The organism is Xenorhabdus miraniensis (assembly GCF_002632615.1).
This window is the reverse complement of the sequence record NZ_NITZ01000005.1, coordinates 1-115343: the sequence shown is the minus strand read 5'-3', so window position 1 is coordinate 115343 and position 115343 is coordinate 1. Positions and strand designations below refer to the sequence as shown.

The window sequence follows — 115343 nt, the reverse complement described above, 5'->3', positions numbered from 1 at the left end:
GGTGAAAAACCGGTTAACAGGAGAAAGGCCCTAAAGAGCGCTGCACCAGTAGTGCTCACTGGATAAGATAGCTGAGAGGAAAAAAACGTGGGTACAACGTTGAATTTTGTTACTGTGTTGAATGTTGACGCTTTTGGCGCTATTCATGATATTTTATTCTTTCATCACACGATGTTCACTGTGTGATATACTACGAACCCTCATATTAGTGATGTAATTGATTGACTTGTATTTCTAGCATATTCAAACAATAAACACAACTGACAAGCAAATTTTTCAGGTAAGCAGTTAACTTTACAAGCCAATTCGCTGAAACAGTTTGCGGGGCAATATATGATCTGTTGCACCAAATTCTAACACAGGAGAACTTTTGGGGCGATAATGCCCACTCCGATTATTCCATCGGATTAATTTACCACCAGTAAAAAAAAGTTCACCGGCTAATAGTACAGGGTATGCTGTATAATTGATCTCATCATCATTTGGGAGAGGTTCGTTGACATCATGGCGATACCATAAAATCCTGCCTTTGATTAGCGAAGTGTGACCGATAACCAAAGGCTTGGAGAAGTCACAAAAATTACATACAACAATCTGGGGCATATCAGAATATATAACATATATGTAATGTCCATTCGGAACGTGTACTGGCGCCTCCATTGAATCTATTCTTTTCATCACATAATAATAACTGTCGTCATCATCATGTCTCGGGTTAGGCCAACAACACTGTTTAAACACATTAAATCTAGACCGCTGCCGTATATGCCTACTGGATTCAGGCCAAGACCGCTCAAGAATATATATATTCTCTAAACTTTCGAGTAGTTGTTTAAAAGGAGGTTTGGGTCTTCTGTCTCCCGGTATATCGTTAACATTAAACATATCCAGACAGTTATGGTGAATTATTTTGGCTTTGTTTTTATAAACTGTATTCAACCTTGATAGCACGTTTTCTGGTGCACTGTTATCATGCCTTCTTATACGTTCAGAAACCCACTCATCACCAACATCTTCTCCCTGCCTGCTCCTCACTCTGTTTATCTGCTCACGTCTTAACACCCATTGAGCATGCCAAGTTTTTGTATCATCAACACGCATAATTTCTTCTCTTCCTACTCATTCTTATTGCATTAAAATCGATCAACTAATAACCTATAGTAACTTTTTTAAACGTGACGAATTTCAAGAAATCGAAAAAAATAATTTTGGATGAGATCTGACCGCAGCGCGGTCAGATAATAATAATAGAAAACAGAACTCGTTATTCAAACTCGTTCCATGAACGCCCATCGCGGGTAATCATAGCGATAGAAGCTACAGGCCCCCAAGTACCTGCCTGATAAGGCTTCGGTGGCTCGTTGTCTGCCGCCCATGCTTCCATAATGGAATCTACCCATTTCCATGCTTCTTCTACTTCATCACGACGGACAAACAATGCCTGAATACCGCGCATAGCTTCCAACAGTAATCTTTCATAAGCATCGGCAAGGTGTGTCTGATTGAATGTTTCAGAGAAACTCAAATCCAGTTTGGTCGTTTGTAAACGGTGCTTATGTTCTAACCCCGGTGCTTTATTCAGCACTTCGATATCAATACCTTCATCTGGCTGCAAGCGAATAGTCAATTTATTCTGCGGTAATTGCTGGTAGGATCCAGCAAACAGATTAAGAGAAGGCTCTTTGAAATAGACAACAACTTCTGAGCATTTAGCTGGCAAACGCTTCCCCGTTCTCAGGTAAAAAGGCACTCCAGACCAACGCCAATCGTCAATATCGACACGAACTGATACGAAAGTCTCCGTTTTACTGGCCTTATTTGCACTCTCTTCTTCCAGATAGCCGGGTACTTTTTTACCATGCACAAAACCTGCGGTATATTGCCCGCGAACCGTTTTTTCCCGCACGTTGGTCTGGTCAATCCGACGCAATGAACGCAAAACTTTCACTTTTTCATCACGAATGCGATCGGCTGACAGGTCTGCTGGCGGAGACATGGCAATCATCGTCAGAATTTGCAGGAGATGATTCTGGATCATGTCACGCATCTGTCCGGCCTGATCAAAATACCCCCAACGCCCTTCGATTCCGACTTCTTCAGCAACGGTGATTTGCACGTGATCAATCGTGCGGTGATCCCAGTTATTGACAAAGAGTGAGTTGGCAAAACGCAACGCCAGCAGGTTCAATACGGTTTCTTTACCCAAATAGTGGTCAATGCGGTAGATTTGACTTTCATTGAAGTATTTTGCAACTTCATCATTGATGGCTTTGGAAGAAGCAAGATCCGTTCCCAACGGCTTTTCCATTACAACGCGATTGGGTTCTTTATTCAATCCCGCAGCCCCTAACCCATGACACACTGAGCCAAACGTACTTGGCGGCATGGCAAAATAGTGAATAGCCGGTAAGTTATCCTTACTAAGTATTTTTGCCAATTCGGTGAAATGTTTCGTTTCATTAACGTCCAAATTACAGAATTCCAGACGTGAACTCAGCTTTTTCCACAATTCAGGTTCCAATTTCTCGGGCATAAATGTAGTCAACGCTTCTTCAACGACCTTGGTATAGGCTTTTTTATCCCAGTCAGCACGACCAACGCCGATAATTCGGGTATCTGGATGGATATAACCCGCCTTTTCTAACTGGTAAAGGGAAGGCATTAATTTCCGGCGTGCTAAGTCTCCTTTCGCCCCAAAAATTACCAAATCACAAGCCTGAGCTGTAGACGTCACCGCCATGTTGCATCTCCTCAATTACGGGATATTGTAATTTTTTTACATAACCTGCGAGTAATGTACTCTTTTGGTTATAAGCAGTAAACACCGATTATTCATGTATGCTCTCCCACTTTCATGTTGCTGCTTAGTTGAATGCAATATAGAATTTGTTGGAAAAAAACTGCTCAAATAACCTTCACACCCCGTTTTCTGTATACTGTTTTTTACATTCATGCTGGTTTTTATATTGATATTGAGAATTGGCTGGAATTCATACCAAATAGCAACAATTAACTGAAAACTTACAACGTTTAAGAAATAATCTTACTAAGTTGAAAGTTAGACACTTGTCATATTTTCATGAAAAATCTTAACTTATCCGGTTGTTGCCACTGCCAGCTTTCAATAACAAGTAGTATATTTTCATAAAAATGACATAGATTTCTCCTGTTAATGAAATCGTTAAAACCGAGGTTGAACCGCGTCTTATGAACACACTGGAACAGCTCCAAAATAGTCTTGATGTTTTGAGTAAGTCAGAGAAAAAGGTTGCGCAGGTCATCCTTGCTTCACCACAGACTGCCATCCATTCAAGTATCGCCACTCTGGCTAAAATGGCGAATGTGAGTGAACCTACAGTTAATCGTTTCTGTCGTCGCATGAATACCAAAGGTTTCCCCGATTTTAAATTGCATCTGGCACAAAGCCTCGCTAATGGTACACCTTATGTGAATCGCAATGTAGAAGAAAGTGACAGCGTCACCTCTTATACCAATAAAATTTTTGAATCGGTGATGGCAAACCTGGAAACAGTCAAAAATAATCTGGATATTGCGGCCATTAACCGGGCGGTTGATCTATTGACACAGGCCAGAAAACTCTCTTTTTTTGGTTTAGGGGCATCAGCCGCGGTAGCCCATGATGCCATGAATAAATTTTTTCGCTTCAATATCCCGGTTACCTATTTTGACGATATTGTGATGCAAAGAATGAGCTGCATTAACAGTACCGAAGGGGACGTTGTCGTCCTGATTTCCCATACAGGACGAACAAAAAGCCTCGTCGAAATTGCCAAACTGGCTCGTGAAAATGATGCAACGGTCATCGCCATTACCTCGACAAGTTCTCCCTTAGCACAAGAAGCAACACTTTCCATTCTGTTGGATGTTCCCGAAGATACGGATATTTATATGCCAATGGTTTCAAGAATTGCTCAACTTACCATCATTGATGTGCTGGCAACCGGTTTTACACTGCGCCGAGGCTCAAAATTCAGGGATAATTTGAAGAGGGTCAAGGAAGCATTGCGTAATTCGCGGTTTGATAAGCATGAATAAACCGGAAAATAGACTGTGTTTTTGTTCACTATTTATCAACTCTCCAGACTGATAGCATATGTAGACTTTTCCTCGTCTGCATATTTGCAGTACGAGGGTAATCGTCAGTAAATAAAAATGGTTATCCTACGGTAACCGAAGATTCATACTTCACAGGTCAACGGAGTAATACATGTCCAGACGGCTCAGAAGAACAAAGATCGTCACTACACTTGGCCCGGCTACAGATCGTGACAACAATCTAGAAAAAGTTATCAACGCGGGAGCCAATGTTGTCCGCCTTAATTTTTCTCATGGCACTGCGGAAGATCATATCCAACGTGCTAATAAAGTGCGCGAAATTGCTGCCCGTTTGGGCTGTCATGTCGCCATTCTCGGTGATCTTCAAGGGCCCAAAATTCGCGTATCCACTTTTAAGGAAGGGAAAATCTTCCTCAATATTGGGGATAAATTCCTGCTGGATGCCAATCTGGGTAAGGGAGAAGGAGATAAAGAAAAAGTCGGTATAGATTATAAAGGCCTACCGTCTGATGTTATGGCCGGTGATATCCTGCTATTGGATGATGGGCGGGTTCAATTGAGAGTCCTGAATGTTGAGGGCATGAAAGTATTCACGGAAGTGACAGTGGGAGGCCCGCTTTCTAACAATAAAGGTATCAATAAATTGGGTGGGGGCTTATCAGCTGAGGCACTGACAGCAAAAGATAAAGAAGATATCATTACTGCCGCCAAAATTGGTGTTGATTACCTTGCTGTTTCTTTCCCGCGTTCAGGTGAAGATCTGAATTATGCCCGCCGCCTTGCACGTGATGCGGGTTGTGATACCCAAATCGTCGCTAAAGTTGAGCGTGCGGAAGCGGTCAGCAGTGATGAAATTATTGATGAAATCATTCTGGCGGCTGATGTTGTCATGGTTGCCCGTGGTGATCTCGGTGTTGAAATCGGGGATCCTGAGCTGGTCGGTGTGCAGAAGAAGCTGATTCGCCGTGCTCGTCAACTGAATCGAGTTGTAATTACTGCTACGCAAATGATGGAATCCATGATCACCAACCCAATGCCGACTCGTGCTGAGGTCATGGATGTTGCCAATGCGGTATTGGATGGCACCGATGCGGTTATGCTCTCTGCTGAAACGGCAGCAGGTCAATATCCGGCGGAAACCGTTGCAGCGATGGCGCAAGTCTGTTTGGGCGCTGAAAAAATGCCAAGCGTCAACGTTTCCAAACATCGCTTAGATATTACATTCGACAGCATTGAAGAAGCTATTTCAATGTCTACAATGTATGCCGCCAACCATCTTAAAGGTGTCAAGGCAATCATTGCCATGACGGAATCAGGGCGCACGGCTCGCATGATGTCTCGTATTAGCTCTGGCTTGCCTATTTTCTCCATGTCACGCCATGAATCGACCTTAAACCGCACTGCCCTTTATCGTGGTGTAACTCCCGTTTATTGCAGTTCGCACACTGATGGGATCGCTGCGGTAAGCGAAGCTATTGCCCGCCTGTGTGATAAAGGCTATCTCTCCTCTGGAGACTTAGTGCTGGTGACTCAGGGCGATCAGATGAGAACCATTGGCAGCACCAATACTTGTCGTATACTTGAAGTAGAATAGTGGATTATTAATCAAATAATAAGGGGCATTACACTGCCCCTTATTATAAAAACCTACGGGCCTCTGAAAATATTATTCTCAAATAAAACGAAGGTTAATTATTCAGCAATTAAAGATCCTTCCTTTTATAAGGCTCTATATCCCCTTCTTTCCGTGTCTTAAGCAATTTTAAGATCCAGGTATATTGTTCAGGATTTGGCTTAACCAACTCCTCTAATTCCTCATTCATACGGCGGGCAATATAAGCATCATCCTTCCCCGCAATATCGTCCATTGGTGGACGGATATAAATATCCAATTGATGAGTTTGACAGTTATAAACCGGAAATAGCGGGACAACAGCCGCACGGCAAACTTTCATTAATCGCCCGACCGCAGGCAGTGTTGCTTTATAAGTGGCAAAGAAATCGACAAATTCACTGTGTTCTTCACCATGATCCTGATCGGGCAAATAATATCCCCAAAATCCTTCACGTATTGATGCAATAAAGGGTTTAATTCCTGCGTCGCGGGAATGTAACTGACCACCAAAGTGTTGACGAGCCTTATTCCACAAATAATCAGCGACAGGATTGGATTGATGGTGAAACATGCCTGATACTTTCTGGCCGCGTGCTGCCAATAACATGGCGGGAATATCAATGGCCCAACCATGTGGAACCATAACAATGACATTCTTACCCTGCTCTCTTAGGGTTTGAATAATCTCTTCACCATGCCATTGAGTGCGTTCAAGTGTCGATTTTTCCCCTCTCAGGCAAAGCTCCGCCAGCATAACAAAGGATTGAGGTGCGGTAGCAAACATGCGATCAATCAGGTCTTCGCGCTGCTGTTCTGTTAGCTCAGGAAAACAGTAAATTAAATTGATTTTCGCCCTGCGGCGGGCACTTTTCGCTTTTCTGCCTGCCCAAACACCTATTCTGGCCAACAATGGATCACGCCATTTCACAGGAACATAAGCCAACCCTGCCAATACTCCTACGCCAGCCCAAATCCCCCAATAACGGGGATGCAAATAAGATCGATGAAACTTCGGGATATATCCCAACTTACTATTTGTATTTTTCTCTTTATTCATGGGCTAACTCTGATGATTCCAACACTCGCTTTCAAAACGCAAGTTTCCAACAAAAAAATAATACAAAAGCGGATGATATCAATCATCCGCTTTTATGTCTGTTAATTATCGAAAAACCTATACATTCAGTCTAGTAACAATTGAGGTTTAACGTCCTTAACCATTGCTATATATTCGGCACGTTCTTTACCACTTAAGCCACCGGAACGCGGTAATTTTGCAGTAAGTGGATTAACCGGCTGTTGGTTATCCCAGAATTCAAAGTGCAAATGCGGGCCAGTCGAACGGCCTGTATTTCCTGATAATGCAATACGCTCGCCTCGTTTTATCTTCTGACCCGGTTTTACTAACAATTTTCTCAGGTGCATGTATCGGGTCGTATATTGGCGACCATGCCTGATGGCGATGAAATTACCAGCAGCTCCATCAAACTTAGATACGATCACTTCTCCATCACCGACTGCCAAAACAGGGGTTCCTACTGGCATGGCAAAATCAACCCCTTTGTGTGCAGTGATCCGCCCGGTTACCGGATTTAAACGATGCGGATTAAAAGGAGATGAAACCCTGAATTGTTTAGTCGTCGGAAAACGCAGGAAGCCACGTTCTAAACCAGACGCATTGCTATCATAAAAACGCCCGTCATTGGCACGGAAAGCATAATAATCATTCCCGCCACTTTGTAAACGAACCCCCAATAATTGGCCCTGTTCACTTTTTCCATCGAGCATTTCACGGGACATCAACACAGAAAAACGGTCACCTTTACGCAATTTACGGAAATCTATTTGCCATTGCAGCGCTTTTGTGACTTCTCTGGCTTCACTACTCGTCAGCCCGGCAGTCAGCGCACTACCATTAAAGCTGCCATCGACTGTTCCTGTGATGACACTGTTTTTCCATTCCCCTTTTTGAAATTCCTGCGTTTCTTTAAAGGTATCCCCTTCGCGGGTATACGTACGGGTTTCACGGCGTGATATATCCCACGTCAGTGTTTTTAAATTGCCATTTTCATCAATCGACCATGACAATGACTGACCAATACCTAAATTACGTAATGCCCCATATTGGTTCGCCAACAAAGCCACATCCGAGGAATCAATACCAAACTGAGTTAAAATAGAACTTAAGGTATCACCTTGGGAAACAACATATTGATGGGGAACATTTGCTGCTGTATCCGAACTCCCTTCTTCATCCCCAATTCCTTCATCGGGGAACTGCTCATTAACATCTCCTGCTACATCATCTGTCGCATCAGGGAGGGTACTGGGAGTACTGATAATAATGTTACCTGCACGTTCTTCCCGTTCATGGTAAATAACCGGCCTCCACACTGCGACAGCCAAAGTGACCAGCGTCAAAGAACCAAGCATGATCTTATGTGGTTTGGGCAGGTTGTTGTATACCAAAACAATAGTTTTAGCTATTTGCTGCACTAATAAAATTCCTTATTGTACTAATTCAGGCAGCTCGCGTATTGTTCCGACAACTGAGTTATAAATTTCATATAGCTGTCACTATCCAATACGATGCCACTTCCCAAAGGGTCAAGCACCCCGATACGTACACCAGTACCTTTTGCTACGGCATGAATGACGGCCGGCCTGAATTGAGGTTCAGCAAAAATACACTTCGCTTTCTGCTCAACCAATTGTGTTCGTATATAGTGTAATTTTTGTGCTCCCGGCTGTATTTCAGGATTAACCGTGAAAACGCCTACTGGAGCTAATTGGTAATGTTTTTCAAAATAGCCGTACGCATCATGAAAAACAAAATACCCTTGTTTTCTTACAGGATTTAAAATATTAGCAATATTCTTATCAGTTTGTATGAGCTGTCCATTGAATTTACGTAGGTTTACTTGTAACTGCTGCTTTTGTTGAGGGTACTGTTCAACAAGCCGATCATATATTGCCTGAGCTGCTTTCTCCGCAATCTTTGGAGAAAGCCAAATATGCATATTATATTCACCGTGATGATGGTGTTCGTGATCAGTTTCATGTTTATGCTGATTCGATTCAACTGAGTGATTATCATCTTCGCTATTTTTCAACAATAATGGCTTGATTGTAGATAGATCAGCCAATGCGAGTTGTTTGTTCTGATCAATTCTAGCTATCGGCTTCGCCAAAAATGTTTCCATATCCGGGCCAATCCAGACAACCAAATCAGCTTGGTTGATTTTTTGGACATCCAAAGGCCGTAAAGCATAATCATGTGGAGAAGCGCCATCAGGCAAAAGCACCTGAGTATTTGTTACACCATCAGCAATAGCCGCAGCGATAAAACCCAACGGACGAATGGAAGTGACAACATCTGCCTGCGCAAAGCAATTCACTCCAGCCACTAACGCAGTGGCTAACGCAATTTTACGAAAATATTTATGCGCGTATTTCTGTGACTTGTGTAACATAATATGAATATTCCATGCAGTAAACTGAGTAATGTTATATTATAACATCTCAATAATTCTGCAAGACTTTTAACATGCCAACTATGATCACTCTGAATATGATCACCCTAAAAAATATTACGGTTGAATTTGGTCACCGCAAGGTGCTGAATAATATTTCCTTCAATCTCAAACAAGGAAAAATTCTGACGCTCATTGGCCCAAACGGCGCAGGAAAATCAACTCTGGTTCGTGTTGTCCTCGGTTTAGTTCAACCCTCTTCAGGCACTATTGAACAGAGTCCGGCGTTAAAAATTGGTTATGTTCCACAGAAGCTTAACCTTGACCCTACATTGCCTCTGACTGTTAAGCGCTTCATGATGCTAAGGCCCAACGTGAAATCAGCAGATATCATGCCAGTATTAAATCGGGTCAACGCTGCCCATTTATTGGAGCAACCCATGCAAAAGTTGTCAGGTGGAGAAACTCAGCGAGTATTACTTGCCAGAGCCTTACTCAATCACCCCCAACTTTTAGTTCTTGATGAACCGACACAGGGCGTTGATGTCAACGGTCAATTGGCACTTTACGATTTAATCAACCAAATCAGAACAGAACTGAATTGCGCCGTACTTATGGTATCCCATGATCTGCACTTGGTAATGGCGAAAACAGACGAAGTTTTATGCCTTAATCAACATATTTGCTGCTCTGGCACACCGGAAGTTGTATCAATACATCCAGAATTTATCGCAATGTTTGGTCGCCACGGTGCGGAACAACTGGCGGTTTACCGTCATCACCATAATCATCATCATGATTTGAAAGGAAAAGCGATTTTTAAAAATGGTGGAGAACCACGTCGATGATTGAATTATTACTTCCTGGCTGGCTGGCCGGAATGTTATTGGCAATTGCCGCAGGCCCTCTCGGCTCTTTTGTTGTTTGGCGCAGAATGTCCTATTTTGGTGACACACTGGCCCACGCATCATTGCTCGGTGTTGCATTTGGTTTCTTACTGAATGTCAATCCATTTTATGCTGTTATTGCGGTGACACTCATATTAGCCATTATTTTAGTTTGGCTGGAAAAACGGCCTCAATTGGCAGTTGATACATTACTGGGTATTCTAGCTCACAGTTCGCTCTCACTAGGTTTAGTCGTCGTCAGCTTTATGACCAGTGTACGAGTCGATATGATGGCGTACTTATTTGGCGATCTTCTGTCTGTGACTTATGAAGATCTCTGGTTGATTGCGGCTGGTGTCGTGATTGTTGCCGGATTGCTGGCATGGCAATGGCGTGCCCTGCTATCAATGACAGTCAGCCAGGATCTGGCCTTTGTTGATGGCATTAAAATTCAACGTCTGCGTGTTCTGTTGATGTTAGTAACAGCATTAACCATCGGGTTGGCGATGAAATTTGTCGGTGCATTAATTATCACTTCTCTGCTGATTATTCCTGCTGCGACTGCCCGTCGCTTCTCCCGCACGCCAGAGCAAATGGCTGTTTTTGCGATAATTGTCGGTATGCTTTCTGTCACAGGAGGGTTAACTTTGTCGGCATTTTATAACACCCCCGCAGGGCCTTCTGTTGTACTTTGTGCCGCAATGTTATTTGCGCTGAGTTTAACGTCGAAGGCGAGAAGTTGATATACCAACTGAAAGCATTGTTTTAATCCATCCTTAAACTCTGCTTTCAGTTCAATCCACTACTCAATACTCCAATTCGTTTATTGGGGTTTTGTCTCATTAGCGGTGAGTTAATCAGAGAATCGGTATAATAGAATTCATCTTTTGATGCTTCCTGCTAAGTTGAAAAATTCAAAGGAACTTTATATGAAATAACAGAATTGGCTCACAATCGTGAGCCAGTTCTGTCCACTGATAAACAAGTTTGAAAATAATGCTATTTTCCAGCAGTTCTGATGCCTAAGTTTTGTCACTACTTACCTTGAAATCCTTGAATATACATATTAACAGGAATTAATGGTTATCGCTGGAGTCAGTGTCAACTCCCATATTTGCATCAGCAAAAAGCTCTGCAATATACCAATGTTCCTTACTCTGATCCTGCCTCAAAAAATATTGATTTTCACCAATGGAAAATGGAATTAAATATTGATAACTCGTATCCCATGGAGCTTCGTGTTCGTTAACATGCTCAGGAACACCCTTACTATATATGTAAGAAACAAACCAATAATTATCATAGAACCTCTGACCAAAGTAATAATACTCTCCTTTAGTAAAAAAGGGGTTCTGAGGATAGTAATAATATGCCCACGTATCAGAATATGCCATATTACCTATGGTTCCATTCTTGTTAAATTCAAATGTATAAATCTTTCTAGTAGCCTCTGTGTGACAGTATATATATTGCTTACCTTCCATTGAAAAAAAGAATATAGCTCCGTAAAAATTATCCCAGTTATGTTGATATATAGGTTTACGATTCATTTTTCCTTTCGTAAAAATTTCGTAAGATATAACAGGCCATCCATTTTCTTTGCCATGAAGTAAGATAAACTGCCTTCCTCCAATATTATATGCAAACCCAACATCATAACTAACATCAAAATATCCACTATCTATTATTTTTTTCTGTCCTTTTTCATCCAACTTTGCAATAATCCAAAATGATTTATCTGTACTTTGTGGTGCATTAATAAAGTCCTTGGCTAAACCAAAAACATATTGCTCATTCTCAATAACAAATGGGAACATCAAGTCATAATAATTTACCCACTTTTGCCCAGTCGAAGTTTTCTCTCCCTGTTTCCCGCCTGTAATCAACTTGTGTACCGTCACCAGATGATCACATTTGCGCTGGCGTAAAAGATACGGTTGTCCATCAATGGAATAACTAAAGATCATATACAGGATCTTAAGAATTAAGCCTTTCAAAACAGGCATCCAATGTTTTGTTTTTATATGCTTTTCTTTGCGATGTTTTGAACGCGTTCTGGCATAAATACGCTTAGGCTTTTTCCAGCCAAAAACAGGTTTCCGACCAAGCTCTTTGGAGAAGATTATCTATTATTGGCCAGAGCCAAATCTCCGTATTTTGAGCCGCTTTGCGCAGCGAAACAGCGGGGAATAATCGTCTTGCCAGCGAGCGCCGGAGCAATAGAGCCAGCAAACTCAGCCAGATAAGCCCCGTGGTTAACGTTTCTTTCCTCGTGGCAAAACCGTGCCAGTTTGTGTGTGATTTTAACGCCTTGAACAGCAATTCGATTTGCCAGCGACAACGATAAATATCCATGATGTCATTGGCCGTAAATTCTTCCACGGGTAAGTTCGTCAGCCAGAGACAAAAACGTTTTTCTTCGGCAATCCAGCGGCGAATAAGGCGAAATTCATAACCATTTCGCCGACAAATCAAATCCAGTACTTCGGAACGATTAGTCCTGCGGGTGATGGATTTCAAAGGTTTCTCTGGCAGTTTAGGTAATAATTTCCCCTGACCATTGCGTGCCATGACTATCTGAGGATTGAGAGACTTGCCACCCAGCACAATAAATGAACCGCCTGAGCGTGACATTTGCTCAAAATAATCAAAATCAACATAGCCGGCATCCGCCAGGAATAATTGGTCACGCAACGTTTCTGGTGCAGGCAGGTAAGCCCGCTCAGAGGCTGTATCGGCGGTTACGGTCATCTTTAGCGGAGACTGGGTCAGCAGTGACATCGTCATGTGACATTCCACCGCGGCAGCGGTTTTTTTGAATCGATAAGGAAAAATGTCAGCCAGGGCAGAATGGACTTTGAACGAACTCCCATCCTGTAAAATAACCTGTTTAAACTTCATGAGTTTTTGGGGGGATGAGACCTGATTTTCTCCCCATTGTGCCAGAGCAAATTTCACCAATATTTTGACAAATTCGACAAAGGCGGCTTTACGGAGTTGATTATAAAAGGGACGGTAACTGACTTGTTGCCTTTCATCGGGGCACATGCCATTAAATTTTTGGTGTAACTGAGCAATAGACGTCACTTGACCCGTACTGAGCGCCGCGATAAGGCTGAGGATCAACACATGGGGTTCGATATTTCTGATGCGTTGCATAAATCCGCACCGGAAGGCGGTCTTTTTCAAAGAAACTTCATTGAAGAATTGCATTAACTGGTGTTTTATAGCGATAATCGTCACAGGCTTCATCCGTGGTTTTGATGGTTTGTTTGGCGACGATTATCAGATCATAAATGAAGCATTTTTTCTATCTAAAATAGATGGTTACTGCTTAAGATCCTGTATATGAGAACCTTCTAAAATTGTGATGTTTGCTGTTTTTGAGTAAAGGTTATTGCGGACTGAACTTTTTACTGTATGTTGTGCTTCACATAAGCCGGAGATGTTTATTTTATCTATATCAAATAATACCACATGGAAATCATTGCCTATTTGATCGGGTGCAACATGATAAGGAATACTTTTCACTTTGTCTTTGGTGTTATTTTTTAAATAAATTTCTTCTTTTATTGTATCTAATATTGCCACGCCTTCATATTTATTGACTTTCATCATTACATAGTTAGTATGCATGGCAATAATATCAGGAATATTAATAATTTCACCTGAATTTGCTTGAGGAAATTCAGGTGGTGAAGAGAGATTTTTCTTACTCATAAACCACCTTATTATTAACCCACGGGGTATTTAGATCAGGTTTCATGTGGCTATAAGCTGCATGAAACCTGGATCCTTAAAACGGGATAATTTGCCGCCCTGTTAATAAAAATCATTTTAATTAACTGTATCGATTTTACCTGACCAAATCCCGCCATATGTCACATCGCTATCATCATCATGGCCCACTTGATAATCAAAGAAGATCTCACCATCATGCTCGAAAAATGCCCAGTCATTATCTAATAAATTAGATGGAATATTAAATTTCAATGTTGCTGTTTTTCCTCCTCCAGTATCTGGTTGATAAGGCATGCTACCGTTAAAAACTTTTGTTATTGTTTGTTGTCTCGCATTAATATATAGCGTTAAAATAATTTTTGATCCCAATTTTACTTTATGAATATCTTTCTGGTCATTAGTTCCTGTTATCCTGACAAATAAACCAGGATCGTTTGGGTTATTAGCATGAGATATACTCTTGTTATTGACATAATCACCTTGTTTTATAGGATTATCGAAGCTGTCATAAACCTGACACGGTTCATATATTCTATCAATATCTGTCCATGGTCTATTTACTCTTCCTGTATAAGTGACATTGGCAGGAAGAGATTTAGCTATTATATTGTCACTTGGCTTAATTAAATAATAAAACAGTTCCGATGGGGTATCTTTTTCAAAAATAAAATAAGGTAATTCCATTAAACAGGATTCAGGTTCCTTATTAATAAGTATTCTGATGTAGTGTTTATATTCATTATTAACAAAAAACAACAAAAAATCACCAAGTTCATAATCATCGCATGGTGACATATCGACCCAAAATTTACTTTCCCCTTTTGATGTTAAATTACTGTCAATGGCAGTTATTATCTGCAAGGGTTGCCGATAATCTTTAACATTATCAACAAATATAAATATAGGATTATTAGCAAACCTAAAGTTAGTTGAGTTTGGTATGGCAGACGATAATTGAATAATGGGTGATATTGATTTTTTCGGGGAAATATAAAACTCCAATTTCCCTTTTTCATCTGAGTTTACGAAAATACCCTGATAATCATAAAATTTTTGAACATATATTTTTGTGGTTTTATCATTCTGATAAATATTTATGTTTTTTAACTCATTAATGATATTAGCTTTTATGAATACAGGTACTCCTGATAGTGTTTTTCCATTTTTATCTCTTAAAGTTGTATGAATTTTAGTTGATAGGGATCCAATTTTAGAGTCATCAAATGATGTTGGAATAACTAAATATGGGCTGTCAACATGTAATTTCACTGAATCTGAATCAATTGTCCTTGCTGTAGATTTCAGAGTCTTATATGGAAAACCACTTGAAGATGTTTTTACACTAAAAGAAATTTCTTCATTTTCTGCTACAGATGTAAGTACGGTAAGAGTAACTGTTGCTGTTGCCTTTTTTTTACTATTTTCTATAACTAAGGGGATGTCATCAGATGGTACAGTAATATTCGTGTTATTATAAAATGAGATTGTAGAACCTTCATCTATATTGTTATCTGATGATAGTATCACTGTAAATAAAAAACTTTGACCAATTATTAAATCTTTATTATCAGGTAATGAAAAATCAATTTTACTAGTCATATTTTTATTTCCGTTTTTATATTATAAACATGAGATTTAAATAACTTCCAAAAATGGTAGGTCACTACTAAACTCCTCGCAGAGCGAGGAGTTTAGTTCTCCACTGAATTTTAGTGGTTCACTATTATGAATCGATATTTAAGGACACAGCTATAATCAGATCTAATATTTATTTTTTAATGATTATCTGTATCTTTGTTACCAGGATCTGGAGTTGTGTCAATGTCTGAATACCATTTTTCACCATATTCTAAATTTTCATCGATATAGAACTGATAGTCAAAATATATATAATCATTACCTTGTATACCAACTATTTCCTTATAAGGAATCTGGAAGAAAAGAGAATCTGGATTGCCACCAGAACCACCAATATAAGTTAAGTTGATTTGTTGAGTATAAGTTTTTTGGAAACCGTTGCTGTCTGAATTTATATACATATTCAGAGTAATATCTGTTATATTTAATGGTACTGGATTTGTTTCTGCGAGTGAATTATTAGTCTTAGAACGTGTAATCTCAATAAATAATCCATTGTGTTTATATCCAGGGTATTGCATTATAGCGTCATAATTAATATAATTACCACCTCCAGGTTGTAATATGTTATCTGGGCCAACACCAAGACTGGTATGAACTATACAGGGATTATATTTTCTTTTAAAATCTGGGTTAGGTTCATAAGAAACACCACCTATATAATTTAATGTTAATGGTTCAGAATATAATGCGTGTCCATTGGCTTTAATTACAGAATAAGAAAATTGAGAAGGTGTATTTTTCTCAAATATAGAATAAGGAAGACTTATACTCGGTTTATCTAGCTGTTCACTTAAATTATGAAGACGTACAGAATGGTTTATATACTTACCATTAACAAAAAATAATATCATATCATCAACGGTTGCATTATCATAACTACTTACTATTGTGTAAAACTCTCTCATTCCCTGATCTGCAGATAAATTACCTATAGTAAATCCATCGATCATTGCCTGACCTATAGAATCCATATAGCCTGGGTTCTTATAATTGACAGCATAAACTACTTGCTTAGCAGGAATATCCGCTACATCATCAAGAATAACAGTTCTGAGTGTAAGTATGACTATTTCTGATAGTTTAGGATAAAGATAAAACTTAACTAGTCCACTTTCATCTGAAGCTATCATTAGGCCTTCATTGTGTCCTTGCTTCTCAAGAGTAATATCAGTTATTTTATCAGATTTTTTGAAATTAAAATCTTTCATTTTATGCAAAGCAGTTGATGTGATAAATACAGGAGTATGAGCCAGTGATTTCCCTGATTTACTTTTCAAAGTTGTAGATATTGCTGTGGAGTTATTTTCTTCCGAGGGTTTTTTATCACCTGAAATTACTGTTTTTAAGAAAGAGTTTTCAACAAAAAGTGCTAATGATTTCATATCAATTTCATTAGCTGTGCCCTGAAAGCCGGGAAACTTAAAGTTACCACCGTCAGTAGTCGTAGCATCAGTTTCTAATTCAAATGTAATCTCAGAACCATCAAGTACAGGATTACCACCTACTTTCTGAAGCACTGTAAATCCTAACTGCGCAGTGGCTGTCAGTGCTCCATTTTCAGAAGTAAGAGTTACTAAGTCCGTATCGAATTGTATATTAGGGCTGTATCCTGTTACAGTTACCTTTTTTGCTGGTAAAATAGGTGTGTCTGATTTTAATGTTACAATAAAATCAACATGCTGGCCTATGACTAAATCAGCTTTAGAGCTAATCGAAATTCCCATTGTTTTTTTCGAGGGCGCTTTTTTGGCGTTACCAGTAAATGGTTGTGGATTGGCAAGAAATGGTTGTCCACCAGCTTGAGCAGTTGTATCTAATTCAAATGTAATTTTTGAATCATCTGTTGTATCCGGCTTTATTGTAAAGCTTAACGTCGCAGTAGCTTCATGGTCTCCAGATTTGTTAGTAAGATCAGCTGAATTCGATTTAAATATTATATTACTACTATAGCCTCTTTTTATAGTGACTTTACTGTTTGGAGTAATTTTTTGGTCGGAAGTTAGTGTTACAGTAAGATTAACAGTCTGGCCTATAATTAAATCATTTATATTGGTAATTGTCATTTTATTCTTTGGGTTTGCCATTTTATTACCTCATTTACAATTGATGTTATTTATGAATAATAATGAATTTAATTATTTCCTATAATTTTCATTTATTGTCTAACATTAATTATCATTACATATAATGATAATATGTTAATTTAAAGCCCAATGTTAACTTGTGAATGATTTGGCTTTTTTAGAGTGAATGAAAAGTAACTAAAAAACCAATGAAAAAAAGTTATCAACTGATAACTTTTTTTCATTGGTGAAGAGTTTTTTTACAGTGAATTATTTATTGGTTTTTAAAATTGCCGAGTAACATAAAAGAACCCCATCTGAGTAATCATCAAAGGTATTATTTTTAGAGTCATAAACCCTGAAATGCCCCTTGACAGATGAGGTGTTTTTCACTATAAAAGTGACTTTGTTTTTATCCATTGTAGGTTCATCATTAAACACACCCCAGTTATATAAATTACCAAATTCATTATGCAGGCTATAAATATCGCTAGGATCAGCAGCCTCTTTATCTGAAAAAATATCGACTATCATATTGGAAGAATTTCCTGGTGGAACTGGACAAGTATTATTATCAGATACATTTACATATCCTCCATGAACAGGGTTTAATATTTTTGTGGCAACCATTTTGTATTCATACAATTGAATTTCTCCACTTGGCTTATTTATTGTAGCGGTTATTGTTGCAGAGCCTGGTGCCTGAAATTGTATGGGGCCAGTGCCAGTGTTAGGGGGATCGCCAGGGCGATAAGAGCCAAATGATAGCATCGCCGCTCCATAAAACGAATCAGGATCGAAAGCATAACCATAAGTGATTTTATCTTTTTTATTGAAGCCCTGCTCAGGGTATTTGAGGTCTCTTAATTCCCCTCGTAAAGTAGCAAAAATAGTATTTGGATGAAGTTTACCGTTTTTATTATCAAAGACTTTGGATTCACCGCTATAGGTATTATAAAGATAAAATACCGCAGGTTGAATAATAGGTTTGAAACTTACTGTATCGGCATCTTTACTAATAAAACGCTTTGTCTCGGGACTATTTGATTCAGGTATTTTCAATGTGACTTTAACACCATCAACGCCGACCTGACTTGTTAGTGTTGCATATAAATACCCATCAGGTGTCGTTGTATATGACTTGATTGTAGGACCAGTAAGCTGATCGGTTGTAAGCTGGGAATGGTCACGTGTCCACTGGATGTCCTTTTCATCGAAGGGATAATTAGAAACTGCTTTTCCTGTTTTTTTATTTTTAATGGTTGCCCGATAAGCGTAGGCACTCGTTCCATCCCCAACTAATGCCTTAGAGGGAATGCCGGGATTGAAGTTGCCTCTGCTGTCGATAATACCAACCACCACATTTTCAATGTCAAAATCCACTGGTGGCGATTTAAACGCCATCTCAACAGGGGCAGACTTTGTGGCACCATTATCAATGGATGCTTTCACTTTAACTATTTGCGCGACACTACTGGTCAACGTTGCCTTGCTACTATCCAAAGAGTCCGGAGTGAGTATTGCTTGCTGGTCACCTTGCACAATTGTCCACTTGATAGCTGGTTTCCCTATACTCCCATCTTTAATTTCTGCCGTTAAGGTATACGTTTCATTTACAAATATAGGACTCTTAGGTGATGAAGTTACCTTGATATCAGGTGGTACGAAAGAAACTTTCTTGTCAGCCGATACTGCATCATGCCCTTCAATTGATAAAGAAATAACCACATTAGTGAAGGGTTCATTACTGCTCACCTTCGCTATTAGTCTTCCACCAGAAGTCGTCTTAGATGATCCATCAATTTGAATTTTTTCAGTAATATCACTGCCGCTCTTATCTTTTGCACTCCATTTCACCTTATCTATTTCTTCCTGCTCTTTGACCTCTGCTCCATTCTCATCAATAACAATTGCAGTATAAGTATAGTTATCAACCCCATTCGCAAAGATTGGCCCAGATAGGTCAACAACTAATTTCTTTTCTTTAATATGATATTTTGATTTATCTTCCTTAAACTTAACCGAGTACCTAATATTATTATTCACCAATTGCTTAGGTTGATCATCCATTATTAAGTAAACTTTCACGTCCCCAACATATTCACCACTGGTTAAAGTGACACGGGCTTTTTCTGGAAAATGCCCACTTTCATCAGTTGTTATCTGTTCAAATTTATCACCGGGCTCAAACTTTAACTTATTCTTATCGTCAGCAGGAGGTTCTGTTACCCATTGAATTTTATTAAAGGTAGTATTTTTAATTAACTCAGGGTTATTAAATTTCTTAAAGATAATCACCGGATCAAATTTATACCCCTCTGTACCTGATGCAGGCAATGATCCGTCGTGTGGTTTGAAATTAGGAACGTCGTCATTTTCTTGGATAAGAAAAGGCTTAACAGTAAGTATCAGAGGCTGAATCGCTGTTTTTTTACCATTGCTTAATTCTGCAAAAAAATAACCTGTATAGGTATTAATTTTATTTTCGTTTTTACCCGATAATAAGTTAGGAAGTGTAGCCTTAACTCTCCCCTCTTCATAAGAAATTTTACCGCCCTCTTTTTCAAAAATTTCTTTAATTTCTGTTTTATCTCTAATGATGCTCCAATGAAACTGTTTGACGGATGAACCAGAAAATGGATGGAAAATATCAATATTTTCACCGCTATAACCCTCAATCTCAATCGGAGGATTCTGCTCAGAAATCTCAGCCACCGGAATTTTCCTGTGATCCAGCACAATGTGATTATTTCTTTCCACCAAATCATGACGGCTACCCGCCAAGGTGCGAATAGAAGCCACATTATCACCTGATAATTGCGCACTTAACGGCACGCCAAATCGGTAATTTAAATTCGCCAGAAATTGAGTTTCAGTAAAGCCTCTTTCCCCTTGTTTATAATCCACCCCCATAGTTATCAAAGGGATCGGCGTATAAGTCACGCCCAGTTTGACCAGACTCGGATTTTTCTGTTTGGTATCACGATTAAATAAAGTGACACTATCACCAAAATATTTTTCATAACTTAATTTGGCACCCAGATTAGGGTAGAAAGGCAGGTAAAACTCGCTATTAATATCATAGCCATTAGCAGGGCGCTCGTAGTAATAATCGAAATTACGTGATTTTTGCCAGTTACTTAAGCGGTGATAAGCATTGGCTGAGAGTTTAATATAATCTCCCCATATTTCACTTCCCAAGCCTATGCGCCTGTTTTTACCGGTGATATCATAGTCATAAAATGTATTCAGCCCATACATCCAGTTCTGATAAAAATAACGTCCGCCAAAACCAAAGTTAATGGTATTCCGGCTGTCTTTGTTACGGTAACCTAATTGGGAAAAAAGTAGCCATTTGGTTTTATTATCGTAAAGCGGTAATAACAGATCTAATGAGTGATTTTCCAGTTTGCCTTTTTTATCAAGACCAAAGTTAATTTTTGCTGTGCCGAATTGGGATAACCATTTTTGGGCTTCAGAGGAAACCGTGCTGTTAAATTTACCCAGAGCGTAAGATTTGGCCTGTTCTACGAGTTCTGCAGGAGACGTAGATAAAAGACGATTCACACTGTGGATCTTACTGCCAATAATTTGGGGCATATCAGGTTCTGAGGTTTCATCATTTTTTGCTAATTGAGTATGCAACTTATCATTTTGAGGGTTATTTTCTGCTACAGCGTTAATGATTGCCGAAGGCATGAACAGAGCATAGAAGAAAATAAAAAAAAGAATTATTTTTCTTGCATATGATGGCATATATAAGTACCTCAGAATTTTTATAACAACTGAATTCTCAGTTAATGATTTGCCTATTGAACAACCCCTATTTATTTCCAACTTTAATAGTAGTAAAAAAAATAAAATAAGCATCATGTGACAGAGCCAAATTTTAGATTCTGTCACATTAGCGCAATATCAGGTAAACTCTCCCATTTTAGCGTGAGTCTTGGGTGATGTCCCTGATCCGAAAGGCGTTCAAACGCCTCCATTATCCAATCGATATCATGGCTCAATGTGTCCGTTAGTATCTCGCTTATGCGTTGAGCTTACGCAATCTGGAAGAAATGATGGCAGAACGGGGAGTCTTCGTCGACCAAGCCACAATACATCGCTGGGTGTTACGTTTGGGCGGACTCTCTGATTAACTCACCGCTAATGCGACAGAACCTATTTTATTAGGTTCTGAATTCTCGCAATTTACAGAATATCACCAGCTCTTGGGGAATAATTCGAGCTGGCATATAAAAATGATTATTATTCGTTTTCCTTGCTCAATCCAAAATGCCGATAAGCATGATTAGTCGCAATTCTTCCGCGTGGCGTTCGTTGAATAAATCCTTGTTGGATCAGAAAAGGTTCCAGGACGTCTTCTATCGTTTCTCGTTCTTCACCAATCGCCGCGGCCAGATTATCCAATCCAACGGGGCCACCCATAAATTTATCGATAATGGCAACCAGTAATTTGCGATCCAGATAATCAAACCCGGCTGAATCCACACTCAGCATATCAAGGGCTTTAGCGGCAATGTCTCCATTCACTGAACCATCACCTTTTACTTGAGCAAAATCACGCACGCGACGCAGCAAGCGGTTTGTAATTCGGGGAGTACCACGGGAACGCATCGCGATTTGCCTTGCCCCATCATCCGAGATCCCTAATCCCATATAGTGAGCGCTGCGGGAAACAATGCTCTGCAAATCATCGACGTTATAGAATTCAAGGCGTTGCACAATCCCGAATCGATCACGCAATGGCGAAGTCAGAGAACCCGCGCGAGTGGTAGCACCGACCAGTGTAAAGGGGGGAAGATCAATCTTGATTGAGCGGGCAGCAGGCCCTTCCCCGATCATGATATCCAGTTGGTAATCTTCCATTGCAGGATAAAGAATTTCTTCTACAACCGGTGATAAACGGTGAATTTCATCAATGAACAACACATCATGGGGTTCGAGGTTAGTCAGCATGGCGGCAAGATCGCCGGCCTTCTCCAGCACTGGCCCTGAGGTGGTGCGAAGATTAACCCCCATTTCATTCGCAACAATATTTGCCAACGTGGTTTTACCTAATCCGGGGGGGCCAAAAATCAGCAGGTGATCCAGTGCATCACCACGCTGCCGCGCAGCCTGAATAAAAATTTCCATCTGTTCACAAACATGGGGTTGCCCGACATATTCAGATAAAAACTTGGGGCGAATGGCGCGGTCAATGGCTTCATCATCTTGCAGAATTTCTGCTGAAACCAGGCGATCAGCTTCAATCATCACTTAACTCCTGAAATTACAGAGCCGCACGAAGCGCTTCCCGAATAAGAGTTTCACAATCTGCGCCCGGTTTTGCGACTTTGCTTACCATTCGGCTGGCTTCCTGTGGTTTATATCCCAAAGAAACCAGTGCGGCTACAGCTTCTGCTTCAATATCAGCATCGGAATTCGTCTGTTTGGCAGCGGCAGGCAAATTAATGTCACTACTTTGATTAAACAGATCGCCATTCAGCCCTTTAAAGCGATCTTTCATTTCGACTACCAGCCTTTCAGCCGTTTTTTTGCCGACTCCCGGCAACTTGACCAATGAAACAATAGATTCCTGTTCAATAGCAGTCACAAATTGCTGGGCGGACATGCCAGAAAGGATCGCCAGAGCCAGTTTAGGCCCGACACCATTCACTTTCACCAACTCACGGAACAACGCACGCTCTTGTTTATCATTAAACCCATATAATAGCTGGGCATCTTCACGCACAATAAATTGTGTAAATAAAATGGCTTCTTGGCCAATTTCAGGAAGTTCATAAAAACAGGTCATTGGCATATGAACTTCATAACCGACACCATTGTTAGTTTCCAATAAAACCAACGGTGGCTGTTTTTCCAACACGGTTCCTCTCAAACGCCCTATCACTGTTTACCCCCTGAAAATAAAAATAAATTGTTCCGCTAGCTTATAGCACAAAAAAGGCTGGACGTATATCCAGCATAAACTATTTCAGACGCCCTCGCGTTAAATTTAACCGCGCATCACCGACCCGCAGTAAATTTTGGCTGAAATGACAGTGCGTAATAGCAATTGCCAGAGCATCGGCGGCGTCGGCCTGCGGATCAGCAGACAATTTCAGCATCGAGCGTACCATGTGCTGAATCTGGCTTTTTTCGGCGGCTCCCGTACCAACCACAGTTTGTTTAACCTGACGGGCCGCATATTCAAATACGGGAATGGATTGGTTCGCAGCGGCCACAATTGCCACACCACGCGCCTGCCCCAGTTTCAAGGCTGAATCTGCATTTTTTGCCATGAAAACCTGCTCTATCGCAAAAGCATCGGGCTGGAATTGTGTGATGATTTCGGTAACTCCGGCATAAACTCTCTGCAAACGAGTGGGTAAGTCATCGACTTTTGTTCGAATACAACCGCTACCGAGATAGATAAGCTGTCGTCCATGCTGGCGAATCACGCCATACCCCGTAACTCTGGAGCCGGGGTCAATACCTAGAATAATCGCCATATCGAATTATCTATTTGCCTGAATACTTGCCCAAATATCCGCCTATGATATGGGATAAAAACGTTAGAGAAAGTGCCCTGATATCCTAAAGATAAGGAACACTTTCTCTACGCCGTGAACCCTAATAAAAATTACAGCAGTGCTGCAACTTCATCAGAGATTTCACCATTATGATAAACCTCTTGCACATCGTCAGAATCTTCAAGCATATCGATCAGACGAAGTAATTTAGGCGCAGTTTCTGCATCCAGTTCTGCTTTGGTAGATGGGATCATAGAGACTTCAGCAGAATCAGCCTTGAAGCCTGCTGCATCCAGTGCATCTTTAACATCACCGAAGCTTTCTGGAGTAGTATAGACGTCAATTGCGCCATCATCATAAGTTTCAACGTCATCCGCACCTGCTTCCAATGCCGCTTCCATCACTGCATCTTCATCCAAGCCCGGCGCGTAGGAAATAACCCCTTTCTTGGTGAACAGATAAGAAACAGAACCATCAGTACCCAAGTTCCCGCCGGTTTTGGTGAAGGCATGACGAACGTCAGAAACAGTACGGTTACGGTTATCACTTAAGCATTCAACCATCACCGCTGTACCACCCGGGCCGTAACCTTCATAAATGATGGTTTCCATGTTATCTGAATCATCATTGCCAACACCACGAGCAATCGCACGGTTCAGGGTATCGCGAGTCATGTTATTGGACAGCGCTTTATCGACTGCCGCACGCAAGCGCGGGTTAGATGCGGGATCTGCGCCACCTAAACGTGCAGCCGTTACCAATTCACGGATAATTTTGGTAAAAATCTTACCGCGTTTTGCATCCTGCGCAGCTTTGCGGTGTTTCGTATTGGCCCATTTACTATGACCTGCCATGAAAATATCTCCGATAAAACAGTAAACTAAATAACAAATTCTTCAATCGCCTGCCGATTGCTCCATGACTTCGTCAGGCTGGCCGCTTCTTCAACTGCCAGCCAGTGATAAGCCAAATGTTCGGTCAACAGGATTTCCCGCTCCTCAGGTAACGCCAGCGAGAACCAATGTTCTTTATTGCGCGTCACACCCGGAGCATAGCGATATCGCAAATGTGAGAAAATCTCATAATAAATACAGCGTTGGCAATCCGTCAGTTCAAGATCTTCATTGACAATATCAATGCCTATCTCTTCCTGTACTTCACGCAACGCTGCTTCCCACGGTCTTTCACCCTCTTCAAGGCTACCCGTTACGGATTGCCAAAATTCAGGATCATCCCGTCGCTGTAACATCAGCACCCTTTTGCTGTTAGCGGCATAAATCATAACCAATACAGATTCAGGGCGCTTATAAGCCATTATTCGCTCTCTTTTTTAACAACTGAAATTGCCAGTTCTTCCAGTGATGCCGGGTTTGCGTGACTCGGCGCATCAGTCATCAGGCATGCCGCTGCTGTTGTTTTCGGGAATGCAATAACATCGCGAATATTATCAGTATCGGTCAACAACATAACGAGGCGATCCAAACCAAAAGCCAAACCGGCATGTGGCGGTGTACCGTATTTCAAGGCGTTCAGCAAGAAGCCGAATTTTTCCTGTTGTTCCGCTTCATTGATACCCAAAATGCGGAATACAACCTGTTGCATTTCATTACGGTGAATACGAACAGAACCACCGCCCACTTCATAGCCGTTGATAACCATGTCATAAGCATTTGCAATGGCGGATTCAGGATTGCTTTCCAATTCAGCCGCTGACATATCGCGTGGAGCAGTAAATGGATGGTGCATTGCCGTTAAACCACCTTCCCCATTCTCTTCAAACATTGGGAAATCAACAACCCAAAGCGGTTTCCAGCTTGCCAAATCGGTGATGTTCAAGTCACGGCCCAGCTTCAGGCGCAGCGCGCCCATCGCATCGGTGACCACACTTTTCTTGTCAGCGCCAAAGAACAGAATATCACCATCCTGCGCATTGGTACGGGAAAGCAGGCCTTCAACAACCTCGGCAGACAGGAATTTGGCAATCGGGCTTTGCACCCCTTCCAAACCCGCAGCACGATTGTTGACCTTCATCCATGCCAGCCCTTTCGCACCATAGATACCAACAAATTTACCGTATTCATCAATTTGCTTACGGCTTAATTCTGCTCCGCCAGGGACACAGATAGTGGCAACACGGCCTTTCGGATTATTTGCGGGTTCTGCAAAAACGGAAAACTCCACGTCTTTGACCAGATCAGCAACATCTACCAGCTCCAGTGGGTTACGCAGGTCTGGTTTATCTGAACCAAAGCGACGCATGGCTTCTTCGAAAGTCATGATTGGGAAAGTGCCCAAATCAACACCCCGCACATCCAGCCACAGTTCGCGGATCATTTTTTCCATGATTTCGCGAACTTGCTCAGCGGTCATAAAGGAAGTTTCAACGTCGATCTGGGTAAATTCAGGCTGGCGATCTGCACGCAGATCTTCATCGCGAAAGCATTTTACAATCTGGTAATAACGGTCGAAACCGGACATCATCAGCAATTGTTTAAAAAGCTGTGGGGACTGTGGCAACGCATAAAATTCGCCTTTATGGACACGGCTCGGCACCAGATAGTCACGCGCACCTTCCGGTGTTGCTTTAGTCAGCATTGGCGTTTCCACATCAAGGAAACCGGCATCATCCATAAAGCGGCGAACAAAACTGGTGATTTTTGCGCGCGTTTTCAAACGCTGTGACATTTCAGGACGACGCAAATCAAGATAGCGATATTTCAAACGCTGTTCTTCACTATTGTTCTGGTTGCTGTCCAGTGGCAATGGCTCTGAGCGATTGAAAATCATCAGGCTGTCTGCGAACACTTCCACTTCACCGGTTGCCATATCTTTATTGATCTGGCTGTCAGGACGGGCACGTACCGTTCCTGTAATTTGAATACAAAATTCATTACGCAGTTCAGAAGCCTGAGCAAATGCCTCTTTCTGATCCGGATCAAAAAATACCTGAACGATACCTTCGCGATCTCGCATATCAATAAATATCAGACCACCCAAATCACGACGACGGTTTACCCATCCACTAAGAGTCACTTTTTGGCCTTCATGGGCTCGGCTCAACTGCCCACAATAATTAGTACGCATACAATATCCTTTTACTCAGCTCGTTATGCTTTCTGCTGCGGAAATTTTGGCATTGTTCTTTCGAAAAAAAATTGTTCTTTTGAGAAGAATTGTCAAAAAAGGTGGCCATTATACTGGAAATTCTAACCAGAGATAAGGCCATAACATCGTTCTTAGCAAGACAATTTTTTGCTATCCGATAGCATTCATAGGATTTATTATTAAATACTATGATTTATAGCGACAGGTTGTTTTTTGACGTTTATCATCATTCAGCCGTTTTTTGGTTAGGCAATGGAGTTAAAAATGGTTAGCTCGCTTTATATAATACTGGGCGCACTATTACTGATTAAGCTGTCTCTGGATGTAGTCAAATTAAGAACGCAATATCAAATAGCCTATGGCGATGGCGGTTTTTACGAATTACAAACAGCCATTCGGGTTCATGGTAACGCGGTTGAATACATTCCCATTTCAATGCTGTTATTGATCGTAATGGAGATGAATGGTGCAGCCGTCTGGATGCTGCATATTTGTGGATTAGTGTTACTTTCCGGCAGGCTACTACATTACTTTGGCCTGCGTCATCGCGAGATACGCTGGCGACGTATGGGCATGGCTGCAACTTATATCTCAATGCTGATAATGATTATTACCAATATTTACTATCTGCCTTGGGAGCAAATATTTTCTCTCTATTCGTAAATAGCTCGCCAGTATATATCCAAATATATTTCGAGTTACAGCGCGACGGTAGCTACATTCTGCCGTCGCAATCTATTCTACAAGAATCAGGTAAAGTATGGTTTTCATCAATACCCCATATAAATTTGTTTATTAAATAACAAGATAATCGGCCTGATTCAGGAGATATCGCCGCTTCCTGCGGGTTTCTCTCGATTATCCCTTTCTGCCTTTTCCCGCATTCTGTTAGAATGCCCACTTCTTATTATTGTTTCCAAAACCAATGCTGTTATGTCAAATCAAGATCCTCATAATCAACGGGACAGCCTGTTCTCTGCCCCTATCGCCAATTTAGGCGACTGGAGTTTCGACGAACGGGTTGCCGAAGTCTTTCCTGATATGGTGAAACGCTCCATTCCCGGTTACTCCAATATCATTTCCATGATAGGTATGCTGGCAGAACGTTTTGTAACGCCGGGCAGTCAAATTTATGATCTCGGTTGTTCCCTTGGCGCAGCCACGTTATCCATCCGCCGCGCCATCAGTGCCGATAGCTGCGATACAGAAGGTTGCCGTATTATTGCCGTCGATAATTCACCGGCAATGGTGGAACGCTGCCGTCGCCATATTGACTCTTTCAAGGCCAGCATCCCCGTTGAGGTGATCGAACAAGATATTCTTGATATTGATATTCAAAATGCGTCAATGGTTGTGCTGAATTTCACATTGCAATTCCTGCATCCCGCTGATCGTCAAAAAATGCTGGATAAAATTTATGCGGGATTAAAACCCGGCGGTGTTCTGGTTCTTTCTGAAAAATTCAATTTTGAAGATGACCAAATCGGTGAATTACTATTCAATATGCACTACGATTTCAAGCGAGCCAATGGATACAGTGAACTGGAGATCAGCCAGAAACGCAGTATGCTGGAAAACGTCATGCGGACAGATTCTGTTGAAACCCATAAATCACGTCTCAAACAAGCCGGGTTCCAGCATGTTGAAGTCTGGTTCCAGTGCTTTAATTTTGGTTCATTATTGGCAATAAAGGGAGCTGACCAATGATCGATTTCGGCAATTTTTATCAATTGATCGCCAAAAATCACTTGAGTCATTGGTTGGAATGTTTACCCGCGCAATTGAACCATTGGCAAAAAGCATCACTGCATGGTCAGTTCAGTTCATGGCTAAAGAATCTGGAGAATTTACCTGACATTCAACCTTCTCACCTTGACCTGAAAAATGGTGTCATTGCTACACACGAACCCGAATTACCTGACGGCGAAAAAGCGCGCATCCGCAATATTCTTAAGATATTGATGCCGTGGCGCAAAGGGCCTTTTTCACTGTATGGCGTTGAGATTGATACCGAATGGCGTTCTGACTGGAAATGGGATCGCGTTCTTCCCCATATTTCGCCTTTGGAAGGGAAAACCGTGCTGGATGTCGGCTGTGGCAGTGGTTATCACATGTGGCGCATGGTGGGTGAAGGAGCGCAATTTGTTGTCGGTATCGATCCAACCCAACTTTTCCTTTGCCAGTTTGAAGCCGTCAGGAAATTACTGGGCAACGATCAACGAGCCCACCTTCTGCCATTGGGTATTGAACAATTACCCGAATTAAAAGCCTTTGACACCGTATTTTCAATGGGTGTGCTTTATCACCGCCGTTCTCCCCTCGATCACTTGTGGCAATTGAAAAACCAACTGGTTTCCGGTGGTGAGCTTATTTTAGAAAGTCTGGTCATTGAAGGTGATGAACACCAATGCCTCATTCCGGGTGAACGTTACGCACAAATGCGGAATGTCTACTTTATTCCATCCGCCAAGATGCTGAAAGTCTGGCTGGAAAAATGCGGTTTTGAAGATGTCAGGATTGTCGATCATGCGGTTACAACACTGGATGAACAGCGCCAGACAGAATGGATGAAGACTGAATCCCTGGCTGATTTTCTTGATCCAGACGATCACAGTAAAACGATTGAAGGCTACCCAGCGCCATTGCGGGCTGTTCTTATCGCCCGTAAACCATAATCGTAAGCCATCGTTCTGGTGTGTGAACTGCCCGTCATGGCAGTTCACACCCTTAATAACGAATATATTATTTTTTACGTTGCATCAGACTAATGATACCTTTCATTGATTCAACTAACTGACCATCAACGCTAGGGTATAAGTATTCATCCACATCGCGCTCATCCGACCGCATCGTCACACCCACTTTTCGGTATTTCATGGAAGAAGGCGACATTTTACTGGCTGAACTATGAATTTCTGTCGCACCAATTTCCAGAAACTTACTGATATTACCCATTCTGACACCCGCTCCCGGCATAATAATCGGCCCCTGGCTGGCTTGGACTAATTCTTTTAGCAGAGGCAGCCCCATTTCAGCATTTTGCTGCTGGCCTGAGGTCAAAATGCGCTGTACACCCAACTCAGTTAGTTGCTGTAATGCAGCGTATGGATTCAGACACATATCAAAAGCACGATGAAAAGTTACCGCCATATTCCCTGACAGTGACATCAATTGCCGCATACGAAGCCAATCAATATGGCCTTCTTCGTTCAAAACCCCAAAAACAATGCCGGGGAATCCCATATCACGAATAAGGACTACATCATTTTTCATGACCTCAAAGTCCGTGTTGCTATAGCAAAAGTCGCCCCCCCTTGGCCGGACAATTGGATGCACAGGAATGGATATCTGCTGCATTGCCTGTCGCAACGCCCCAAAACTAGGAGTCACCCCACCTTCCGACGGGCTTGCGCATAATTCAATGCGATCAGCACCTGCTTGTTGTGCAACCAAAGCACAACTTATGCTATAACAGCAAATTTCCAGCCTTATCATTTAAAGCCCCTCGGATATAAATTCGCAAACAAACCAATTATATGCCTTCAAAATATTTCATTACTGAATTTATTAACTATGGCAATTAATTTTCGTTAGTGGTTTGTTGAAGGTCACAAGGTTAGAATCTTTTGCTAGATCTACATGAGAAAAAAGTCATTTTTGCCAACTAGCACTCACTTTTGATAATGTCTTTGATAGAAAAAGGGTGGAATTTAATCGTGATTTCACTATCAGTTACCGCTAATGTTGGGTTTGGTAACCTTTCCTTGTCCCCTTTAGGATGGCTCTCTTTTGTGCGAAAATCGTCAGGAAGCGGATGGGACAATAACTGATAGGCTTCATGTATAAGTTGCTCTGGCTTTACAGGCAGAACAAGTTCAACGTGCTCCCAGCCTTGGTGGGCATAATGTTTTTTACCCGGATAAGGTAGCTCCACGCAATCAATCTGCCATCCAAGCACGTTGATTGGCTGTTCCAATTCAAACAAACAAATTGGGCGGCCATTGATGATATTTTCAGACATCAACTGACCACATTGTAGAAAGCCTTGACGCCAGCGATCCGCTATCGCACTTTCATGACAACGCAGAGAAATATGATCCGCTGAATATTGCGCAAGAGATAAACCAAGACGCTCACCAAATTGTGTTAATTTTTGTTCAAACGCCCCTAAATCAGAAACTAAATCCTGTAATTCAGAAATTGCTGAAAAGTGTGTCATCTCGTACCCATCAAAAAGTCGTCAAAAATATTTCCTGCCATGTGAAAAACACGGCAATTACCATAGAAATGGCGAAGAATCGCCTGAAAGACAAGCTGAAAACAAAAAGTCCTACCACCAACGTTGGCAGATGGTAGCATGCAGGATGCTGAATATGATATAAAACCCGTTATTTTCTCATAACCCACGCGTTTGAAAGTATTTGCATAATTCCAATGCAGGAACTTTCGTGCGTAACTTTTCGTGCGTAACTTAAGGTAACACGGTGAATATTCAGGCCATTCTTTCAGAAAAAATCAGCCAGGCGCTGATTGCAGCTGGTGCTCCAGCCGACAGCGAAGCTCACGTTCGTCAATCTGCAAAAGCCCAATTTGGTGACTACCAAGCAAACGGCGTCATGGCGGCAGCTAAAAAAGTGGGCATGCCACCCCGACAATTGGCAGAAAAAGTCGTTGGTTTACTGGATCTGCAAGGAATTGCCAGCAAAACTGAAATCGCAGGGCCGGGTTTTATCAACATTTTTCTGGATAAAGCGTGGGTTGCTGCCAATATCGAAACTGCGCTGAAAGCCGAAAAATTGGGTATTACGCCAGTAGAGCCACAAACTATCGTTATCGACTATTCTGCCCCAAATGTTGCCAAGCAGATGCACATTGGTCATATCCGTTCCACCATCATTGGCGATGCCGCTGCGCGTACTCTGGAGTTTTTGGGTCACAAAGTTATCCGGGCCAACCATCTCGGTGACTGGGGAACCCAATTCGGGATGCTGATTGCCTATCTGGAAAAAGTCCAGAATGAGAATGCCGATGAAATGGCGCTGGCAGATTTGGAAGCTTTCTACCGTGAAGCGAAGAAAACTTACGATGAAGACGAGGAGTTTGCTGTCCGTGCCCGCAGCTATGTCGTGAAACTGCAAGGCGGTGATGAATATTGTCGTGCAATGTGGCGCAAGCTGGTTGATATCACCATGTCACAGAATCAGGAAACCTATAACCGTCTTAACGTCACCCTGACAGAAAAAGATGTTATGGGTGAAAGCCTGTATAACGATATGCTGCCGGGCATTGTTGCCGATCTAAAACAGCGTGGGCTTGCCGTTGAGAGTGATGGCGCGATTGTGGTTTACCTTGATGAATTCAAAAATAAAGAAGGTGAACCCATGGGTGTTATCATCCAGAAAAAAGATGGCGGCTATCTTTACACCACCACAGATATTGCCTGTGCCAAATACCGTCATGAAGTTCTGCATGCCGACCGTGTTCTTTACTACATTGATTCACGCCAACACCAACATCTGGTGCAGGCTTGGACGATTGTACACAAGGCAGGTTATATCCCGGATTCCATGTCGCTCGAACACCATATGTTTGGCATGATGTTGGGTAAAGATGGCAAGCCATTCAAAACCCGTGCAGGCGGTACAGTAAAACTGTCTGATTTGTTGGATGAAGCTATTGAACGCTCGGAAGCGCTGATCCGTGAGAAAAACCCGGATATGCCGGAAGACGAGCTGAAAAAAGTTATCGAAGCTGTGGGTATTGGCGCGGTAAAATATGCCGATCTCTCCAAAAACCGTACCACCGACTATGTATTCGACTGGGATAACATGCTTGCCTTTGAAGGTAATACCGCACCTTACATGCAGTATGCTTATACCCGCGTCAATTCTATTTTCAAACGTGCTGACATTGATGAAAGCAACCTGACAAAACCGGTTCTTCTGAACGAAGAACGCGAACAGGCGCTGGCGACCCGCTTACTGCAATTTGAAGAAACCATCATGACGGTTGCCCGCGAAGGTACACCTCACGTTATGTGTGCTTATCTGTACGATTTGGCAGGCCTGTTCTCTGGTTTCTATGAGCATTGCCCGATCCTGAGTGCCGATAGCGAAGAAGTGCGCCAAAGCCGCTTGAAATTGGCTCTGCTGACGGCGAAGACATTGAAGCAAGGCCTTGATACTTTGGGTATTCAAACAGTAGAGCGGATGTAAACACTTTATTTAAAACTGGCGTAAATAAATTATTTTACGCCAGTTTTAAAATTAATAATTTTATTTCCTGTAAAAAACGCTAAGAATAATTTAACTAACTTAGCTTTCTTAATCGATTAATAATAAAAATTAAGGCGGATTCGACTAATAAGAGTCGAACCTAAGTTGAGAATGGCAAATAAGATTTAAAAAGCCCATTAATAACAGGCTTTTTATTAGCTTATTTATGATAAATAAAAAAATTCATTGCAATCCACGATGGGCAAAATCTTTCAACCTGAATCCCATTAGTGCCAGTGCTGCAAAATAACTACCCGCCCCGGCAATCACAACCCCCATCAATCGCAGCAGGCGTAATGCCATATTGCCCTGCTCCCAAGCCGGCATAAACCACAATATTGTCAGCAATACCCCAACCATTACTGCAATTGCCACCGCCAGTTTCAGCAGAAATACGCCCCATCCTGCCAATGGCTTGAAGATCTCACGCTTGCGTAGTTGCCAATAGAGCATACTTGCGTTGAAACACGCAGCCAAACCAATAGAGAGTGCTAATCCTGCATGTTTCAACGGGCCAATAAAAGCCAGGTTCATCAACTGAGTTAAGATCAGAGTTGCAATGGCAATCTTGACCGGTGTTTTTATATCCTGACGAGAATAGAAACCCGGTGCCAGAACTTTAACCACAATCAATCCCATTAAACCAAAGCAATAGGCGATCAATGCCCGTTGCGTCATTTCTGCATCAAAGGCAGAAAAATTGCCGTATTGAAAAAGTGATACCGTCAATGGCTCCGCCAGAATGCCCAATGCCACCGCACAAGGTAAGGCCAGCAAGAAGCAGAGACGCAGCCCCCAATCCATTAATTTCCGATATTCTTCATGATTGCCACTGGAGAAACTTTTCGCCAATGAAGGCAATAAGATCGTCCCCAGCGCGACCCCCAATACCCCGGAAGGTAATTCCATTAAACGATCTGCGTAATACATCCACGAAACGGAGCCTGAAACCAGAAATGAAGCAAAAATAGTGTTGATGATTAATGAAATCTGGCTGACTGAAACACCTAAAATAGCCGGCCCCATCTGGCGGATAACACGCCATACGCCACTATCACGGAAAGAAACTCTGGGTAATACCAGCATGCCGATTTTTTTCAGATGAGGAAGCTGGTAGGCCAATTGCAAAATACCACCAGCAATAACCGCCCACCCCAATGCCATCACAGGCGGATTACAGTAAGGTGCCACAAACAGTGAAAAGACGATCATACTGATATTCAGCAACGTAGGCGCAAACGCCGGCACAGAAAAGCGATTCCATGTATTAAGGATCGCCCCTGCCAAAGAAACCAACGATATCAGGAAGATGTAGGGAAAGGTAATTCTCAGCAGATCACGGGTTAAAACAAACTTATCCGGCGTATCAGCAAAACCGGGGGCCGTCACATAAATAACCCAAGGAGCGGCAATCACACCTATCACCGTGACTATCGCCAAAATCAGTGTCAACATTCCCGACACATATGCAATAAATGTACGGGTTGCCTCATCACCCTGCTGATTTTTATATTCAGCAAGAATAGGAACAAATGCCTGTGAAAAAGCACCCTCGGCAAAAATACGCCGCAACAAGTTAGGAAGCTTGAAAGCAACGAAAAAAGCATCCGTTGCCACGCCGGCTCCAAATATACGGGCAATGATGGCATCACGAATAAAGCCCAGAACGCGAGAAAACATCGTCATTGAGCTAACCGCTGCCAGTGATTTTAGTAAGTTCATGATATTATTCTAAAATTGATTTTTATGAAATGAGCATAAAATGTATAAAGCTATTAGGATGATAAGATCAATATAGCTGAATATTAAATGATTTTCATTCATCTCAGAGCTGAAAAGAGTTTAAACAATCTACATATAACTAAATGATTTTACAAGATGTTATTTTGTTTTGATAATCAGGGACGACTCAGAGTTTTCGCTTATACACCACCCAGTTAGTCTCATTCTACCGAACACCAAGTTTCTTAGTGCCGACACTTACCATCATAAGAATAAATTTATAGTTACCTTCAGAAAACACGACAAACACATTAAAAAAAATAAACTTTAAATTTCGGTCAACTATTTATTTTTAAAAATATTTTTGCTGAACACCGTGTTAACCGACTCAGAAACATTCATTTTGTAGAAGATTATGACTTTTCCCATTCAGTTACCCTTCTTCAATAAAATAATTAAATATTAAATAGTTATATATTAATATTGCAAATCTCATAGTTTGGAAAACTCGCTTACGATGTCACTTTCCTTGAGGGGATCTTTTTATTTTAAAAAATCTTATTTAATAAATACATACATAACCATACCATGAAACTATAAAAATAAAATTATATGGTTTATAAACGAAGAGGCATCAATAATTGCAAATAGTAAACATTATGCTTAACTCATAGTCAGAGAAACTACCTCCATACATCAATCCAATCACTGTATATTCCTTGGTTCACAAGGGATATGCGGTAGCTATAAACGCGAGCAAGGAAATTTTATGGACAGACATTTTATTGCGTATACTTCACTACCTGAAAAATCTTTATATTTCAAATCCCTTGTAGGAGTAGAAAGATTATCAGAAGCTTACGAGTTTGAAGTTCAGCTATTGAGTAAAAAGAGATTATCGGATCCGATATCTCTACATAATACCATGCTAACCGTAGAAATAAAAAACAAGTCAGCGCCGACAAGATATTTAAATGGTTATATAGAAAAGATATCCTATGCTCCATTCTATAAAGATGATGAAGGTCTCTATTTATATACTGCCACAGTACGACCTAGATTATGGGAATTAAAACAAAGGCTTGGTTATAGTATTTGGCAAAATAAAAATGTACCCGATATTCTTACAGAAGTACTGAATAAAGCAGGAGTTATTTTTGAAAATCAACTGGTAGAAAAATACCGCACATGGGAATATTGCGTTAAACATAATGAAACTGATTTCGATTTTATTCATCGACTGATGGAGAATGAAGGAATTTATTACTATTTCGAACATAATATGGGAAGCCATACTATGATCCTGATTGATTCCCCCCAGTCACATCAGCCCATGCCGGGATATGAATCAATTAAATATGTCAATGCGGGAAACCTAACAAAAAAATACTCACCAGATTCAGAATATATCTATAACTGGAATGTCAGTAGCATCACTATACCCAATACCTATAGTATTGATGACTACAATTTCCGTAAACCACGAGCTAAATTATATACCGCCACTCAGACCCCGGCCAGTTCCCCTGATGACACAGAGATATTCATTTGGCCCGGACGTTATGTCGAATACGATCAAGGGGAATTTTATGCACGCGTGCTCCAGCAGGCCGCTGAAGCAAAAAGCGAGCTGATTAATGGAAAAGGAAATGTATTGGGAATAGCGCCGGGACATACTTTCACCCTATTGTTACCCAATGATATCAATGGTGATGACCACAGTGACTACCTAATCACAGGTGCACACTACTTTCTTTATGAAGCGCCTTACCTATCTAACCAGGCTCAATATTCCTCTGGTAAAGATAAAAATACCATTCAATTTGATGCTATCCCGGCTAGCACTCCTTGGAAACCTTCGGCGGTGACACCATGGCCAAAAGTAACGGGCCTTGAAACCGCCGTTGTCACAGGCCCAAAGGGTAAAAAAATATGGACTGACAATTACGGCCGGATAAAAGTGAAATTCCGTTGGGACAGAGATGACAAAAATGATGATACCCGCTCTTGCTGGATACGTGTTGCAAGCTATTGTGCTGGCTGGCGCTATGGTAACGTATACATTCCGCGCGTGGGTGAAGAAGTTGTTATCAGCTTCGTCAATGGTGACCCTGATAAGCCTTTAGTCATCGGCAGTACTTATAACAATGAAAATATGCCTCCATGGGAACTACCCAAACATCAAACCCGCATAGGTATTATGTCAAATACGAAAGGAGGTAAACATGACCAGGCCAATTACCTCTATTTAGATGACGAACCCTATAAAGAATTATTTGATCTACACGCAGAACGTAATATGAATATTTCGGTGGAAAAAGATAAAAAAGTCACTATTGATGGAAATCGCACTACTGAAATAAAAAAACAACAAAAAGATACCGTAAAAGGTGATGCCCATTTTACTTATAAAACAAACCATGAAACGACTATTGAAGGTAAAGATACACTGACTATCAAAAAAGGCCAGAAAGAGACCATCAAGAATGGGCGAAAAACAGCGATCGATGGAGGGGATACGTACAAACTTACAGGAAATTTAAGCGCAAAAATTAATGGAAATTGGGTACAGGATATTACAGGAACAACAACGATCACAAGCCCCAACCTCATTACGATAAAAAGTGATACCAAAGTAAAAATTGACACGCCTTATTCTTTTTTCTCAGCTAAAACCCTTTCTTTCGCTTTCACAGCATTCAATATAAGTAAGACCTTAATATCCGCTTCTCACACTAAAATTAATACTAGTCTAACTGATACAAATATTTCGTACACCACTACTTCTATCACTAACAAAAAAACCTCTTTGGATAAAACAGGTATAGCGCTTTCAAAGTCTGAAATGAAATTGGATGAATCAAAATTTGCACTTAATAAATCCTCTTGCCATATTATCAATTGCCGATTGCACATAATATCCTGAAGCGTTTCTGGTGTTTTTTCCGAACAACTAAATATCTGTCAGTATTCCAATGAAAATCATTAAACCCCTACGATTAAGTGTCCTTTATCGGCCTTACCGCTGGCTGCAAAAAAATCATCTGGGTATCTCTATTATGGCATTGGCTGATATGGGTTCTGCCCCACGCCTGCGCCCAGAACCAGAGCTTTGGCAACTGGCAGAAAATGAGCTGAAAACTTGCAATGGGATTGTTGATTTAGCTATGCCTAAATCCCGTGCTGAATTTTTAGCGACAGGATATGCCTACACACACCATCAGACAGATAAAACGGCTTGTACTGCACGTATTCAAATCGGGCAGTTGGAAAAAACATTAGCGGTTTTCGGTGATCGCTACTGGATAGATGATAAGCCTTCAAAACCCCGTGCTTTTGCACAGATGCGCCTGGATTGGAGCCGGGCTTTTGGCGGAAAAAGTTATGAAGAAAATCCACACGGTATCGGTTTGAATCCAGAAGAACGGGAAGACGGGATAAAGGTTCACCGTTTACCCAATATTGAAGCGCTGCATAACCGTTTGATGTCACAACAGCAATTAACATCACAGAAAGAACTTCCTGCTCCGGCAAGTTTTTGCCCGTTAGATTTTACATGGCCGCGTCGTTTTAGCCGCATCGGAAAACAATACGATAAGGAATGGTTAGAAAACGAATTTCCCGGATTTTCCCATGATATCGATTGGCGATTATTTAATGCCGCTCCCGAAGATCAATGGTGGACAGAAAATAGTGCCCTGCCGGAACAGGCGCAATGGCGCATTTGGAACATGAATCCAGAAAAACCGGTGCAGGAAGGAATTTTGCCATCATGGAACGCGCGCTGTTTTATAAAACGATTACGCCTTGATGAAGAAATTGTTGAAGAAGTCATCATGCGCAAAACGACAATATGGTTCTTTCCTCACTTGGAGCAAATGATCCTGATTTGGCATGGCAGTGCAGAAATCAATGAAGATGATGCCAAAGATGTTTTACAAATGATATCTGCACTGGAATTAAATGATCATCCCCGTCCAGAGAGTCATTATTTACACGTTCTTGAGCAACGCATGGATAAGGAAAAAGGGGCGCTATATACTTTCCGGGAAAAAGATCTTATTCCTGAAGAAATTATCGGCTCGTGGCTGGATACAGAACAACCTCAAAATGATCCTCCTTCTCCACTGCAACAGAATTTTCAGAATCGTGAAAAACGTCTGCGTGAGCAGCAAAAAGAGCGGATGGCTGAATATGGTCAGGATATTAATACCCTGTTCAACGTTGAAAGTACCCCCATCTCACTTCCCAGACTGGATGAACTACCCGAATTTGTAGAAAAAACTGAACAAGATGCCGCCAGAAAACAGGCTGAAATGGAGTTGAAACAGGCTGAGGCCATTGCTCAGGCTAAACAGCAAGGCATTGATGTCGATGAATCAACGACAAAACCTCAGCACAGAGGGCCGGAAAATCTGCATCGAATGCGGGATACATTACGCCAGCAGCAACAAGAAATGCAGCTCAGTGATAATGAGCTGGCTCAAATGGAAAAATCAATACATGCAATGTACTTATCTTCAGTACAAACACAAGCTCCGGCTCTGCGTTTAACGGGTAACCTGTCACAGATTATTCGGAAACGAGTGCAAAAAATCATGCTGGAAGGAGGAGATTTCAGTGGCATGGATTTCACTGGCGCTGATTTGTCAGATCTGGATCTGCGGGGAGCCAACTTCACTCAGGCTCTGCTGGAAAGTGCCTGTTTAAATCATTGTCAGCTGGATGAAGCTAATTTCAGCGAAACTGTGCTGGCCAGAACAGAAATTTGCAACGCTTCATTACGCGGAACCAAATTAGATAAGGCCAGCCTGGCTCTGGCTAAATGTGAACAGAGTGATTTTTCTTCTGCAAGCTTTAATGGGACACAACTGCAAGAAACCCGATTTGATCATTGCCGCTTTAACCATGTTGTATTTACAGGTCTGCTTCTGCAAAAAATCTTTATTACCCATTGCGACTTCCAATATTCACAATGGAAAGACTGCATATTGATGGAACTTGAACTACCGGCACTTAAATTCAATCACGCACACTTGAATAAAGTCTCATTTATTAATTGTGAGCTGACACAAGCCGTTTTCGATCATGCGGAACTGGAAAGTTGTTCATGGGTAGAAACTAAAGCAAACGGGAGCCAATTTCGTTCAGCGAACTTATTGACCTGCGCATTTGCCATGGACAGTGAACTGAATCAGGCTGATTTCAGCCATGCGACATTGACGGAATGCAACTTGCGCCAAATGCCTCTGGCTCATGCCAAGTTCTATGCCACAACCTTAAATAACAGTGACCTAAGTGAAGCTAACTGCCAATCAGCGGATATGCAGTATCTCAATGCCATGAAAAGCATATTTATCAGAACTGATTTTCGAGGCGCCCTATTAAATAATGCCAATCTGATGAGTACGTTAATGCAGAAATGCAGCTTCAACAACACCGATTTACGGGAGGCTAATCTATTCCGTGCTGATATGTCCCAGTCAATTATCAGCGAGTCAACTTCAATTGAGAATGCTTACATTAAACACATCAAAACATTGCCCAAGCGGAATAAGGATGTGATATGAATTTACTCACTGCGGATGAATTAGTGGATAAAATCAAACAGGGTGAAATTATTGAAAAAACCAATTTGCAGAACATATCCCTGACAGGGCGTGATTTATCCGGGGGAATTTTTAGAGAAGTCGATTTTTCCGGTACTGATTTTTCTCATGCTGTAATAAAAGAGTCCGTTTTTACCCAATGCCGGGCAGAAGGCTCTACTTTCGACTCAGCCGTAATTGAACAAAGTATTTTTGAACAGTGTGATTTCGGGCAAACAACTTTCAATAACTGCACATTAATAAACAACACTTTCAATCAATCTGTTTTGAAAAAAACGCAATTTACGGCAACAAAACTAAACGACACTCAGTTTTCATCCTGTTCACTGCAATATGCTGACTTCAGCCACAGCAATTTTGATCAAGTTATATTTCTTGATTCCCCCGTGAATCAAACAAAATTCGGCCACGGCCATTTATTCAGAGTGACTTTTTTTTGCCAGGATTTACAGACTGTCGATTTTACGGCCAGTGAATTTACCAAAGTTGTTTTTTTTGAATGTGATCTGCGTAATCAAAATTTCCATAAACAGACATTTAAAGAGTGCCAATTCACAAATAGCCAACTTGAAAAAGTCAATTTCAATCACGCAATATTGGCTAACTGCAATTTCAAAGGCTCTGTTTTACAAGACGCTCTTCTGTCCAACGTCAATGCAGCTCAGGCGTTATTTATAGAGGCGGATTTAACCCGGGCCTGTTGCAAAAACAGCTTGTTTGAACAAGCCATTTTTATCGGTGCATGCCTTGAGTCTGCCGATTTTCGGTACAGTAAGCTTCCATTGGCAATAATGCACAAAGTGCATGCAGTAAATTCACAATTTACGGGTTGTGATATGACTTATACAGATCTTTCCTATGCAAACGTCAACAACAGTGATTTCCGCACAGCTCACTTCATGAGAACACTTTTTCATCGTGCTCAACAAGTTGGCGCTTTATTTTCAGACCGTCAGGGCATATTGGAAAATGATCCTGAGCTATTCGCTGCTGAAGAGTGGAGTATGCAGCACAATAATATGCAACATAATAAGATTTAATCAGGAGAATCAAAATGACGAAACATTCTCATGCACTTTCCTCATATGCCTTTACTTCCTCCCTGACTACCGAGCCATTACAACAAATTACCGGACAGATCATCTGTATTCTCCGGGACGGCAGCTTTATGGCAGAGAGCAAAAATAACCGGGGCTGGCATTGTCGGCGGGCAGCCAGTTGTCTATTGGCACCCCATCTGGGAGATACCGTTTTAATTACAAAAATCGATGATCAGCTCTGGATATTAGCCATATTAGAACGTGAGGAGCAACAGCAACTTTCTGAAATCAGTGTTCCCGGCGACCTTACTATCACGTCCCACGGCAATTTAAATATGAATAGCAATGGGTTAAATATCACAGCCAACAGCGGAAACTGCCATATCGATGAAATGCAATACAGTGGGAAATCATTGTCTGCATGGATCTCAATCACGCGTTTGGTTGGCAACCAGTTTGAATCTCTCTGGCAAACGGTAACACAACTGAGTCATCGGCTATTTCGTCATACAACACAAACAGAAAAAGTTCATGCCGGTCAACTGGATATACAGGCTGAAAATTATGCCCGGTTACATGCTCAAAGCACAATCGTGTCCGCCAAAGCTATCACCAAAATTGACGCTGAACAAATTCATATCGGCTAAGGGGAAGAGATTATGTTTGCCAATACGCAAAGTGGTGGAATGGATATGGCGATTCCTGATGTCTGTTTAACACCCATGTTTTACACCGTGCCAGTGGCTTATCCCAATATGGCGCAAGGCGCAACCGCCATCAGTAACGCACTCAATATTCTATTGATGGGTGGTCCGGCGCATAATTTAGCCACAACCATTCCCATGACAACCGGAGATAACCCCGGTGTTAGTCTTGGCGTCGCTTCCGGTACTGTAATGGGACCATCCCGCCATGTCATGGGAGCTAACTCTGTCTTGATCAAAGGCACACCCGTAACACGGTTGTCGAGTTCCAGCATGCAGAATTCAACTAATGCAATGGGTTCCCGTATTGTACCCAGTCAGACAAAAGTTCTTATCAGCGCCGCTTAGTATTTACAAATTATATCGAGATATATCCTGGCGGGTATTATGACCCTATCCTTTTTACTAAGAAAAAAAATCACAATAATAAATAGGATTAGCCTAATCGGATGGTTATTTAAGGGTATATTCCCGTTAATATTTCTTATAACCATAGCAGGTTGTTCATCGCAAGAAAAAAAAACCAAATTACCCCCTTATAAAATAATTTTTACGACTACATCTAACGTCAATAATTCAGCCCCATTGAAAATACATCTTTTTTTATTGAAATCGAAAGAAGAATTTATGTCTGCTGATTTCTTTGCCTTACAAGATAAAGTTCAGGATACATTAGGCGATAAAATGGTTAATGAAGATCAATTTTTTATACGCCCTTTCCAACCTGAACATTGCTTATTGGAAAAAAATCTGCCGGAGGCCAATTACATTGGAATTATTGCTGAATATAAGCAACTGAACGGTAAGAAATGGCGTATTTCATTTCCCGTTCCCATACCTGAAAAACCCTCTTTTTATGAGTTCTGGCGTTCTTCTCCTGACGAACTATATGTATGCGTTAAGGTCACTAACAATGGCTTAAGTCTCATCAAAGAATGCAACTTAAGTTGTGCAGCAGGAACTGAAGAAAATAATGAATAGATCAGAAAAAGTTATTTGGACAGAAGGTATGTTTTTACGCCCCCATCACTTCCAGCAGGCTGAAAATCATTTGGAAGCCTATATCCGCGACTGGGGGATGGCGCAGTCACCTTACTATTGGGGGTTTTTGACCTTTGAATTAGATCAAGAGCTACTTAATCAGGGTAAAGTAAAACTTTCTTCAGCCAGCGGTATTTTTCCTGATGGAACACCATTTAATTTCGATGCGTCCCATGCCCCCACTCCTTTACAACTTACTGAAAATAACACAAATATCAATGTAGTACTGGCATTACCAACTTTTCGGCGAGGAAAAGAAGAGGTTATTTTCAGTGAACAAAAGGAATCTATGGCACGCTTTGTCAGCATTGAAGTTGAAGTGAATGACGCTAATGCCATGGCAGTCGGCAATGCCACAATACAGTTCGGGAAAATGCGTTTACGTTTAATGTTGGAATCTGATTTGACCCCAGAATGGACGGCATTGAGCATCGTACATGTTGTGAATAAAACAAGTGACAATAAACTTCATCTTGATTCACTATTCATTCCTTCCCTGCTCAACTGTCGTGCAAATCCACAAGTCATGGGATTTATCAACAACATACAGGGCTTATTGGAACAGCGCCGTCAACAAATCAGCCAGCGTTTATTACAGTTAGGACGCTACAATGATTCTGAAATTATGGATTTTCTCTTACTGTCACTTTTGAATCGCTATAGCGGCCAAGTGAACCATATTCTGAACCTGTCATTGCTGCATCCGGAACGTTTATTCAGTGAATGGCTGCAATTTGCTACTGAATTAGCGACATATTCCCAGAATCGTCTGCCTGAAGAGGTTTTACCGCTCTATGACCATGACAATTTGACGCAATGTTTCAATCAACTGATGTTCCAACTGCGCCAAGGATTATCAATCATTCTGGAAGAACATGCGATTCAGCTACCATTAACGGAATATTCTCATGGCTTGAACATAGCGACGTTACCGAATGCCAATATGATACATATGTTCAGCTTTATTCTGGCCATCCACGCTGACGTTGCCAATGATATATTGATGAGCAACTTCCCGGCCCAGATGAAGATTTCCCCCATTGATCGCATACGTGAATTGGTACAACTGCAATTACCCGGTATTCCGCTGCGCGCCATGCCATCTGTACCCAGACAAATTCCCTGGCATTCAGGTTATGTCTATTTCGAATTAGAAAAAGAGGGAGATCTGTGGAAGCAGATGGAGAAATCCAGTGGCTTTGCACTACATCTGGCAGGTGAGTTTCCCGGTCTGAACATAGAGTTTTGGGCTGTCCGTAATCAGGAAAAATCGAGGTAACGGGGCCGAGAATGCAAGAAAAGCAGAAAGCAGAACATAATATACTTTCTAGTGATGCCAATTATAACCCATTGGTTTCTGCCTCAAATCCACTGCTGAATACCATCCCACAGATCCGGCATTCTATTGTTCACCCTGATCCTACAGATTTACGACAGCAATTGATCAATGAAATACGGCGTTTTGAGGTCGAATGCCAACATGCCAAGCTGCCCTATGCAGTGATCATTGGCGCACGTTACTGTTTATGCACGGCATTGGACGAAGCGGCTGCGCTTACCCCCTGGGGACTTCGCAGTGTTTGGTCAGGAAGTGGTTTACTCGTTACTTTTCACAACGAAACATGGGGAGGAGAGAAATTTTTCCAACTATTGGCAAAATTATCACAAAATCCCAAAGAAAATATATTCCTATTGGAGCTCATTAACTTCTGCCTCCAACTGGGATTTGAAGGACGCTACCGTGTCATGGATAACGGCCGTACCCAGTTGGAAACCGTGAAACAACGCCTGTTTCAGTTGATACGTTCAATTCGAGGCAACCACCCTGTTGAACTGTCATCAAACGTACAAACCATCACAGTACCGAACAAATCCTGGCGATTTTCTGTACCAATATGGGTTTCTGCGGCACTATTCAGTTTTTTGGTGTGTCTCCTGTATATCAGCCTGAATTGGCGGTTAGGAGATATACTTAACCCGGTTCTGGCAAAAATATACCAAATTGATTTACCCAATGTAACGGTCAGTAATCCAGTCACTCCACCTGCACCTCCTGTTCTGAACCTGAAGGAAATGTTAAAAGGTGACATTACGGCAGGGTTATTAGATGTCATAGACACGCCTGACAGAAGCGTGATCACGTTAAAAGGAGACGGTCTGTTCACAACCAATTCAATTCAGATCAAAAATCGTTATTTGGATGTCATCAAAGATATTGCAGAAGCAATGAATAATTTCAAAGGCGAGATTTTAGTCGCAGGATATACCGATAATATTCCCATTAATACCCTTTATTCCCGTTTCTCATCTAACTATGCTTTATCGCTGGCCAGAGCCAAATCGGTACAAAGAGAACTACAACGTTATTTAATTCATCCTGAAAGAGTCAAAGTTGAAGGAAAAGGCGCCAGTGACCCTGTCGCTCCAAATGATACTCCCAGCAATCGAGCTAAAAACAGGCGCGTCCAAATTACACTGTTAGCACCTCCTGTCAGCCAAACGATGTAAGGAGAAGAAGACATGCTAAATGCGCTCCTTTCTGTCTTCACCAGCCGATTGACATGGAGTTTTATCGGAATAACGATTATTTCCTGTATTCTTTGGTTTATTGGTCCGATTATTTCTGTCGGGAATGCAGTCCCTTTTAAGTCAATTACGATACGAATAATTATTATTATTTTTTTTTACCTGACCTGGCTCTTAAATCAGTTATTACCCCGGCTGTACCAATCATGGATCAATAAAAAGTTAGCCAACCAATTGAATATCAGTCAGGATGAGGAAGAAGAAAAGAAACAAAATGTACAATATATTACTTTGGCAGAACGTTTTTCTGATGCTGCGCGATTATTGAAAAAAGCCTATTTTTCCGGCTTACTTAATAACAAGAAACCTCATTGGATAAATTTTTTCAGTCGTCAATATATCTACCAATTACCCTGGTATCTCGTTATCGGAGCACCCAATTCAGGTAAAACAACAGCGCTGGCGAATTCTGGCCTACATTTTCCATTGGCAGACTATCTTAGAAAATCGGCTTCGTCCATAAGAAGTACGGACAATTGTAACTGGTGGTTTACCAATAACGCCGTGCTGCTCGATACCAGCGGGCGCTACACCATGCAGAATGGTCTTATGCAGAATGGTCTTGTGCAGAATAGCCAGCATGAGCAAAGCGCTAAAGAATGGAAAAACTTTATCCGGCTGTTAAATAAATATCGTGCACGTCAACCACTCAATGGGATCATTATTGCTATCAGTGTGGAAGATTTACTTAATCCATCAACTGAAATACGGGATCAACAAGCCTATATGCTGCGCAGGCGTCTGTCAGAATTACATGAACGGCTTAAAATACAATTTCCCATTTATATCATTATTACCAAAACCGATTTGTTAAAAGGATTTAGCGCTTATTTCAACCATTTTGACAAAACATTGCGGGAGCAAATTTGGGGATTCAACTTTCCGTGGGATAAAAAAATTGACTGGAATCTGAATACAATATTTGAGCAACAGTATAGCCAATTACAACACCGTTTGGATGCTGAACTTCCCCATATTCTCTTAAATGGACAAAATGCACGGCAATCTGCTGAAAGTTACCTATTTCCACAAGAATTTGCTGCCTTACGTCCATTGATTGCACATTATCTTGAAATCGTATTCGCCAGATCAGGATTTGAAATTCCCAGCTATCCACGAGGGCTGTATTTCACCAGCGGAACACAAGAAGGGATACCACTAGATAATGTTATGGGAAAATTTAACCATAGGTTCCAATTGGCGACAAATAACGATAGTGACTCAATGTCATGGGGGAATGATAGAGAGATTGGGTATCCGAAACCTGCCCGCCAAACCTATTTTTTAAAGAATTTGCTGGAAAACATCTTTCAGGAAGCAGGAATAGCGGGCTATAACCGCTGGTGGATATACCGCAAACGCCTGCTGGATGGGTTGGGATATATTGTCCTGGCTGTGATACTGACACTGGTTGCCGATTCATTTTTAACCAGCTATAACAACAACAAAAATTATCTGATGGAAGTACAGGCAAAAATTCCGGCCATTATTCAGCAAGGCGCTAACTTACAGAAAAACGAGGATATTTATGCCCTGCTACCCATTTTAAACAGCCTGGCTCATTTAGATAAAAGCCGCGATTTTTCCTTAGAAAATCCCCCGCTCTCTTACCGTATGGGGCTGTATTCCGGCGAACAAGTCAGTAGTGCAAGTCAGTCTCTGTATAGAAAAGCATTACAAACATTGCTGCTACCCCAAATAGCAACACTTATCACAAACCAACTGTATAGCGATAATGGTGATGATATAGAGAAAACTTACAATACGCTGAAAGCGTATCAAATGTTATATCAGCCTAAACATTATGACGGAAAATTTCTGCATGATTGGGTAATGGAATATTTGAAAAATGACTTAAAAACAAATACCACTCAAGAACAGTACCAACAAATTGATCAGCATATCGGCCAATTGCTGGATAACCAAGTCGTCACATCACCGTTTATGCGTAATGATAATTTGGTCGAACAAAAACAACTACTCATCAGCAGCACTCCACCCGCGCAACGTGCTTACAACTATTTGAAACATAAGTTGTTAGATGATCCTGGTTTAACTCCAGTGAATTTGGTCACACTTGCAGGCCCCCAAGCTGAGTTAGTTTTCTCACGCACCAGCGGAACACCAATTACTGATGGTATACCAGGCATGTTCACTCCGGCCGGTTATCAGAAAGGTATTGAAAAAGATCTCAATACTTTTCTGACCACACTGTATTCACAAGATAACTGGGTGCTTGATACTTATGCGAGAAAGCAGACAACTAAAGAAATTAAATCATCCGTTGAGCAGTTCTATATCAATGACTACATATATCACTGGGATAAATTTCTTTCTGATATTCGTTTAAACAATATCAATGAATTAGATCAACGAATCAATACAGCCCGTTTGCTGTCTTCTTTTGATTCACCTATACGCCGTCTTCTGATTAATGCCAGTAAAGATATCACTCTGAATCAAAAAAAAAACATGGCTATCAATAGTACCAAGGAGCTTAGTGCCAAGAAACTTGACAACATCGCAAAAAGTAAATCGGGAAAATTAACAAATTTAGTTCCTGAACAAATATTGCCAGATAATGCTCAACCCACACCAGAACAACAACTGGAAGAGCATTTTGCAGATATTATTTCATTAGCAAAAACTACAAACACAAATAGCCAAAACATACCTTTTGATGCAACGTTGCGAGATGTTGGTAAGTTATATCAATATTTAACTGCCATGCAAAATGCAGTCAATACTGATATGCCTCTCCCTCCCAATACTATTATCATGCAGCTACAAACAGCATCTAAAGATTTACCAGTACCATTCGGCAACATGATTTCCTCATTGGCAGTTGGAGCCAGCAGCGACACCCAATCCAGTGATATAAAAAATGTCGGCAAGCATCTCAAGGTAGAAATCAGCGGTTTTTGCAATCAAGCCATTGCGAATCGTTATCCATTGATGCCTAAAGCAGGTAACGATATTAAACCTAATGATATGGCGCGGATGTTCGCTCCCGAAACAGGTTTAATGGACCGTTTTTTTCAGAAAAATTTAGTGGGTAAAGTCGATATGACTTTACCAAAATGGCGGTTTATGCCGGGAATGAATGGCAAGCCCCTAACCGGTGGAGAGGATTTGCTCGAGCCTTTCCAGCAAGCTCAGATTATCCGCAATGCTTTATTTAGCAACGGCCCATCACCATCATTCAGTGTCATGGTTCGTCCAGTCAGCATGAGTAACGATATATTAAGCATGATACTGGATGTAGATGGGCAGAAATTGCAATATAGCCACGGCCCGCAACTTTCACAACTCATCAATTGGCCCGGCCCTGCAAAAAATAATCTGGTTCACATCCAGTTGAACTTAAATAACGGCACAACTACGAATTTATCGACTTCCGGGTTCTGGGCTTTGAACCGGCTATTGGATCACGCAGATCGCATCTCGCGAAATTCAACAACTGATAATACGAGCTTTCAGGCAGGGTTTAATATTGATGGTCATACTGTTTTACTGGAGTTTACCCCAAGCAGCGTGTTAAGCCCGTTTAAACTCCCTACTTTTGTCTGCCCTAACCCTCAGGTGTTTAAAGCAGCATGATCAATCGCCCCACTTCAAACTGAATATAAGCCGAAGATACCATGAACATTGATACCTTACTTGCCCCAATCAGTGCGGAGTCTCCCTGTGGGGAATACCTCGAATATGATGGTGAATTTCTGGCATTAGAACAAATCCTAATCGAAAAACCAGAGCAGCAATTTGGGGATGTACTGATTCCCGCCGAACCGCCCAACTGGATAGAAGTCGAAAAACACGCTATTCAACTGCTTTTCCGCTCCAAAGATCTACGCATCATCATTGCCCTTACTCAGTCATGGCTGAACATCCGGGGGTTGTCTGGTTATGCCGATGGGTTGGGTTTACTCCATCAGACTCTGGAGCGTTATTGGGAAGAAGTATGGCCAAGACTGGAATTCGATGGGGAGTATGATCTTTTACTTCGATTAAACACACTGGCAGCCATTGAAGATGGTTCACCTTGTACAATAAAAGCTCAGCGTTCCATTATCCTGAAAAGTGTTTCGAAGGAATTATCTTTGCAGGAAGTTTGTTCACTCCTTAATGGCTCGGTAACAGAAATCAAAGGTTATACAGGCGGGCGTGCCAGGTTAATAGATGAATTGAGGCAACAGTCCAATGACCCTGAAATTATGGCAATAATAGCTATTCGTGAGCACCTTACCGCCCTGACGGATATTATTCGCCATCATCTATCCAATAATCACATACCCGAACTGCCACAATTCCTGAAACAGTTGGATACAATTATTGAATTTTGTCCCACGCATAATGCAGAAACAGATATTCCAGCGAATGCTGCCAATACAGAATTACCCGAATCGGTTCCGTCGGTAAAACAGAAAATATCGACAGAACAGATAACTTCACCATCAACAACCCTTACCAGCCCGGAAAAAATGCCATCATTCTATTGGCATGAAACTGAGGCCAGTAACCGCGATGAAGCACGCATTTTATTGGAAAAAGCTAAAGCTTATTTTCTAAAGTACGAGCCAAGCCACCCGGCTCCAATGATGATTGATCGCATTCAGCGGCTAATTGACCGCGATTTTATGAAGATTATTCACGATCTTTCACCAGAAAGCGTAAGTCAGCTCGAAATCGTTTTTGGGCGCCTAAACAACCCTGATGCGGATTAATTGCTGCTTATTTTATACCAATGGGTTTCGACTTACTCATTTATCTATCTAGCCAATAATGGAGAATTTGTCATGAAGTCCAGCGGACAAAAGTTTATAGCCCGAAATCGTGCTCCCCGAGTACAGATTGAATACGATGTTGAACTTTACGGCTCGGAAAAAGTGGTTCAATTACCCTTTGTCATGGGCGTTATGGCTGATTTGGCAGGAAAACCTTTAGAAGCCTTACCCGACGTCAATGATCGCAAATTTCTGGAAATTGACGTTGACAACTTTGATGAGCGTATGAATTCAATAAAACCCCGTGTCGCCTTTCAGGTTGATAATACCCTGACGGGTGACGGTAAATTGAACATTGAATTATCGTTTGAAAATATGACGGATTTTCAGCCAGATGCCATAGCTAAAAAAGTAGAGCCCTTGGCTAAATTGCTGGAAGCCCGTATTCAATTAGCAAATCTGCTGTCTTATATGGACGGTAAAAACGGCGCAGAGAAACTGATTTCCGAAATATTGCAAAATCCCGCGCTACTGAAATCGTTGGCGGAAACGCCAAATCCTGAAGATACCGCTTCGGGAGATGGCACTGAAGATGTTAAGGAGTAATTGATGAGCGTAACTGAACAAGACACTCTGGTGCAACAGGGGCAAGCATCGAAAGAATATACCCCTGATGAATTAAGCACCTTGCTGGATAAGGAATTTCGTCCGCAAAGTGATCATACCCGCAATGCGGTTGAAAATGCGGTGAAAACGCTGGCACAGCAAGCACTGGAAAATACGGTGACTGTCTCTGGTGATACTTATCGTACTATTCAGTCATTGATTGCTGAAATCGATTCCAAAATATCACAGCAGATGAATCATATCTTGCACCATGAGGAATTCCAGAAACTGGAAGGCGCCTGGCGTGGTTTGCATCATTTGATCAATAACACAGAAACCGATGAAATGTTGAAAATCCGTGTGATGTGCCTCTCCAAAAAGGAGCTGAGCAACACACTGAAACGTTTCAAAGGGGTTAGTTGGGATCAAAGCCCGATTTTCAAAAAAATCTATGAAGCGGAATACGGTCAGTTTGGCGGTGAACCATTCGGTTGTCTGGTGGGAGATTACTATTTCGACCACACTGCACCGGATGTTGAGCTTTTGCGCCAAATGGCACAAGTTAGCGCAGCAGCACACTGCCCGTTCATTTCAGGCGCATCGCCAAGTGTGATGCAGATGGAATCCTGGCAGGAATTAGCCAATCCCAGAGATCTGACAAAGATTTTCCAAAATACTGAATATGCGCCCTGGCGCAGTTTACGTGAATCGGAAGACGTGCGTTATATCGGATTAGCACTGCCACGTTTCCTTTCCCGTTTACCCTACGGCGCTCTTACAAATCCCGTTGATAATTTCAATTTTGAGGAAAACACTGAGGGCCCGACGCATAGCAACTACACTTGGTCAAATGCCGCTTATGCCATGGCCGTTAATATTAACCGCTCGTTTAAACTGTATGGCTGGTGTACCTCTATTCGCGGTGTAGAATCTGGCGGTATTGTGGAAAATCTCCCTTGCTACACGTTTCCCTCTGATGATGGCGGTGTAGATATGAAGTGCCCCACCGAAATTGCCATTAGCGATCGCCGTGAGGCCGAATTAGCAAAAAATGGTTTTATTCCATTATTGCATCGCAAAAACACCGACATGGCCGCTTTTATTGGTGCTCAATCACTGCAAAAACCATCCGAATACTACGATCCTGATGCCACTGCCAATGCTAACCTTTCAGCACGTTTGCCCTACTTATTCGCCTGCTGTCGTTTTGCCCACTACTTGAAATGTATCGTGCGCGACAAAATAGGCAGTTTCCAAGAACGCGCTGATATGGAACGCTGGCTGAATGATTGGATTACAAATTATGTGGATGGTGATCCTGTCAACTCATCACAAGGAACCAAAGCCAGAAAACCGCTGGCAGCCGCAGAGGTTCAGGTAGAAGAAATCGAGAGCAATCCGGGATATTACCAGGCTAAATTTTTCCTGCGTCCCCATTATCAACTAGAAGGTTTGACCGTTTCCCTACGTCTGGTTTCAAAACTTCCTTCATTAAAAGGAGCATAACGCAACATTAGACATCATGCTTTCTAACCAATATGTTCTAAATAATAGCCCATCCCTAATCTTCAGACAGCAATACACACATATCCCTATATAACCCCAATATTCACTTATTGGATTCAACTAAACTTTATTAATTAAGGTGAAAAATTATGTCTACTGCATCAGGCATTGATGCCTACATTCAATTTAAAGGTGTTTCAGGCGAAGCAGGCGATAAAAATTTCAAGGACTGGACAGCCGTTAAGTCATTCTCTCTTCAACTGGCTAACCGTGTTAACCACGAAAATCAAGGTACTGGACTGGGTGCCGGTATTGTAGATGTTTCTGGCTTAACTCTGGAACTTCTGTTTGATAAAGCAGCCGTTACCCTGCGCCAATATATCGTCAAAGGGACACACATTAAAGAGACTACACTTCAAGTACGTCGTCAGGGGGGAAAACAACAAGATTGGTATAAGTTAGTACTGTCAAATGCCTTAATCGCAGATTCCATCCTGACATACGGAGCGAACGGCTTCTCTTCTTCAATAGTTGTAGCCTTTCAAAAGCATAAAGAAAGTTACTTTTCTCAAGAATTTGCTTCGGGTGCTAAAGGTGCTGAAGTTAGTTACGATTGGGATTCTTACACTAATCAAGTCGGCTGATACACAACCTATAAACCACATCACTAACTCCCCTCAGGGTACTCTGAGGACTCTCTCAGGGGAGTTACTTCATCAACAATAGGTATCCGTGATTATGCGATTCACCATTGTTAAAAACACGAGTACAAGCCAGCCTCCACAACAGAGTCATGATTTTCTTCCTCCCGGTGGCACTATCGGCCGCAGCGCAGATAATAACTGGTGTTTACCCGATGAAGATCTGGCGATTGCCCGGTTGCAAGCTATTGTATCCATTTCGGCTGATGGAGAATGTCGGATTAACAATCAGGGTGCTGCATCTGATATTTTACTGAATATGATACCCTTGGCTCCTGATCGGCAGGTTGAAATCCGTGATGGTGATGTGCTGAATATTGGCAAATATCAAATCCAGATCATTGATGTAAAGAGGAGTTCACCCTCTCAGGCCGCTGACCTGACAAACAGTGATAAACAACAACCGAATGCGAATGAATCAAGAATTCCCAACGAAGTTTGGGACGATCTTGAACAAATTCTTACGACATCCAATCCCTCATCTCCTTCAGGTCTGCATCAGGCAGCACCAAAGACACAGAGATTGAACGATAATCATCCTCTGGTAAGAGAACAGCAGCATAAGGAGCGGAATCCGATTGATCCTTTAGCACAGATGGAAACAACAACCGTTCTTGAAACGCTACAGTTACGGGCGACAGATCCCATCGCTATGTTCAATTCAGATACGACTTTCCAGCAAGAAAATATCCTGAATGATCATACTCCTACAACGTTATTGCAACGCAACGAACCAGATGGCAATCAAGATGAAGATAAAAAGGAAGTGGACCCACTGACATTGTTTGATGACAAACAAATCAGCCCCCTGCAACATGCCAAAAATAATGACGATCCCCTGAACATGTTGTTGGATAATGCAGCCCCGCTAAATTCTTTGGATGGCACAACTATTTCTGATGTTTCTGATTCTGATGTTTCTGAGCCTCAATTGACTCCCGGACCAGGCCCAAAAACACAACTATTTACGCCTGAGACTCCCTCACCGCCACTTTTCGAACCAGAAAAACCTAAACAAGAAACAACTAAGGCACAGATAAAACACCCCATAGAGGAAATTCTCCATCATCATCAGGACACTTCCCACCATCAAAATGCTTCCCATCATCAAAACGCTTTCCATCATCAAAACAACGAACCCATATTGGAAGGAAAATTGCTGGCGGCCTTGCTGAATGGCATGGGATTGAAAGATTTCCACAGAGTGCAATTTGATGAACATCACATGTACCAATTAGGGCAACTGGTCAGTCAATTATCTCAGGGCATCGTGGTACTTAACGCCTCACGTAATTTACTTAAACGCAAAGCAGATGCAGACATACCCCAAATGCAATCAGATGCAAATAATCCATTTAAGCTTTTACCTTCTGGTCAATCTATTTTGGCACTGATATTTGGTGGTCATATGCCCGGGTTTATGCCACTTGAGCAGGCCACCCGCGATATTCTGATCGAATTACAGGCCCATCAGTTGGGAATGATTGCGGGGATACGTGCCAATGTGGCAGACATATTGCAATTATTCCACCCCGTTATTCTTGAACAAAAAGCACAGAGTGAAGGGTGCTTACCCCGTTTGTCTCTATCGTCAACCTACAAAGCATCAATGTGGGATTACCTCATCAAATATTATCAAGCAACCGCCAGTGAGCTTGAACAGGATTCTGTTCTGTTTGGCGAAGGCTTTCTGCAAGCTTATGAAGAAGAAGTTAATCGGTATAAAAATTTCCAAGACAGAACCCAAAAATAACGTTTATCGCTAACAATTTTCTCGCCACTCCCCCATTACCCTGACGATCAATAGGTAACCCATGAACGACAATATTACTTTGCTGCATGGTGGCTATCGTAGCCGAAATAAAGCTGCGCGTATTACTGCCAAAGATAGAGTGCAGCCTCTTTTGCTGGATAAACTCACAGATAACGAACCGGATAAAAAACAAGAAGCTATCAACAGTTATCTTCTGTCACACAGTGCCTTGCGACAAAGTGTCCTGAGAGATTTACAATGGTTACTCAATAGTATCAATAGTGAATCAGAACAAGATTTGAGCCCATTTCCAGAGATCCTTCGTTCTGTTTATAACTTTGGTCTGCCTCCTCTGGCTGGTAAATACATGTCAGGAATAGAATGGGAAGATATTCAGCACAGAATCATCAGGGCTATTCACATATTCGAACCCCGTATCATCCCCGATGAGCTTGAGATAAATTGCATTTCCGATACCCACTCATTGACTTTATACAACACCTTATCCATAGAAATAAAAGGGTTTTTGTGGTGTGCTCCTTGGCCACTCGAATTTCTATTCCGCAGTGATATCGATCTGGAAAATGGTTACTTCACCATACGAGAAGCCGGATAACGTTAAGATAAAGACAACTTAAGAGGGGAGGCCATGGACAGTAAACTGCTAGAGTACTATAACCGTGAATTGGTGTATTTGCGTGAAATGGGCAAAGAATTTGCCGAACGTTATCCGAAAGTCGCCAATCGTCTGGGAATGCATGGTATCGACGTTGTCGATCCCTATGTTGAACGTCTTATGGAAGGCTTTGCTTTTCTGACTTCCCGCATCCAATTAAAAATGGATGCTGAATTTCCGCACTTTTCCGAGCATTTACTGGAGATGCTATATCCTAATTATCTGTCTCCGACGCCTTCAATGGCGATTGTCGAACTCCAGCCTGATACCAGCAAGGGAGATATCAGCCATGGGTTTTTAGTGCCACGTGGAACCATCATGCACTGCCAAACGCTGAAAAAGGACGGCATTACTTTTCACTATGCCACAACCCAAGATGTCACCCTACAACCGTTACATCTGCAACATGTTGAACTTGGCAAAATTCCTGCCAATCTTCCACTGGTGGCACTAAACCTTCACCAATATGGTGCCGTCAGCGCCCTGCGCATTCATCTGAAATGCAAGGAAAAATTTTTCCTCAATGAACTGGCCCTTAACAAACTGGTTTTTTTTCTTTCAGGGCCAGATATTCAATCCCAACAGTTGTTGGAACTGATTATGGAACATTCTGTTGGCATGGTATGTAAGACGCTTGGCGATACCCCTCAATATCAGGTTTTACCCGATATTTTTCCACATCATGAGGGGTTTGATGATGACCAATCATTGCTCCCTAACGATCCCCGTAATTTCAGCGGATACCGGCAACTTCAAGAATATTTTGCTTTTCCGGCACGTTTTCAATTCTTTAGTATCAGCGGCATGGGATCTTTACTGAAACAAACAGAAGAAAAGAGTGAATTTGAACTGATTCTGCTGTTGAATAAAGTCGATGCTGATCTGGAACGCCTGATAGATGCCTCTTATCTGACCTTAAATAGTACGCCTGTCATTAATTTATTTCCCAAAATCACTGAACGTGTCACAGTGGAAGAAAATTCCAATGAATATCATTTGGTTGTTGATAATACCCGCCCTCTGGATTACGAAATTTTTTCGGTACAACGTCTGCGCGGCGTTGATACTACCCATAAAGAAACGCGAGTATTCAGGCCCTTCTGGTCTACTTTCAGCGATGATAAAAATAACTATGGCGCTTATTTTTCTTTGCGCCGTGATCCCCGTATTTTATCTGAACAAGCCCGCCAATACGGGACGCGATCCAGTTATGTTGGCACAGAAACATTTGTTTCCATTGTTGATGAACAACACTCTCCATGGCCCAATAAGCTAAAATTCCTGACTGCCGATATCATGTGTACCAACCGTGACTTATCTGCGATGCTGCGCCAACAAGATCTCGACAACTTTGCCATGCTGGATTCCATTCCCATCAATAAAATTATGTTCCTCAAAAGGCCTACAGCCCCACGCCCGGCCTTGGCGCAAGGTTCAGCCTCCTGGAACTTAATCAGTCAGCTTCAACTTAATTACTCGCACTTCATGGACAAAAATGACGAAAAAGGCACTCAGGCATTACGGCAATTGTTAAGTCTGTATGCCAACCTTGCAGAGCCAGCCATCATTCGCCAGATTAATGGCATTCGCCATTGTTCATTAAAAACCATTTATCGACGGGTTCCTGAGCCCGGCCCGATAGTTTTTGCCCGTGGCGTCAGTATTCGGTTGGAAGTGAATGAACAAGAATTTGCAGGCACCAGTCCTTGGCTGTTAGGCAGCGTACTGGAAAAGCTCTTCTCTAATCTGGTAACCATGAATTCCTTTACCGAAATGACATTGTATAGCCAGCAGCGTGGCAATATCGGTTTTTGGCCTGCCCAGATGGGTAATAAGAAATTGATATAAAAGACAAAATGAATATGAATCAAGAAAACGCCATCTCCATTCATCCTATATGTCGCTTACCAGATGACTTTTGGAAGCAGCTCACCCAAGCGCCGTGGCAATTCGATTTATTCCAAACCCTGCGCCGCATAGATGCACAATCCGGGGAATATTACATGCTCGGGTCCGCCCCATTGCCAAAATACGAACTCTTGCGGTTAGGGCAAAAAGCGTCCATGATTTTCGCGCCATCGACCCTATCTGAAGTCAAACAACGGGAGAATTCAAAACGCTATGATATGTTGATTTACAGTTTCGGTTTATTTGGCCCTAATGGGCCATTGCCATTACACATGACCGAATATACTTATGCACGGCAATATAATTATCAAGACACTACCCTGAACGCATTCACCAATCTATTTCATCACAGATTAATCCTGTTATTTTACCGCGCCTGGGCCAATGCCCAACCCACCGTATCACTAGACCGTCAGGATAACCAACGCTTTTGCCACTATCTTTCCTGCCTGATAGGCATGGGATTGCCCGCTCAGAAAAAAACAGCCTCAATTAGTGAACATGCCCGTTATTCGCTCTCTGGTCACCTGTCCCGACTGGGGCATAACGCGGAAGGTCTGGCGAAAATACTATTCGGTTATTTCAATATTCCGCTGAAAATTATACAAAATATCCCGCAATGGCTAGAAATCGGAGTACCCGATCAGGCTCAGTTAAGTGCCGGACGCAATATGCCCCGCTTAGGGATCTCTGCCTTTTTAGGGACGGCCCTATACGATATCCAATATAAATTTCGCATTGAACTGGGCCCGTTAAGGCTGGCTGAATATGGCATGTTCTTGCCGGGGGGGCCAAAATCACAACAATTGCGTGACTGGGTTTATCAATATCTGGGGATTGAATACGCATGGGATGTTCGCTTGATACTCCATCAATCTGATGTAAAAGGCATTCATCTATCAGAACCGACAAAACTGGGCCTGAACAGTTGGCTTGGCAAAATTGAACAACCAGCCCATCGCGGAGATCTGCTCTATAACTCAGAGTACTTAATTGCTTCTTAGCGCACTTTCTATTTCCATGCTATTTCCACGCTATCTCCACACGATTCCCACACATAACTTCTGTTAACAATAAGCTACGGATTATATCCTATGTCAGAAATCAGCCGTTCGGTCCTCTTTGGCAAACTTAACCGTATTCTGTTCACTTCCTTGGAAAATGCCACAACCTTTTGCAAACTACGCGGCAATCCTTATGTCGAATTAGTACATTGGTTGCATCAACTCATGCAGCAACAAAACAGTGATCTACAGCAATTTATCCGCTATTTTGCGCTGGATGAATCCGCATTGACCAAAGATATTGTTACAGCACTGGATCGCTTGCCACGTGGAGCCAGTGCCATCTCTGATCTTTCTGAGCATATTGATAATGCTGTAGAACGCGCCTGGGTATACGGCTCACTTAAATTTGGCGTGAATGAGATTCGCAGTGCACATTTACTGACAGGTATATTGAAAACCTTTAACTTACGCAATGCGTTGAAATCCATTTCTCCTCAGTTTGATCGTATTAATGCGGATATTCTGCTCGACAATTTCAATGAAATTTGCAGAGAAAGCGATGAATATCAGGTAAATACATCACCATCAGATGCACAGGGAAGCACTTTACCGGCAGGGGCAAACTCAGCATTACAACAATCAGCATTACAACAATCAGCATTACAACAATATGGGCAAGAATTGACTGCCCGTGCACGTAACGGTGAAATGGATCCCGTATCCGGGCGTGATGAAGAAATTCGTCAAATCGTTGATATTCTAATGCGCCGCCGCCAAAACAACCCCCTATTAACGGGTGAAGCCGGCGTTGGCAAAACCGCTGTCATTGAAGGATTGGCATTAAGGATTGTCGCAGGCGAAGTTCCACCACCTTTGCGCAATGTCCAGCTTTGGCTGTTGGACATCGGAATGCTACAAGCAGGAGCCAGCATCAAAGGCGAATTCGAATCCCGTTTACGCAAAGTGATTGATGAAGTGCAATCCAGCCCAACTCCGATCATTTTGTTCATTGATGAAATCCATACCTTAATTGGGGCTGGCGGACAACAAGGAACCGGGGATGCTGCCAATCTGTTGAAACCTGCGTTAGCACGTGGTCAATTACGTACTCTTGGTGCCACTACCTGGTCTGAATATAAAAAATATATCGAAAAAGATCCTGCCCTAACCCGCCGTTTTCAAGTTGTTCAGGTTCATGAGCCTGATGAAACCAAAGCACTGCTCATGCTACGCAGCCTGATCCATCCTCTGGAGCAACATCATCACGTGCTCTTGCTGGATGAAGCCGTTGAAGCTGCCGTTCGTCTTTCGCATCGCTATATCCCTGCCCGCCAGTTACCAGATAAGGCGGTGGCCCTGCTCGATACCGCTTGTGCCAGAGTTGCCGTCAGCCAACATGCAGAACCGCCGCAACTGGAAAATTGTCGTCACCGCATAGAGGCATTGCAAATTGAACTGGAAATTGCCGAACGAGAATCTAAAGTCGGCATCGGTGATAAACAACGTTCAGAACCCATTCTTAATGAACTATTGACTTTGGAAGAACAAAGAACGCAGTTGCAAGAACGCTGGGAGCAAGAACTTTTATTGACCAATAAAATTATTCATCTGCGAATGGAATTACACGGAGAACAGCATGATGAATTTGAGACAAAACACGCTGAACTGTCAGAATTACAACAACAATTGAAAACTTTGCAAGGAGAAGAACCCCTTATCTTTGCTGCCGTAGATGACAATGTTGTTTCTTCAGTTGTGTCAGACTGGACGGGCATTCCTCTCAACCGGATGGTAAAAGACGAAATTGATGCCGTATTACAGTTGGCTGACACACTCAGCCAGCGCGTCATTGGTCAGTATCATGGGTTAGAGTTAATCGCTAAACGTGTACGCACTTCACGCGCCAAACTGGATGATCCCAATAAACCGGTCGGCGTGTTCATGTTATGCGGCCCTTCTGGCGTGGGTAAAACTGAAACGGCACTCGCCCTTGCAGAGACGCTGTATGGTGGAGAACAAAACCTCATTACCATCAATATGAGTGAGTTTCAGGAAGCGCATACGGTATCGACCTTGAAAGGGGCCCCGCCCGGCTATGTAGGTTATGGTGAAGGCGGTGTGCTGACTGAAGCTGTCCGACGCCGTCCTTACAGTGTGGTATTGTTGGATGAAATAGAAAAAGCACATCCCGATGTCCATGAAATTTTCTTCCAGGTCTTTGATAAAGGCTGGATGGAAGATGGAGAAGGACGCCACATTGATTTCAAGAATACGATCATTATCCTGACATCCAATGTCGGTGCTGATTTAGTCAGCACATACTGCACTCAACAAGACACTATCCCTGCGCCAGATGAACTCAGCACTGCATTACGTAAGCCGTTACTGAATGTCTTTCCGGCGGCCCTGCTGGGGCGATTGCTGGTCATTCCTTACTATCCGTTAAGTGATGAAGTGATGACCAATATTGTGCATCTACAATTGGGAAGAATTAAAAAACGCCTATTGGAAAATCATGGCATTACAGCGACATTTGATGATGCAATGGTTGAGCATATCGTCAGCAGATGTACAGAAATTGAATCAGGTGGGCGCATGGTTGATGCGATCCTGACAAATACTTTGCTACCGCAAATCAGCCGGCAACTGCTTTTTGCCAGTGCCCACGATGAACACTATCGTCAATTGCAGGTATCCCTTGAGCAAGGTGAGTTTCAATTCCAGTTCACTGATTAGACAGCTAATCAAAACCACCTATCTTGCAGAATATTTCTGACTTATAACCCAACACCCCATAAATGATCGGTCAGCGCTGTCAGTATATGATCTTGCCAAATACCATCAATCATTAAGTAATTCTTGGCATAACCTTCTTGTTCGAAACCGAGCTTCTTGAGCAGATTTCCACTGCGATGGTTATGCGGCATATAATTAGCCATAATCCGGTGCATTTTCTGATAGCGCTGCATATAACGAATTGCCGGCAACAATGCTTCATACATTAACCCCTGTCCCTGCCATTTTTCGCCTAAGGAATAACCAAGGAAACAGGAATGAAATGCTCCACGCATAACATTGGTGAAATTAGCCACGCCCATGACTTCATTTTCATCAGGGTCTAATAACAAGAAATTAAATGTCGCCTCCTTCCGTTGCAATTCCGCAATATAACTCAATCTATTTGTCCATCCCGAAGGTTGATAAAAACTACCATCCCTTGTTGGCTCCCATGGCTTAAGAAAATCTTTATTTTCTGCATAATATTCAGCCAATCGATAAGCATCCCGCTCATACACCAAACGAACGACCATCCTATCTGTAATAAAGCGAATTTTTGGCGATGCAGAACGATAACCAAACATGCCTTCTCCTGATATTTATCTTGAAAATTTCTTCAATAATTTAGCTTTTATAGAAATTATAATCACCCTCTTACGATAAAAAAATATCATCTATATTCCCCCTACCTTAAAGCTCAAATTAAGTTCAAAATAATAAAAAATCACATTTATTTTTTCACATTTCAATGGTGCAAAATGTCATTAGTTTCACAAGCACGCAGCTTGGGTAAATATTTTCTTTTATTGGATAATTTATTAGTCGTTTTAGGATTTTTTGTTGTTTTTCCCCTGATTTCAATTCGTTTCGTCGAACAACTGGGTTGGGCCGCCGTTATCGTGGGCTTGGCTCTGGGTCTGCGCCAGCTTGTACAACAAGGATTGGGTATTTTTGGCGGTGCTATTGCAGACAGGTTCGGTGCCAAGCCAATGATTGTCACGGGCATGTTATTGCGTGCATTGGGTTTTGCCCTGATGGCAATCGCTTCTGAGCCTTGGATATTGATTTTCTCCTGTGTTTTATCGGGATTGGGTGGAACATTATTTGATCCTCCAAGAGCGGCACTGATTATTAAATTGACCCGCCCCCATGAACGAGGACGCTTTTATTCACTCTTATTGATGCAGGACAGCGCAGGAGCCGTCATTGGCGCACTGATAGGAAGCTGGTTGCTGCAATATAATTTCAATATCGTCTGTTGGATTGGTGCAGCGGTGTTTGTGCTCGCCGCCTTATTTAATGCCTGGCTCCTGCCTGCATACCGTATATCAACAACCCGGACACCCATCAAAGAAGGAATGGGTCGTGTCATCAAAGATCGTCGGTTCTTTTACTATGTGCTGACGTTGACCGGTTATTTTATTTTGTCAGTACAAGTCATGTTGATGTTCCCGATCATTATCCATGAAATTTCCGGTACGGCGACTGCCGTTAAGTGGATGTATGCTATTGAAGCGGTGATTTCCCTGACACTGCTCTATCCCATCGCGCGCTGGAGTGAAAAATATTTCCGTCAGGAACAACGATTGATGGCGGGTCTGCTTTTAATGAGTATCTGCATGTTCCCGATCGGTTGGGTCAGTCAATTGCATCTCATATTTGGTTTAATAAGCGTATTCTATCTGGGGATGGTAACAGCAGAACCTGCCCGTGAAACATTAAGTGCATCACTGGCTGATCCCCGCGCTCGTGGCAGTTATATGGGATTCAGTCGGCTGGGGTTGGCGCTGGGCGGCGCATTCGGTTATACCGGCGGTGGATGGCTTTATGATACAGGCAAGAACTTGAATATGCCGCAATTACCGTGGCTTTTGCTGGGATTAGCGGGCTTAATAACTATTTATGCCCTGAATCGCCAATTCAATCAGAAAAAGATTAAACCTGTCATGATTAACAGACATTAATTACACTATTAATCGTGTAAAATCTGCCTGTTGAAGATAAAAAGGAGACAATATGAGAAGATTTTTCTTAGGCGCAGTATTGGTACTGGTGGGTTTAATCAGCGGCTGTGATCAATTCAAGGAAGTCAGCATCAGCGAAGGTTTACTTAATGACTATTTATTAAAAAAAGTTCATTATCAAAAGCAAATCAGTATTCCCGGGGTAGCCCAAGCCAATATCACACTGGGTGATTTAACCAGTCAGGTGGGTCGTCAAGATCCAGAAAAAATTGAACTATCAACTCAAGCAAAAGTTCAATTGGTGAGTTTGTTGGGAGCGACTCAAGCTGACATGAAACTGACTATCAAAGCTAAGCCGGTATTCAATGCAGAAAAAAGGGCTATTTTCATTAAAAATTTAGAAGTTGCCGACTACCAGACAACGCCAGAAAAAGCCGCCACTCCGATTAAGGCTTTGATGCCTTACTTGAATACTTCGTTGAGCGAATTCTTTGATACTCATCCGGTTTATGTGCTAAATCCAGAAAAAAGCAAAGCGGAAGCTGCTGCTGTAACATTAGCCAAAGGATTAGAAGTTAAGCCTGGAAAATTGGTTATCAGTTTGACTGATAAATAATTTTCATTACCAATAAAATAATAAAGGCAATTAATTAATTGCCTTTATTTTACCTCTTAGTTAACAATGGATTTATCAATTAAGCTTGTCTTTTTAAGACAGACGCTAAATCGATAAAGTGACATTGTCACTCAGATTCAAGCTCTTCACGCAACGCCTGCAATGCTTCGCGAGTGACAATCGCTAAAGTCCGATAAAAACCACTGGTTGCATGGGCTTCAACTTTACCAAGAAATTGCCCACACCAAGGTAACAAATACTCATCAAACAAGGTAATCTGAGCCTGAACTTCGTCTTCTGCCGCCTGATCTTCCAACCATGACGCAGCCAACAATAAAGAACCGAATTGATCAGCAGGAGTTTCAGACAAAGGCATACCCCGTTCTGCTAAAAACTGACGGACTTCACTTTCTTTTTCATCAGTATAATCAGAACGGCAAACGGACACGCCAGCAGATTCTCCAATAAACAGAGATTGATAATCCGCTTCAATCACTGATAATTCACTGTGTTGCTGTAATCGCTCCAGTAATTCGTCCTGTTCCAAAGGCCATGCCTGTTTCAGTTTCCCCTCTGCAATCATGGCAATCAAAGGTTGCAGAACAGGATCTTGTGGTGCACGGTTAAATAATGTTCCCAAGATACGGCAAACAATAGAAAATTCGTTCATGATTTCATCCAATTTCAATAACTTATTTAAATAATAAACACGGTTATTGTCCCTAATCGTCTGCCTTGCTGTAAAGCAACTTATTTAGCAGCCACTAGTAGCCACGAGCTATATCGACGAGACCTGTGGGTAACTCCCCATTTTCGATTCGTCGAATATTTTCACAAATAACATCCATCGCCTCATCAGGAATGGTAATCGCCGCAATATGCGGAGTGATATTAATGCGTGGATGAGTCCAGAAAGGATGAAGATTTGATAATGGCTCCTTAACAAATACGTCAAGCGTTGCACCAGCGACATAGCCTTCATCAATAGCAGTCAATAAATCCTGTTCAACGAGCTGATCACCTCGTGCTATATTAATCACATATGCACCAGATTTTAACTGACTAAATAATGAAAAATTGAGGATACCATGAGTTTCCGGCGTATTTGGCAGGATATTAATCAACACCTTGCATTCAGAAAGAAAATCACTTAGTTGCTCTTCTCCGTAAAAGCTTTCAACATTGTCGATTTGTTTTGGAGTACGGCTCCAGCAACGAACGTTGAAATCAAATTCCCGCAATTTTTCAATAACACTCCGCCCTAAAACCCCTGCGCCTAAGACACCGATAACAAACTTTTTCCGGTTATGGGGAGCCACTGGCTTCCAGATGCGCTGCTCCTGAAATTGTTTATATTCGTCCATGCGGCGAAAATAGTATAAAACGGCATTAACGGCATATTCCTGCATCTGCCGTGCCATTCCTGTATCTTCAAGGCGTATTAGCGGAACCCCCGCAGGCAGCGTGCCCGGATTTTCCAATTCTTGTTTAAGGACAGCATCCACGCCTGCGCCAAGTGCAAATATACCTTTTATATTCTGACGACTTGCTAACATTTCATAGGGGGGTAACCAGACTAGCGCATAATCAGCGGGAGCATCATCACCATGAACCCACTGCCGGACTTTAGCCTCAGGTAATCTGGTTTGTATTCCCTGAATCCATTTATCAGCGTTAAAATTAAAGGAAGGGTGATAAAAAATGATGTTCATAAAATCTCATTCCTTTTTGTTTTTCTAATAGGGTTAACCTATTGCCGTAAGGTTGCAAGCTTCCGGTGAGAAGACGGGAATGAAAATATTAATAATGTTATCTACTTAACATATTTGCCATGGTTCGTTGCAGAAAAAGTGCATTCACTTTCATAATTGGTTGCCAGACATGCAAATTGTTTTTTATTTGTCTAATCAATCAAAAAGCCGGAAAAAAATCATCACAACCCTGTTGACGCCTGCTCTGCTTTTCCCTATAGTAGCGCCCCGTTGCAGCGATGAACTTAAACGAGTTAACTGCAATAACAAAATATGGTGAGGTGTCCGAGAGGCTGAAGGAGCACGCCTGGAAAGTGTGTATACGTGAAAACGTATCGAGGGTTCGAATCCCTCCCTCACCGCCATATTCTTTGAAAGAGCCTGAACAAAACGCTCAGGCTTTTTTAGTGCCTTCCCAATCAAAAATGATCGGGCATGTAGCGAAAGGTGTTCTTTATAGAATACTGCAAAAACAAAATTTGGTGAGGTGTCCGAGAGGCTGAAGGAGCACGCCTGGAAAGTGTGTATACGTGAAAACGTATCGAGGGTTCGAATCCCTCCCTCACCGCCATTTTATGTGTGAAAGCCCGAACATCAGTTCGGGCTTTTTACATTTATATGTCTCTCTCAATTTATATACCTCTCAACAATAAAAATCTGCATATATCCAATCTGATTAAAAGAGAACATAAGATTATCTCACAGCATATTTTTAGGCTTGTTTCTGTAATAATGGATAAATAAATTCAGTGCCCCGCCCCAAAAAACGCCATCGGACAAACCACTCACAAAACCAAACATCAGATTAAAATTGAAATAATGTAACAATACAGGATTAACACCTGACATGGCAGAAATAATGAATTTTACTATAAAAACCACAAGAATGAGGATTAAAGTCAAAGGCGTTCCTGATCGAATAATGAATCCACTGTCACTTCCTTTTCTTAATCTAGGTTGGTTTTTCCATAACATCCATCCTGCAACTCCCCCCGCTAATATCCCCAATATGAACATTAATAATGCAATATTTGTAAATACTGTTTCATTCAATACATTATAACCACCCCATATAAAAAACAATATTGGTAAAAAGAACAGACGTTCAATCCGCATTTTCCTGTCATATAACGCATTGATACCTCGTTTAATTAAAAAAGCAAATAAAATCCAAACCCAGAGTGGCGTATCTTTCAAAATGGTCAGAATCGACATATCACCTCCCTTTATCATATTGCTGATAAAATCATTAATGATTTAAATAAAATAGACCATTACTCACACTTATTCACCAATAATGGTTATAAAAATCAGGTTTAATACTTGGATTCACTTTATATTGGTTTGCAATAAGACCAACCAGTGGGTTTATCCGGAAAAGAATGCTATCGGCAATGGTTAGAAAATTTAATCGGGCAGAATAATAGTCTAAAAAACTACAGGCCTGAGATACAATTACGTTTTTAGCAAAAAATGCAATCGTGTATATCTCAGGCGTGATTCATTTAGCAGCCAGAATCTAATTTGATAAAAATTCTTTCAAAAACGGTATCAACAACTCTGGTTTTTCTTCATGGGGCGAATGTCTCGTAAAAGGAATATTTAAAAAACAAGAATGAGTGACTTTATCGGCTAATTCCGCCGAATTGCTGCGAGAAACCAAGCTATCATGATCTCCCCGAACCACCAGCAACTTACACGTTATTCTGCTGATAGTTTCATTAGGGTAACCGCTCTCACTATTATCAAGCCACATAGGGACAATGCTGCTGAACAATTTGTTGAAATCGGCTTTTGGGTTCAGCCTATGATAACTTTCATAGCTATCAGGTAACATTGCTCGCCAACTATCTGCCGTCACCAAGGTAAATATCTCTCTCGTCGGATCCTCTTCTTTTAATGTCCAATGAGCGCCTATAATTACTATTTTATCAATTGGGATACTTCCCGCCGCAGCCAGTCGTAACGCCACAATACCTCCGTCACTGTGACCAATAATGCTGCATTTTCCTAACGTTAAATATCTGACAACAGCTTCTACATCTTGTTGAAGCTGTTTATACGATAAATTTCCTTGCCCTAATGTCGATTTACCCTGCCCCCTGCTATCTATCCCAATAAGTTGGTAACTGTTTCCAAGATCGTCCACAATTCGGTTAAATGTCTCAATATCACTTAAACCACCATGCAAAAAAATTAGTGGATATCCATTTGGATTGCCTTGCCGCTCGTAATAAATATGAGCGCCATCAATTTCTAAGTAACTGCCATTTTGATGATTAAAACCTAACATAATATCTCCTTCATTTACCTTAGAGCCTAATGGGATAGGCTCTTAATCCAAAGGACACACTCGAATAATATGACCATCAGGATCTTTCACGAGGAAAGTGCGTCCAAACACATCATTATAAGGTTCTTGTTTAATCTCAATGTTTGAGTTCTTTTGCCATCTTTCAAAGAGTCGATTGACGTCCTCGTTGGAGGACAACATAATACCAATCTCAGAAAATCTCGGAATAGCGCTATCAGGCTTTGCACCTCCGCTCCAAATCGCAAAGACTGCTGCCTTACCCGCAGAAAATGCGACATAACGTGGGCTGGCAAAGATTGGTTCAGCATTGAAAATAGTTTTATAAAAAACCGTAGAACGCCCGATATCAGAAACATAAATCAGTTGAAGATTAGGGTTAACAAGGATGGAATCTACCATTTCATTTGTTTCAACTTCATTTTGTTCAACGATCGCCTTAAGCCTTGATATCGTATCAACCAGATTTTGTGTCACTTGTTTGAAGAAGCCCTCAGCCTGAGCATTTAGCATATTCATCTCAGGCTCAAAAGTCACAGTTACCTGAATGCGCTTTGCCATGCTATTTTCATCGGTCAAAATTTGGTGACAGAAAGTTAATATTCCCACCTGTGGCAGTTTAACCTGATCGGTGAACTCTTTATTCACTTCTACCTTTGCAAGATAGAAGCGTATCTCAGGCATACCACCTAATACCATTCTGCCATATTGCCCAGTTTTCACTTCACCTTCGAATTTAAGATATTCGAGATCAGTCTCCCATTTTTTCCGCAAATCAAAATCAACATAATGAGCCCAAATCTGAGATGGTTTTGCGTTTATCGATATAGAAAAAGTTAGGGTTAACATGAAAAACTCCAATAGTTAGATAGCTGACTCAAAACATGTTGTAGAGTTCACAGAGTAGCAATCTGGTGTGACAGTTTTTGTCAGTAGTGTTTTCTATATTTAAATATCAGAGAAAATATCTATTGGATAATCATCAATTATACAGTAATAAACGTGTTTTACACTTGCCAGAATTCTCAGAAAATCATATTAGCTCTTATAATTTTCATGGCTACTTAAAATAAAAGGTGGGATAATTGAGAGGTGAAGATAATGTTATTCCTATACTATTTAATGTGCAATGATAATAAATGATAAAGATAATTTTTTATAACTTTATTTAATAAAAAATATTGTCATAATTTTCAAAACGAGTAACCAGTGCCCAAAAATCTTCCATAAAAATTAATACATCAATGATTTTTTATTGTAACACTGGTTAATATATAACAAAAAAATTCTTTTTTGATCATGCAATAATATCTCAGCATATCTATTTTTCGAAACTAATTTTACGGCTAGGATATCGTTTTCACCGGCCATTCTCTATCCATTTTAGTCACAGATACAAGAATAACTTTTCCAGTAGATCGATAATAAATTGCTGATATGTTTTTTGACATTGCAGGTTTTTTTATTATATTCCCATGCCAGAGACACTCTAATGTTCCGTCCGCGTGCTTTTTGCAAAGATGTATAGGGCCTCCTCTATGGGGGCATTTATCATTAAGGGCAATAATTTTATTATTCTCAACATAAACTACAACCCTCTCATTTTCCGCAGGGAAATTAATAAGCAATGCCCCGCTATAGTTGATTTGTTTTACTCCCATTTATCTAAATCTCCTATTGTATAAATTTCATAATCGCAAGACGCTGAATTAATTAATGCACCATGCAATCGATTATTTTCTATAACAATCCCTTCTCCAGATTTTAAAATTGTGGATTTCCCAAAACCGTTCAAAAACTCCATAGTCCCTGATTTAACATGACATAGCTCATTTTGATCATGGGAGTGAGTTATTGACAATTCATTGAATGGCTCCGTGAGCTTAACACAAGGGATAATGTTTTTACTCGCGGCTTCTTTTACTTTTGTTATGATTTTATTATGTATATTTTTATTTTTCTCACAATTATCCTTCCATTTTATCTGGTGTATAAAGTCTTGTTCGCTGATCTCACCGATTAAACGTGATTCCTCAAAGCCTCTGATTATTTCTGTTGCTGCAATTTGCCCATATTTATCTATAGAAGGTGAAACCAATCCTTCAAATACCATTCTTGAATGATCTATATCTATATGACAATGCTCATTGAAGTATTTTACATTAATATTTGGCAATGTTTCTTTGAGTACATTTCTCCAAATTTTACAACTTGTAATAAAAGATGTCTCTGCTTGGTAAATCGCACCGATATAACGAAAAAACTTCCGCTTATCTTTGGTAACCATATTATAATAGTTTGCTAATAGTAAGCTGCCATTAAGATAATATTGCCAGTAATAGTGAGGTGTAGGATTTAAATTAACTGAATTAAGCGTATCTTGATATAGCTTTGAATGTTTTTTAGAAAAATCGCCATATCCAAGCTCATCAATAATAATCTTAAATAAAGAACTGCCAATTTCTCCATAGCTTCCACTAGCATATCTGGCCATAGGGCTTGATTCAATCAAGAAATCCAAAGATAGCTGAATCAGCCAATCTTTTGCAGTTGTAACAGGATCTAACGATGTTAAAATCGCATTCTCTGATGGAAGAGAGGTGCATTTCAGTGATTCATTTGCGAAATAAAAAAAATACTCTTTGACTTTTTCTTTATTCCAATTTCCAGTAATGCTTATTTCATCATCAAGAAAAGAGAAAAGATATTTTTCCAAAAATCGAATCCCTATATTAGAGGTAATAAATCTCTCATCCGAATAGAATTTCTGATAGTCATTCCATACAAACTCATCCTGTTCAGGAAGCATTAAAAAATCCATTTCATTCATGGTAAAAAGTGTTCTGTTTGCAGCGAATGCACCATAGGTTAAAGCAATATCTCTGGTTAAAGGATTTGAAAAATCAATATACTTAAGAACATGTGGCCTGATCCTGCGGCCATAAAACTTTTCTTCGTAAATATTTTCATTATCAATACATTGCTCTGAATCAGAAAAAGCAAGAACCGCATCTCTGCCAATATTCATATCATCAAAATTTTCGATTTTCCGATAGTCACGTATAGATTTCTTATTCATTTTAAAACTCCTCAAGTGTGAACTTGCCATTACATTCCAGAGATCCACGATATTTTTTATCTTTTAGCACTTTTTTTGGCGTATGTAACGGATGGAATGCCTGATGCCAATGGCTTTGCAAACCTACTTTATTTGAAACATTGAATGAACCAAACCTGGCAATAAAGAAAGATAACATTCCATAACAAGTACCTTCTTCCTTTATTGAAAATATCGGATTTTCAGTTTTTGAAACCTCTTTTAAATAATCATAATTTTTTATATTAGTAATAGAAGTCAGAAGTCGGCTTTCATAAAGACACGCTCTGACAGGAAAGAAACTTTTTGTGCTATAGCGATTTAGTGGAGATAAATCCAAGCCATTAACAATAGCAACATTATTTAGATTATATATTTCTTTACTGTCTACAAGGTAACCATATTGCTCTATTTTACAAGGCATAATTATAGTTTTTGGCTGTGCTATTTTTTTTATATCCTCTGCAATAGAATAAAAACCCTCACCTATAACACCACAATCAATAGTTTCAGTAAAAATAATATCAGGAGTAAAATCCAGATCACCATCCTCTATCACTTGGAAACTGGATTTATTTAATAAAGTAATACGTTTATCTAAGTTATTTAGTTTAAATATTAAAGCTGCTTGTTTAGATAATTGCCTGTTCGTTTCACAAGTCAATACCCTTTTGGCTCCATATTTTGCAAACATCATTGATATTAAACCAGCACCTGTACCAATTTCAAAAATACTTTTACCTTTTAAGTCAAGCTCCTTAATAGCACTTTCTAACGCTAATGTTCTCGCTTTATCATTTAACATAGAGAAATGCCAACTGTCAAATGACCTCACGCTATTGTTAAGCATGACATCCCCCTTATATATTAGCCAATTTATTCTTGTGAGTATATTAAATATTAATTTTCCATCTAAGAATCAATTAACTTCATTATTAATGACAATAAATTGTCATATCCTTTTTTTGCAAATAGATAATGATATCTTGCTCGTAAACAACCATGTATAGCTTCATCTTCAATATTGACATAAACTTTAATTCCATTCTGCTTCATACGAGCTGACATTTTTTTCACATCATCAGACAATGGGTCAATCGCAGCAGCCCAAAATACAGCAGGAGGTAACCCTGAAAGGTTGTCAGCAAGTAACGGAGATGCGTATGGAACAAGTTTATTTTCATTCTGACCAAGGTATGATTTTGTAAAGAAATACATTTCATCACAAAATTCTTTAGATACATCGCTAACGGCCTTTTGAGCCCATCGATGAACATCCAATACAGGATTGATAGCAATAGAACCGGCCAACTGTGGTAAGTTGTTATCCCGTAACCAAAGTGGTAATGCTATTGACCAACTCCCACCACAACTCTCACCTGCAAAATAAATTTGGTCAATATTAATATCTTTTTGTTTTGCAATCTTACGTATAAAAAGATAAACATCACAGCAATCTTCAAGAGCGGCAGGATGTGGATGTTCTGGAGCAAGTCGGTAATTAAAAGTAACAACGCTTATATTTAGATCAAGAACTAAATCCCTCCCCATAGTATCAACAACGCTCAAATCGCCGCTTACAAAGCCACCACCGTGAGCATATATAATACAGGGTAAAGTTCGCTTTGATTCAACCTGTTCATTGGGTGAATAAATCCGGACATCAATTGCTTTGCCGGTTACTGAACTTTTGCATTGCAAATCTTCATAAACAGCTCCATCTCTTGGTGTTGGAGGAAACTGTGAAAACAATGCGTTATAAGAATATCTAACATAATCAATATCTTTGCGGTAAAAATCTGGTGACATTGCATTTGAGCAAGCATATTCATAGTCTTTCATAGATTGTGTCAATTTAGCTCTCATTTGTTATCTCCCCTAAATAAATATAACAATTTTGTTTTACATCCAAAAAACGCCGAAAACACCCCATTTTTTGCTTTTCAATTCTTAAAAAATTTAAATTATCGAATTTGACAGTAAGAAATAGGAAGAATGCCTATAGTATTTACCTTTAAGATGTTAAAAAACAGGTGATTTAGATTAAAGATGACAGTAATCATGTTGATAAATAGTCAGTTAAAAATCTTGTGCCTTATTTTTTATGCTTATTCTGCATAGTTAAGAAAAACATAACACCTGTAAAAATTTCCATCTGAAATAGTGATAATTAACATTACTTCTAATATCACTGTATCAGTGATTAAAAATACCAAGCGGTTTATATAATTATTTTCATTGGCACATTAACTGTTATTACACCAGGTGACCTTTATCGATTAATAAACAATAGATGCCCCTAATGTATTCTATTATAGCATTAAGGAAATTAATTATGTCCTTGAACAAAAACAGCACTCTATTCACTGAGTCAGATCCCCGTTGGTTAGATATAAAAACTAAAAATATCAAAGCTGATAATCTCTTCGTTTACGCCAACATAATGACAAAAGTTTATTGCCGCCCATCATGTCCATCGAGAACTCCTAAACTTAATCACATTGAGATTTTTGATAATTACAAACTTGCTGAAAATAAAAATTATCGCGCATGTAAACGATGTAATCCTAATGGCGAGTCAACTTCAGAAAAAAATTCACGTTTAGTAATAAAAGCATGCAAGATTATAGAAGATAGAAAAGGAGATATAAAACTTAATGAAATATCAATACAGGTAAAAATAAGTGCTTGTTTTTTTCATCGTATTTTTAAGAATATCATTGGCATAACCCCTAAACAATATAGCACAGCCATTCGCATTGATAATATGTATTGTGAGTTAACTAAAGAAAATAAAAATATAACAAATGCCATATATGACTCCGGTTTTAATTCTTGTAGCAGGTTTTATGCTATAGCTGATGATTCATTAGGTATGACACCAAGTGTCTATCGGAAAGGTGGTAAAGATGTCTTAATTCAGTTTGCTATTGTTAAATGTTCATTAGGCAATATTCTAGTCGCACGTTCATTGAAAGGGATTTGCGCTATCTCATTTGGTGATAACCCAACCAAACTTCTTAACAATCTTCAAGATAAATTTTCTAATGCCAAATTTATTGGTAACGATTTAAATTTTGAGAATATGGTTACAGAGGTCATTAATATTGTTGAAAAAACACACTCTCAATTTAATCTACCACTGGAGATTAAAGGTATTGTTTTTAAACAGCGTGTATGGAAAACATTACTCACTATACCGACTTTAACTACCTATATACCCAATTCGCCAATATGCTAGCATTAAGTTTATACGCTGGTGTGATTTTGTCTAAATTTTTTCCTAGCCCGCATGATGCAAAGTATAGGCTACCCGCTATTGTCTACTCGTAATGTCTCACAATGGGGATCATTTTTTCACTGACATAGCGTCACTAATTCGGTATTTTTTGTGTTTCCCGCCATTCTTTAAGTAATGACTGTCTTGAACGGGGATAACACCATTTTTCAACCTTTAAATGATTAATTCTATCCGACCTGAAATGACGAAATGTTTTTCGTAATTCACACCATCCAATGACAATACTGATATTTTCAAAATATCCCAACGCAAATGGCCATACCGTCCTTTCGGATTGATTCCCTTTCAGATCCCGATAAGCAAAGGTGATTTTACGTCTGTCACTGATTGCTTGCCGTACTTGCTGAATATCAACGGTAAGCTGAATTTTCGTGGAAGCAGGCCCCACTAATAATGAATTGGTTTCCAAAATTTGCTTTAACTCAGCCGGGATAACTGCTGCAATTTTGTTGATTGCGCTGGTTGCGGATGTTTTTAACTGTGAATCTGTACGCTTAGCAACCCAGCTTGCACCCAATGCCAAAGCCTCTATTTCATTCTGCGTCAGCATCAATGGCGGCAGGACAAAACCCGGCCGTAAAATATAGCCTATACCAGCCTCACCTTCGATGATTGCACCTTGCGCCTGTAAGGTAGCAATATCCCGATAGAGTGTTCTTAAACTAATGCCTAATTTTTGTGCCAGTACTTTTCCCTGTACAGGAAAATGGTAACTACGCAACATCTCCATAAGAGATAACAAACGTTGTGCTCTGGACAATGCGTTGTATCCTTAACATTAATCGGCTAATTAATTAAAACTCATAAAGTTTATCATCATCTCTCAGCAATAAATAATTTATTGATCTATCAAACAACTTTTCTTTTATCTGATTTACATTTTTTATTTTATTAGTAATGATGATAATTTGACCTATAAGGAACTTAGGGCAAGATGACTATCTATAATCTGAAACCTCGCTTTCAAAACCTCTTACGTCCTATCGTAATCTCTTTGCATAAACATGGTATTACCGCTAATCAAGTCACATTGGGAGCGATGTTTTTATCAATCGCTATTGGTTCATTATTGAGCCTATTTCCTTCTTTCGCTCTCTATTGGCTACTGCCTGTTTTTCTCTTTATCCGCATGGCCCTCAATGCGATTGATGGCATGTTGGCACGAGAGCACCACCAGATATCCTATTTAGGCGCTATTTATAATGAACTTGGGGATGTTATTTCCGATGTCGCTCTCTATCTCCCCTTCTGCTTTTTACCGAATGTCAGCAGTGCGAGTGTGTTGGTTATCTTATTCTTGGCTATCCTGACGGAATTTATCGGCGTTTTGGCTCAAACTATTGGCGCATCACGGCGCTATGACGGCCCAATGGGAAAAAGCGACCGTGCTTTTGTCTTCGGTACTTATGGATTGATTATTGCCATTTTCCCTTCTGCCTTGAGCTGGAGCCACTATTTGTTTCCTTTTATAGGCATTTTACTCTTGATGACTTGCTATCAGCGTGTTGTTAAAGCCTTGCGTGAAATCAGGCTGGATGAAACGTCACAATCTAAATAAGGAATTAATATGACACAGTTATCGAAGGCACTTTTATCAAATACTCTTCTATCGAATACGCTTTTATCGAATACACAACCAGCAACTCAACGTATTGCCGAAGAACATTATTTCACCACATCAGATTCAGCTTCCCTGTTTTACCGTTATTGGCCGCAGCAAGAACCAGCTAACGCCGGGAAAGCCATCATTATTTTCCATCGTGGTCATGAACATTCAGGGCGAATCCAGCATGTCGTTGATGAACTCAATCTGCCCGATGTACCCATGTTCGCCTGGGATGCCCGTGGACACGGAAAAACAGAAGGGCCACGAGGTTATAGCCCATCGATGGGTACGTCGATTCGTGATGTTGATGAATTCGTGAGGTTTATTACCGCAAAGTACGATATTGAAATGGAAAATATTGTGGTGATTGGTCAAAGTGTTGGCGCGGTGTTAGTGTCTGCTTGGGTACATGACTACGCTCCCAAAATTCGGGCAATGATCCTCGCTGCACCTACGTTTGATATCAAGCTGTATGTCCCCTTTGCGGTGCAAGGATTGCAACTAATGCAAAAAATGCGGGGCGTTTTTTTCGTCAGTTCTTATGTGAAAGCAAAATTCCTGACCCACGATGAAGCCCGCATCACCTCTTATGACAATGATCCTCTCATTACCCGCGAAATCGCCGTCAATATTCTATTAGAGCTTTATCAAACCGCAGAACGTGTAGTGAAAGATGCCAGCGCCATTACATTACCAACCCAACTATTTATTTCTGGCAGCGATTATGTTGTACACCATAAACCACAGCATCAATTTTACCAGCGGTTGAACACCCCAATTAAAGAAAAACATGTAATGGAAGGGTTCTACCACGATACACTGGGCGAAAAAGACCGCCATTTGGTTTTCAGTAAAATACGTACATTTATTGATCGCATTTTTGCGATCCCGCGTTATCAACATGATTACAGCCATGAAGATATTTGGAGTCATACCGCAGACGAGTTTCGGGAATTATCACTTCCATTACCACCTCTCTGCCCCAAGAACCTCAGTTATAAACTGATGCGTAAGGCAATGAATACACGCCTGGGCAGAACGTCGGAAGGCATTCGCCTCGGTCTGGAAACAGGTTTTGATTCCGGTTCCACACTGGATTATGTCTATCGCAATCAACCACAAGGCCAGGGAATTTTCGGGAGAACACTGGATCAACAATATCTCAGAGGCAACGTTGGCTGGCGTGGCATACGGCAACGAAAAATCAATATGGAGACATTAATCCGTCAGGCCATTCGCTATTTACATCAACAAAACCATCCTGTTCATATTGTTGATATAGCTGCCGGACATGGGCGTTACGTTCTTGATGCAATCAATGATTTCAGCAAAGTTGATTCCGTTTTATTAAGGGATTACAGCGAACTCAATGTTATTCAAGGACAAGAGTATATTGAAGAACGCCACCTTGCAGATAAAATTCGTTTTGTTATCGGTGATGCGTTTAATGCTGACAGCATTGCATCCATTACCCCAACGCCAACATTGGGCATTGTTTCCGGCCTTTATGAGTTATTCCCCGACAATGCGCTAATCAAAGATTCTTTACGTGGCCTTGCCAGTGCCATCGCAGAAAACGGCTACCAGATATATACCGGGCAACCTTGGCATCCACAACTTGAAATGATCGCCCGTGTTCTTTCCAGCCATCGTGAAAACCAACCATGGATTATGCGTCGGCGTACTCAGGGAGAAATGGATGCACTGGTAGAAGCCGCTGGTTTTGAAAAGCAATACCAATTAACTGATAACTGGGGCATTTTCACTGTATCGATCGCAAAAAAAATCCAATATTGAGAATAAACGGATGAAACACCCGACAAAACGTCCTCACAATAATCGCCCGCGTTTGTGGCTGACAGCCGCTATCTGGCTGTTGCTTCTGGCACCGTTCTTTTTTATTACCTACGGGCAAATCAATCAACTCACCGCGCAAAGAGACGATGTAGAAGTTATGGTGTTCAGTTGGGAACATTACATTCCTTTCTGGTCATGGACGATTATTCCTTACTGGAGTATCGATTTATTTTACGGAATATCACTGTTTATCTGTACCTGCCGCCGTGAGCAATGGATTCACGGCTGGCGATTAGTGACAGCGTCACTGATTGCCTGTGTTGGGTTTCTGCTATTTCCGCTGAAATTTTCATTTTCTCGTCCCACGACCGAAGGTGTTTTTGGGTGGTTATTCGATCAACTGGAGCTGTTTGACCTGCCCTATAATCAGGCACCTTCATTACATATTATCCTGCTATGGTTACTCTGGTTGCGCTATGCCGCGCACTTACATGGTTATTGGCGTGGATTGCTGCATATCTGGTCTGCTCTCATTGCATTATCGGTTCTCACGACCTGGCAGCATCATTTTATTGATGTGATCACCGGTCTTGCCGTGGGAGTCATAATCAGTTACCTGCTCCCTATTACACACCGTTGGCACTGGCAACCAAGCCAAGACAGCTATGCCAGAAAATTATTTGCCTATTATGCAGCAGGTAGCTTATTGTCTGCGCTGATGGCATTTGGATTAGGCGGCGCTTTCTGGATCTTGTTATGGCCTGCTATATCCTTATTGATGGTCGCTCTCGGCTATGCTGGATTGGGCAGTTCAGTGTTTCAAAAACAAGCCGATGGCCGAATGTCACTGTCTGCACGCTGGGTAATGGCTCCCTACCAATTAGGTGTCTGGTTATCTTACCTTTGGTTCAGGCGAAAAAGCGCGCCTTATAATCAAATCGTGGAAGGGATCATTCTTGGTAGTTTGCCACACCCGTCAATCACCAAATCAGCCAATACAGTCAGTGTGTTGGACATGACGGCAGAATGGCACAGGAAACCTGATATCTATACAACAGACTATATTTGCCAACCCCAAATCGATTTATTGCCATTGGGACCTGAAGCACTACAATCCGCCGTTTGTACGCTGAACAATTTGCACCAAAAAGGGAGCGTATTCATTCATTGCACACTTGGGCTGTCCCGTAGTGCAATGGTAGTAGCGGCATGGTTACTGAAACAGCATCCTGAATACGATATTTCCACTGCCATTGATATGCTTCGCCAAGCCAGACCCCATGTTACTTTCAGGCAAACACATTTGGATGCCCTTGTTCAATGGACAGAATGTTATCGTGACCGGAGAATGTAATATGCAGCCAGAAAATCTGACAAACAAAGTGGTTATTACCACACTACAAAGTTGGCGCTTTGTTTCGGGTTTATCCGCATTTTCGGTACTGGTTCAATCTCATTGTTAAAACGGGCAGTGATAAGTTTGGTGCTACAATTTGGAATGCTTTTACTGTTTATCTTGATGAGATAAGCAGTTCCCAAAAGCATGCGAAATTGAATATAGTTTCTCTTTGGGATTACGTGGCATTAACAAAGCCAATTTAATTATTTGATTTTTATTTCACGAGCGCTAATCTATTAGTTAACTTTTTGACATATAACACCTTTCTGCGCTGATAAAAGCGATATGCTGTCTTCTCTTTTTTTCAGCACGTCATTTGATGTCTTATTTTTGGTTTTTATTTCAATGAATACTCGTAAAATTAAGGGGATACGTCCATTTAGTGCATTTATTGACTCTTGTTGGAAGGAACCTTACTCTTTCTCTCGTTTTATCAAGGATATAATTGCCGGGATCACAGTGGGAATTATTGCAATTCCTCTGGCAATGGCTTTGGCAATCGGCAGTGGTGTTGCACCGCAATATGGCCTATATACAGCCGCTATTGCAGGGATTGTTATTGCTCTCACCGGAGGATCTCGTTATAGCGTTTCCGGGCCAACGGCGGCGTTTGTGGTGATCCTCTACCCCGTGTCACAACAGTTTGGCTTAAGCGGTCTACTTATCGCCACACTTATGTCAGGCATTATTCTGGTTGTCATGGGGTTAGCACGATTGGGGAGATTGATTGAATATATTCCCTTATCCGTCACGCTGGGGTTTACTTCTGGTATTGCGATGACTATCGCCACCATGCAGGTACAAAACTTCTTTGGCCTAAAACTGGAGCATGTACCAGAAAATTATATCGATAAACTCATTGCTCTCTCCCAAGCGTTCCCTTCATTACAGTTGAGCGATACACTTATCGGTTTTACCACGCTGTTGGTATTGATTTTCTGGCCAAAACTGGGATTAAAGTTACCGGGTCACTTACCGGCTTTGATTGCAGGGACTGGCGTCATGGGTATCATGCACTTGCTAGGCCACGATGTAGAAACGATTGGCTCATCATTCAGCTACATTCTGGAAGATGGCACACAAGGCCAAGGTATTCCGCCTATTCTCCCCCAATTCATTCTGCCGTGGAATTTGCCTGATACCCATTCCTTCGATATTAGTTGGAATACAGTATCAGCACTGCTGCCCGCTGCATTTTCAATGGCCATGTTAGGGGCAATTGAATCTTTGTTGTGTGCCGTTATTCTGGATGGCATGACCGGAAAAAAACATCATTCCAATGGTGAGTTGATTGGTCAGGGAATGGGCAATATTGTCGCCCCTTTCTTTGGCGGAATTACCGCAACCGCCGCTATCGCCCGTTCAGCCGCCAATGTGCGTGCAGGAGCAACTTCACCGATTGCTGCTGTTGTCCACTCTCTGCTGGTATTATTGACGCTGCTGGTTCTCGCACCGATGCTCTCTTATCTCCCACTTGCTGCGATGTCAGCTATTTTGCTGATTGTGGCGTGGAATATGAGTGAAGCCCATAAAGTTGTGGATTTAATCCGCCGTGCTCCTAAAGACGATATCATCGTCATGCTGTTGTGTCTGTCACTGACGGTTCTGTTTGATATGGTGATAGCAATCACGATCGGTATTGTTCTGGCATCGCTCTTGTTTATGCGCAAAATTGCCAATATGACCCGAATCAGCATTTCTCCTTCAACAAATAGTGATAGAGGTCTGCTGGTTGTACGAATTAACGGCCCTCTGTTTTTCGCTGCCGCAGAGCGTATTTTTGCTGAGTTGAAAGAAAAAGGTGCTGACTATCAAACCATTATTATGCAGTGGGATGCTGTTCCGGTGCTGGATGCGGGTGGATTGCATGCTTTTCAGGGATTTGTTCGGGAGACGGGAAAAGAGAAACATATCGTTGTATGTGATATCTCCTTTCAGCCTTTGAAAACGCTGGCAAGAGCCAAAATCGAGCCGCTCAAAGGGCAATTAAGTTTTTATGCTACTTTAGCCAAGGCGTTGGAAGAAATAGAGTAACCTCATTGCCTATACCAAGATAAGAATATTAGACTGAAAAAGACATCTAATATTCTTATCTTGCAGCTTTCAAGGTAGGTGCATTTTTCAGCCCAAAAATGAAAACTTAGAATTTCTTGTTCAAAGAGACTAATAAAATAGCTTAATTTGATAGATGCTAAGTTTTATTAGCAGACTGACAAATTTTATTGATTCTTCTCTTATTATTTTATTAGTCCCTGCTCAACGACCTTTTCCGCTGAGCTATCCGATAACCCCATACAGGTAAATCCTATTGACGAATGTATGTATATTACATTATAGTTCCTTCGATATGTGATCAAAGTAAAAAGTTCTTTAAATCATATAAGGATGAATTATTATGTCAGATATTCGTAATATTATTAATGTTGATAATAGATTTGGTTGTGAATATGACGTAAGGTTATTTAATCAGGAATCAGCAAATAAATTATTTCCCATCATTCCTGACCATGTGACTGTTTCTCCTGGGAAGGATTCATCTACCGGTGGTATGTGGACTCCGTGGTGTGATAATCAGAAAGCTCTTGATGCTGGTCATTATATCAAAATCACTTTTAGTAAAAAGAAGGCCTCTGATATTGTGAACTACATGTTTCAACATGGCAGTTACATCTATTTTACAGACAGTAGTAAACAGTTTAGCAATAAGCAGGTTATGTCTGGTGATTCAGCTAAAGGTAAGGGGGATTATAAACTTGAAATTAGAACAACAAAGGAAAATCTCCCACTATTGGTGTTGAAGAAATATTAAATTTATAAGTGACTTCTCACTATCCTATCGGGCGATACTTCTTGTTTCTTGGGCTGAAACTCATTCGTGACTAGAATTACGTAAGCCTCCGAAAACAGTAATGACTTGTACAGCCGCCTTTAATTTCAGAATACCTTTATCACGAATATTGAGGGCGGCATCTAAATCCCTGTCAATTTCTTTAGCTCCGAAATTAGGACAATCCCATTAACGGATAGATAAAGGCATTTCTTCAACTTTATAACCGCAACAAAAAAGCTACGCCGGAACGCAACCTTAAATTCAGAACATAAATTTTAGTCATTTAGAGCTATCATGCCAGTTAATATAAAAGCGTTTAGTTACCCCCTTCTGCTTTAATATAGCACCTAATTTTTCTGCATCAGGCGTGGTCTGGCTAAAATAATTATAGCCAATTGTATAACTGGGAGGGATATTACCACCGACTATAATGTTTGAATATTTACCAAAATTATAGGTCACATCATCAACTTTTATATAAAGAACTTTATTTTTAAATAGATCTTGCATTCTCTGATAACTTTCTTTATTTGCATAAGAAGACACATTCCATTGAATAAAACAATCAACACCATTTAATTTTGGTATCTCTGTCCAAAAAAATGCTTCTGTTTTACCAATATCAATAGGTGTGCTGTTTTCGATTACAATTAAAGAACCATAAGAGGGCCAGTTTTCACTTGCTCCTGCTTCGCTCTGGTATCCCCACCTGATCACTGGCGGCATATCTGAATCGGGTAAACCAACCCGGCTCATTCCTAAAATAATATCAACAACCAACATATTTTCTGTATCTGCTGCAACAATCTCTGCCTTATTAAATTCAGACATAATCCTCTCACTTTTTATTCGTTAAAGTTCAAGATCATTTAAAAACCAGCGACATTAACGCACTGGTTTAACGAAATAACATTTCATACACGTTTATGAAAGACAGATTAATATACGATTGCCTTTATAAAATGCCCTTCGAGTTTTATTTTTACGGTTTTCCCTTGGATAAAAGCATCATGGACAACGCCAGCATGCCTTACTTTAGATCCATCAACACTAACACATCCTATATCATTTGATTCTAATCCTACAAACCAATAAACAGTTGTACTCAAATCTTCTAAAGAAATTGCATAATCTAATTTCCCTATATAATTACCTGATGTCATTGTTTTTGTACAATGAAAATTATCAGGTGAAACAACGCCTAAATTTTTAATTACTGCTTTCTCCGAAGCCAGTCCTATTCCGGCATTCAAAAATAAAAATAACCCAGCAAAAACACTTATTTTTTTGTTTATCATAGTATTCACCTTATTTCTATGGATTAGCTTTGTCAGACATCACTTGGATATTAACCGAGTAATATATAAATATTCCATATTAAAATAAGGATAATTCTGATAACTTAACTCAGATGGAAGTGAGTTACAAAGCTATGTTAATAATCAATCCCCAATTTCTTTAAGCGTGAGATCAATGTTGTTGGGTTTATTCCCAACAATTTTGCTGCCCCGTCATCACCAAAAATTTTTCCTTTACATTGTTTAACGGCAAGAGAGAGACTGTTAATTTCTAACGCTTTGAGTTGTTTTATTGTCAATATCTCTTCTGTTTTTTGAAATTCATTATGAATATTCTGATGTAGCGTTTTAGTCTGTTGATCTTGTTCCAATAAATACTTAAAGGAAACAGCACCCTGTTTTGCTGTAATAAGTGCACGTTCAATAACATTTTGCAGTTCACGGATATTGCCGGGCCAGTCATATTGCTGTAGTTCTAAAATAAGTTTTTGTGAAAATGGCAGATAATTAATTTTACGATTGTCACAAATTAACTTGGTAAAGTGTGTTACCAAAAGCGGAATATCTTCTTTACGCTCACGTAAGGCTGGTGAATGAATCGGGAAAACATTTAAACGAAAATACAAATCTTCGCGAAATCGTTTCTGTTTCACTTCTTCTTTTAAATTACGGTTGGTGGCAGCGATAATCCGCACATTCACTTGCCGTGTTTTTTCTTCTCCTACCCGCTCAAAGGTTCCTTCTTGTAACACACGCAGCAGTTTACTTTGTTGCTCCAGCGGAATTTCGCCAATTTCATCTAAAAACAGAGTGCCTTGATCAGCCAGTTCAAAACGTCCGACACGATCACGCACAGCCCCGGTAAATGCCCCTTTAATATGCCCAAAAAATTCACTTTCAAAGAGTTCCGAAGGAATGGCAGCACAATTGACCCGAATTAGTGGTTGCTGTTTACGGTGACTGGATTGGTGAATCGCGCGGGCGATCAGTTCCTTGCCAGTGCCTGAATCACCATAAATCATCACATTGGCATCAGTTGAGGCAACGACCTTGATTTTTTCAATAATCTGTAAAATGGATGCACTATTGCCGATAATTTCATGGTATTTATTTTCCTGTAAAATTTCTTCTTGCAGATATTCGTTTTGCTGTTCCAGCCGGCTTTTTAAATCTCGCAACTCTTCAAGGGCGTGGGTCAGTTGTTTCTCAGTATTCAACCTATCGGTAATATCACGGAATACGACTACTGCGCCAATAATTTCACCATCACGAATCACAGGTGTACTGGTAAATTCCACGGGAAAGCAACTGCCATCACGGCGCCAGAAAATTTCCTGAATACCTTCATACACAATACCATCATGTACCGCCGCGTAAATCGGGCACTCTTCTACAGGATAAGGCTCGCCATTTTCATGAGTATGATGATGAATCTCATGGATATTGTTACTCAGCACATCTTCAGCTTGCAGCCCCAACATTTTAGCCCCGGCGGGGTTAATAAAGGTGCACAAACCTTGTTTGTTAATACTGTAAATACCGTCACCCACTGAGCTCAGCAATAAATGCTTGCCTGTGTCGGAGTCTATAAACAATTCTTGTAAGGCTTGCCATTCTTTTAAATCTGTCTGGATGGCTTTATCGTCATTTTTATTGTATTGGTGCAATTCTAATTCTTTGATATCCGCCAGCGACCATATCAGCAATGTTTTATTTTTATAAGGTAATGAAATGGAATTAATATCCAACTGAGTTTTTCCGCCGTTTTTATCAAAGGCATACAGTTCATTACTCCAGGCCCAACCTTTTTCCAACGCTTCTTCGGTAAATGCCAAAAGGTGTGGCAGTTGACTGAAATGACCGAAAACAGAAGTCACCGTTTTTTGAATAATTTCATGACGTTCATATCGTAATAGTTGAGTAGCTCTGATATTCACATCAATAAATTGGTTTTGGTGTGGATCTAATACAATTAATGCCTGTGATGTGTGTTCAAACACCAATGGACGAATAGAGTCCTCAGTTGTTACCCAGTCCGAGATAAAGTCCGCCGTGTTCATGCGATTTATATTATTCATATTATGAAATTTCGTAATTTAAGTTATTAAATTTCATAATACTACGAAAAATCATACCCTTCTAGCTGTTCAATTTAACTTCATGTTATGAACCACAAAGAATGAGAAATAAAAAGATATAGGGAATTGGCGAAAATAAACGGGATTTAGTTGGAATAATTTCAAGAAATTCACAGAGTTGGGATATGTCTTATAGAACGATTCCAGCTTCTCGTGCAAACTTACCAAAATGAGAAAAAATTTTTGTTAGACATTTTTGATTCACTTATTTTGGTAAATGTAGGGTGTGCACAATCTTCTGTTTAAACCATCTTTAAATACTTTTTAACTAATGGGCTAAGCAGCCCATTAGCTAGCTTTGTTTTTGCTGCTTACATGGTGGCTTGCTGGCTCTTGCGCTTCTTCTTCGAGAGACTCCAAAAAACTCTTCCGTTCTTCAATGGATAGCGATTCATACATATGGGCTACTACCAGGGCATGATTGGATACCCCCAGTTTTTCAGGTGCGTCTTCTGACCACGGGAATTGCCCGCCTGATGTTGGTTTGCCTGTTTGGGTTGTACTTAACAATGTGTTAATACCTTGTCTAAAAACCTTATCAAGAACAGCCTCTCTTTCTGTTGGCGTCATTCTATCTAGTATCTCTTTCCATAACTGTTGTTGCTCAGGAGTAGCATGAGATGACTTTGTAACTTCCGGCTCTTCGTTAGTCATAAAATCCGAAGTCTCGTCATTTTCTCCAGACGCTAGCCAGCCAATAGAGCAGCCGCTTACATTGGCTATAACAGCCAATCTATCAAGAGACGGATAGGTATCCCCGTTTAAATAGTTACGTATGACCTTCTCTGACCAGCCGCATTGCTTTGCAAATGCGTTATTGGACATACCATTCATTGCCATTCTTAGACGTTCGCCAAATCGGTTTATTTGTTCCTCACTAATAATCCGAGTCGGTTTTTTCCTTGCTACAGATTCACTTTTGTTATAACTCATTGTTTTTTACCGAAAAAATTAAAGTCAAAACTTATACAAATTGACTAGTCAAAAAATCCGATCATTCGCTTTACATTCGGATTATTTGACGATATATTTATATCAACGCCGATAATCATTATAGATTATCGGGGCAGATAATTATAAGGATCGCATGATGTCAGTAAACTCGCAAGATTGGCACCGCGCAGATATCCGCGCGGCATTAGAAAAACGTGGCACAAATCTACGCACACTATCAGTAAAGGCTGGGTTGGCGGCAGATACATTACGTAATGCGTTAGTCAGACCGTGGCCCAAAGGAGAAAAGATCATCGCTCAGGCTATTGGGGTTGAACCAGCAATTATTTGGCCGAGCCGTTACTCAAAACATAACTAGGTTGCGGGGTAATCCCGCCTATTTAAAGGTATGAAACTGATGGATATTTGGATTACTGCTAAAGAATGTATTGGTCTGCCAGGCTTACCAACAATGCAGCACAACATTCGTGCGAATCTGGATAAGCTCGCTGGAGAGCATCGCCGCAAGCGCTCAGGTTCAAAGTCTTTTGAATACCCTATTAACTGTCTGCCTCCTGTTGCCCGCGCTGCGGTATTGAAAAAGCAAGGCGTTATCGAAGTTTCAGGCAATCCCATTGAAATTAAAAAACGTCAGACCGACAGCTATTCCCGCGAACTGCTGTGGCAGGGGTGGAACAACGCTAATGACAAGCAGCGTGGAAAAGCACGCGAACGCTGTGAGGCGATCATCGCCGTGGCGGAACTGCTGGACAGTGGCATAGATACGTTGACCGCGTTTGATTCGGTGGGGGAAGCATTGACCATTGCCCCTGCCTCTATCCGCCGTTGGTACTATCAGGCGAAGCCGTTTGACCGTTCGGACTGGCTGGCTGCACTGGTCAGCCAACATGGCCATAATTTATCAGCCCGCAGGAAGAAAGAGGCAGAGTGCAGCACAGCCGCCTGGGATTTCTTTCTGGCGGACTATCTGCGCCCTGAACAGCCTGCATTGCGTACATGCTATGCCCGTTTGGCAGAAGCGGCGGCAGAACATGATTGGGCGATACCCAGCCTGTCCTCCCTGCGCCGGAAGCTGGAACGTGACGTGCCCGCCGAGCAAGTGGTATTGCTGCGCGAGGGGGAACATGCCCTGATGCGGTTGTACCCCGCCCAGGAGCGTACCGTGCTGGACCTGGATGCAATGGAGTGGATCAACGGTGACGGCTATCAGCATAACGTCTTTGTACGCTGGTTTAATGGTGAAATCCTCCGCCCAAAAACATGGGTCTGGCAGGACATCCGCACGCGCAAAATTCTGGCCTGGCGTACTGATGTTTCCGAGAACAGTGACAGTATTCGTCTGGCGCTGGCTGATGTGGTTGAACAATACGGCATCCCCAAACATGTCACGATTGATAACACGCGAGCCGCTGCAAACAAGTGGATGACAGGCGGTGTACCAAACCGTTACCGCTTCAAGGTGAAAGAAGATGATCCAAAAGGGATTATTCCCCTGCTGGGTATCCAGTTGCATTGGACCAGTGTTTTGTTTGGTCGCGGTCATGGTCAGGCCAAACCGATTGAGCGGGCCTTTTCCCACGGTGGGTTAGGGGAAGTGGTTGACCGTCATCCGGCGTTATCGGGGGCGTATACAGGTCCTAATCCCATGGCAAAACCGGATAATTATGGTGACCGGGTGATTGATGCCGAAACCTTTTTACAGGTGCTGGCGGAGGGGATCGCGTTCTGGAACCGACAACCGAAACGGGATACTGAAGTGTGCCGGGGGGTGCTGTCTTTTGATGCCGCTTTTGAACAGAGCTATCAGGAGAGTGCGATCCGCAAAGCAACAGCTGAACAGCGTCACTTATTGTTGCTGCCTGCTGAGGCGGTCACGGTCAATAATGGTGCATTCACCCTGAATGCAGGTGGCAAGATTGCAGCACGCAAGAACCGTTACTACCACGAGCAATTGCTGGGCATTAAACCCAATAAGGTGGTCATTCGGTTTGACCCGCGGTCGCTGCATGAATCGGTACTGTGTTACACGCTGGATGGCCGCTTTATTTGTACTGCCCAGTGTATTGAAAAATCGGGCTTCGGTGATACTCAGGCTGCCCGTGAACATATCCGTAACCGGACACGCTTTGTCAAACGGACGAAAGAGGCTGCCACAGCGCAGCGCCGCATGACAGCACTGGAAGTCGCGGAACTGATGCCAGAAACCGTTGCCCCTGAACCGCCTGAAACGCGTGTTGTTGAGATTTACAGGCCCACAGGTAATACCGTCCGCCGTGAGATTATCGATATACACGCCGAGACAGACAACGATTACGACTATGCCTTTGAAAATGCTGTCGCCCAGTTACATGAACAACGACAGAAAAATACGATTTAGGGGGAACTATGAGCAATATTATTGAATTAACACAGGCGCAGACTGCACAGGCTGACATTCGTGCAGCCATCCGAAATGTGGTCAATAACGACGGGATGACGTACAGCAATATCGCCCGCGAAAGCGGCCTCTCCGGCACGGCGCTGTCTCAGTTTATGAACGAAAGCTATCGTGGTGATAATGAAAGTGTTGCCAGCAAACTGGTGCTCTGGCTGGAAAACCGTGCCCGCCGTGCCAATGAAATGCCCGAGGCGCCTGACTTTGTGCAAACCAAAACGGTCAAGCAAATCTGGAGTGCCCTGCAATATGCCCAACTGGCGCAATGTATCAGTGTGATTTATGGCAGTCCGGGCGTGGGTAAGACCAAGTCGCTGCAACAGTTTGCCAATGAACGCCCTAATGTCTGGCTGATAACGGTTTCGCCTTCCCGTGCCAGTCTGAGCGAATGCCTGTATGAACTGGCGCTGGAACTGGGCATCGGGGATGCACCCCGCCGGGCGGGTCAGTTGGGGCGTGCTGTTCGTCGTAAATTACGCGGTACATCGGGTTTACTGGTTATTGATGAGGCCGATCATCTGGATTACCCCGTACTGGAAGAGCTGCGGATTTTGCAGGAAGACACAGGTATCGGACTGGCACTGGTCGGCAATCACCAGGTGTATTCCAAGCTGACAGGTGGTAACTCCCGCAATGTGGACTTTGCCCGTCTGTTTAGCCGCATCGCCAAAAAAGTGGCCATCCTGAAAACCAAGAAAGAGGATGTTCAGGCTATTTCTGCCGCGTGGGGACTGGGGCAACAAGAACGCGCACTGGTTCAGCAGCTGGCAGAGCGGCCGGGGGCATTGCGCACGGTATCCCATACATTGCGGTTGGCAGCCATGTTTGCGACAGGGGCTAATGAGGCACTGAATGAAAAACACATTCGGGCAGCAGTTAAAGATCTGGAGGGAACAGCATTATGAACAGCAATTGCCTGGCACAAGCCTTCACATATGCAGAGCGGGCTACCTCTGCACTTACCGCACGCGGATTTACTGTAATCAGTGTGATGATACGCGGCAGTGCCCCACGCATTCAAATTGCCCGTCATACACAATGTGATCATTTAATTCAGAATGGCCAGGCGAGCTATCGGCATCTGGGCCGCTATGGTCGGCAGGGCTGGTTTACGCAATACGGTTGTCAGGTTTATTGGTCGGAATCATTACATTAATCAGGGGGATTTATGGCAGTCAAAGTTCAAATAATTATCAGCGGCAGTGTTAACGGAAAACTCAATTACGAGTATCTGGCGGGCGGAGAGAACGGGTCATATACCCATCAAGAACGTCAGGCCGCGTATGACATTATCAAGGTTATTCAGCATTCATTAAAAGAGACCCACGACACAGTGGTTCATATGCAGGAGGTCAGTCAACATGTCCACTAAACAATTTACTCAACAGCAGTGTCCTGAAGATTATTGGGTTGATGCCAAAGGTGTTTTAACCCCTGTCAGGATCATCAAAGAAATCGACCTGGAGCGGGATAGTCTGGTCGGGGAAATCGTGAAACAGGCCGTCAGTGTGAACGAGGCACTGGAGGAGCTGAAATCACGGGCGTTTGCTGACATACAGGCATTCGTTGATCTCTCTGCCGAAAAGTACGGTGCAACAAAAGGTGGCAAAAAAGGCAATGTAACCCTGTATTCCTATGACGGCCGCTACAAGATTCAGCGTGCCATGCAGGACAGAATTGCCTTTGATGAACGTTTACAGGCGGCCAAGATGCTGATTGATGAATGTCTCGCTGACTGGACGGAAGGTGCCAGACCTGAAATCCAGACGTTGATTAACCAGGCTTTTATTACTGATAAAGAGGGTGAAATCAATGCAGGGCGTGTTCTGGCACTTCGCCGATTGAATATTGATGATGAGCGCTGGAACAGCGCCATGATGGCGATAGGTGAAGCGCTACAGATCGTTGGCAGTAAATCCTATCTGCGCGTCTATGAGCGCATAGGTGATAGCGATCAATACCAGCCTATAGCATTAGATATTGCGGGGGTATGAGATGGCCGGACGTATTCACGAAAACAGCGCACAGAATAACTATGCCGCCTATTCATTGGGTGCTGCCCGCGCAGAACGCGACGCTCATTATCTGAATGCTGCGTCTTTATGGGACAAAGCGGCCAGTACTGCCCGCAGTGCACCCGCTCGTTTTTGGGCAGAACGGCGCAGCGAGTTCTGTTACAACGCGGCAGAAAAAGGATGGGGAAAGATCAATGAAAGCGCAGCAGTTTAATCAACGTTTTCCTGTGGGACAGGGTTTTATTTACCAACCCAATCAATTTTTACGCGGTGGTCAGGCAGTCAGAACGATTGAACCCGCACAGGACTTAACAAATATGACCGTGGTTGAAATCAGCACCGAACCGTATTTAGTTCGAATTGAACATTTAACACCAGCGTAATGTAAGACACTAAAAATTAATCGCTTTTTAATTTGGCGTAAACCCGCCGGGGCTGGCTTACGCCAAAATTCCGATAAGGCGTTATTGATGACATTAATTTAACGTTATTGAGAGAAGACCATGATTAAGATTAAACAACTTGCACTTGTTGTTGCCATTACAAAAGAGCTTGATAACCAACAGCCCAGTATCACCATCAATCAGGAACAGTTTAATGCCATCGTTGCCGCAGCCGATGCTATCTGTGCTGCATTCGATCAACCCGAAACACCTGAGCGCAATCTTTGTGACAACTGCAATGATTGGCCACGTGGGGGTTGCCAGCCCGGCTGTGTGGCATATAAGTGAGGTAATATTAAATGACAAGTCAACAGCTTATTCGCCTCATTCATATTGCAAAAACCCAACTTAAGTTGGATGACGAAACCTACCGTGCGGCGTTGGTTGCCGCTACAGGTAAATCGTCCTGTCGTGATATGTCCCACGCGGAGTTAAAATCAACCTATAGCGCATTTGTTGAACGCGGATTCAAACGCCGTTTTAAACGTGATCACCAACGGGTTAAACCCGGTTTAAACGGTCAAACCAGAGCACCGGAAATTGCCAAAATCAGAGCAATATGGATCACCATGCACCAACAAAAATTTGTGATTGACGGTTCTGAAGCCGCGCTTAACCAGTTTGTCCAGCGTCAGACAGCCAAAATCAATGGGGGTGTCGGTGTGGCCGAAGTGGGCTGGCTTGATGCGCCACTGGCCTGTCAGGTTTTGGAGTCCCTGAAACAGTGGCACGGTCGGCTAATGTTGGGCGTTATGCATGTGCGGGGTCAGCACCTGCCGGAACGGCGGGGGTATGATGCCCTGTGTGATGCGTACAATATGGGGAAAGCATGATGAAAATTGGCCGTTGCCCGGTTTGTCATTCTGATTTTCATCTGGATGCCGTATTTGAGGATGAAGCCAGCCGTCAGCTATTAGCAAAACTGGTTGATCTTCCTGCTGGCTGTGCCCGTCATCTGGTGGCGTATATCGGTCTCTTTCGCCGGGAGAAAAATAACCTGTCCAACAGCCGGGCATTAAAATTAGCGGAAGAAGTGCTGGCACTTTATTCTGCCAATCGGGTCTTGGGGCACGCACTGAGCGAAACTGTTGAACGTATTCGGGAAAAGCGGGCACAGGGAGACAATAAGCCCCTGACCAACCACAACTATCTGAAAACGGTTTATCAGTCATCTGAGCAACAGTTTGCCCAAAGCAGCCATATCAGTACCAGGGAAAAACAGCAGGTATCTGGTTCAGATAGCCGTGATGCCTACTTCAGACAAATGCAGCAATATGGTGTTGATTTGACTACACTACCCAGAGGCAAAGAGTGGTTAGAGCAACAGAAAGGAGAGGTAAATGGAGAGTGAATTTAGCGATTTCTTCGTTACATTGGTACTGATTGCGGTTGCGTTCTGGGTGTATTTTGATGCATATCATAATCGGATTGGAACATATCGTGATGAACAGAACCGACTTCGCGGACATTCGCCAGTCTGGTGGGGAGCGTGTACTTTATTGTTACTCATTGTCTTCTTTCCCCTATACCTTATTCGGCGTAAGACACTACTGGCAATGGCACAAAAGTATCCAGCCAGCAGTGATAAAAGTATCGGGATCTTAGTCATGTCAATACTCAGTGCGTGTGTAATTTGGCTTTTTTACTTTAGCTATTAACGAGTTACTGCTATGAATAATCTACCACTCTTTGCCGATAGCCATGCCGAATTAGGCCAGATTTTAGATCAATTGGATAATATCCCGGAGGCTGAACTCCAGAAACGCTGGCCTCAGTTACTGGCTGATATGGTTGATTTGTTCAGCACTGAGCTACAGCGACAGGGGTATGATGAACAGGCTGCCCGGCTATCTGCCAGTAAACTGGTTGGCTCTCTGGCTCACTATTATGGCGGCCGTGCTGTTTATCTGCCCACGGGCGAGACCTTGAAAGCCGCGCTGCGGGATAACCAGTTATTCAGTGAATGGAGCCGTTCCCGGGGGAATGTCGATTTATTAGCCCGAAAATATTCTCTGACCAATTCGACCGTTTATGCGATACTGCGGCAACAGTTAGCGCTGCACCGTAAACGCTACCAGCCTGAACTGTTTGACTGAATAAAACCCGCTACGGCGGTTTTTGTTTGATACCCCACAAACCCAACACTCCCCGCCTACAACCGATGATGAGCTACCCTTTATTGACAGGTAGCCATCATGACTCACAGTTCCCACTCCTACAGTGTCGCTTTTCTCCATGCCATTCATTACCTGCTGCCTGTTGAGGGCGGTTATGTCAATGACCCCCATGATCGGGGGGGTGAAACCCGGTACGGTATCAGCAAACGCAGTTACCCCCATCTGGATATTCGCACCTTAACGAAAGCAGACGCCACTGAAATCTACTATCGGGATTTCTGGCTGACGGCAGGCTGCGAACGTATACCGTCAGGTATCTCATTGGTAGTGTTTGACAGTGCCGTTCAGCATGGGGTGGTGTCGGCCATCCGGCTATTGCAACGCGCTGTTGCCGTGCGTGATGACGGTATTCTGGGCAGCCAGACACAGACTGCCCTGGCCGCCACGGCACCGGATTATCTGTTGCACCGGTTGCTCAATCAGCGTGCCCGCTACTATGCCCAGATTATCGCCCGTAATCCCCTGCAACAACGGTTCTTAAACGGGTGGTTCAACCGTCTGGATCATCTGGTTCAGGCTGCGCTGGAGGTGGTCTAATGCTGCCGCACCCCATACCGGAACCCCTGCTGAAAAAACAAATCCCCGCGTTGCGCAACCCACGCTATTACGCCATTTTCTGCGCAGGCCGTGAACGCTGTTTACAGCAGGCACTGGCCGGAGACGATATCAGCCAGGTGCCGCTGTACAGCCACAATACCACTTATCAGTCCCTGTTCCGCAAAGGCTGGGCGTCAGTGAACGCCCAGGATATCCGTCTGGCACAGGCGAAAACGGAGGGCAGGCATGCTAACGCTACTTAAACAGTTAATCAGTAATCCCACCGGGCGTTTTTCTACTTCTGATACCACCCTGCTGGGTGCCTGGGTGGCCAGTACCGTCGTGCTGCTGTGGGCGGCGGTTTCCGGTCAATTGTCCGAATGGCTGTTTGTCGGCTATCTGGCGGCGTGGGTGACCCAAAATCAGGCATCCAAACAGGCGGCCATCAAGCGGGATAAGGAGGTAGGGATTCATGACTAACATTCTCTGGCGCTATGGCCTGACGGCTATTGTCAGTGCGGCACTGAGCGGGGGAATGGTGGCAGGGTGGGTGGCCAAATCCATGCAGGCTGCTGTTGATGCCGAGATCCAGAACCGTCAGGCGGCAGAACTGACCTTCTATCAGTCGCAGAAAGCCACGGCAGAACTGAACGCCGCCGCCCTTCATCAACTGGTGACAGAACAACAGGTACAGTTACAGAAAAATGCAGACTTATCCAACAAACTGTATGCCGCCCTCACCGGGTTATCACAGGCGGCAAAACGGATTGAAACCCAGATACCCGCGGCACTGGACCGTGATGGGGCTGGTTATAACGGTATTGGCCCTGACGGGTTGCAGCTCTACCAGAGCGCCTTCGGTTACGGTCACGCCGCCGCTGATCGTGTCAACCTGTCCGGTGATCCCCGCGTCCCTGCTTCAGCTGCCCCCCAAACCGCCCAAACCCTTGTCAGGCACCCCCGCTGCCCTGCTGGCCCATGCCAGCCAGTACGGCCAGTGGAGTCAAGAACTGGAACACAGGCTGTCCGCCATTCAGGTCTGGGCGGCCCAGCAACAGGAACGGCACCATGAGCAAACTGATGGACAAAGCCAGTGAACTGGAACAATGGCATCGTGAATGGGCACTGGCGGCTCACCGTCAGCGTCCGGCACAGGCGGGCAAGGGTATTTGCCGTGACTGTGGCGAGGCCATTGATCCTGCCCGGCTGGCCATTAATCCGGTCTTTGAACGGTGCATCGGGTGTCAGGAATTTATCGAATTCTGGGAGAAACATGCTAGACGTCCTTAGAGAAAACTGGGCGATGGTCTGGGCCGCCGCGACCACGGCGTTTAACGTCATTCTGGTTTTGCTCAGTAAAACCTACGCCAAACGTGATGAGGTGGAAGTGCTCAAGATGCAGGTTCGTCAACTGGAAACATCACTGTCAACGTTACCTAACAGACAGGAACTGCACACACTGCAACTGGAAATTGCCAACTTGCGGGGTGACCTCAGTGCGGTGTTACCGGAATTACGTCAATTACGTAATTTGAGTGATTTGTTGTTACAGAACGAATTAAAGGAAAAGAGTTAATGTCATCCATGCGTGAAATCTTAAATGCGGATCAGCGGTTGGTGGTACTGCGTTCGCTGACCGAATGCGGCGGTGACGCCAATGAATCGGTATTACAGACCTGTCTGGATGCTTACGGTCATCGTATCAGCCGCGACGTGGTGCGCTCGCATCTGTTCTGGCTGGATGAGCAAGGGCTGGTGTCTGTCAGCGATATTTCTGGCTGTCTGGTCGCTACCCTGACTGGACGCGGGGCCGATGTTGCCGACGGCCGCAGCACGGTGCCCGGTGTGAAACGCCCGCGCCCCCGGGGGTAATATGACCGATAAAAAAACACGGGGCCGCCCGTCAAAAATTGATCTGCTGCCTGCGGCCATTCGTGACCAGTTGCACGCGCTGTTACGTGATAAACGCCATACACAGGAAGATATCCGTGCCGCCGTTAACGAACTGATTGACGATGCGGGGCTGCCGGACGATCTCAAAATCTCCCGGACGGGTCTCAACCGCTATGCCTCCCGCATGGAAACATTAGGGGCGCGTATTCGGGAGGGGCGCGAAATTGCTGATGTCTGGGTGTCCCGTCTGGGGTCGGCTCCCACCTCTGATGTGGGTAAGCTGTTGCAGGAATTTGTTAAGTCGCTCGCCTTTGAAACCAGTATGAAACTGGCGGAAAGTGACGACGTGGTTGAACCTAAAGCCCTCTCTCAATTGGCACTGGTGGCCGCCCGTATTGAACAGGCGGCCATGACCAGCACCAAACGTGAAAAAGAGATCCGGGCGGCCTTTGCGGCTGAAGCAGCAGAACAGGCTGAAAATATCGTGAAACAGGCCGGACTGACCGCCGAAGCTGCCGCGGACATTCGCCGCCAGATATTGGGGATCGCCTGATGCAAAGCGCGCAACAAAATCCTGCAACGGAATTTATCATCAATGCCGTTAATGACGGGACGTTTGATCCCAATGCCGTGTTGCTGGGCTATCAGCGCCGTTGGATAGCCGATGATTCAGTACTCAAGATTGCCGAGAAATCCCGCCGGACAGGGCTGACCTGGGCGGAGGCGGCAGATGCCTCACTGACGGCAGCGCAGTCGCGTGAAGCGGGCGGCACCAACCATTTCTATATCGGGTCAAATAAAGAAATGGCACGGGAGTTTATCGATGCGGCCGCGATGTGGGCCAAAGCCTACGGTCTGGCCGCAGGCGAAGTGGGTGAAGAGGTGTTTGAGGATGAAGACAAAGACATTCTGACTTTTGTGATCTATTTCAGCAGCGGGTTTAAAGTGCAGGCATTGTCCAGCAATCCCAAGAACCTGCGCGGTATGCAGGGGAACGTGACCATTGATGAGGCCGCTTTCCACGAGAAGCTGGCGGAAGTCCTGAAAGCGGCACTGGCACTCACCATGTGGGGAGCCAAAGTCCGCATTATTTCCACTCACAACGGCAATGAAAACCTGTTTAATGAATTGATCCAGGACTCCCGTGCCGGACGTAAACGGTATGCTATTCACACCATTACGCTGGATGATGCCTGCAACGAGGGGTTATATCGGCGTATCTGTCAAGTCAGGCGTCAGCCGTGGTCACCGGATACTGAGGCGGAATGGAAAGCCAACCTGCTGAAAGACACCGCCACCGAAGAAGACGCGCTGGAAGAATATTATTGCGTGCCGAAGCAAGGCAGCGGCGCCTATATTCCCCGCGTACTGATTGACCGGGCGACCGATGAAAAATGCACGGTCGTACGCTTCACCATGCCCCAGGGGTACATGACCTGGACAGAGGACGAACGCCAACAAACGGTTCTCGCGTTTTGTGAAGAAACATTGTTGCCAGTATTGCAGACACTCAACCCTGATACCCGCCATGCCTATGGACAGGACTTTGCCCGTTCGGGGGATCTGTCGGTGATTGGGGTGGGCAGTGTCGAACAGGATACCCGCCGTATTCTGCATCTGACCATTGAGCTGCATGATGTGCCGTATAACCAGCAGCGCCAGATAGCCATTTTCATTATTGACCGGGTACCCCGGTTAGTTGGTATCGCCTTGGATGCCACCGGGAACGGCGGCTATCTGGGTGAGGCGATATTGCTGCGCTATGGGGAAGATATGGTCGATGCTGTCCATATCACGGATAACTGGTATCGGGAATGGTCGCCCAAATACAAGGCGTTGTACGAATCCCATGATATTACAATCCCCAGGGATGAAGACATTATCAGTGACCAGCGTCAGATACAGAATATTCGGGGGGTGCCCAAAATAGATAAATCCCGCAAGACAGGGGCTGATGGTAAAAAACGCCACGGCGACAGCGCAGGGGCGTATCTGATGTTCACCCGGGCCACCTATATGGATGGTCAGCTGATTGAATTTATACCGCTGCCGGATAAACACGCAGCCAATGATGACGACGACTTACCGAATTTTGAGCGGGGGTGCTGGTGAAAATACTCAACCGACTGGTCGATGCCGTGGGGCGTCGTTTCTGGTTTAAATCAGGCAGGCAGACGCAGGATGATGAGTCCCGTGTCTCGCAACTGTATCGCTATTACGGGGATCATCCGGTCAGTGGCCTGACACCTGCGCGGGCGGCGGAGATCCTGATTAATGCCGAGCGTGGGCAACTGCTGGCACAGTGTGAACTGGCGGAAGATATGGAGGAGCGGGATGCGCACTTGCAATCAGAACTGGGCAAGCGCCGCCGAGCCCTTCAGTCACTGGACTGGAAAATTACTCCACCGTCGAACGCCAGCCGCGAAGAGACCCACGATGCAGAACTGCTGACTGAAATCCTGCGGGATGCGGACTGGTTGCCGGATTGTATCTTTGATGCCACTGACGCGATCCTAAAAGGCTTTTCGTGTCAGGAAATTGAGTGGGAAACGGTCGGTGATCTGATTATTCCACGCACTGTTGAATGGCGTGACCCGGCGTGGTTTCAAACACCGCAGGATGAACGCAATGAACTGCGCCTGCGGGATGGCACTGCCGACGGTGCAGAGTTGCAACCATTCGGCTGGATACAGCACGTGGCCAAATCCAAATCGGGCTATCTGGCCCGCTCCGGACTTATCCGGACACTGGTCTGGCCGTTTATCTTTAAAAACTATTCGGTGCGTGATCTGGCGGAATTTCTGGAAATCTATGGCTTGCCTATCCGGGTCGGGCAATACCCCGCTGGCGCCACAGACAATGAGAAACGCACATTGCTCAATGCCGTGATGTCTATCGGCCACAATGCAGGCGGGATTATTCCCCGCTCCATGATGATTGATTTCAAGAACGCCGCGGACGGGACTGCTGATCCGTTTATGGGCATGATGTCGTGGGCCGAGTTAAGCATGTCAAAGGCGATTCTGGGCGGAACGCTCACCAGTCAGGCCGACGGGGCCACCAGTACCAATGCGCTGGGTAACGTGCATAACGAGGTCAGGTTTGAAGTGCGCAACAGCGACGCCACCCAGTTGGCGGCTACCCTGACCCGTGATCTGGTCTTTCCCCTGTATGCCCTGAACTGCCAGTCATTTGATAACCAGCGCCGCAAGCCTTTGTTTGAGTTTGATTTATCGGAGCCGGAAGATGTCACCGCCTACGCCACCGCACTGCCGCAATTGGTCAGTATGGGGATGAAAATCCCGGTGCAATGGGCGCATGACAAGCTGCAAATTCCGATGGCCTCCGATGATGAAGATTGCCTGACGCCGCCCGCAACGCCCTCAGCACCGGATTTTTCCGCCGCCATGTTGAGTGCCCGGCTACCGGAAGCCGGACTGTCGGCAGATCCGGCAGTGGTTTCAGTCAATACGATGCCGGACGCAGTCAGTGGGCAGGAATGGCAGTCCAGTGTTGATCCATTGTTGACCCCCCTGATTCAGGCACTGGAAACGGGTGGATATGCGGCGGCACAACAAAAAGCCGCCGAACTTTATGCCGGGATGGATGATGCGCAGTTGACCGATATGTTACACCGGGCGATGTTTGTCGCCGAACTGTGGGGACGATTAAATGCCACAACCCATTGATTTAGGCTATGCCGCCAGACTGGAACCGAAACTGGCCGTCGATTATTTCCGCGCCAAAGGTTATGAAATTACCTGGAACTGGCAGGAAGCGAATGCAGCGACCCATGCCCAGGCGTTTACAGTGGCCAAGGCCGCCCGGCTGGATATTTTGCACACTCTCCATGAGGAGGTGGATAACGCCATTAGTCAGGGAACGACACAACGGGATTTTATCCAGACGCTGACGCCCCGCTTACAAAAAAAGGGCTGGTGGGGCGAACAGACCCTTGTTGACAGTGCAGGCGGAGCTGAGGTTGTCCAGCTGGGCAGCCCATCACGGCTGGCGACAATATACCGCACCAATGTAGCCACCGCCTATCAGGCCGGACGCTATCAACAGCAGCTTGCCAGCGCGGATACCCATCCGTATTGGCAATACATTGCCATCATGGACGGACGAACCCGGAAAAGCCACGCCGCGATGCATGGCCGGGTTTTCCACTATGACGATCCCCTCTGGAACAAACTCTATCCGCCCAATGACTGGGGCTGTCGTTGCCGGGTGCGTACCCTGACGGCAGCACAGGTCAAACGGAGGGGGTTAACCGTCGAATCCAGCACAGGCGCCATTAGCAGCCAGCAGGTGGAAACCGGCATTGATAAACGGACGGGGGAAATTTACCAGTCCGAAACAACGACGTTCCAGCGCGGTCACCAGAAAATGACCACAGGTGCTGGCTGGTCAAACAATGCCGGGCAACTGGCCATGGGGGCAGATATCAGTATGGCCCGTAAACTGCTTGAGTTGCAGAGCCGTGAACTGCGCCAGCAGGTGATCCAGTCCCTGAATAATGCGCCTGCCCGGCAACGGGCTTTTGCACAATGGGTCGGTCAGGTGATGACAAGCCGTCAGACAGGACAGGGACAGCAATCACTGGGTTTTGTGACAGACAGACTCGCGGAGACTCTCGAACAGCGGTTCGGTCAGTCAGCCCCGCGTTTGCTGACCGTCACTGAAGCCACCCTGAAATCAGGTAGAACCCTGGCAGAATACCAGTCACTGCCCGCCATTATTGGTCAGCCTGCGGCGGTCATGCTGGATACCCGCAGCCAGCAGTTACTGTATATCAGTGCCACCGGACGCGAGGCAGGCCAAACGGTTGTGACGGTCCCTGTCCGGCACAGCCCCGGGGAAAGCCTGACAGGTCGGGCGGTTCAGGTCTCTGCGATCCCGCTGTCAGCTTTACGCACAGGGTTACAAAACGGGCGTTATGAATTACTGGAGGGGCAACTATGAGATTGGATGTCCGGTTTGATGACCGGGATATTCAGCTGGCCTTTCAGCGCGTGATGCAGCTGGGCATGGATTCAACCCCCATTACCCGCGCTGTTGCGGCGGTATTGGCGGGCGAAAGTGAAGACGCCTTCGCCAATCAGGCAGACCCGGACACCGGGCAACCGTGGACGCCGTTGACACCGCGCTATCAGGCAAAACTGGATGCCAGCGGGCACAATGGCCCCCTGTTGCAACGGACACAGGGCGGACTGGCGCTGTCACTGTCCACCACCTATGATGCGGTGAGCGCTGCCATTGGCTCAAATAAGGTCTATGCCGCTCTCCACCAATGGGGCGGCCTGCCGACCATGCCGCCCGGTCCGGCGGCCGTGCCTGCCCGTTCCTATATGGGGCTGTCTGCGCAGGGTGTTGCCGATATCGTGGAAATCATTAACCAGAAACACGCTGAGGCATTACAGCCGCGCTGACAGGGGATTGTTTATCTTTGACCCGTTTAAACGACACCTGACGTTTTTAAACGGGTTTTAAACGCGGTATAGTGTACCGAACCTCACCCGCCTTTCTTTTCCCGGTCCTGCCAAGGTGTGATTTACCACAAACCCGCTCGCTTGCCCTCCCCATTCACAATGGCGGCATGAAAACCAGAACCCTCACCCCCAAACACCGTGTTGCCATTTTAAGTGCGGCAATTTCAGACAGCACTGATGGCTGGTATCAGCTTCTGCCTGCCGGGTATTTCAGTGCCCGGGATGGCCGCCCGGAAGATGTTCCCGGCGGGCAGTGGTTTATTGATGCCAACATTGCCGGGCAATTTATTGCCGCCACGGCTGCCATCGGTCAGCCCGTGTTGTTTGACTATAACCATGTGACACTGAAACAGGATGATTCCCCTGCCGCGTGTACCGAGGCACGGGCGGCGGGCTGGCTGCGCGACCCCAGTAACGATATGCAATGGCGTGAGGGGGTGGGATTGTTCGTCCGGCTGTCATTGACACCCGCGGCGCAGCAGGCCGTAGATAACCGCGAATGGGCGTACCTGTCCGCCGTATTTCCCTATGACGAATCGGGTCACCCACTCTATCTGCGACTGGGGGCATTGACCAATGACCCCGGTCTGACAGGGATGCAATCTATGGCTGCCCTGAATGCGCAGCACAATACCCTGATTTCCCCATCCCCTACCACAGAGGACACCCCCATGAATGAAATGCTGCTTCAGTTGCTGGAACAATTAGGCATTGAACTGCCTGAAGACACCGCTGAACTGACCGACGAGGCATTAAATGACTTGCTAACACAGGCACTGGCGGCACTGGATACCCTGAAAGCCAGCGCCCAGGTCGCCTTAGACACGCAAGATGTGATTGAAACAACGCCAGACCCTGATGCAATTTCCACGGAAGTCACGTCCATTATTGATGACAGCACCGCCGATCTCACCGAGGCTGAACTGATTCTTGAAGAAGCGGCGCTCAACGGGGTTGACCTGACTAAATATGTCCCCGCCCGTGCTTACCACCTGCTGGCCCGTCAGGCGGCGGTACTGAGTGCCCAGGCCAAAGGCGGCAGTACAGAAAGCCTCATTGCCGCTGCCCGTCGTACCGGACGTGTTTGTGCGGCTGAAGTGCCTTATTTGCGTGCCGTTGCCAACCAACATGGCATTGCGGCCCTGAATGCGGCCATTTCCGGCCGTCGTGGTATCAGTGCCCTGACCCGCCGTCAGACCCCCCAATACCGCCAACCGGGCAAGCGTCTGGCCGTGCTGTCGGCGGCAGACAAAGAAGCTGCCCGCCTGCAAGGGCTGTCTGAAACTGAATTTCTGAAACGTAAAAAAGGAGCCAAAAAGTAATGGCTATTGTTACTCCGGCGTTAATCAAATCGTTATTCACAGGCTGGAACGGCGACTTTCAGAACGGGCTGGAAGACGCGCCCAGTCAGTACGAAAAAATTGCCACCGTCGTCCCCAGTACCACCAAGTCCAATACCTATGGCTGGCTGGGGAAATTCCCGGGCATGCGGGAATGGATTGGTGACCGCGTTATCAATGACATGCAGGCGCACGGTTATCAGATTGTCAACCGCCCGTTTGAAAGCACCGTCGGGGTTGACCGTGACGACATTGAAGATGACAACGTGGGAATTTATGCCCCGCTGTTTACGGAAATGGGGCGTGCGGCCGGGGTTCAGCCTGATGAGATGTGTTTCAGTGCCCTGAGTGATGGATTCAAAACCCTCTGTTACGACAAGCAGAACTTCTTTGATACCGACCATCCGGTTTATCCGACCGTTGATGGCAAAGAAGCCGCCCAACACGTCAGTAATATTTTGATAGAAGAGGGCTACAAAGGGCAGCCGTGGTTTGTGCTCGACTGTTCCCGCGCCATCAAGCCCGTGATCTTCCAGCAGCGTAAGGCACCGGAACTGGTGGCGATGGACAAGGTGGATGATGAGCAGAACTTCATGCGCAAGCTCATCCGCTACGGCGTCGATACACGCTGCGAAGCCGGGTACTCGTTCTGGCAGTTGGCGTATGCAGCTAAAGCGGCACTGACGTCAGATAACGTCTGGTCGGTCATTTCTGCCATGCGTGGGTTTAAGGCTGATGGCGGACGCCCGCTGGCTATCCGTCCAACCCATCTGGTTGTCCCGCCTTCAATGGAGAAACAGGCGACCCAGTTACTGGAACGGGAGCTGACGGTAGACAGTCAGGGCGGCACTATCAGTAACGAGATGAAAGGCCGTCTGGAACTGATTGTGGGTGATTACCTTTAAGCACAGGTTAAACGGGGTTTACACCCCGTTTAATGCCGCTTTAACAGGAGCTGAAATGTTATGTCTGATGAAACGAATGTTGCGGCACTGGTTCCCAGTCCCCTTGTTGAGAGGGTGGCGGTCAGTGTCGTCAATACTGCGCACGCGGGTTATCGGCGTGCGGGGTTTATTTTACAGCCAGGGGAAAATACCCTGCCGTCCGTTACGCAGTCTGAACTTCAGGCGCTGGAGGCTGACCCCCGTCTGTCTGTTACGGTTATTACGGCAGATCCTGATGATGACCAAACGGGGGGGCTGGAGAATCAAACAAATCCAGATGAGACCATAAACCTGCCACCGCCAGCACCGACCAAAGATAAGCGGGGTAAAAAATGAGCTACGCCACCCTGGGCGACATGTACGCCCGTTATAGCCATGAAGCCCTGCATACGCTGGCAGACAGCAAGATTGATGATGTTCACCACCTGTCAGCCGAAGAACTAAAAAGCACCCGGGAGCGCTTGATCCAGATTGCCCTGAATGATGCGGCAGCCACCATTGATGGTTATATCGATGGCCGTGCCACCTTGCCCCTGAAAACTGTGCCTGTTGTGCTGGTCAGAATTGCCTGTGTGCTGGCCCGCTTTGCGCTGGAAGAAGGTGCCGCCACCGAGAAAGCGACCAAAGATCAGGAAGACGCCATCCGGTTACTCGAGAAAGTGGCGGCGGGTGATGTCAGTCTGGGACTGAGTAAAGAGGCCGAACGTCCCGCCAGCGGGGATGTAGCCATCATCACCAGTAGCGGCAGTGTCTGGAGCCGCCAGAAATCGCAGGGGTTTATCTGATGGCCATCACCAGTGATATTTCAGACAGCCTGATAGCCGGTATTAAAGAACTGTTTGGCGGAACCCTGCGCAAGGTAGATACCCATCCGGGCCAGTGGAGTGATTCGGCGGTCAAGTTGATTATCAACACCGCACCTGCCGTTTATGTCGCCTGGCTTGGCAGCCGTCAGGGGGAGATCCGCCATACCGCTATTTCCAGCTGGGGTATTTTTGTCAGCGCTAAGGTTTTGAACGGCAGGCAAACCCATGTGCTGGGTATTTACCAAATCGTCGAACGGCTGACAGGCTGGCTGAATAGGCGGCGGATAGCGCCTGCGGGTACGTTCACACTGACACAGGTGAGCAACCTGTGGAGTGATGTGCAAAGTGCAGCCGGGGTTTCCGTCTACGGTCTCTATTTTGAGGCACCGCAGCCGTTGCCTGATCCCATTGACCCCAGAGGACTGGATGACTATGCCACCCACTACCAGCAATGGACGCAGCCTGACGGCACACCTGAGCAGGAAGCCCTGATCCACTTACCCCTTCAGGATACGCCATGACTGAACTGCATCTGAAACCCGTCGGCGGATTGATTGTCCGTGACCCTGAAACCTACGCCCCCTTGTCTGAGGGCGGAGAAGCCAAACCCCGTACTGCATATTGGCTGCGCCGCCTGAGAGACGGCGACGTGACTGAAGTTGAAGTCGTTCCCCTTAAGAAGAAAGGAGCACAATAATGGCGATCTCATTTAATGACATCCCGTCCAATATCCGTGTGCCGTTGTGTTACATCGAGTTTGACAATTCAGCGGCCGTCACCGGTACCCCGCCCACGTTGCATAAAACCCTGCTGTTGGGGTTGCGCACCGCGTCCGGTCAGGTGCCTGCCGGACAACCGTTCCGCATTACCTCTGTCAGTGCGGCTGAAGCGGCGTTTGGCCGTGGCTCCATGCTGGCTGAAATGGCGGCGGCCTTTATTCGTGGTAACGCCTTTGCCGACCTGTGGGGGTTGGCCGTTGACGATGATGTCAACGGGGTGACAGCCAGGGGCAAAATTCAGCTGGTGGGTAATGTCGCCCAGACAGGCCAGATTGCCCTGATGGTGGCAGGCATTTCAGTCCGAGTCACAGTCAAGGCCGGCGATGATGCGGCCGCGATGGCAGGAAAAGTGCGTGATGCCCTCAACGCCAATGACAGGCTGCCAGTGACCGCCAGCAGTGATGCCCTGTCTGATACGGTGCTGTTAACCGCCAAATGGTCAGGGGCCACCGGGAATGATATTGATGTCCGGGTAAACTACTACGACGGTGAAATGCTGCCTGTGGGGATCAATGTGGGGATCACCCCGTTGGGGAGCGCGACGGGGAATCCGGATTTGTCCGCCGCCATCACGGCCTTCGGCGATACCTGGTGGAATTATATCGTCAATCCGTTTACTGATACCTTCAACCTGAATCTGTTGCGTGATGAGCTGAAGCACCGTTGGGGGCCGCTGAAAATGATTGATGGCCTGTGCTGGATGGCGAAACGCGGCACACTGGCGCAACTCACGACGTTTGGCACGGCCCGCAATGATTATCTGTTTTCGACACTGGCTACGGGCATTTCCCCTCAACCACCGTACCTCTGGGCGGCAACGCTGGCCGGGGTCGCTGTGGGGTCACTGAGTATTGATCCGGCACGTCCCCTGCAAACACTGCAACTGCCGGGTATTCTGCCCCCTGCCCGGGGTGATCGTTGGGCGCTGAATGAACGCAACCTGTTGCTGTATGACGGTATTTCCACATTTACCGTCGATACGGGCGGTCACGTGCAGATTGAGCGCATGATCACCATGTACCGCCAGAATGCATTCGGCGACCCTGACCCCAGTTATCTGGATGTGGAAACCATCGCGACATTGTCCTATCTGCGTTATGCCACCCGGGTACGCATTACCCAGAAATACCCGCGCCATAAGCTGGCGAACGACGGTACCCGTATCAGTGCCGGGCAGGCCGTGGTGACCCCCTCGGTCATTCGCACCGAACTGCTGGCCCTGTTTACTGAACATGAATTCGCGGGCCTGGTTGAGGATTTTGACACATTCAAGAAAACGTTGCTGGTGGAGCGGGATCAGAATGACCGTAACCGCCTGAACGTACGCAGCAACCCTGACCTGGTTAACCAGTTCCGCATCTATGCCCATGCCATTCAGTTTATTTTGTAATAAGGACACATACCGATGACCAGTCCATACCAGTATACGGGCATTGCCTATATTCACCTGAACGGGAAGGAACTGCCGACCAAAGACGGCGCGACATTGACACCGGGCGGCTTCAGCCGTGATCCGGTGATTGGGGCCCGCGTCTACGGCTGGCAGCAGACTCCCAAAGAAGCCCGCCTGAGTTGTGTTATCCCACAGGGACCCGGGGTCAGCCTGTTTAGCATTAAGAACGCCATCGACACCACCATTTCATTTGAATGTGATACGGGCGAAAAATTTATGCTGGCCAATGCCTGGTGTGACGGCAATACCTCGCTGACCAGCAAGGGGGAGATTTCGGCAGAATTTATTGCCGTGGAATGTAAGGAGATTTAAATGTTTGAATTAAAACACGGTCTGGCCTATGGCAAAGATAATGATGCCGAGCTGCAATTTGCGGTTGAACTGCGCCAGCTGACCGCTGGTGACCTGATTGACGCAGAAACCGCCAGTGAACGGGTGGTTGTCACGCCTAACGGCCCGGCGTTGTTGTCCAGTCCGGCGCTGATGGGATATGAACTGCTGCGCCGGACCATTGCCCGTATCGGCAAGATAGCGGGGCCTATTCCGTTAGTGATGCTGAAAACCCTGCACCAGGATGATCTGGCCCTGATTGCCCAACAGGCTGACCTGCAACGCACGGCGGCATTGGAGACAGTGGTACGGATGGCTGACGAGGGGCGATAGTTTGCAGTGCGTTCGTGCCATTGAACGCACTGCATTGTATGTCGGTATCCATCTGCGGGGTGGCCCCGCCTGGGCGCTGGCGCTGCCCCTGCCGAAACTGTGGCTGTATTCATCCTGGCTGGAGAAACGTTCATGACAACCCGTAACCGCGCCCAGTTTATTGTTGATTTGGTGGGCAATGTGACCCAACGCGCCCGCCAGTTCGGGGCCAGTATCCGCCGTTTCGGGTCTGAAGGCAGCCGCTCGATGCGGCTGTTTTCCGGCGCCGTGACGGGCGCCAACGGGTTACTGGACAAATTTGATAACCGCCTGACGGGCTTTGTGACCGGGGGTGGGCTGGCGGTGGCTGCCAAGAAAGTAGCTGACCATCAACAGGTGATGACCGAACTGGGTACCCAATACAACCTGACCGCCGATCAGGTGACGGCACTGGATGGTGCCATCTCAAAAGTGGCGGGCCGCCGTAAGCTGAGTACCGCCGATTTAACCACCGCGGCGGCAGCGTTTCTGGGACAAACCAATAATCTGGATGCCACACTGACGCAACTTGACAATATTGCCCTTAGTATTAATGGCATCACAATGGAGGCGGCGTCGGCGGGGACAGAGCTGGGCGCCATGTTTAATGTCGGCTATCACTCCCCGGAGAAAATGCGAAAATGGCTGGATGGCATTGCGTCCGCCAGCCGATACGGCACGGGCAATATCACTGACCAATTAAGTGCCCTGCGGGGACTGGGGAAAAACTCTCAGTGGAAAGGACAAATAGATCAGCAGCAGATGCTGGCCTTAATCCGTGTTGCCAATGCCGAATTTAATGACCCATCTCAGGCCGCTGGCGCTGTACAGGGATTTTTCGATGTCATCAATGACCCAGAAAAACTGAAAACGTTATGGCAGCGTGGCCGGGTTAAACCCACAGATAAAAATGGGCAGTTAAAACACCCCGCTGATTTGCTGTTTGAAACAGGTAAGCAAGCGTATCAAAAAGAAAATAACCTGAAAGATATTTTTGACGGCGATACGCTCAAACTGGCGATGGTGTTTGCTGATCCCCAAAAACGGGATTTAGCCAAGACGATTGCCCATCCCACCAATATCCAGGATGGGTTACTGGAAGAAAAAGCCACCCAAAATGTGCAAACCCTGAATGCCGCGTTAATTTCGCTGGCCAATGCCGGAGAGCGATTCGCCCAGCTCAGGCTGGCCAAGCCAGTTCAGGAGCTGGCAGATGCCATCAATGATCTGACTCCTGAAGAGCTGGATAAATACGCTGCCGCCATTGAGAAAGCAGCGATTGCCATTGGTGCTGCTGTGGCTGCCCGTTACGCTTATCGTACAGGTAAAAAAATCTTTAACTATGCCCAGTACCTCAAAAATGGTCCAGGAACCGGAGGCGCAGGCGACAGCGGAGGTGGTGGATTAGGTGATGGTGGTTCAGAAATTGTCCCCGTTTATGTCACTAACTGGGGAGACCGAAGCAACGGCAATAATAATGATGGTAACAATAATGGTGGTGGCCAAGATAATGGCCGAAATAGACGAAATCTTTTGAGAGGCTCAGCAATAACCTCCATTGCTGCATTACCGTTTTTGTCTGATGAAGAAGGGAAAGAAAAACTGCAAAAATATCTGAGCAAATTAAATGACGAATATCCTCATGCTGAGAAAGGTTCAGGTTGGTTGCCTGCTCCCCTGACCAACTGGTGGTATAAGCGCGATGAAAAGATTAAAACAGAGGGCATTAAACCCTCACCCTATTTAACAGGTGAACGTCCCAATTCATTTGGAAACTGGCCGTATTATCCCGCGGCCCAACTGGCAGCAGCCCGTCAGAAGCCGGAGCCCCCGCCTGTCAAACCTGCCGATGGCAAAATCACCGTATTCGTTGAATCCGCTGACGATTTGAAGGTCAGAACTAAATCCGTGCAAGCGGAAAATATCGATTTACGGGTTAACACTGGGTATAGCTACGGGAGAAGTTACTGATGGAATTTGATCAGCTTATGACGCTGTTTAATGACACGTCATGGCGCAGCCGCATTGGGACAGGAAAAGGGACATTTCGCAATGTGCCGTTTTACATTATTGATGATGCCACCGTTTCCGGTGGCCGCCGTGTTGTTCGTCATGAATACCCGTTGCGGGATGACGGCGAAACCGAAGATATGGGACTGACCACACGGGAATACGCCTTTACGGCGGTGGTGTTTGGAGACAATTATTTTAACCAGCGTGATGCCCTGATAACTGCGCTGGAAAAAGCCGATCCAGGAGAAATGGATCATCCCTATTACGGCAAACAGCAGGTTCAGATAGAGACCTACACCGTTCGTGAATCCTGCTATACAGGCGGGGGTGCACTGTTTTCCGTGACATTTGTGCCCTCAGCCAATAATACAGCCCCCAACGTCTCACAGCGACCAGAACTGAATGGTCAGGCCGTCAACGACAGCACACTGGCCGATGTTACCCGGCATTGGAAAACCTTCACCCATGCTGTCAACCAGGCCACTGAACGCCTGAATGCAGTTGAAAATACCGTCAATACCATCGTTAATGGTATCCGCAGCCTGCCTGCTAATTCGGGTATGAATCAATTGCTGGGTGCTGCATTGGGGCTAAAAGGTTCCCTGAAGAACATAATCAATGCCCCTGAGCAATTGTTTGGTGATATCAGCGGCCTGATTTCCGGCATGATAGATGTTGCCACGCCTGATGTCGCCAACCGGGCTTTGCATAAGACAGCCAGTGGTCTTCAGTCATCCTTTCGATCCAATGTGCCCACCGTCGCCAAACTCCAGCATGTGGTCAATACCACTACGGGCATTTTCATTGCAAAAGAGTTATCCATCTTAACCCTGAATGCTGCGTCAGCGTCGGCACGGGGCCAACAGCTTGCACCTGCGCTCACTCAGGTACCGTTTCAGCGGGGCTTAATGCCGCTTGAGGCGGGCCTGGCTGCCACCGAATCGACAGCGGTTACTGAAACGGTGATCCCCTTGATAGAAACCCTGGGGGATGTCCGCCAGACCAGTGCTGAACTGGATGACACCCTGGTGCAACTCATGGTGGATACCGGAGATATGGGCTGGTTCCGAACGTCAGAGCAGTTACGTGATTTTAGAATTGTGTTGCTGCAACAGATGCAGGTTACCGCCAGCGCTTTACCCACGGCCCGGGTTATTCAGGTTGTGGGGACTGAACCCGCATTGGTCACGTTGTACCGTGAAACAGGCAGTGCCGCCCAAATTACCCGCTTTATCCGCCGCAACGGGATACGTCATCCTGCATTCGTCCCGGGTGGGCTGGGCGTGGAGGTGATTAATGGCTGATACCATTGAGTTGGTTCTGGGCAATAACATCTATTCCGGCTGGAAAACACTGGATGTCACCCGCAGTCTGGAAGAGATGTCCGGCCAGTTTAGTCTGGGCATTACCGTCAGAAATAACGATTCCCCCTTGGTACTGAAGCCCGGTCATGCCTGCCGGCTGGACATTAACGGCCAGCGCGTGATCACAGGCTACATTGATGCGGTTGATGTGGGCATCAATGCCGATGAGCGCACCATTACGTTATCGGGTCGGGACAAAACAGGCGATCTGGTTGACTGTGCCGCCATTCATGGCAAGGGGCAGTGGCGCAATGTCAGTCTGGCGACGATTGCTAAAGACCTGTGTCAGCCGTTCGGGGTCACTGTTCGCTGGCAGGTTCAGGATTCAGCCGCCGCAACTGCATTTCGCCAATGGCAGATCGAACCCGGTGAGACGGTTTTTGATAACCTGTCCCGCGCCGCCCGGCATCGTGGGGTAATAGTGACCAGTAACGCCGCTGGGGAGCTGGTCTTTACCACCGCAGGCAGCCAGTCCGTGGCAACACTCGTATTGAGCAATGGACAGAAAACAGGCATCAAAATCAAAACCCTCGATACCTCATTGTCCTGGCAAGAGCGGTTTAGCCTCTATCGTGTTAAGGGCGCCAGTGCCGCAGGTGGCCGCTGGGGAGAAACCCAAACCCCGGTACAGTCAACGGCCATTTATATGGATGCGCGCGATCCTGTCATTACCCGTTACCGCCCGACCATATTTCTGGCTGATGACAACATGACGAAAGCCAAAGGCACCGCCCGCGCAGCGTGGGAACAAAAGCGTGCAATGGCACACGCCACAACCGCAACGGTGGGAATTCGTGGTTGGTTCAAACCGGATGGCCAGCTCTGGCAACCTAATGAAATGGTGCAATTACAGGCGTCTCAGGCGGGATTTCCCGATGATCCGTTGTTAATCGTCTCTGTTAATTATCTGCTGGATAACGACAACGGCACGATAACCCGGCTGGAATTGATGCCCCGCGACGGATTCACCGAACCCGCTGACCCGGAAAAGAAAGTCGAAGATGTCAGGTGGAAACCATGATAACGCAGTTCAACAAATTTACTGCCAGCCTGTCCCGCCGTATCCGGCTGCTGGTTTCTCGTGGTGTGGTTAATTTCGTCAATGACACCCTGAAACAACAAAATATTCAGGTGTCATTGCTGGCTGAAGAGACGGCCGATGACGTTGAGCGGTTCCAGAACTATGGGCAGACCAGTGTTCCCCCAGAGGGCAGTGAAGCGATCGTGCTATCCGTGGGCGGCGTTCGCCAGCATCTGGTCGCCATTGCCGTGGATAACCGCAGTTGCCGTCTGGGAAATCTCAAGAGTGGTGACAGTGCAGTTTATCATCTGGAAGGACATCACATCTTACTGACTGAGAATGGTGTTATTCGCATTCAGTGTAAACGGCTGGAAGTGGTGGCTGAAGAAGTTGTGTTTGACACGCCACAAACCCGCTTTACAGGCAATGTGGATATAGTCGGCGTCAGTCAGGCTAAAGACCATCTGTCAGGCCAGACGAGCGGTAAAGACCATATTCACCATGAGCATGACGGATACAATACGAGCAAACCCCGATGAATGCAATACATGATATCGCTTTACAATGGCAACTCAACGGTGCCGATATCGTTATCGATAATGCAGATATTGTCTTGGATGATTCACTCAGCACAGCCGTTATTATTTCCTTATTCACTGACCGCCGGGCGCTGGATTCCGACGAACTCCCGACAGGCACGGGCACAGACCGACGTGGTTGGTGGGGTGATACCTTTAACGACCGTCCTATTGGCAGTCGACTTTGGCTGCTCGCCCGTGAAAAACAACTGTCTGCTGTTCTGCACCGCGCCAAAGCCTACGCCGATGAAGCGCTGGTCTGGCTGATTGATGATGGCCATGTGAAAAAAGTCGACGTTACTGCCACCGCGCCAGCCTCCGGCGTTCTGCTGTTGACGGTCACTATTACGCTATTCAATGGCAGCGTGCTGCCAATGCCATTTAAAACATCATTAAGCAGGGTTTAAATGCCGTATAAATCACCTTCACTTTCAACACTGATTGCCCGCAATCAGGCCGACATTGAAAGCCGGTTGCCGGGAACCTATTCCAGAACTGCGTTTCGTACCACCCGTGCTATCGCATTTGCCAACGCAGGCAATGCTGCCGCCCTCCATGACCACTTAGCCTGGACAAGCCGTCAGGTTGTTCCGCATCTGGCCGATGATGATAAGTTGCTGGAGCACTGCGAATTCTGGGGGGTCTGGCGTAAAGCCGCCACGAACGCCAATGGTACATTAACCGTGAGCGTTTCTACGGATACGTTGATCCCGGCAGGGACACGTTGGCAGCGCCCCGATGGCGTGGTATTTGAATCGCTCGATGATGTCCATGTCATCGCGGGTGATAATCCGATATCGGTAGCCGCCATTGATGCTGGCCGCAAAGGGAATACCGCTGAAGGCGTCTCACTGGAATTAATTTCGCCTGTGGTGAATGTCCAGACACAGGCCATTTGCCGATACATCGGTGGCGGCGCTGAACAGGAATCCATTGATTCGCTGCGCTCACGCCTGTTGTTTCGGGTGCAATATCCACCATCTGGCGGTAACCGCTATGACTACGAACGCTGGGCGCTGGAAGTCCCTGGAGTTACCCGTGCCTGGTGCATTCCCCGTTATCGGGGGCATGGTACAGTCGGCGTCATGTTCGTCATGGATGAAGAGCCAGATATCTTCCCCGGAAACACTGACCTGAATCGCGTGAAAGACTACCTAACCGGACATATCAATCCCGTCACCAATCAGGTGGAAGGAAAAACGACAGGGGCGGAGCTTATTGTAATGAGTCCGACCGCGAAAGTGGTTCACTTCATTATTCGTCTGGCACCCAATACTGAAGAAGTACGCGGCGCTGTCAAAACGAACCTAAAAACCTATCTGGACAGCCTGCGTCCCGGTGGACTGGCATTTCTGTCTGAAATTCGCGCAACTATTTCTAACGCCCCCGGTGAGATTGATAACACGGTGATCAGCCCGGCCAGCGATATTCATGCGGCAGAAAATGAAATTTTTGTGCTGGGAGGTATCACATGGCGATGACAGCGAAAGATTACCAACGTTCGGGGCTGCAATTGCTGCCAAACGGTCTGGCTTGGTCAAAAGACCCCGACAGTAATCTGGCTAAGTTGATGCTGGCCACAGGGGAAGAATTTGCTCGGGTTGATGCTGTTAATGCCGCACTGTTAGAAGAAATCTATGCTGACCGGGCATTTATATTACTGGACGACTGGGAAGACTTTACCGGACTGCCTGACTGTAGCATTGATAAAGCGTCTTCTATTCAAAGTCGCCGCCAAGCGGTGAAAGCCAAACTGATTATGTCTGGCAGTCTGTGCAATCAGTTCTATGAACGCCTGGCCGCAGACCGTGGCTATCGTATCAGACTGGAAGAGCGCTACCCACATCACTGCCTGCGTGACTGCAACTATCCCATTTACCCTGATATCAACTGGTTTCGCGTGTTCGTCCACGTTGCGGACAGAGCGACCCACTTTGCCACTGTTTTGGATAACTGCCAGCAACGCCTTCGCATTGCTGACGCTGCCGATCTGGAATGTCTGCTGGAGCGTTACGCCCCCGCCGAAACCGAATTTGTTTTTATATATGAGTGAGGAATAACGATGTTCGGACTTGATAACCCGTCAGGTATCAGTGTGATGCCTGCCATCCCCCCCGCCAATAATGCGATGCCTCTGTGGTTCACTGAAGGTGGCGCTGGGTTAAGTGCCAGTTATCCTGGTCAGGAATGGTTTAACCAGGTTCAGGCTGAATTGTTGGGTGTACTAAGAGAAGGAGGTATCACACCCGATAAAAGTCGGCTAAATCAATTAGCGGTGGCGATAAAGGCCATTGTTTCTAATGGCATTACGCTGACAGACAGAACAGGCAATAGCAGCAGAATGGCTGCCAGCCAGAAACTGGTGACTGAAATTAATGAAAACGCTAATAGCAGGCTGTCTAAACGAGAGAACGGTGCGGACATTCCAAATAAAAAAGAGTTTGTGAAAAACCTTGGTTTGGCGGGAACGGTGGAGCTGGCGAAAAATGCCATTCCTGCATCAGCTATCACACAATACTCAGGTAACTCGCCTAGCCATGTCATGAGCCAAA

111 protein-coding genes, 2 tRNA genes and 2 pseudogenes are annotated in these 115343 nt (G+C 44.1%); 80 read left to right on the top strand and 35 right to left on the bottom strand.

Translation table 11 applies throughout. The features are described 5' to 3' along the window. Nucleotides 1-294 precede the first annotated feature (294 nt). A complete protein-coding gene (locus tag Xmir_RS06885) occupies nt 295-1101 on the bottom strand; it encodes a hypothetical protein (RefSeq protein ID WP_099113661.1) in 807 nt (268 codons plus the stop codon). Between the two features lie 163 nt (nt 1102-1264). Further along, a complete protein-coding gene (gene zwf / locus Xmir_RS06880) occupies nt 1265-2740 on the bottom strand; it encodes a glucose-6-phosphate dehydrogenase (RefSeq protein WP_099113660.1) in 1476 nt (491 codons plus the stop codon). Between the two features lie 467 nt (nt 2741-3207). Here zwf and Xmir_RS06875 point away from each other — a divergent pair, with 467 nt between their 5' ends. Next, nucleotides 3208-4056 carry a MurR/RpiR family transcriptional regulator gene (locus Xmir_RS06875; protein WP_099113659.1) on the top strand — a complete coding sequence of 283 codons (849 nt, stop codon included), beginning with the start codon at nt 3208-3210 and terminating at the stop codon, nt 4054-4056. Nucleotides 4057-4228: 172 nt separating this feature from the next. Continuing rightward, nucleotides 4229-5671 carry a pyruvate kinase gene (pyk, locus tag Xmir_RS06870; RefSeq protein WP_099113658.1) on the top strand — a complete coding sequence of 481 codons (1443 nt, stop codon included), beginning with the start codon at nt 4229-4231 and terminating at the stop codon, nt 5669-5671. 109 nt (nt 5672-5780) lie between these two features. Here pyk and lpxM read toward each other — a convergent pair whose 3' ends face one another. From lpxM to znuA, 3 genes are all read right to left on the bottom strand, one after another. Next, on the bottom strand, nt 5781-6749 hold the full coding sequence (gene lpxM, locus Xmir_RS06865; RefSeq protein ID WP_099113657.1) for a lauroyl-Kdo(2)-lipid IV(A) myristoyltransferase: 969 nt from the start codon (nt 6747-6749) through the stop codon (nt 5781-5783). 125 nt (nt 6750-6874) lie between these two features. Next, nucleotides 6875-8188, bottom strand: a complete 1314-nt coding sequence (gene mepM / locus Xmir_RS06860) for a murein DD-endopeptidase MepM (protein WP_099113656.1) — start codon at nt 8186-8188, stop codon at nt 6875-6877. Nucleotides 8189-8208: 20 nt separating this feature from the next. Continuing rightward, nucleotides 8209-9165, bottom strand: coding sequence for a zinc ABC transporter substrate-binding protein ZnuA (gene znuA, locus Xmir_RS06855; RefSeq protein WP_099113655.1), 957 nt, complete (start codon nt 9163-9165; stop codon nt 8209-8211). 74 nt (nt 9166-9239) lie between these two features. On the opposite strand from znuA, the gene znuC reads away from it, so the two are divergent. Both znuC and znuB read left to right on the top strand, forming a co-directional pair. Next, nucleotides 9240-10013, top strand: a complete 774-nt coding sequence (gene znuC / locus Xmir_RS06850) for a zinc ABC transporter ATP-binding protein ZnuC (protein WP_099113654.1) — start codon at nt 9240-9242, stop codon at nt 10011-10013. Further along, nucleotides 10010-10795, top strand: a complete 786-nt coding sequence (znuB, locus tag Xmir_RS06845) for a zinc ABC transporter permease subunit ZnuB (RefSeq protein ID WP_099113653.1) — start codon at nt 10010-10012, stop codon at nt 10793-10795. The genes znuC and znuB overlap by 4 nt, the downstream gene beginning before the upstream one ends. Nucleotides 10796-11128: 333 nt before the next feature. Here znuB and Xmir_RS06840 read toward each other — a convergent pair whose 3' ends face one another. The 6 genes and pseudogenes from Xmir_RS06840 to Xmir_RS06815 all read right to left on the bottom strand — a co-directional run bounded on the left by Xmir_RS06840 (nt 11129) and on the right by Xmir_RS06815 (nt 21253). Beyond that, on the bottom strand, nt 11129-12049 hold the full coding sequence (locus tag Xmir_RS06840; RefSeq protein ID WP_145956873.1) for a hypothetical protein: 921 nt from the start codon (nt 12047-12049) through the stop codon (nt 11129-11131). Continuing rightward, a pseudogene (locus Xmir_RS06835) lies at nt 12030-13295 on the bottom strand (IS4 family transposase). The gene Xmir_RS06840 and the pseudogene Xmir_RS06835 overlap by 20 nt, the downstream one beginning before the upstream one ends. Before the next feature lie 84 nt (nt 13296-13379). Further along, entirely contained in the window at nt 13380-13772 is a 393-nt protein-coding gene (locus tag Xmir_RS06830) for a hypothetical protein (RefSeq protein ID WP_099113651.1), read from the bottom strand. A 117-nt stretch (nt 13773-13889) separates the two neighbouring features. Next, nucleotides 13890-15392 (bottom strand): hypothetical protein, encoded by a 1503-nt coding sequence (locus Xmir_RS06825; protein WP_099113650.1) that lies wholly within the window; start codon nt 15390-15392, stop codon nt 13890-13892. Between the two features lie 176 nt (nt 15393-15568). Next, nucleotides 15569-17518, bottom strand: coding sequence for a hypothetical protein (locus Xmir_RS06820; protein ID WP_099113649.1), 1950 nt, complete (start codon nt 17516-17518; stop codon nt 15569-15571). 249 nt (nt 17519-17767) lie between these two features. Further along, complete coding sequence (locus Xmir_RS06815; protein ID WP_167385949.1) at nt 17768-21253, bottom strand: inverse autotransporter beta domain-containing protein; 3486 nt, start codon at nt 21251-21253, stop codon at nt 17768-17770. A gap of 197 nt (nt 21254-21450) precedes the next feature. Between Xmir_RS06815 and Xmir_RS06810 the strand changes: the two are divergent. After that, nucleotides 21451-21639: pseudogene (locus Xmir_RS06810) on the top strand (IS6 family transposase); the annotation flags it as partial. 112 nt (nt 21640-21751) lie between these two features. Here the strand turns inward: Xmir_RS06810 and ruvB are convergent. The 6 genes from ruvB to aspS form a co-directional block, all read right to left on the bottom strand. Further along, nucleotides 21752-22759, bottom strand: coding sequence for a Holliday junction branch migration DNA helicase RuvB (gene ruvB / locus Xmir_RS06805; protein ID WP_099113647.1), 1008 nt, complete (start codon nt 22757-22759; stop codon nt 21752-21754). Nucleotides 22760-22775: 16 nt separating this feature from the next. Continuing rightward, nucleotides 22776-23396: a Holliday junction branch migration protein RuvA gene (ruvA, locus tag Xmir_RS06800; RefSeq protein WP_099113646.1), complete on the bottom strand. Its 621-nt coding sequence runs from the start codon at nt 23394-23396 to the stop codon at nt 22776-22778. Nucleotides 23397-23475: 79 nt separating this feature from the next. After that, nucleotides 23476-23997 (bottom strand): crossover junction endodeoxyribonuclease RuvC, encoded by a 522-nt coding sequence (ruvC, locus tag Xmir_RS06795; RefSeq protein ID WP_099113645.1) that lies wholly within the window; start codon nt 23995-23997, stop codon nt 23476-23478. A gap of 131 nt (nt 23998-24128) precedes the next feature. Continuing rightward, complete coding sequence (locus tag Xmir_RS06790; protein WP_099113644.1) at nt 24129-24872, bottom strand: YebC/PmpR family DNA-binding transcriptional regulator; 744 nt, start codon at nt 24870-24872, stop codon at nt 24129-24131. A 26-nt stretch (nt 24873-24898) separates the two neighbouring features. After that, complete coding sequence (gene nudB / locus Xmir_RS06785) at nt 24899-25333, bottom strand: dihydroneopterin triphosphate diphosphatase (protein ID WP_099113643.1); 435 nt, start codon at nt 25331-25333, stop codon at nt 24899-24901. After that, nucleotides 25333-27102, bottom strand: coding sequence for an aspartate--tRNA ligase (gene aspS, locus Xmir_RS06780; protein ID WP_099113642.1), 1770 nt, complete (start codon nt 27100-27102; stop codon nt 25333-25335). Before aspS ends, nudB begins: the two co-directional genes overlap by 1 nt. Before the next feature lie 285 nt (nt 27103-27387). On the opposite strand from aspS, the gene Xmir_RS06775 reads away from it, so the two are divergent. The 3 genes from Xmir_RS06775 (at nt 27388) to cmoB (ending at nt 29798) form a co-directional block, all read left to right on the top strand. Further along, the gene (locus Xmir_RS06775) at nt 27388-27786 is read left to right on the top strand and encodes an MAPEG family protein (protein ID WP_099113641.1); all 399 of its coding nucleotides are present in this window, start codon (nt 27388-27390) and stop codon (nt 27784-27786) included. 270 nt (nt 27787-28056) lie between these two features. Beyond that, complete coding sequence (gene cmoA, locus Xmir_RS06770) at nt 28057-28830, top strand: carboxy-S-adenosyl-L-methionine synthase CmoA (RefSeq protein WP_099113640.1); 774 nt, start codon at nt 28057-28059, stop codon at nt 28828-28830. Further along, nucleotides 28827-29798: a tRNA 5-methoxyuridine(34)/uridine 5-oxyacetic acid(34) synthase CmoB gene (gene cmoB / locus Xmir_RS06765; protein ID WP_099113639.1), complete on the top strand. Its 972-nt coding sequence runs from the start codon at nt 28827-28829 to the stop codon at nt 29796-29798. Before cmoA ends, cmoB begins: the two co-directional genes overlap by 4 nt. Nucleotides 29799-29865: 67 nt before the next feature. Here cmoB and cutC read toward each other — a convergent pair whose 3' ends face one another. Together cutC and Xmir_RS06755 are read right to left on the bottom strand one after the other, a co-directional pair. Continuing rightward, nucleotides 29866-30618 (bottom strand): copper homeostasis protein CutC, encoded by a 753-nt coding sequence (gene cutC / locus Xmir_RS06760; RefSeq protein ID WP_099113638.1) that lies wholly within the window; start codon nt 30616-30618, stop codon nt 29866-29868. A 169-nt stretch (nt 30619-30787) separates the two neighbouring features. Continuing rightward, complete coding sequence (locus Xmir_RS06755; RefSeq protein WP_099113637.1) at nt 30788-31342, bottom strand: VOC family protein; 555 nt, start codon at nt 31340-31342, stop codon at nt 30788-30790. A 265-nt stretch (nt 31343-31607) separates the two neighbouring features. On the opposite strand from Xmir_RS06755, the gene argS reads away from it, so the two are divergent. Continuing rightward, nucleotides 31608-33338: an arginine--tRNA ligase gene (gene argS / locus Xmir_RS06750; RefSeq protein ID WP_099113636.1), complete on the top strand. Its 1731-nt coding sequence runs from the start codon at nt 31608-31610 to the stop codon at nt 33336-33338. Nucleotides 33339-33581: 243 nt separating this feature from the next. Here the strand turns inward: argS and murJ are convergent, their stop codons facing one another. Next, a complete protein-coding gene (gene murJ / locus Xmir_RS06745; protein WP_099113635.1) occupies nt 33582-35120 on the bottom strand; it encodes a murein biosynthesis integral membrane protein MurJ in 1539 nt (512 codons plus the stop codon). Nucleotides 35121-35889: 769 nt separating this feature from the next. Here murJ and Xmir_RS06740 point away from each other — a divergent pair. The 18 genes from Xmir_RS06740 (at nt 35890) to tssH (ending at nt 61717) form a co-directional block, all read left to right on the top strand. Then, nucleotides 35890-38046, top strand: a complete 2157-nt coding sequence (locus tag Xmir_RS06740) for a type VI secretion system Vgr family protein (protein WP_099113634.1) — start codon at nt 35890-35892, stop codon at nt 38044-38046. 49 nt (nt 38047-38095) lie between these two features. After that, a complete protein-coding gene (locus Xmir_RS06735; RefSeq protein ID WP_099113633.1) occupies nt 38096-40690 on the top strand; it encodes a DUF2169 family type VI secretion system accessory protein in 2595 nt (864 codons plus the stop codon). Beyond that, complete coding sequence (locus Xmir_RS06730; protein WP_099113632.1) at nt 40687-41769, top strand: pentapeptide repeat-containing protein; 1083 nt, start codon at nt 40687-40689, stop codon at nt 41767-41769. Before Xmir_RS06735 ends, Xmir_RS06730 begins: the two co-directional genes overlap by 4 nt. A 14-nt stretch (nt 41770-41783) precedes the next feature. Further along, nucleotides 41784-42416: a DUF3540 domain-containing protein gene (locus tag Xmir_RS06725; protein WP_099113631.1), complete on the top strand. Its 633-nt coding sequence runs from the start codon at nt 41784-41786 to the stop codon at nt 42414-42416. A 12-nt stretch (nt 42417-42428) separates the two neighbouring features. Continuing rightward, the gene (locus Xmir_RS06720) at nt 42429-42821 is read left to right on the top strand and encodes a DUF4150 domain-containing protein (RefSeq protein WP_099113630.1); all 393 of its coding nucleotides are present in this window, start codon (nt 42429-42431) and stop codon (nt 42819-42821) included. 39 nt (nt 42822-42860) lie between these two features. Then, on the top strand, nt 42861-43454 hold the full coding sequence (gene tssJ, locus Xmir_RS06715; RefSeq protein ID WP_099113629.1) for a type VI secretion system lipoprotein TssJ: 594 nt from the start codon (nt 42861-42863) through the stop codon (nt 43452-43454). Beyond that, nucleotides 43447-44793 carry a type VI secretion system baseplate subunit TssK gene (gene tssK, locus Xmir_RS06710; protein ID WP_099113628.1) on the top strand — a complete coding sequence of 449 codons (1347 nt, stop codon included), beginning with the start codon at nt 43447-43449 and terminating at the stop codon, nt 44791-44793. Before tssJ ends, tssK begins: the two co-directional genes overlap by 8 nt. An 11-nt stretch (nt 44794-44804) precedes the next feature. Next, nucleotides 44805-46022, top strand: a complete 1218-nt coding sequence (locus Xmir_RS06705; protein WP_099113627.1) for a DotU family type VI secretion system protein — start codon at nt 44805-44807, stop codon at nt 46020-46022. 12 nt (nt 46023-46034) lie between these two features. Next, nucleotides 46035-49700, top strand: a complete 3666-nt coding sequence (gene tssM / locus Xmir_RS06700; protein ID WP_099113626.1) for a type VI secretion system membrane subunit TssM — start codon at nt 46035-46037, stop codon at nt 49698-49700. Between the two features lie 41 nt (nt 49701-49741). After that, entirely contained in the window at nt 49742-50824 is a 1083-nt protein-coding gene (gene tssA, locus Xmir_RS06695; RefSeq protein ID WP_099113625.1) for a type VI secretion system protein TssA, read from the top strand. Between the two features lie 72 nt (nt 50825-50896). Beyond that, a complete protein-coding gene (tssB, locus tag Xmir_RS06690; protein ID WP_099113624.1) occupies nt 50897-51430 on the top strand; it encodes a type VI secretion system contractile sheath small subunit in 534 nt (177 codons plus the stop codon). A gap of 3 nt (nt 51431-51433) precedes the next feature. Then, entirely contained in the window at nt 51434-52936 is a 1503-nt protein-coding gene (tssC, locus tag Xmir_RS06685) for a type VI secretion system contractile sheath large subunit (RefSeq protein ID WP_099113623.1), read from the top strand. Between the two features lie 149 nt (nt 52937-53085). After that, nucleotides 53086-53580 carry an Hcp family type VI secretion system effector gene (locus tag Xmir_RS06680; RefSeq protein ID WP_099113622.1) on the top strand — a complete coding sequence of 165 codons (495 nt, stop codon included), beginning with the start codon at nt 53086-53088 and terminating at the stop codon, nt 53578-53580. A gap of 94 nt (nt 53581-53674) precedes the next feature. Further along, a complete protein-coding gene (locus Xmir_RS06675) occupies nt 53675-55390 on the top strand; it encodes a type VI secretion system-associated FHA domain protein (protein WP_244170876.1) in 1716 nt (571 codons plus the stop codon). Between the two features lie 61 nt (nt 55391-55451). Then, nucleotides 55452-56006 (top strand): type VI secretion system baseplate subunit TssE, encoded by a 555-nt coding sequence (gene tssE, locus Xmir_RS06670; RefSeq protein WP_099113621.1) that lies wholly within the window; start codon nt 55452-55454, stop codon nt 56004-56006. Nucleotides 56007-56039: 33 nt separating this feature from the next. Then, nucleotides 56040-57914 (top strand): type VI secretion system baseplate subunit TssF, encoded by a 1875-nt coding sequence (tssF, locus tag Xmir_RS06665; protein WP_099113620.1) that lies wholly within the window; start codon nt 56040-56042, stop codon nt 57912-57914. Between the two features lie 14 nt (nt 57915-57928). Next, nucleotides 57929-58978, top strand: coding sequence for a type VI secretion system baseplate subunit TssG (tssG, locus tag Xmir_RS06660; RefSeq protein ID WP_099113749.1), 1050 nt, complete (start codon nt 57929-57931; stop codon nt 58976-58978). A 90-nt stretch (nt 58979-59068) separates the two neighbouring features. Next, a complete protein-coding gene (tssH, locus tag Xmir_RS06655) occupies nt 59069-61717 on the top strand; it encodes a type VI secretion system ATPase TssH (RefSeq protein WP_099113619.1) in 2649 nt (882 codons plus the stop codon). 41 nt (nt 61718-61758) lie between these two features. Here tssH and rimJ read toward each other — a convergent pair whose 3' ends face one another. Further along, complete coding sequence (rimJ, locus tag Xmir_RS06650; protein ID WP_099113618.1) at nt 61759-62343, bottom strand: ribosomal protein S5-alanine N-acetyltransferase; 585 nt, start codon at nt 62341-62343, stop codon at nt 61759-61761. A 174-nt stretch (nt 62344-62517) separates the two neighbouring features. Here rimJ and mdtH point away from each other — a divergent pair, with 174 nt between their 5' ends. Together mdtH and Xmir_RS06640 are read left to right on the top strand one after the other, a co-directional pair. Then, nucleotides 62518-63723, top strand: a complete 1206-nt coding sequence (mdtH, locus tag Xmir_RS06645; protein WP_099113617.1) for a multidrug efflux MFS transporter MdtH — start codon at nt 62518-62520, stop codon at nt 63721-63723. A 52-nt stretch (nt 63724-63775) separates the two neighbouring features. Then, the gene (locus Xmir_RS06640) at nt 63776-64339 is read left to right on the top strand and encodes a lipoprotein (protein WP_099113616.1); all 564 of its coding nucleotides are present in this window, start codon (nt 63776-63778) and stop codon (nt 64337-64339) included. A 127-nt stretch (nt 64340-64466) separates the two neighbouring features. Here Xmir_RS06640 and Xmir_RS06635 read toward each other — a convergent pair whose 3' ends face one another. Both Xmir_RS06635 and ghrA read right to left on the bottom strand, forming a co-directional pair. Then, entirely contained in the window at nt 64467-65009 is a 543-nt protein-coding gene (locus Xmir_RS06635) for a TorD/DmsD family molecular chaperone (RefSeq protein ID WP_099113615.1), read from the bottom strand. A gap of 94 nt (nt 65010-65103) precedes the next feature. Further along, nucleotides 65104-66051, bottom strand: a complete 948-nt coding sequence (gene ghrA / locus Xmir_RS06630; protein WP_099113614.1) for a glyoxylate/hydroxypyruvate reductase GhrA — start codon at nt 66049-66051, stop codon at nt 65104-65106. A 314-nt stretch (nt 66052-66365) separates the two neighbouring features. On the opposite strand from ghrA, the gene Xmir_RS06625 reads away from it, so the two are divergent. Together Xmir_RS06625 and Xmir_RS06620 are read left to right on the top strand one after the other, a co-directional pair. Beyond that, nucleotides 66366-66455: transfer RNA gene (locus Xmir_RS06625), tRNA-Ser, on the top strand. A 116-nt stretch (nt 66456-66571) separates the two neighbouring features. Then, nucleotides 66572-66661, top strand: a tRNA-Ser gene (locus tag Xmir_RS06620). Between the two features lie 128 nt (nt 66662-66789). Here Xmir_RS06620 and Xmir_RS06615 read toward each other — a convergent pair. The 7 genes from Xmir_RS06615 to Xmir_RS06585 all read right to left on the bottom strand — a co-directional run bounded on the left by Xmir_RS06615 (nt 66790) and on the right by Xmir_RS06585 (nt 73364). After that, nucleotides 66790-67305, bottom strand: coding sequence for a DUF6622 family protein (locus tag Xmir_RS06615; RefSeq protein ID WP_099113613.1), 516 nt, complete (start codon nt 67303-67305; stop codon nt 66790-66792). Nucleotides 67306-67609: 304 nt separating this feature from the next. Further along, nucleotides 67610-68383 (bottom strand): alpha/beta fold hydrolase, encoded by a 774-nt coding sequence (locus Xmir_RS06610; RefSeq protein WP_099113612.1) that lies wholly within the window; start codon nt 68381-68383, stop codon nt 67610-67612. A gap of 42 nt (nt 68384-68425) precedes the next feature. Next, nucleotides 68426-69250 carry a VOC family protein gene (locus Xmir_RS28075; RefSeq protein ID WP_244170875.1) on the bottom strand — a complete coding sequence of 275 codons (825 nt, stop codon included), beginning with the start codon at nt 69248-69250 and terminating at the stop codon, nt 68426-68428. Between the two features lie 497 nt (nt 69251-69747). Further along, complete coding sequence (locus Xmir_RS06600) at nt 69748-70062, bottom strand: Rieske 2Fe-2S domain-containing protein (protein ID WP_099113611.1); 315 nt, start codon at nt 70060-70062, stop codon at nt 69748-69750. After that, on the bottom strand, nt 70053-71480 hold the full coding sequence (locus Xmir_RS06595; protein ID WP_099113610.1) for an iron-containing redox enzyme family protein: 1428 nt from the start codon (nt 71478-71480) through the stop codon (nt 70053-70055). The genes Xmir_RS06600 and Xmir_RS06595 overlap by 10 nt, the downstream gene beginning before the upstream one ends. A gap of 1 nt (nt 71481) precedes the next feature. After that, on the bottom strand, nt 71482-72348 hold the full coding sequence (locus tag Xmir_RS06590) for a 50S ribosomal protein L11 methyltransferase (protein WP_099113609.1): 867 nt from the start codon (nt 72346-72348) through the stop codon (nt 71482-71484). A 62-nt stretch (nt 72349-72410) separates the two neighbouring features. Then, entirely contained in the window at nt 72411-73364 is a 954-nt protein-coding gene (locus tag Xmir_RS06585; RefSeq protein ID WP_099113608.1) for an alpha/beta hydrolase, read from the bottom strand. A 469-nt stretch (nt 73365-73833) separates the two neighbouring features. On the opposite strand from Xmir_RS06585, the gene Xmir_RS06580 reads away from it, so the two are divergent. Beyond that, a complete protein-coding gene (locus tag Xmir_RS06580) occupies nt 73834-74739 on the top strand; it encodes a bifunctional transcriptional activator/DNA repair enzyme AdaA (RefSeq protein ID WP_167385948.1) in 906 nt (301 codons plus the stop codon). Nucleotides 74740-74872: 133 nt separating this feature from the next. Here Xmir_RS06580 and Xmir_RS06575 read toward each other — a convergent pair whose 3' ends face one another. Further along, nucleotides 74873-75559 carry a helix-turn-helix transcriptional regulator gene (locus Xmir_RS06575; protein ID WP_099113606.1) on the bottom strand — a complete coding sequence of 229 codons (687 nt, stop codon included), beginning with the start codon at nt 75557-75559 and terminating at the stop codon, nt 74873-74875. A 174-nt stretch (nt 75560-75733) separates the two neighbouring features. On the opposite strand from Xmir_RS06575, the gene Xmir_RS06570 reads away from it, so the two are divergent. The 5 genes from Xmir_RS06570 (at nt 75734) to Xmir_RS06550 (ending at nt 82410) form a co-directional block, all read left to right on the top strand. Beyond that, the gene (locus Xmir_RS06570; RefSeq protein ID WP_099113605.1) at nt 75734-76357 is read left to right on the top strand and encodes a CDP-alcohol phosphatidyltransferase family protein; all 624 of its coding nucleotides are present in this window, start codon (nt 75734-75736) and stop codon (nt 76355-76357) included. A gap of 9 nt (nt 76358-76366) precedes the next feature. Further along, a complete protein-coding gene (locus Xmir_RS06565; protein ID WP_099113604.1) occupies nt 76367-78202 on the top strand; it encodes a bifunctional alpha/beta hydrolase/class I SAM-dependent methyltransferase in 1836 nt (611 codons plus the stop codon). Between the two features lie 10 nt (nt 78203-78212). After that, complete coding sequence (locus Xmir_RS06560) at nt 78213-79556, top strand: phosphatase PAP2/dual specificity phosphatase family protein (RefSeq protein ID WP_099113603.1); 1344 nt, start codon at nt 78213-78215, stop codon at nt 79554-79556. Nucleotides 79557-79946: 390 nt separating this feature from the next. Then, nucleotides 79947-81635, top strand: coding sequence for a C4-dicarboxylic acid transporter DauA (dauA, locus tag Xmir_RS06555; protein ID WP_099113747.1), 1689 nt, complete (start codon nt 79947-79949; stop codon nt 81633-81635). Nucleotides 81636-81996: 361 nt separating this feature from the next. Further along, a complete protein-coding gene (locus Xmir_RS06550) occupies nt 81997-82410 on the top strand; it encodes a hypothetical protein (RefSeq protein WP_099113602.1) in 414 nt (137 codons plus the stop codon). A 300-nt stretch (nt 82411-82710) separates the two neighbouring features. On the opposite strand, the gene Xmir_RS06540 is transcribed toward Xmir_RS06550, so the two are convergent. From Xmir_RS06540 to Xmir_RS06525, 4 genes are all read right to left on the bottom strand, one after another. Further along, complete coding sequence (locus Xmir_RS06540; protein ID WP_099113601.1) at nt 82711-83262, bottom strand: DUF7823 domain-containing protein; 552 nt, start codon at nt 83260-83262, stop codon at nt 82711-82713. Between the two features lie 107 nt (nt 83263-83369). Further along, nucleotides 83370-83729 (bottom strand): hypothetical protein, encoded by a 360-nt coding sequence (locus tag Xmir_RS06535; RefSeq protein ID WP_099113600.1) that lies wholly within the window; start codon nt 83727-83729, stop codon nt 83370-83372. A gap of 137 nt (nt 83730-83866) precedes the next feature. Next, a complete protein-coding gene (locus Xmir_RS06530) occupies nt 83867-85807 on the bottom strand; it encodes a sigma 54-interacting transcriptional regulator (protein WP_244170874.1) in 1941 nt (646 codons plus the stop codon). Between the two features lie 348 nt (nt 85808-86155). Continuing rightward, complete coding sequence (locus tag Xmir_RS06525) at nt 86156-86800, bottom strand: helix-turn-helix domain-containing protein (protein WP_099113599.1); 645 nt, start codon at nt 86798-86800, stop codon at nt 86156-86158. A 157-nt stretch (nt 86801-86957) separates the two neighbouring features. Here Xmir_RS06525 and Xmir_RS06520 point away from each other — a divergent pair, with 157 nt between their 5' ends. The 43 genes from Xmir_RS06520 to Xmir_RS06315 form a co-directional block, all read left to right on the top strand. Continuing rightward, nucleotides 86958-87179 carry a helix-turn-helix domain-containing protein gene (locus tag Xmir_RS06520; RefSeq protein WP_099113598.1) on the top strand — a complete coding sequence of 74 codons (222 nt, stop codon included), beginning with the start codon at nt 86958-86960 and terminating at the stop codon, nt 87177-87179. Between the two features lie 39 nt (nt 87180-87218). Further along, nucleotides 87219-89198 carry a transposase domain-containing protein gene (locus tag Xmir_RS06515; protein WP_099113597.1) on the top strand — a complete coding sequence of 660 codons (1980 nt, stop codon included), beginning with the start codon at nt 87219-87221 and terminating at the stop codon, nt 89196-89198. 8 nt (nt 89199-89206) lie between these two features. Continuing rightward, the gene (locus Xmir_RS06510) at nt 89207-90160 is read left to right on the top strand and encodes an AAA family ATPase (protein ID WP_099113596.1); all 954 of its coding nucleotides are present in this window, start codon (nt 89207-89209) and stop codon (nt 90158-90160) included. Continuing rightward, complete coding sequence (locus tag Xmir_RS06505) at nt 90157-90411, top strand: hypothetical protein (protein WP_099113595.1); 255 nt, start codon at nt 90157-90159, stop codon at nt 90409-90411. The genes Xmir_RS06510 and Xmir_RS06505 overlap by 4 nt, the downstream gene beginning before the upstream one ends. 12 nt (nt 90412-90423) lie before the next feature. Then, on the top strand, nt 90424-90627 hold the full coding sequence (locus Xmir_RS06500; protein WP_099113594.1) for a hypothetical protein: 204 nt from the start codon (nt 90424-90426) through the stop codon (nt 90625-90627). Further along, on the top strand, nt 90617-91249 hold the full coding sequence (locus Xmir_RS06495) for a DUF3164 family protein (protein WP_099113593.1): 633 nt from the start codon (nt 90617-90619) through the stop codon (nt 91247-91249). The genes Xmir_RS06500 and Xmir_RS06495 overlap by 11 nt, the downstream gene beginning before the upstream one ends. A gap of 1 nt (nt 91250) precedes the next feature. Beyond that, entirely contained in the window at nt 91251-91484 is a 234-nt protein-coding gene (locus tag Xmir_RS06490; RefSeq protein ID WP_099113592.1) for an ANR family transcriptional regulator, read from the top strand. After that, nucleotides 91465-91653, top strand: a complete 189-nt coding sequence (locus Xmir_RS06485) for a hypothetical protein (protein WP_099113591.1) — start codon at nt 91465-91467, stop codon at nt 91651-91653. Before Xmir_RS06490 ends, Xmir_RS06485 begins: the two co-directional genes overlap by 20 nt. A 120-nt stretch (nt 91654-91773) precedes the next feature. Further along, nucleotides 91774-92001: a hypothetical protein gene (locus tag Xmir_RS06480; RefSeq protein WP_099113590.1), complete on the top strand. Its 228-nt coding sequence runs from the start codon at nt 91774-91776 to the stop codon at nt 91999-92001. 11 nt (nt 92002-92012) lie between these two features. Next, the gene (locus Xmir_RS06475; RefSeq protein ID WP_099113589.1) at nt 92013-92546 is read left to right on the top strand and encodes a gp16 family protein; all 534 of its coding nucleotides are present in this window, start codon (nt 92013-92015) and stop codon (nt 92544-92546) included. Then, on the top strand, nt 92543-93064 hold the full coding sequence (locus tag Xmir_RS06470) for a hypothetical protein (RefSeq protein ID WP_244170873.1): 522 nt from the start codon (nt 92543-92545) through the stop codon (nt 93062-93064). The genes Xmir_RS06475 and Xmir_RS06470 overlap by 4 nt, the downstream gene beginning before the upstream one ends. Continuing rightward, complete coding sequence (locus Xmir_RS06465; RefSeq protein WP_099113588.1) at nt 93054-93371, top strand: hypothetical protein; 318 nt, start codon at nt 93054-93056, stop codon at nt 93369-93371. The genes Xmir_RS06470 and Xmir_RS06465 overlap by 11 nt, the downstream gene beginning before the upstream one ends. Before the next feature lie 12 nt (nt 93372-93383). Continuing rightward, nucleotides 93384-93809 (top strand): Mor transcription activator family protein, encoded by a 426-nt coding sequence (locus Xmir_RS06460; protein ID WP_099113587.1) that lies wholly within the window; start codon nt 93384-93386, stop codon nt 93807-93809. Between the two features lie 99 nt (nt 93810-93908). Further along, a complete protein-coding gene (locus Xmir_RS06455) occupies nt 93909-94427 on the top strand; it encodes a glycoside hydrolase family 108 protein (protein WP_099113586.1) in 519 nt (172 codons plus the stop codon). Then, nucleotides 94427-94690, top strand: coding sequence for a hypothetical protein (locus Xmir_RS06450; protein WP_099113585.1), 264 nt, complete (start codon nt 94427-94429; stop codon nt 94688-94690). Before Xmir_RS06455 ends, Xmir_RS06450 begins: the two co-directional genes overlap by 1 nt. Beyond that, nucleotides 94674-94907: a hypothetical protein gene (locus tag Xmir_RS06445; protein ID WP_099113584.1), complete on the top strand. Its 234-nt coding sequence runs from the start codon at nt 94674-94676 to the stop codon at nt 94905-94907. Before Xmir_RS06450 ends, Xmir_RS06445 begins: the two co-directional genes overlap by 17 nt. Next, complete coding sequence (locus Xmir_RS06440; protein WP_099113583.1) at nt 94900-95499, top strand: hypothetical protein; 600 nt, start codon at nt 94900-94902, stop codon at nt 95497-95499. Before Xmir_RS06445 ends, Xmir_RS06440 begins: the two co-directional genes overlap by 8 nt. After that, nucleotides 95496-95717 carry a TraR/DksA C4-type zinc finger protein gene (locus tag Xmir_RS06435; protein ID WP_099113582.1) on the top strand — a complete coding sequence of 74 codons (222 nt, stop codon included), beginning with the start codon at nt 95496-95498 and terminating at the stop codon, nt 95715-95717. Before Xmir_RS06440 ends, Xmir_RS06435 begins: the two co-directional genes overlap by 4 nt. Beyond that, nucleotides 95701-96003: a DUF2730 family protein gene (locus tag Xmir_RS06430; protein WP_099113581.1), complete on the top strand. Its 303-nt coding sequence runs from the start codon at nt 95701-95703 to the stop codon at nt 96001-96003. The genes Xmir_RS06435 and Xmir_RS06430 overlap by 17 nt, the downstream gene beginning before the upstream one ends. Nucleotides 96004-96011: 8 nt before the next feature. Further along, nucleotides 96012-96299 carry a VpaChn25_0724 family phage protein gene (locus tag Xmir_RS06425; RefSeq protein WP_099113744.1) on the top strand — a complete coding sequence of 96 codons (288 nt, stop codon included), beginning with the start codon at nt 96012-96014 and terminating at the stop codon, nt 96297-96299. A 1-nt stretch (nt 96300) separates the two neighbouring features. Next, nucleotides 96301-96873: a DUF3486 family protein gene (locus tag Xmir_RS06420; protein WP_099113580.1), complete on the top strand. Its 573-nt coding sequence runs from the start codon at nt 96301-96303 to the stop codon at nt 96871-96873. Further along, on the top strand, nt 96873-98432 hold the full coding sequence (locus Xmir_RS06415; RefSeq protein ID WP_099113579.1) for a terminase large subunit domain-containing protein: 1560 nt from the start codon (nt 96873-96875) through the stop codon (nt 98430-98432). Before Xmir_RS06420 ends, Xmir_RS06415 begins: the two co-directional genes overlap by 1 nt. After that, nucleotides 98423-100009, top strand: a complete 1587-nt coding sequence (locus tag Xmir_RS06410) for a DUF935 domain-containing protein (RefSeq protein ID WP_099113578.1) — start codon at nt 98423-98425, stop codon at nt 100007-100009. Before Xmir_RS06415 ends, Xmir_RS06410 begins: the two co-directional genes overlap by 10 nt. Continuing rightward, nucleotides 99993-101285, top strand: coding sequence for a phage head morphogenesis protein (locus tag Xmir_RS06405; protein ID WP_099113577.1), 1293 nt, complete (start codon nt 99993-99995; stop codon nt 101283-101285). Before Xmir_RS06410 ends, Xmir_RS06405 begins: the two co-directional genes overlap by 17 nt. Beyond that, nucleotides 101282-101752, top strand: a complete 471-nt coding sequence (locus Xmir_RS06400) for a phage virion morphogenesis protein (protein WP_099113576.1) — start codon at nt 101282-101284, stop codon at nt 101750-101752. Before Xmir_RS06405 ends, Xmir_RS06400 begins: the two co-directional genes overlap by 4 nt. A gap of 167 nt (nt 101753-101919) precedes the next feature. Further along, the gene (locus Xmir_RS06395; protein WP_099113575.1) at nt 101920-103134 is read left to right on the top strand and encodes a phage protease; all 1215 of its coding nucleotides are present in this window, start codon (nt 101920-101922) and stop codon (nt 103132-103134) included. Continuing rightward, on the top strand, nt 103134-104057 hold the full coding sequence (locus Xmir_RS06390; protein WP_099113574.1) for a Mu-like prophage major head subunit gpT family protein: 924 nt from the start codon (nt 103134-103136) through the stop codon (nt 104055-104057). The genes Xmir_RS06395 and Xmir_RS06390 overlap by 1 nt, the downstream gene beginning before the upstream one ends. A gap of 60 nt (nt 104058-104117) precedes the next feature. After that, a complete protein-coding gene (locus Xmir_RS06385; RefSeq protein WP_099113573.1) occupies nt 104118-104432 on the top strand; it encodes an HI1506-related protein in 315 nt (104 codons plus the stop codon). Then, nucleotides 104429-104881: a gp436 family protein gene (locus Xmir_RS06380; RefSeq protein WP_099113572.1), complete on the top strand. Its 453-nt coding sequence runs from the start codon at nt 104429-104431 to the stop codon at nt 104879-104881. Before Xmir_RS06385 ends, Xmir_RS06380 begins: the two co-directional genes overlap by 4 nt. Then, nucleotides 104881-105423 carry a DUF1834 family protein gene (locus Xmir_RS06375; RefSeq protein ID WP_099113571.1) on the top strand — a complete coding sequence of 181 codons (543 nt, stop codon included), beginning with the start codon at nt 104881-104883 and terminating at the stop codon, nt 105421-105423. The genes Xmir_RS06380 and Xmir_RS06375 overlap by 1 nt, the downstream gene beginning before the upstream one ends. Beyond that, nucleotides 105420-105599: a DUF2635 domain-containing protein gene (locus Xmir_RS06370; protein WP_099113570.1), complete on the top strand. Its 180-nt coding sequence runs from the start codon at nt 105420-105422 to the stop codon at nt 105597-105599. Before Xmir_RS06375 ends, Xmir_RS06370 begins: the two co-directional genes overlap by 4 nt. Next, on the top strand, nt 105599-107071 hold the full coding sequence (locus tag Xmir_RS06365) for a phage tail sheath subtilisin-like domain-containing protein (protein WP_099113569.1): 1473 nt from the start codon (nt 105599-105601) through the stop codon (nt 107069-107071). The genes Xmir_RS06370 and Xmir_RS06365 overlap by 1 nt, the downstream gene beginning before the upstream one ends. 15 nt (nt 107072-107086) lie before the next feature. Next, nucleotides 107087-107446 carry a phage tail tube protein gene (locus tag Xmir_RS06360; RefSeq protein ID WP_099113568.1) on the top strand — a complete coding sequence of 120 codons (360 nt, stop codon included), beginning with the start codon at nt 107087-107089 and terminating at the stop codon, nt 107444-107446. Further along, the gene (locus tag Xmir_RS06355; protein ID WP_099113567.1) at nt 107447-107797 is read left to right on the top strand and encodes a phage tail assembly protein; all 351 of its coding nucleotides are present in this window, start codon (nt 107447-107449) and stop codon (nt 107795-107797) included. Between the two features lies 1 nt (nt 107798). Then, on the top strand, nt 107799-107933 hold the full coding sequence (locus Xmir_RS30020) for a hypothetical protein (RefSeq protein WP_279627206.1): 135 nt from the start codon (nt 107799-107801) through the stop codon (nt 107931-107933). Further along, nucleotides 107930-109786 carry a hypothetical protein gene (locus tag Xmir_RS06350; protein WP_099113566.1) on the top strand — a complete coding sequence of 619 codons (1857 nt, stop codon included), beginning with the start codon at nt 107930-107932 and terminating at the stop codon, nt 109784-109786. Before Xmir_RS30020 ends, Xmir_RS06350 begins: the two co-directional genes overlap by 4 nt. Beyond that, nucleotides 109786-111132: a DNA circularization protein gene (locus Xmir_RS06345; protein ID WP_099113565.1), complete on the top strand. Its 1347-nt coding sequence runs from the start codon at nt 109786-109788 to the stop codon at nt 111130-111132. The genes Xmir_RS06350 and Xmir_RS06345 overlap by 1 nt, the downstream gene beginning before the upstream one ends. Next, nucleotides 111125-112213, top strand: coding sequence for a phage baseplate assembly protein (locus tag Xmir_RS06340; protein ID WP_099113564.1), 1089 nt, complete (start codon nt 111125-111127; stop codon nt 112211-112213). Before Xmir_RS06345 ends, Xmir_RS06340 begins: the two co-directional genes overlap by 8 nt. Further along, a complete protein-coding gene (locus Xmir_RS06335) occupies nt 112210-112752 on the top strand; it encodes a phage baseplate assembly protein V (RefSeq protein WP_099113563.1) in 543 nt (180 codons plus the stop codon). The genes Xmir_RS06340 and Xmir_RS06335 overlap by 4 nt, the downstream gene beginning before the upstream one ends. Continuing rightward, a complete protein-coding gene (locus tag Xmir_RS06330; protein ID WP_099113562.1) occupies nt 112749-113198 on the top strand; it encodes a phage GP46 family protein in 450 nt (149 codons plus the stop codon). The genes Xmir_RS06335 and Xmir_RS06330 overlap by 4 nt, the downstream gene beginning before the upstream one ends. Then, nucleotides 113199-114272, top strand: a complete 1074-nt coding sequence (locus Xmir_RS06325; RefSeq protein WP_099113561.1) for a baseplate J/gp47 family protein — start codon at nt 113199-113201, stop codon at nt 114270-114272. It abuts the gene before it with no gap. Further along, nucleotides 114263-114844, top strand: coding sequence for a YmfQ family protein (locus tag Xmir_RS06320; protein ID WP_099113560.1), 582 nt, complete (start codon nt 114263-114265; stop codon nt 114842-114844). Before Xmir_RS06325 ends, Xmir_RS06320 begins: the two co-directional genes overlap by 10 nt. A 9-nt stretch (nt 114845-114853) precedes the next feature. Continuing rightward, a partial coding sequence (locus tag Xmir_RS06315; RefSeq protein ID WP_208620397.1) for a tail fiber protein occupies nt 114854-115343 on the top strand: 490 nt, incomplete at its 3' end.

What these genes read in the sequence shown, in the direction of transcription:
- Xmir_RS06885 (WP_099113661.1), bottom strand. Translation starts at nt 1,101, where the DNA reads ATGCGTGTTGATGATACAAAAACTTGGCATGCTCAATGGGTGTTAAGA.
- zwf (WP_099113660.1), bottom strand. Translation starts at nt 2,740, where the DNA reads ATGGCGGTGACGTCTACAGCTCAGGCTTGTGATTTGGTAATTTTTGGG.
- Xmir_RS06875 (WP_099113659.1), top strand. Translation starts at nt 3,208, where the DNA reads ATGAACACACTGGAACAGCTCCAAAATAGTCTTGATGTTTTGAGTAAG.
- pyk (WP_099113658.1), top strand. Translation starts at nt 4,229, where the DNA reads ATGTCCAGACGGCTCAGAAGAACAAAGATCGTCACTACACTTGGCCCG.
- lpxM (WP_099113657.1), bottom strand. Translation starts at nt 6,749, where the DNA reads ATGAATAAAGAGAAAAATACAAATAGTAAGTTGGGATATATCCCGAAG.
- znuA (WP_099113655.1), bottom strand. Translation starts at nt 9,165, where the DNA reads ATGTTACACAAGTCACAGAAATACGCGCATAAATATTTTCGTAAAATT.
- znuC (WP_099113654.1), top strand. Translation starts at nt 9,240, where the DNA reads ATGCCAACTATGATCACTCTGAATATGATCACCCTAAAAAATATTACG.
- znuB (WP_099113653.1), top strand. Translation starts at nt 10,010, where the DNA reads ATGATTGAATTATTACTTCCTGGCTGGCTGGCCGGAATGTTATTGGCA.
- Xmir_RS06830 (WP_099113651.1), bottom strand. Translation starts at nt 13,772, where the DNA reads ATGAGTAAGAAAAATCTCTCTTCACCACCTGAATTTCCTCAAGCAAAT.
- Xmir_RS06825 (WP_099113650.1), bottom strand. Translation starts at nt 15,392, where the DNA reads ATGACTAGTAAAATTGATTTTTCATTACCTGATAATAAAGATTTAATA.
- Xmir_RS06820 (WP_099113649.1), bottom strand. Translation starts at nt 17,518, where the DNA reads ATGGCAAACCCAAAGAATAAAATGACAATTACCAATATAAATGATTTA.
- Xmir_RS06815 (WP_167385949.1), bottom strand. Translation starts at nt 21,253, where the DNA reads ATGCCATCATATGCAAGAAAAATAATTCTTTTTTTTATTTTCTTCTAT.
- ruvB (WP_099113647.1), bottom strand. Translation starts at nt 22,759, where the DNA reads ATGATTGAAGCTGATCGCCTGGTTTCAGCAGAAATTCTGCAAGATGAT.
- ruvC (WP_099113645.1), bottom strand. Translation starts at nt 23,997, where the DNA reads ATGGCGATTATTCTAGGTATTGACCCCGGCTCCAGAGTTACGGGGTAT.
- Xmir_RS06790 (WP_099113644.1), bottom strand. Translation starts at nt 24,872, where the DNA reads ATGGCAGGTCATAGTAAATGGGCCAATACGAAACACCGCAAAGCTGCG.
- nudB (WP_099113643.1), bottom strand. Translation starts at nt 25,333, where the DNA reads ATGGCTTATAAGCGCCCTGAATCTGTATTGGTTATGATTTATGCCGCT.
- aspS (WP_099113642.1), bottom strand. Translation starts at nt 27,102, where the DNA reads ATGCGTACTAATTATTGTGGGCAGTTGAGCCGAGCCCATGAAGGCCAA.
- Xmir_RS06775 (WP_099113641.1), top strand. Translation starts at nt 27,388, where the DNA reads ATGGTTAGCTCGCTTTATATAATACTGGGCGCACTATTACTGATTAAG.
- cmoA (WP_099113640.1), top strand. Translation starts at nt 28,057, where the DNA reads ATGTCAAATCAAGATCCTCATAATCAACGGGACAGCCTGTTCTCTGCC.
- cmoB (WP_099113639.1), top strand. Translation starts at nt 28,827, where the DNA reads ATGATCGATTTCGGCAATTTTTATCAATTGATCGCCAAAAATCACTTG.
- cutC (WP_099113638.1), bottom strand. Translation starts at nt 30,618, where the DNA reads ATGATAAGGCTGGAAATTTGCTGTTATAGCATAAGTTGTGCTTTGGTT.
- Xmir_RS06755 (WP_099113637.1), bottom strand. Translation starts at nt 31,342, where the DNA reads ATGACACACTTTTCAGCAATTTCTGAATTACAGGATTTAGTTTCTGAT.
- murJ (WP_099113635.1), bottom strand. Translation starts at nt 35,120, where the DNA reads ATGAACTTACTAAAATCACTGGCAGCGGTTAGCTCAATGACGATGTTT.
- Xmir_RS06740 (WP_099113634.1), top strand. Translation starts at nt 35,890, where the DNA reads ATGGACAGACATTTTATTGCGTATACTTCACTACCTGAAAAATCTTTA.
- Xmir_RS06735 (WP_099113633.1), top strand. Translation starts at nt 38,096, where the DNA reads ATGAAAATCATTAAACCCCTACGATTAAGTGTCCTTTATCGGCCTTAC.
- Xmir_RS06730 (WP_099113632.1), top strand. Translation starts at nt 40,687, where the DNA reads ATGAATTTACTCACTGCGGATGAATTAGTGGATAAAATCAAACAGGGT.
- Xmir_RS06725 (WP_099113631.1), top strand. Translation starts at nt 41,784, where the DNA reads ATGACGAAACATTCTCATGCACTTTCCTCATATGCCTTTACTTCCTCC.
- Xmir_RS06720 (WP_099113630.1), top strand. Translation starts at nt 42,429, where the DNA reads ATGTTTGCCAATACGCAAAGTGGTGGAATGGATATGGCGATTCCTGAT.
- tssJ (WP_099113629.1), top strand. Translation starts at nt 42,861, where the DNA reads ATGACCCTATCCTTTTTACTAAGAAAAAAAATCACAATAATAAATAGG.
- tssK (WP_099113628.1), top strand. Translation starts at nt 43,447, where the DNA reads ATGAATAGATCAGAAAAAGTTATTTGGACAGAAGGTATGTTTTTACGC.
- Xmir_RS06705 (WP_099113627.1), top strand. Translation starts at nt 44,805, where the DNA reads ATGCAAGAAAAGCAGAAAGCAGAACATAATATACTTTCTAGTGATGCC.
- tssM (WP_099113626.1), top strand. Translation starts at nt 46,035, where the DNA reads ATGCTAAATGCGCTCCTTTCTGTCTTCACCAGCCGATTGACATGGAGT.
- tssA (WP_099113625.1), top strand. Translation starts at nt 49,742, where the DNA reads ATGAACATTGATACCTTACTTGCCCCAATCAGTGCGGAGTCTCCCTGT.
- tssB (WP_099113624.1), top strand. Translation starts at nt 50,897, where the DNA reads ATGAAGTCCAGCGGACAAAAGTTTATAGCCCGAAATCGTGCTCCCCGA.
- tssC (WP_099113623.1), top strand. Translation starts at nt 51,434, where the DNA reads ATGAGCGTAACTGAACAAGACACTCTGGTGCAACAGGGGCAAGCATCG.
- Xmir_RS06680 (WP_099113622.1), top strand. Translation starts at nt 53,086, where the DNA reads ATGTCTACTGCATCAGGCATTGATGCCTACATTCAATTTAAAGGTGTT.
- Xmir_RS06675 (WP_244170876.1), top strand. Translation starts at nt 53,675, where the DNA reads ATGCGATTCACCATTGTTAAAAACACGAGTACAAGCCAGCCTCCACAA.
- tssE (WP_099113621.1), top strand. Translation starts at nt 55,452, where the DNA reads ATGAACGACAATATTACTTTGCTGCATGGTGGCTATCGTAGCCGAAAT.
- tssF (WP_099113620.1), top strand. Translation starts at nt 56,040, where the DNA reads ATGGACAGTAAACTGCTAGAGTACTATAACCGTGAATTGGTGTATTTG.
- tssG (WP_099113749.1), top strand. Translation starts at nt 57,929, where the DNA reads ATGAATCAAGAAAACGCCATCTCCATTCATCCTATATGTCGCTTACCA.
- tssH (WP_099113619.1), top strand. Translation starts at nt 59,069, where the DNA reads ATGTCAGAAATCAGCCGTTCGGTCCTCTTTGGCAAACTTAACCGTATT.
- rimJ (WP_099113618.1), bottom strand. Translation starts at nt 62,343, where the DNA reads ATGTTTGGTTATCGTTCTGCATCGCCAAAAATTCGCTTTATTACAGAT.
- mdtH (WP_099113617.1), top strand. Translation starts at nt 62,518, where the DNA reads ATGTCATTAGTTTCACAAGCACGCAGCTTGGGTAAATATTTTCTTTTA.
- Xmir_RS06640 (WP_099113616.1), top strand. Translation starts at nt 63,776, where the DNA reads ATGAGAAGATTTTTCTTAGGCGCAGTATTGGTACTGGTGGGTTTAATC.
- Xmir_RS06635 (WP_099113615.1), bottom strand. Translation starts at nt 65,009, where the DNA reads ATGAACGAATTTTCTATTGTTTGCCGTATCTTGGGAACATTATTTAAC.
- ghrA (WP_099113614.1), bottom strand. Translation starts at nt 66,051, where the DNA reads ATGAACATCATTTTTTATCACCCTTCCTTTAATTTTAACGCTGATAAA.
- Xmir_RS06615 (WP_099113613.1), bottom strand. Translation starts at nt 67,305, where the DNA reads ATGTCGATTCTGACCATTTTGAAAGATACGCCACTCTGGGTTTGGATT.
- Xmir_RS06610 (WP_099113612.1), bottom strand. Translation starts at nt 68,383, where the DNA reads ATGTTAGGTTTTAATCATCAAAATGGCAGTTACTTAGAAATTGATGGC.
- Xmir_RS28075 (WP_244170875.1), bottom strand. Translation starts at nt 69,250, where the DNA reads ATGTTAACCCTAACTTTTTCTATATCGATAAACGCAAAACCATCTCAG.
- Xmir_RS06600 (WP_099113611.1), bottom strand. Translation starts at nt 70,062, where the DNA reads ATGGGAGTAAAACAAATCAACTATAGCGGGGCATTGCTTATTAATTTC.
- Xmir_RS06595 (WP_099113610.1), bottom strand. Translation starts at nt 71,480, where the DNA reads ATGAATAAGAAATCTATACGTGACTATCGGAAAATCGAAAATTTTGAT.
- Xmir_RS06590 (WP_099113609.1), bottom strand. Translation starts at nt 72,348, where the DNA reads ATGCTTAACAATAGCGTGAGGTCATTTGACAGTTGGCATTTCTCTATG.
- Xmir_RS06585 (WP_099113608.1), bottom strand. Translation starts at nt 73,364, where the DNA reads ATGAGAGCTAAATTGACACAATCTATGAAAGACTATGAATATGCTTGC.
- Xmir_RS06580 (WP_167385948.1), top strand. Translation starts at nt 73,834, where the DNA reads ATGTCCTTGAACAAAAACAGCACTCTATTCACTGAGTCAGATCCCCGT.
- Xmir_RS06570 (WP_099113605.1), top strand. Translation starts at nt 75,734, where the DNA reads ATGACTATCTATAATCTGAAACCTCGCTTTCAAAACCTCTTACGTCCT.
- Xmir_RS06565 (WP_099113604.1), top strand. Translation starts at nt 76,367, where the DNA reads ATGACACAGTTATCGAAGGCACTTTTATCAAATACTCTTCTATCGAAT.
- Xmir_RS06560 (WP_099113603.1), top strand. Translation starts at nt 78,213, where the DNA reads ATGAAACACCCGACAAAACGTCCTCACAATAATCGCCCGCGTTTGTGG.
- dauA (WP_099113747.1), top strand. Translation starts at nt 79,947, where the DNA reads ATGAATACTCGTAAAATTAAGGGGATACGTCCATTTAGTGCATTTATT.
- Xmir_RS06550 (WP_099113602.1), top strand. Translation starts at nt 81,997, where the DNA reads ATGTCAGATATTCGTAATATTATTAATGTTGATAATAGATTTGGTTGT.
- Xmir_RS06540 (WP_099113601.1), bottom strand. Translation starts at nt 83,262, where the DNA reads ATGTCTGAATTTAATAAGGCAGAGATTGTTGCAGCAGATACAGAAAAT.
- Xmir_RS06535 (WP_099113600.1), bottom strand. Translation starts at nt 83,729, where the DNA reads ATGATAAACAAAAAAATAAGTGTTTTTGCTGGGTTATTTTTATTTTTG.
- Xmir_RS06530 (WP_244170874.1), bottom strand. Translation starts at nt 85,807, where the DNA reads ATGAATAATATAAATCGCATGAACACGGCGGACTTTATCTCGGACTGG.
- Xmir_RS06525 (WP_099113599.1), bottom strand. Translation starts at nt 86,800, where the DNA reads ATGAGTTATAACAAAAGTGAATCTGTAGCAAGGAAAAAACCGACTCGG.
- Xmir_RS06520 (WP_099113598.1), top strand. Translation starts at nt 86,958, where the DNA reads ATGTCAGTAAACTCGCAAGATTGGCACCGCGCAGATATCCGCGCGGCA.
- Xmir_RS06515 (WP_099113597.1), top strand. Translation starts at nt 87,219, where the DNA reads ATGGATATTTGGATTACTGCTAAAGAATGTATTGGTCTGCCAGGCTTA.
- Xmir_RS06510 (WP_099113596.1), top strand. Translation starts at nt 89,207, where the DNA reads ATGAGCAATATTATTGAATTAACACAGGCGCAGACTGCACAGGCTGAC.
- Xmir_RS06505 (WP_099113595.1), top strand. Translation starts at nt 90,157, where the DNA reads ATGAACAGCAATTGCCTGGCACAAGCCTTCACATATGCAGAGCGGGCT.
- Xmir_RS06500 (WP_099113594.1), top strand. Translation starts at nt 90,424, where the DNA reads ATGGCAGTCAAAGTTCAAATAATTATCAGCGGCAGTGTTAACGGAAAA.
- Xmir_RS06495 (WP_099113593.1), top strand. Translation starts at nt 90,617, where the DNA reads ATGTCCACTAAACAATTTACTCAACAGCAGTGTCCTGAAGATTATTGG.
- Xmir_RS06490 (WP_099113592.1), top strand. Translation starts at nt 91,251, where the DNA reads ATGGCCGGACGTATTCACGAAAACAGCGCACAGAATAACTATGCCGCC.
- Xmir_RS06485 (WP_099113591.1), top strand. Translation starts at nt 91,465, where the DNA reads ATGAAAGCGCAGCAGTTTAATCAACGTTTTCCTGTGGGACAGGGTTTT.
- Xmir_RS06480 (WP_099113590.1), top strand. Translation starts at nt 91,774, where the DNA reads ATGATTAAGATTAAACAACTTGCACTTGTTGTTGCCATTACAAAAGAG.
- Xmir_RS06475 (WP_099113589.1), top strand. Translation starts at nt 92,013, where the DNA reads ATGACAAGTCAACAGCTTATTCGCCTCATTCATATTGCAAAAACCCAA.
- Xmir_RS06470 (WP_244170873.1), top strand. Translation starts at nt 92,543, where the DNA reads ATGATGAAAATTGGCCGTTGCCCGGTTTGTCATTCTGATTTTCATCTG.
- Xmir_RS06465 (WP_099113588.1), top strand. Translation starts at nt 93,054, where the DNA reads ATGGAGAGTGAATTTAGCGATTTCTTCGTTACATTGGTACTGATTGCG.
- Xmir_RS06460 (WP_099113587.1), top strand. Translation starts at nt 93,384, where the DNA reads ATGAATAATCTACCACTCTTTGCCGATAGCCATGCCGAATTAGGCCAG.
- Xmir_RS06455 (WP_099113586.1), top strand. Translation starts at nt 93,909, where the DNA reads ATGACTCACAGTTCCCACTCCTACAGTGTCGCTTTTCTCCATGCCATT.
- Xmir_RS06450 (WP_099113585.1), top strand. Translation starts at nt 94,427, where the DNA reads ATGCTGCCGCACCCCATACCGGAACCCCTGCTGAAAAAACAAATCCCC.
- Xmir_RS06445 (WP_099113584.1), top strand. Translation starts at nt 94,674, where the DNA reads ATGCTAACGCTACTTAAACAGTTAATCAGTAATCCCACCGGGCGTTTT.
- Xmir_RS06440 (WP_099113583.1), top strand. Translation starts at nt 94,900, where the DNA reads ATGACTAACATTCTCTGGCGCTATGGCCTGACGGCTATTGTCAGTGCG.
- Xmir_RS06435 (WP_099113582.1), top strand. Translation starts at nt 95,496, where the DNA reads ATGAGCAAACTGATGGACAAAGCCAGTGAACTGGAACAATGGCATCGT.
- Xmir_RS06430 (WP_099113581.1), top strand. Translation starts at nt 95,701, where the DNA reads ATGCTAGACGTCCTTAGAGAAAACTGGGCGATGGTCTGGGCCGCCGCG.
- Xmir_RS06425 (WP_099113744.1), top strand. Translation starts at nt 96,012, where the DNA reads ATGCGTGAAATCTTAAATGCGGATCAGCGGTTGGTGGTACTGCGTTCG.
- Xmir_RS06420 (WP_099113580.1), top strand. Translation starts at nt 96,301, where the DNA reads ATGACCGATAAAAAAACACGGGGCCGCCCGTCAAAAATTGATCTGCTG.
- Xmir_RS06415 (WP_099113579.1), top strand. Translation starts at nt 96,873, where the DNA reads ATGCAAAGCGCGCAACAAAATCCTGCAACGGAATTTATCATCAATGCC.
- Xmir_RS06405 (WP_099113577.1), top strand. Translation starts at nt 99,993, where the DNA reads ATGCCACAACCCATTGATTTAGGCTATGCCGCCAGACTGGAACCGAAA.
- Xmir_RS06400 (WP_099113576.1), top strand. Translation starts at nt 101,282, where the DNA reads ATGAGATTGGATGTCCGGTTTGATGACCGGGATATTCAGCTGGCCTTT.
- Xmir_RS06395 (WP_099113575.1), top strand. Translation starts at nt 101,920, where the DNA reads ATGAAAACCAGAACCCTCACCCCCAAACACCGTGTTGCCATTTTAAGT.
- Xmir_RS06390 (WP_099113574.1), top strand. Translation starts at nt 103,134, where the DNA reads ATGGCTATTGTTACTCCGGCGTTAATCAAATCGTTATTCACAGGCTGG.
- Xmir_RS06385 (WP_099113573.1), top strand. Translation starts at nt 104,118, where the DNA reads ATGTCTGATGAAACGAATGTTGCGGCACTGGTTCCCAGTCCCCTTGTT.
- Xmir_RS06380 (WP_099113572.1), top strand. Translation starts at nt 104,429, where the DNA reads ATGAGCTACGCCACCCTGGGCGACATGTACGCCCGTTATAGCCATGAA.
- Xmir_RS06375 (WP_099113571.1), top strand. Translation starts at nt 104,881, where the DNA reads ATGGCCATCACCAGTGATATTTCAGACAGCCTGATAGCCGGTATTAAA.
- Xmir_RS06370 (WP_099113570.1), top strand. Translation starts at nt 105,420, where the DNA reads ATGACTGAACTGCATCTGAAACCCGTCGGCGGATTGATTGTCCGTGAC.
- Xmir_RS06365 (WP_099113569.1), top strand. Translation starts at nt 105,599, where the DNA reads ATGGCGATCTCATTTAATGACATCCCGTCCAATATCCGTGTGCCGTTG.
- Xmir_RS06360 (WP_099113568.1), top strand. Translation starts at nt 107,087, where the DNA reads ATGACCAGTCCATACCAGTATACGGGCATTGCCTATATTCACCTGAAC.
- Xmir_RS06355 (WP_099113567.1), top strand. Translation starts at nt 107,447, where the DNA reads ATGTTTGAATTAAAACACGGTCTGGCCTATGGCAAAGATAATGATGCC.
- Xmir_RS06350 (WP_099113566.1), top strand. Translation starts at nt 107,930, where the DNA reads ATGACAACCCGTAACCGCGCCCAGTTTATTGTTGATTTGGTGGGCAAT.
- Xmir_RS06345 (WP_099113565.1), top strand. Translation starts at nt 109,786, where the DNA reads ATGGAATTTGATCAGCTTATGACGCTGTTTAATGACACGTCATGGCGC.
- Xmir_RS06340 (WP_099113564.1), top strand. Translation starts at nt 111,125, where the DNA reads ATGGCTGATACCATTGAGTTGGTTCTGGGCAATAACATCTATTCCGGC.
- Xmir_RS06335 (WP_099113563.1), top strand. Translation starts at nt 112,210, where the DNA reads ATGATAACGCAGTTCAACAAATTTACTGCCAGCCTGTCCCGCCGTATC.
- Xmir_RS06330 (WP_099113562.1), top strand. Translation starts at nt 112,749, where the DNA reads ATGAATGCAATACATGATATCGCTTTACAATGGCAACTCAACGGTGCC.
- Xmir_RS06325 (WP_099113561.1), top strand. Translation starts at nt 113,199, where the DNA reads ATGCCGTATAAATCACCTTCACTTTCAACACTGATTGCCCGCAATCAG.
- Xmir_RS06320 (WP_099113560.1), top strand. Translation starts at nt 114,263, where the DNA reads ATGGCGATGACAGCGAAAGATTACCAACGTTCGGGGCTGCAATTGCTG.